Consider the following 112,904-nt stretch of genomic DNA (forward strand, 5'->3'; position numbering starts at 1 on the left):
CTTCGCCAACGTTGACCTGGAAACGGATGTAGCCTTCGATCTTGAGGCAGGTTTCGGTGCCCGGGATGTAGAAGTAGCCGGTGCCGTAAGCGTCGCAGACGCGAACATATTCAACCGGTTCCGGCTCGGCAGCAACGATAGCGTCAGCAGCCTGAGCACCGGAAACTACTGCCAGAGCAGCAGCGGAGCCGAGAAGAAGGCTCTTGATGTTCATAAATGACCTCCAATTCAAAGTTTCGATCCGGGTTTGGGATCTTTCGCTGAGCAGCGTTCCCTGCCCCATCCCCGTGTTTCAAGAAGTGGACGATCAGTCGCCCTTGCTTCCGACGCTGAAAATACAAGACGGGGGCCGTCACGCAATCACCAACTTACTCGGATGGGGGGTTTGGCGGAGCCTTCCCGACATTCTGTTGCTGAAAGGACACAAGTCGGGCATCCGGCCTCGATTTCCTTTATGTTTTGTTAAGAAAACCCTGATTTTGCGGCTGCTTAGGTCGGGTTAACAAAGAATTGGACATGCGTTTTGCGACACATTCGTGACACTTTTTTGACAAATCCAGGCCTTGCGGGGAATATCAGGATTGTCGGAAGCGTAACCGGACATGCACCGATCCGCTTTTGCCACCTGCCGGGGCATGAACGTGGAAGGTGATTCCCGCGACCGATTCTCTCGCTTCAGGGGCGGGAGAGATTTTCTCGTTTCGCGGCCCTAGACCTAGCCGACCAAGCGAACATGATTCCTTGGCAGAAACTAAAGATCGACGGCCGCTCAGAAAATCAGAATGGCGGAGAAGATGGGATTCGAACCCACGATACGCTTTTGACGTATACTCCCTTAGCAGGGGAGCGCCTTCGACCACTCGGCCACCTCTCCGGTGCGGCCTAACTATGGCGACCGGTCTGTGAATGCAAGGGTTTTTTGAGCTTTCACCAGAAGAAATGAGCGAGCGGCTATTCGGCTGGTCGCGCAAACAGACCTCGCCTCCGGCCGAGATCCGCGGAGTTTGATCGCGCTTCGTTCTCTTCGATGAAGAGGCCGATCTCAGACGAGCAGGCTCTTAAGGTCAGCAGAAGGGTCGGCGAGAATCGATTTGTCGGGGTTAGTCCCGGATTCCAGCAGTTTTTTGCCGGTCACATAGGCTTTCGCGTCGTTGATGGCATCGACGGCGATCAGCATGCCTTCCCTGAAGTACCAAACCGAATGGGCGCCTTCACGGGTGCCGGGACGCAGCAACGTCTCGTCATAACCGAGATTGAAACCGGCAATCTGCAGCTTGACGTCATACTGGTCGGACCAAAACCACGGCTTCGGCGCATAAGGCTCATTGCCGCCGGCGATGACGGCTGCCGCTGCTTCGGCCTGGTCGACGGCGTTCTGCACCGATTCGAGCCTGATGCGGCCGCCCTGCCACGGAAGTGCAGCGCAATCGCCGGCCGCAAAGATCGCCGAATCGGATGTACGGGCGAATTCGTCGACGACAATACCGTTGGCGACTTCGAGGCCGGCTTCCTTGGCGAGCTGGTCGTTCGGCGCGACGCCGATGCCGACGACGGCGAAATCGAGGTCGATGACCGATCCGTCGGAAAGTGCGGCACCAGTGACGCGACCATCCTTGCCGATCAGATGCTTGAGCCCTGTCTTCTCGCGGATCACCACGTCATGTGTCGCGTGGATCCCGCGCATGATGTCGGCGGTCTCCTTCGCCGCGACGCGCTGCAGGATGCGGTCGGCCATCTCGATGACGGTGACTTCCAGGCCGCGATGGCGGGCAACGGCCGCGGCCTCGAGACCGATATAACCGCCGCCGATGATGAGGACGCGGCGACCGGGGCGCATCTCGTCAGCAAGCAGATCGGCATCGCGCTTGTCGCGAGCGACATAGACGCCTTCGAGATCGCCGCCGATTGCGGCCGGGAGCCGGCGCGGCGTCGAGCCGGTGGTCAGCGCCAGCGTGCCGTAATCGAGAACAGAGCCGTCCTGCAGCAGAACCTGCTTGCTGTCCGGCTTGATCTGCTCGGCCCAGGTCGAACGGCGAAGATCGACATCATTGTCCGCATACCAGTGCTCGGCGCGAAATAGCAGGCGGTCGAAGGCCATTTCACCGAGCAGGTATTTTTTCGAAAGCGGCGGGCGCTGATAGGGAGCGACGTCCTCGGCGCCGAGGAGGGTGATCGGGCGCATATCCTTCAACGCACGCAGCTTGGCCGCCAATGCGAAACCGGCTTGTCCCGCGCCGATGATCACCAGTCTATCCGTCACGATCTCACTCCTGAAGCTGCGCCCGACACCCATGCCAAGGCCTGTCCCCTAAAGCGCCGCGCATCTTTCAGACACGCAAAGGACGCTGTCGCATTTTAAGTTTCAGCATAATCCCTGAAATCGTCCCGATTTTAGGGATTATGCAGTAGCCCGTGCGCCGTCAACGGAAAGCGGCCTCTTACATTCAGCCGATCTCGATCCAGCGGCGCTCGTGGAAGGACTGTGCCATGGCATGCACCGACTTCTCTATCCTGAGACCGTCTTCGAATGTCACGATCGACGACGACTCGCCTGATATTGCCCGGATCAGTTCACGGCATTCGATGATCTTCAGATCGTTGAAGCCGAGGCCGTGGCCTGGTGCCGGAATGAACCGATCATAAGGCCGATGGGCGGGTGCCGCCAGTATCTTGCGGAAGCCCTGTTCGGAGCCACGACCGTCGGCCTGATAGAGCTCGAATTCGTTCATCCGCTCCTGGTCGTAGACGATCGAGCCTCTCGAGCCATAAATCTGCAGCGCAATGCGGCCCTTGCGACCCCAGGCGGCGCGATTCGCCATCAACACGGCGGAGATGCCGCCGCCAAGCCGCATCAGCACGTTGGCGCCATCGTGGTTTTCGACGGCACGGCGACCACCTTCGCTCAGCGGGCGATCGGCATAGGGCCTCACCATATCCGTTATGACGGCCTCGACATGGCCGAAGAGATACCAGAGCAACGACAGCGGGTGGACGGCGAAATCATCGAGCGCGCCGTAGCCGGCGGAAAGCTCGCTCTTCCAATAAAAGAAGACATCGGGATCGGCCATGAAATCCTCATCCATCTCGACGCGAATATGATTGACCGTGCCGATAGCGCCCTCGCCAATCAGCGCCCTGATATGCCGCATGACGGGATTCTGAATGTAATTGTAACCAAGGGCGGCAACCTTGCCGGATCGCTTCGCCGTTTCCAGCATGCGCTCGGCATCGGCATAGGCCGGCGCCATCGGTTTTTCGCACCAGACATGCTTGCCGGCATCGAGGGCTGCAATCGCCATCTCGGGATGAAACTGATTGGGCGTGGTGACGGAGACGACGTCGACCTCGGGGTCGGCGATCAGCGCCCGCCAGTCGGCCGTCGCCTTCTCGAAACCGAATTCACCGGCACGAGTCTCAGCAAGCTCGGCATTGGCTTCGGCCAGATGCACAAGACGCGGACGCTCGACATCGCCGAACACCGTCTTTACCGCATTCCAGGCCAGCGCATGGCACTTGCCCATATAACCGGTGCCGATCAAACCGATGCCGAGTGGCTTCATTCCCGTCTCCTCCAGAGCTGTGCGCGGATTTTTGGAATATTTGGATCATTTTGACAAGGACCTGCTCGCAGGCATTTCTGCGCCCTTCCCGAGCAGATTGTCTAAAAGCCTTCAATTACAGGGGATTAAAAACAATTAGCCGTGTCGTTTGAAATCGTTTATGTTCGATAATATGGAATGTTTGTTTCATCTCGTGAGCCGTAAGCATGGATAACGATCCCCAGAGGCATGCGCGTGTGCCGCGCGATTTCGAAAGCCTGCGCAGCACCATCATCGAGCGCAAGGCGAGCATGCCGAAGCGGCTGGCGCAGGTCGCCGCCTTCGCGCTCGGCAATCCCGACGAAATCGCCTTCGGAACGACGGCGAGCATCGCGGCCGCCTCCGACGTCCAGCCCTCGACGCTGGTGCGCCTGGCGCATCATCTGGGTTATGGAGGCTTTTCCGACCTGCAGAGCATCTTTCGCGAAAGATTGCGGGACCGGACGCTGAGCTACGAAGAGCGCCTCGTCACGCTCGAGCAATCGAACGGTGACGATGAGGACGCCAATCTGCTCTCCGGCTTCATTGCCGCGGCAAACCAGTCGGTCAACCGGCTGGCGGCGACGGTGCAGAGCGATACTTTCACCAAAGCGGTGAATATCCTTGCCAACGCCGAGACGATCTATCTGATCGCCAAACGGCGCTCCTATCCTTTGACGGCGCACATGACCTACGCTTTTTCCAAGCTCAACATCCGTCACCAGATCGTCGCCTCGCCGAACGGCGTTGACCCTGAGATGGTGCAGTTCGCAACACCGAAGGATGCTGCGATCGCGGCGAGCTTTTCGCCCTATGCGGCCGACAGCCTTAGCCAGAGCCAGGAGCTTGCCGACCGCGGCGTCCCCGTCATCGCGATCACCGATTCGGCCTTTTCGCCGCTTGCCGCCTGCGCCACGCACTGGTTCGAGGTGGCGGAGGCCGATTTCGCCGGCTTCCGCTCGCTTTCGGCCTCGATGGCGATCACCATGGCACTGCCGGTTGCAATCGCCGAGCGGCGGCGTAAGCGTCAGCAGTCAAAACCTGCAAAAGGCAAAATGGAATAAATATTCCGAATTGACAAAATATCGGAACCGATGTTTCATTATTGAAAATTCGCAGGCACTGGAAGCCGCGCAAAATCTAGCGGGAGGACATCATGGTACAATCGAATCCGGGTTCACAGCCGGAGCCGGCGCTTGATGTGATCACCATCGGCCGTTCCTCGGTCGATCTTTACGGCCAGCAGATCGGTTCGCGGCTTGAGGATATCGGCTCCTTTGCCAAGTCCGTCGGCGGCTGCCCGGCCAATATCGCCATCGGCACGGCACGGCTCGGCCTCAAATCCGGCCTCATCACCCGCGTCGGCGACGAGCAGATGGGACGCTTCATCCGCGAGCAGTCGGCGCGCGAAGGTGTGGCGACAGACGGCATCGTCACCGACAAGGAGCGGCTGACGGCGCTGGTGCTGCTGGCAGTCGAGGCCGAGGGCGTGTCGCCGATGATCTTCTATCGGTCGGACTGCGCCGACATGGCGCTCGATGAAGGCGATATCGACGAAGATTTCATCAGATCGTCGCGCGCCGTTCTCGTTTCCGGCACGCATTTCTCGCGGCCGAATACGGAGGCCGCACAACGCAAGGCTATCCGTATCGCCAAGGCGAACGGCCGCAAGGTGATCTTCGACATCGATTACCGGCCGAACCTCTGGGGCCTTGCCGGCCATGCGGAAGGCTTCGAACGCTACGTAAAATCCGACCGGGTCTCCTCGAAGATGAAGGAGACGCTGCCGGATTGCGACCTCATCGTCGGCACCGAAGAGGAAATCCTGATTGCTTCCGGCGCCGACGACGTGCTCGGCGCGCTGAAGGAGATCCGTCGGCTGTCGCCGGCGACGATCGTGCTCAAGCGCGGCGCCATGGGCTGCATCGTCTATGACGGGCCGATCGCCGACGATCTCGAAGCCGGCATCATCGGCCAGGGTTTCCCGATCGAGGTCTTCAACGTGCTGGGCGCCGGCGATGCCTTCATGTCCGGCTTCCTGCGTGGCTTCCTGCGCGACGAGCCGCTGAAGACCTGCGCCACCTGGGCCAATGCCTGCGGCGCCTTCGCCGTCTCCCGTCTGCTCTGCTCGCCGGAATATCCGACCTGGGCGGAACTCGACTTCTTCCTGACGACCGGCAGCAAACACCGGGCGCTGCGCAAGGACGAGGCGCTCAACCATATCCACTGGGCATCGACCCGGCGCGGCGAAATCCCGCTTTTGATGGCGCTGGCGATCGACCACCGTTCGCAGCTCGTCAGCGTCGCCGATGAGCTCGGCGTCGGCCATGATAAGATCGTCGCCTTCAAACGGCTGGCGGTGGCGGCAGCGGCGCGGGTTTCGAACGGTCGCGACGGCTACGGCATGCTGATCGACGAACGCTTCGGCCGCGACGCTTTCTTCGATGCGGCGACGAAGAATTTCTCCTGGATTGGCCGGCCGGTGGAATTGCCGGGCTCGAAGCCGCTGCGCTTCGAATTCAGCCAGGATATCGGCTCGCAGCTTGTGGAATGGCCGCTCGGCCATTGCATCAAATGCCTGTGTTTCTATCACCCTGATGATCCGGCTGAATTGAAAACGGAGCAGCAGGAGAAGCTGCGGGCGCTTTTCGAGGCCGCCCGCAAGGTCGGCCGCGAGCTGTTGGTGGAGATCATCGCCGGCAAGAACGGGCCGCTCACCGACGATACGATCGCGACCGCGCTGGAGGAGCTCTATGCGCTCGGCATCAAGCCGGACTGGTGGAAACTGGAGCCGCAAGCATCCAGTGAAGCCTGGAAGAAGATCGATGCAGTGATCGCCAAAAATGATCCATGGTGCCGCGGTATCGTGCTCCTGGGGCTCGAGGCGCCCGCCGACGAGCTGATCTCCTGCTTCGAGGCGACGCTGGCAGCTCCCTCCGTGAAAGGCTTTGCCGTCGGGCGGACGATCTTTGCCGATCCGGCGCGCGCCTGGCTTTCAGGCGAAATGAATGATGAGGAAGCGATCGCCGATATGGCCGGCCGTTTCCGGCACCTGACAGAAGCGTGGTTGAAGACGCGCGGGCATCAGTAGACTTAGAATCAAGACCCCTCCCCAACCCCTCCCCACAAGGGGGAGGGACTTAACCCGGGGCACCGCCTCACGCCATCAGCAAGCTCCCCTTTGGAGGAGACGTTGCGGCGAGAATGAAGGGAGCCCGGCAGGTTAACCCCTCCCCTTGTGGGGAGCGGTTGGGGAGGGGAAACGCGAAAAGAAAGATTGCGGGAGGCCTCGATGGGCAAGACGATACGGTTGACGATGGCGCAGGCCGTCGCGCATTTCCTGAAAGTACAGATGACGATCGTCGACGGCAAGAAAGTGCCGATCTTCGGCGGTGTCTGGGCGATCTTCGGCCACGGCAACGTCGCCGGCATCGGCGAGGCGCTCTATCAGGTGCGCGAGGAATTGACCACCTATCGGGCCCACAATGAGCAGGGCATGGCGCATGCCGCCATCGCCTATGCCAAGGCGAATTTCCGCACGCGCTTCATGGCCTGCACGAGTTCGATCGGCCCCGGGGCGCTGAACATGGTGACGGCCGCCGGCGTGGCGCATGTCAATCGTATTCCCGTTCTCTTCCTGCCGGGCGACGTCTTCGCCAACCGCGCGCCGGATCCAGTGTTGCAGCAGATCGAGGATTTCGGCGACGGCACGGTTTCGGCCAATGATGCCTTCCGTTCGGTTTCGCGCTATTTCGACCGCATCACCCGACCAGAGCAGATCATCTCGGCGCTGAAGCGCGCCATGCAGGTCCTGACCGATCCCTTGGATTGCGGCCCGGTGACATTGTCGCTCTGCCAGGACGTTCAGGCAGAAGCGTTCGATTATCCGGAAAGCCTGTTCGATGAAAAAGTCTGGACGACCCGCCGGCCGCAGCCGGATGCGGACGAACTGGCGAATGCCATCGCGCTGATCAAGGCGTCGCAGAAGCCGGTGATCGTTGCCGGCGGCGGCGTGCTTTATTCGCAGGCGACGACGGAGCTTGCCGCCTTTGCCGAGGCCCATGGCCTTCCCGTCGTCGTCACCCAGGCCGGCAAGTCGGCGATCAACGAGACCCATCCGCTGGCGCTCGGCTCGGTCGGCGTCACCGGCACGTCGGCGGCGAATGCGATCGCCGAAGAAACGGACCTGGTCATCGCCGTCGGCACGCGCTGCCAGGATTTCACCACCGGCTCCTGGGCACTGTTCAAGAACGACAGCCTGAAGATGATCGGCCTCAATATCGCCGCCTATGACGCGGTGAAGCACGACAGCCATCCGCTGGTGACTGACGCCCGCGAAGGGCTGAAGGCGCTGTCGGCAGGGCTATCGGGCTGGCGGGCGCCGGCAGCCCTCGTCGAGAAGGCGGCTGCGGAGAAGAAGGTCTGGATGGAGGCCGCGGACAGGGCGATGGCGACGACCAATGCCGCCCTGCCCTCCGATGCGCAGGTGATCGGCGCGGTGGCGCGCACGCTCGGCGGCGAGACTACGACGGTGCTTTGTGCTGCAGGCGGCCTTCCCGGCGAATTGCACAAGCTTTGGCCGGCGACGGCGCCAGGCAGCTATCACATGGAATACGGCTTTTCCTGCATGGGCTATGAGATTGCCGGCGGGCTGGGCGCCAAGATGGCACGTCCCGAACGGGATGTCGTCGTCATGGTCGGCGATGGTTCCTACATGATGATGAATTCCGAGATCGCCACCTCGGTCATGCTTGGCCTCAAGCTCAATATCGTCGTGCTCGACAATCGCGGTTATGGCTGCATCAACCGGCTGCAGATGGGAACCGGCGGCGCCAACTTCAACAATCTGCTCAAGGACTCCTATTACGAGGTGATGCCGGAGATCGACTTCCGCACGCATGCCGAAAGCATGGGCGCCATCGCCGTCAAGGTCGCCTCGATCGCCGAGCTGGAGCAGGCGATCGCCGACTCGAAGAAAAACGACCGCACCTCGGTCTTCGTCATCGACACTGACCCGCTTGTTACCACGGAGGCCGGCGGCCACTGGTGGGATGTCGCGGTGCCTGAGGTCAGCCCGCGCGAACAGGTCAACGAAGCGCGCAAGGGCTATGTCGAAGCACGCGCCGCCCAGCGCATCGGCTGATCTACTGCATGATTCCTTAAATCGGGACCGATTTAAGGACAAAATTATGCAGCAATTCGAAGTGCTACAGCGTCCTATGCGCGTCTGAAAAGACGCGCGGCGCTGTAGTGCTATTATTTCTCGGAAGAGCGTCCCGGCTTTTCCGCAATGCTTTTAAGGAGAATGTTGATGAAGGCCAAACTCGGCATGTCGCCCATCGCCTGGTGGAACGACGATCTTCCTGAGCTCAGCGACGATGTGTCCCTGGAGGAATGCCTGCGGCAATCACGCGGTGCCGGCTTTACCGGCATGGAAAAGGGCCGCCGCTTCCCCGACGATCCCGAGGTGATGTTGCCCATCCTTCGCGCCGCCGACGTCACGCTGTGCGGCGGTTGGTTCTCGGGCACGCTTGTTGACGAGGAGCTTGCCGCCAACAAGGACCGTATCGCGCCGATGATCGAACTGTTCAAGGCCGTCGCCGCGCCCTGCATCGTTTATGGCGAACTAGGCCGTTCCATCCAGGGCGACCGCTCCAAGCCGCTCGCGACCAAGCCGCGTCTTTCCGATGACGAGATGAAGGCCTATGCGCACCGCGTCACCCGGTTCGGAGAATGGTGCGCCGAGCAGGGCATGCCGCTCTCCTACCACCATCACATGGCCGCCGTGGTCGAAACCGAGCCGGAACTCGACGCCTTCATGCGCCATTCGGGCGAAGGCATCCCGCTGCTGCTCGATGCCGGGCATTTGGCCTTTGCCGGCGGCGACGTGCTGCGCGCCATCGGGAACCACCACGCCCGCATCAACCATGTTCACGTCAAGGACATCCGCAAGCCTGTCGTGGATGGGCTGGACCGCAGCCGGCAGTCCTTCCTCGATGCGGTGGCGCTTGGCGCGTTCACTGTGCCGGGCGACGGCTCGCTCGATTTCGGCGCCATCGTCCAGCGGCTGGCCGATCACGGCTATGAAGGCTGGTTCGTCGTCGAGGCCGAACAGGATCCGCGCAAGGCCCCACCGCAGAAAATGGCCGAGATCGGACACGCCGAGTTGATGCGCGTCATGACGGCCGCGGGCTATACCGTGGAAACGGAAGGCTTTCCTAAGGGATCGTAGAAAACTGTTTGCCCGGAGATTCCTCTCACAAGGAGTTCGTCTTCCGGACTGCTGGAGCAAGAAGCCCCCTCATCCGCCCTTCGGGCACCTTCTCCCCGCTGGGGAGAAGGGGGAATGGAAACGGCGCGGCATGTCCCTTCTCCCCTCGGGGAGAAGGTGGCGGCAGCCGGATGAGCGGGCCGCACCCGCCAATTTACGAGGAGAAACACCAATGCCAAACCTCAAGGTGAAACCATCAGGCACGCATGGCCGCGTCACCCATGTCACCCCGGAAAACGCCGGCTGGACCTATGTCGGCTTCGATCTCCATCGAGTGAAGCCGGGCGAGACCGTTTCGGGAGAGACGGGCGATCGGGAGGTCTGCCTCGTCTGGGTGACAGGCAAGGGCAAGGCGTCCGCCGGCACCAAGGATTTCGGCACGCTCGGCGGCCGGATGAACCCGTTCGAAGGCGCGCCGCATGCGCTCTACATCCCGATGGAATCGACATGGTCGGTGACGGCGGAGACCGATCTGGAGCTCGCGGTCTGCTCCGCACCTGGCGGCGGCACCTATCAGGCGAAGGCGATCCCGCCCGGCACGCACCCGCAGGTGACACGCGGCAAGGGCACGAATGTGCGCTACGTCAACAATATCATGCCGGAGGACGACAGTTCGGCGCATTCGCTGCTGGTCGTCGAGGTGATCACGCCGGGCGGCCATACCTCCTCCTACCCACCGCACAAGCACGACCAGGATGACCTGCCGAACGAGAGCTTCCTGGAAGAGACCTATTACCATCGGCTCAACCCGCCGCAGGGCTTCGCTTTCCAGCGCGTCTACACCGACGATCGCTCGCTCGACGAAGCGATGGCGCTCGAGGACGGCGATGTGACGCTGGTGCCGAAGGGCTACCACCCCTGCGCCGCCTGCCATGGTTACGATCTCTATTATCTCAACGTCATGGCCGGCCCGCAGCGGATCTGGAAATTCCACAATGCCGCCGAACATGAGTGGCTGATGAAGGCGTGAAGGCTTCCTCAGATCGCTAAATAATCTGACAGCGCGAAACTGCCGCTGATGGTTCACTGCCTCCATCCAAACACGGATGGAGGATCACCATGCACAGCTCGAATTTTACGATACCGGCCCGAAATATTCGCTCTTCGCGCTCTATACGGCCCGGCCTTTTTATTGCGATCATCACCGCTGCCCACTGGCTGGCACGAAAGGTGAGCGAACGACGCAACCTGAATGCGCTGATGGAACTTTCCGATGAGCAGCTGAAGGATATCGGCCTTTCCAGGGGGCAGACGGAAAGCGACGTCCACGTCTATAGTCGCTACTGAAACGTCAGCGTGATACCATGCCCTACAGCGTAGTGCGTCGTTTAAGACGCGCAAAGAACGGCGTAGCATTTTGAACCGCTGCATAATTCTTTCAATCGATCCCGATTTAGGGAATTATGCAGTCGGTCGGCTCGTCGGGCGGCCCGTCTGACCCGGAACACGCAATGTCGCAGTTTTCAACAGCGCCGCTCCTGAAAACGAAGACGGTCACCATTCGTGACATCGTCTGCAATGGCGAGTGCCGGCACAAAAGCAACGAGGAATGCGCGCACAGGACGAGCCTCGTCTATCCCTATCGCGGCGTCTTCATGCGGCATGTCGGCCGCAATGATACTGTGGCCGAAGCCAATCAGGTCTTGTTCTTCAATGCCGGCCAGGGATATCGGATCAGCCATCCCATCGAGGGCGGCGACGCCTGCATCGATCTGGCGATCGACGAATCCATGCTCGAAGAGCTTACGCCGAAGGAGCAGGTGCAGACCGGCCCGCCTTTTGCCTTCCGCCGCCAGCGCCGACGGATCGATCCGCGCGCGCAGGCCCTGGTCGCTCTCCTGCGTCATGGTCTCACCCGCAACGTCGCCGAAACGCTGGAAGCGGAAATATTGGCGCTGACGCTCGTGCGCCGTTCGCTCGGCGAGCGCACATCGCATGCCGCGGGCGCCAGCGCCGGCCGGCAGAAACTCGTCGATCGGGCAAAGCTGGTGCTTTCCTCCGATCTCGCGCGGCGCTGGACACTTTCGGAAATCGCCTCCGAAGTGGGCGTCTCACCCGTTTATCTCACCCAGGTCTTCCAGCAGGTCGAGGCCACACCGCTCTATCGCTACCAGCTGCGGCTGCGGCTTGCCCGCGCGCTTGATCTGCTCGGCCAGTATGAGGATCTGACGGCGCTCGGGCTTGATCTCGGATTTTCCAGCCACAGCCATTTCAGCGCTTCCTTCAAGCAGTCCTTCGGGCAGACTCCGGCCGAATTCCAGCGAGCGGCGCAGCTGCGGCGCAGGTGAAAGCCTACAGCGCCGCCATGTCTTCTCGATAGCCGTAAAGGACGCTGCAGCACTTCGAATTATGGAGGAGGTCCGATCGCTAAAGATTTCGACAGCGGCAATGCGGTGTTCGATGGTCTTATGAGACTGTCCCGATCGCGGGACGATCAACCGGAGGATCACCAGATGAAGAAGACTACATGCGCTGCCTGCGACTGCGAACTCGGCGCAGAGGCCATTACCGTCAAGCTCGGCGGCAAGACTGTCGAGGTCTGCTGCCAGGAATGCGCCGAGGCGCTGAACGAGGCGGAAGCCGCGACAACGGCCGCTTCGAGCGGCAAGGAATAGACGATGCAGGAAAAGCCGCGCTGATGAGCGCGGCTTTTCCGTCTCAGGTTGGTAGAAGACCGTAGCGCCAGCCGCGGCGTTTCGCATTCTGCGACAGCACCAGGAAGGCAAGAATGAACATGCCTGCCTCGGCAAAGACCGGCACCATCCAAATTCCCTGTTCGCCGAAGACAAAGGGCAGCAGGAAGGTGAGCGGCAGGGTGAGCAGATAGGGCCGCGACAGGCCGAAGATCGCCGCGCGCGGTGCATCGCCGATCGACTGGAAATAGGATGACAGGATCAGCATCTGCCCGAAGAGAAAATAGGCGCCGATCGTCCAGGGCAGAATCCGCCTGACCTCGGCAATGATCGCCGGATCGGCAACGAAGACGGTGCCGAGGTGGCCAGCCAGCACCTCGACGGTGATCTCCACCAGAGTGCAATAGACGAGTGCTGCGAGCATGGCGATCTGCAGACTGCGGCCGACGCGGAGCTCGAGGCCGGCACCGTGATTGTTGCCGGCGATCGTCTGCAGCGCGATGGCGAGGCCAAGCAGCGGCAGGTAGGTGAAAGTCATGATCCGGGTGATGATGCCATAGGCAGCCACCGTCGCGATGTAGTCATGCGTGCTCCAGAGCGAGACGTTGATCAGAATGGCGGCCGAGGCCAGCGATATGCCGATGAAACCGAGGCTCATCGGCGCGCCGAAGGCGACGATGCCGCGCCATTCGGCAAGAGCCAACCCCGGGGAAGGCCTCAATGCCGCCGGCCGGCGCCTGCGATAGGCAAGCACGGCTGCGAGACAGACGAATTGCGAGGCGATCGAGCCGGCTGCCGAACCGAGCACGCCCCAATGCATCACCGCCATGAACAGCCAGTTGGCGAGGATGTTGAGCAGCGAGGCCGATAGCGTCACCAACGTCATGAAACCAATCCTGCCTTCGCAGCGCAGCCCGTCGAGATGCAGCGACAGGAAGAAGCTGGCCGGCGCACAGGCGATCATCGCGCCCATGAACAACGTGGCGCCATGGGCAACAGTGGCATTGCCGGCGGCACCGGCATCGATGATCTCCCTGCCCACCGTCCAGTAGACCAGATTGAGGATGAGGGTGACGGCGAGCGCCAGCGCATGCGCGCCGGCAAATACCCGACGTGCCCCATCGCGATTGCCGGCGCCGAGCCGGCGGGCGAGGATGCTCGCCATGCCGTTCGAGACCAACGCTTGCAGGGCGACCAGCAGCATCAGCCCGGGGAAAATCAGGCTGACGGCAGAGAGCGCGTCCGGGCCGACATAGGCGCCGAGGAAATAGGCATCGACGACGGTGAACAGGCCGTTGACGGTAGTGATCGCGACGATCGGTGCCGCCGTCCTGATGAAGACGCCCGGCAGCCAGCCAGTAAGAAAGGCATTGCCTTCGGAAAGATCGATCATGGAGAAATCCGTGCGATAAGGGGGCGGGGCCCGATCCAGCTAAATCATCTGGATCCGGCGGGCCTCAAAAGGACAAAAACAATCTAGAGATCGAGGACCAGATGCGGCACGCCGCTCGAGGTCTTCCGCGGCGAGACGCCGTCGGCATCGATCTGCACGTTCACGCGCCGGCGAAAGGCCGAAAAGCTCTCGAAAGTAACGACATCTACCGGTTCGTCGAAATGGATGGTGATCCTGTGGAGATCGCCGCCCGGCAGAACCGAAAGCGCCAGAACTTCGCCGGTGAACGGCTGGTTGAGATAACGGCCGCGAATATGCGCGCCGACGAAGAGCGGCGTCTTCGGAGCACCGTTGGGCTTTGCCGCCAGGGCCGCAAGCGTGTTCCAATCGCGCGCGCCATGCTGGCGGGCAATCATTTCCAGGGCCGCACTGTGGGTCAGCGGGGTGCCGCGATCGTTCATCGCCTGGCGCAGGCGCTTGGCCTGAGCCTTCAATTCTTCAATGGCAGGATAGGTCGTCGTCATGGACTGAGCCTTAGGAAGGCATGCTCTTCGACTGCGCATGGGAGCTCGCATTGCCGCCAGTCAGCATGCACAAAGGGCCGTGACCATGATCGCGAGGACTTCACCATGGATTTTCATCCGCGAGCGGCCGGTGCCTCGAACCGGCCTTTATATGCGCGAACGCCGCCGACATGTCAAGAATGGCGGATCTGCCTCAGGAATGCGCAACTTTGGGGCAAATCTGCACGAAAACGGTGCGATTTTCCCGCGGCTTTCACATAAGCATTCAATCTTAACGGTGTTCTTCAGCAAATGTCAGCATTCTTCAGCTAATATCCTGTCGTATTACAGCGGAGGCTAAAAGGGCCTTTCAGATGCACCTCGACACAGAACACCCCAAGCCGGAACGCGCTTACAGGGAATTCAATCTCGACAGGCCCGGCAACATCATCTTCGTCGGCCATCACCTCAGCACCGGAACGCAGGTGCGCTGCCTGATCCGCACGATCACGCTTGCCGGCGCATTGCTCGAAGTCAGCCCGAACCTGGAAATGCCGAGCCATTTCTTCCTCGAAATCCTCGGCATCCATGACGAGATCGGTGCGACCGTGGTCAAGCGAGAAGGCGAATTGGTGACGATCAGCTTCAACATGCTGATCAATCCGGAATTCCTGCACCACGTGTTGCGACTGAACTTCGAAAGCTGAAGCTTTTTCCGATCCGTGAATCATCACGGCGCGTCGCCTTTGTTTCGCCGCCCCGTATTGCGGCGAGACGCGCGATTGCCGGAACGGCCCAGAGAAATCCGCGCCACTCCGGCCTATCCAGCGGATCGGCAAGCGGATCGGCCAAGCGTCCGCGGCGGATCCGGCGATTGCGGGTTTCGATCTCCCTGAAGAGAACAACCCAGTTGAGAAGCATTGCTTCATCCTCCATCTATTGCTGGAGCACTTGAGCTAAGCCTTCGCGCCCTTTCGATGTAGAGGCGCTGGGGAAAGGGGGTTTTCATCCATGAAAGATGCGAGCTGGGACGACCTGCAACTTTTCTTCCATGTTGCCACCGGCGGCGGGCTTTCGGCGGCGGCGACGAGCACCGGGCTCAGCGCACCGACGATCGGCCGGCGCATGCTGGCGCTCGAACGGGTGACCGGCCGATCGCTGTTCAGCCGCGGCCCCACCGGTTATCTGCTGGCCAAGGACGGGCAGGAGCTGCTCGATCGTGTCCGGCTGATGCAGGATGCGGCGCGTGCGATCTCCGACTGGCGCGGCGAGGTGCTGACACTGCCGATCGTCTCGACGGCCGCCGACAGCTGGACCTCGCGCTTCGTCGCCGACCATCTGGCCAGCGTCTGGACGCCGAAGGACAGCTTCCGCATGTGCTACAAGACACGCGATGCGAGCGTCGATTTCACCTATCGCGAGGCGCATATCGCCATTCGCCACAGCCGGCCGGAGAGCGGCAACGTCGCTATCCGCCGTTCGGTCAAGGTGGCGCATGCGGCTTATCAGGCGGCCGACTATGACGAGAAAAACTGCAACTGGATCTCGCTCGGCACCGATACCGCCATCACGCCGGCGGACAAATGGACGTTCGAACAGCCGGATTCCTGGATCACCAGCTGGACGAACACGCCACATATGCTCTTTTACCTCATCCGCGGCGGTGCCGGCCGCGGCGTGCTCCCCTGTTTCATCGGCGATCAGGAGAGCAGGCTTGTCCGCGCCGGGCCTGTCATCGACGAACTGACCTACGAGATGTGGATCGTTGCGCATGACGACGAACGGCAACGGCCGGAGGTCAGGATCGTCATCGACCGCCTGGCGGCGCTCTTTGCCGATCATGAAGAGCTGTTTGCCGGGCAGAGACCGTCGGCATGACACGAAAACGCGGCCTTCTCGATCAGCGATTCCTCAGGGTGCCGCTAGAGCGGTAACCGCTCTATCTTTCTGTTTCTACGCAATTCCGGACGGAAAACTGCTTCACAACTTTCCTGGAATTGATCTAACGGCTCAGGCGGCGAGATGCCGCTCGATCTCGTCGACCGGCATATTGGTATAGTCCTTTGCCACTTCCGCGGTGATCACCGCCTGCGTATCGGCGCTGAGGGCGGGCCGCAGAGCGCCGAGCGCCTTCGGGGGCGCAACGAGGATGATGCGGCGGGCATCCCTCTCCGTCGCCAGTTCGTCCAGCCTTTCCGCGACCTGTTTCAGAAATTGGGCTTCGGCCTGATCCTGCCAGTTGGTCTCCTCAACAGCACTGCGGCTGAAGCCATCGGCTGCATGGCTGCGGCCGGGCTTGTCGGCGCCGATCTCGCGATCGGGCTCACTCGGCTGCGTTAGAGTTTCCAGCACCTTCAGATTCATCAGTTGGGCGCCGCCGGCATTCTGCATGATCAGAGCCTTGGCTCCGTTGCAGACCACGACCCATGATTTCCAAGGGATTTTGACGTCGGTCATCTTCAACTCCTCGCTGTCGTCATTCGAAGCGCGCCGTGCTTCATCGATCAAGGCACAACGCTCGGCCATTGAAAGAGTTCGGGAAAATTGCGCCGAAATCGAACGGGCCGGCGATCCGGCCGATCCTTGCTGCGTAGAAAGACCAAGTTCGGGAAATTGACGATGAAGACATCACTGCTCGCCTGAAAGCCGCGTCCCAATAATGAACATCGGGCGTCCCGCTTGGGCACAAAATTTGAACTCGTTAAAATGGTAATTTTATATTTGACGAATGTGCAAAACATTCATGTGACCTTGGTTGGAGCAAGACCCCAGCTTGAATGAAATCAAGACCCCAAATGCGTCTTGACTGACGGAGAATGTGAATGACTATGCTCCGCGCTACACACCTTGCCACGGTCAAGTCCGCTGTCTACGACCTGCGCTGGGAAGAATTCATCGTCAAGCGGCCAGCCCGCATCGTCGCCGTCCGGCCGTGCCTGACCGGCGTCTCGATGAGAAGCGCCGAGATCATCGATATCTCCCAGGGCGGCGCCACCTTCATCGTCTCGACCACGGCCGGTCTGCCGAAGCATTATTATCTCAACATTCTCGGCCTCGCCTATCGCATCGGATGCGCCGAGGTCTATCGCCACAAGGAACGCATCGGGGTGCGGTTCATCAACATCATGGACCCCGAGGTTCTGCGCCGTGTCGTGCGCACAGATTTCCTTGTCGGCAACATGGAGGCAATCGCCGCCCGACGCGCGCCGATCTTCCGCGCGTGAACCGGCCCATAACAGGCTTATCGCAGAAATAATCTTGCTTGCCTTGGCCGTGCCCGGGCCTATTGTTGCGCCGATTGTCAATATGTCCGGGAAACCGCCTTCGCATGTCCGCCTTTTCGCGCTTCACACCTCTTGCCAGCGCCCTGCCCTCCACAGTTCCCTTCGTCGGTCCCGAGGCCATCGAGCGCCAGCGCGGGCTTGCCATTTCGGCGCGCATCGGCGCCAACGAGAACGGCTTCGGCCCCGCGCCCTCCGTGTTTGCCGCGATGCGCGAGGAGGCCGGCAATATCTGGAAATACAATGATCCGGAGAATTTCGCGCTCAGGGAAGCGCTTGCCGCCCATCTCGGCGTCTCGGCCGTCAATATCGCTATCGGCAGCGGCATCGACGAATTGCTCGGCCAGATCGTCCGGCTGGTGATCGAACCGGGCGCGCCCGTCGTCACCTCGCTCGGCGCCTATCCGACCTTCAATTTCCATGTCGCGGGTTTCGGCGGCCGGCTGGTGACCGTTCCCTACGCAAACGACCGCGAGGATCTCGATGGTCTGCTCGATGCCGCGAAGCGCGAGAATGCGCCGCTCGTCTATTTCGCCAATCCTGACAATCCGATGGGAAGCTGGTGGGATGCCGCCAGCATCGTCGCTTTCGCCCGGGCGCTGCCAGAGACGACACTGATGGTGCTCGACGAGGCCTATAGCGAGACGGGGCCGGCAGGTTCGCTGCCGTCGATCTCCTCGCTCATCGAGATGCCGAACGTCGTTCGCACCCGCACCTTCTCCAAGGCCTACGGACTTGCCGGCTCACGCACCGGCTACGCGATCTCGACGGCAGGCACGGCGCAGGCCTTCGACAAGATCCGCAATCATTTCGGCATGAACCGGTTGGCGACGGCGGCGGCGCTCGCGGCGCTGAAGGACCAGGCCTATCTCGCCGAGGTGGTCGTGAAAATCCATGCGGCGCGGGAGCGGATCGGCGGCATCGCCCGGGCGAACGGCCTCGTCCCCCTGCCCTCGGCAACAAATTTCGTGGCGATCGACACAGGGCGCGACGGCTCTAATGCGCGGTCGATCGTCGACGGCCTGATAGAGCACGGCGTCTTCATCCGCATGCCTGGTGTGGCGCCCCTCAACCGCTGCATCCGCATCAGCGTCGGGCCGGAGGCGGATATGGCGCTGCTCGAACAGGCTTTGCCGCAGGTTCTGAAAAAGATCGGCCGATAAAACAGAAGAACCGCGGCCGGTGGAGGAAATCCGGTCGCGGTTCTCTTCTCCCGGCGTCGGCCCCGTCCAAAGCGCCCCGCCAGCCCCTCTTTTTGAGGTTGTTATTGCCGCTCTTGTCGAATTCCTGATCGGAGACGGTCTCAGAGCATGATGACTCTTTAATTTGGAGCAGGATTCAAACTTCAGGCCGAAGCGGCCTAAAATCATCCTGTTCTAGTGAACCGTCATCCACTCGCGGGCGGCGCGTAGCGCTGCCACGAGCTGCATCTTGTCCATGGCGGCGGCCACGTCGGCACGAAGCTCGGCGGCGCGATCGTTGCCCTTGATTGCGGCGATGTTCAGCCATTTGTGGGCTGCGACGAGATCGACTTCGCAGCCGCGGCCGGTCGCATACATCAGACCCATTTCACAGAAGACATCGGCGCTGTTGTCGCCACCCATGGTGGCCGTTTCAGCATTGTGCATTTCAAAGCGTGCCATCGGTTTTATCCCTGTTAGCCTGTTTATGACTTACCCTGTTTTACCTCTGGGCCTTGCCGTCTATCGCGGCTTGCGGCCCTTCCGGTCCGGCGGGTTTTCCCCGCTCGTTTGATGGCTTCACTATGCCAAGCGGCCTTCAAAAAACGCCTAAAATGCATGATTAATTTGCGACGAACAAAGTGCAAATGCTTGGTAAATTTGGATTTTTGTTAAACATGAGATTCCTTGCGGATTAAGGATTTTCGCTTAAATTTTACGAAAGATTCAGATTTGAAAATAAACGGACCGTTCATCATGAAATCAGCAGGCGATGTCTTTACAAGCTCGGCGCATGGCTTTTTTCTGCCGTTTCACCGATCCGCAGAACAGCGATGGCCTTATTTGCCTTTACGTTCGCGTCAGTTATTTTCGCGACGATCGAGGACATCATGGAGGAAAAGATGATCCGCAGCTTCGTTCTCGCCAGCATGATTGCAGTGATCGCGGGTATCGCGCATGCCGAGGAGCCGATCGTCGGCAACTGGAAGACGGCCGCCGGCGATACGGCGGTGATCGCATCCTGCGGCGGCAGTTATTGCGTGACGCTGAAGACCGGCAAATATGCCGGCCGAAAGATCGGCACGCTTGCGGGAACCGGCGGCAGCTATGCCGGTGAGATCACCGACCCGGCCGCCGAGAAGACCTATAGCGGCGCAGGCAAGGTTTCCGGCAATTCGCTGAGGATGCAGGGCTGCGTGACGAAGGTCCTCTGCAAATCGCAGACCTGGACGCGGCTCTGAGGCCATAGGCGCCTGCGCAACGATCCCAAATGCAGAAGCATGCCGACGACGCGGCGGCATGCTTCGAAGCCCCTTGCGGCCTCCTCCGCTAGGCCACCCGGCGAAGTCGAATGGCGTCGAACTTCCCCGGCGAACCCTTCCTGATCCTCTCCGCAACCTGACCGACCCTGCCCAGCAAGCTGAACGGCTGATGAACCGGCATCTCAGCACTCGTTCAGCCGTCGCATGCCAAAACTCTTCTCACGATAGAGTTGCGTATCGGGGACAAGGGGATGAACATCTATATTCTGGCAAGACGCTTTAGCATCATCACGCTGTTTGCAGCGATCTTCGCGATCACGTTTTCGGCGGTCGTGGTGCATAATGGCGGCGGCGGTGCGCAGTCGCATTTCGGGGCAAGCTACACCTGCCTGGAGAGAAACGGTACCTTCTGCGCGCCCACGGTGCGGTAACAAAAGCGCGTCGTGCGATGCGCTTTAAGTCTCTGGTTTATGCATGTCGTGTCCCAAAACCGCTGCGCATTTTTGGGCGACAGGCATTCGCACCAGACCGGCAAGAGGATAAAAAATCGGAATCCGCCAGCGCGCGTCGTTTGCTTGTCAAAAACAACTCTCTATAATGCGTCATGAACAAACGAATCTCCCCCTTGTCGCCCCTCGACATATCCTCTCCACCACCTTTCCAGCCTGAGAGTTTCGATGATCCCGCCAAGGCGGTCGAGACGCTGACGGCGCTTTACGAGCGCAATACGGCGTTCCTGATCGAGAGCTTCACCGAACTTGCACAGGGTGCTCCGATCTCCTCGCGCTACCGCGCTTTTTATCCGCAGGTCAGCATCGAGACGACAAGCTTCGGTCATGTCGATTCCCGCCTTTCCTACGGCCATGTCACGGCACCCGGCATCTATACGACGACCGTCACCCGGCCGAAGCTCTTCAAGCACTATCTGAAGGAGCAGCTGGCGCTTTTGATGAAGAGCCACAATGTTCCCGTCATCGTTTCGGAATCGGCGACGCCGATCCCCCTGCACTTCGCCTTCGGCGAGGGTGCGCATGTGGAAGCATCGACGACAGCATTCGTCGACGTTCCGATGCGCGATATCTTCGACACGCCCGATCTCAACACCACCGACGACGAGATCGCCAACGGCGAATATATCCCACCGCCGGGAGAGCCCTCGCCGCTCGCGCCGTTCACCGCGCAACGTATCGACTATTCGCTCGCCCGATTGTCGCATTATACGGCGACACATGCCGAGCATTTCCAGAATTTCGTGCTGTTTACGAACTACCAGTTCTATATCGACGAGTTCTGCAGCTGGGCGCGCAAGCTGATGGCGGAGGGCGGTGACGGCTATACCGCCTTCGTCGAACCCGGCAATGTCGTCACCCTTCCCGGCTCGAACGCGCCGGAGACGGACGCCACCCTCACCCGCCTGCCGCAAATGCCGGCCTACCATCTGAAGAAGAAGGGCCATGCCGGGATCACCATGATCAATATCGGCGTCGGCCCCTCCAACGCCAAGACGATCACCGACCACGTCGCCGTACTGCGCCCGCATGCCTGGCTGATGCTCGGCCACTGCGCCGGTCTTCGCAACAGCCAGCGGCTCGGCGATTATGTTCTCGCCCATGCCTATATGCGCGAGGACCATGTTCTCGACGACGACCTGCCGGTCTGGGTGCCGATCCCGGCGCTGGCCGAAGTGCAGGTGGCGCTCGAAGCCGCCGTTGCCGAAATCACCGGCTATGAGGGTTTCGAGCTGAAGCGCATCATGCGCACCGGCACCGTCGGCACGATCGACAACCGCAACTGGGAACTGCGCGACCAGCGCGGGCCGGTGAAGCGGCTTTCCCAGGCGCGCGCAATCGCGCTCGACATGGAATCGGCGACGATCGCCGCCAACGGTTTTCGCTTCCGCGTGCCCTATGGCACGCTGCTCTGCGTCTCCGACAAGCCGTTGCACGGCGAACTGAAGCTGCCGGGCATGGCAACGGCCTTCTACCGCACGCAGGTCAACCAGCACCTGCAGATCGGCATCCGCGCCGTCCAGAAGCTTGCCGCCATGCCGAAGGAAGCGCTGCATTCACGCAAGCTGCGCAGCTTCTTCGAAACGGCCTTCCAATAAGATATCAGGCGCGGCCCGGCCTTGTCCGCCTGGCCGCGCACTGTTCTCAAGCGCTTGCGGCAAGCTGCAGCGCTTCGATCAGGCCGGCAAACGCCGCCAGCACGATCACAGTCCTCACCAGCACTTTTATCACCTCTGCATTCTCAACCGGCGGCATCGTGCACGCGCCACGTGTGACGATCAGATGCGCTATTCCGATTTCAAACATGCTCATTGCTCCATCTCCTCGATGTTGTCAGACGAAGCTTTGTCGAGCGCTGCCTCGGCCTTTCGACATTGCGATCGACGAAAAGATTTTTTTCTTCCCTGTCGAAAAGCGCCTAGGCTGTTCGTCAAAGGGCTGTGAAAGCACAGTACGGAGGACAAGGAATGAAATATCTTTGCCAGGTCTGGTTCGACGGCACAGTGCTGTCGGCCATGTCGCAGGAAGAGAAGAACAAGCTCGGCCGGGATTCCCTCGCCTACGACCGCGATCTTGCCGACAGCGGTCATATGATCGTTGCCCAGGCGCTGCAGTCGCCGCAATCGGCGGTCACGGTTCGTGTGCGCGGTGGCGAGATGTCGGTCACCGACGGTCCCTTTATCGAGACGAAGGAGGCGCTTGGCGGCTTCATTTTGATCGACGCCAAGGACCTCAATGACGCGATCCGTGTTGCGGCCGGCATTCCGCTGGCAAAGCTTGGCGCGATCGAGGTTCGCCCCATCCATGAATTCGGCTGAGGAGGTGACGCCATGAAGTTTCTGGGCCAGATCTGGTTCGATACCGAAAAGAGCAAGCGGGTTACTCCAGAGGAATGGGAGACCGTCACCCAAGAATGCATCGTCAGCGACGACAGCTGGCGCGAAAGCGGCCATATGTTGAGCGCGCTGGCGCTCTACGAGCCGGAGCAGGCCGTGACGCTCAGGGTTCGCAATGGCACCATTGCCGCGACGGACGGTCCTTTCGCCGAAATCAAGGAGCATCTCGGCGGCTTCGTTGTGATCGATGCCAGGGATATGGAGGAAGCGAAGGCGATCATTTCCACCTTCCCGATCCTCAAATATGCATCGATCGAAATCCGGCCCGCCTATTCGATCAAGGATGGGAGATAGCCATGCGCTTCGTCTGCCTCATCTATAATTCCGCCGATACGGACGGCACACTCAGCCAGGCCGAGGGCGACGAGCTCGTCAGGGCGCATTTCCAGTATGACGTGGAACTTCAGCGCAAAGGCATCATGATCCATTCCGATGCATTGGAAGGTCCTGACTGTGCCTCTGTGTTGAGGGTGCGCGATGGCACTCTGTCTTCGACCGACGGCCCCTATATCGAGACCAAGGAACATCTGGCCGGCATCTACATCATCGAGGCGGCCGATCTGGAAGATGCACGCGAGGTCGTTGCGGGCATTCCGAGCGTCCGGGTCGGGTCGATCGAATTGCGCCCGGTGAGACTGCTCACCCTGCCGCAGTGAGGGTCGGCCCTTGAGACAGGTGATCGAGAATATCTACCGACAACATTCGCGCCGGGTTCTGGCGACGCTGATCCGCCTGCTCGGCGATTTCGACCGGGCAGAGGAAGCGCTGCACGATGCTTTTGCGGCGGCGGCGCGGACATGGCCGGTTGACGGCATGCCCAACAATCCCGTCGCCTGGCTGGTTTCGACCGGCCGCTTCAAGGCGATCGACCACCTCAGGCGGCGGGCGCGCTTCAACGCCTCGCTGCAGCATATCGAAGACGGCCTTTATCCTGATGGCAGAGAAGCGGAGATCGGCGACATGGAACCGATCGAGGACGACATGCTGCGGCTGATCTTCATCTGCTGCCATCCGGCTCTTGCTGCCGATGCACAGACCGCGATGGCGCTGCGCGAGGTCTGCGGATTGACCACGGAAGAGATTGCCCATGCCTTCCTGGTGCCGGCGCCGACCGTCGCGCAGCGCATCGTGCGCGCCAAAAACCGCATCAGGACGGAGAATATCCCTTATGAAGTACCAGTCGGGGCGGAGCTTCCGGAGCGTCTCGACCGGGTGCTGCACGTCATCTACCTCGTCTTCAACGAGGGCTATTCGGCATCCTCAGGCAACACGATCGTCCGCGCCGACCTGACAGCCGAGGCGATCCGGCTAGCGCGGCTGCTGGCAACCCTGCTGCCGCATCCGGATGTCGCAGGCCTGCTGTCACTGCTGCTCCTGCAGGAGTCGCGCCGTGCTGCCCGGCAGGATGCCGATGGCGCGCTGGTGCTGCTTGCCGATCAGGATCGCTCGCGCTGGGACCGAAGCAAGATTTCAGAAGGGCTTTCGCTGCTCGCAAGCGCCATGCGCGCGCCTGATATCGGCGTCTATACGGTCCAGGCGGCGATCGCGGCGGAACACGTGAAGACCGGCAGCACCGAGGAAACGGACTGGCGGCGCATCGCCTTCTATTACGACCTGCTGATTGCCGCCCACCCTTCAGCAATTGCCGAGCTCAACCGCGCCGTGGCAATCGCCATGTCCGAGGGGCCGGGAAAAGGACTGGCGCTTGTCGACGCCATTCTCGGCAAGGGGGAATTGACGACCTATCACCTCGCCCATTCGGCGCGGGCGGATTTTCTGCGCCGGCTCGGTCGCCGGGCCGAGGCGATTCAAGCTTACGAGACGGCGCTGACATTCTGCCGACAGGAGCCGGAACAGGTCTTTTTGCGCAAGCGCATTCTGGAGCTTACGACCTAGCCTTGCCGCGGCGGCCGACGGGAAGCGAGATGGCGGTTCCAGTCAGGGCCGAGACGATGATGAGCAGGTGGGCATTGACGCTCGCCTGCGCCAGCGCGGCCAAGGCCAGCCGCCCGCTCGAGGCGCCCAAGGCAATGGCGCCGGCAGTGATGCCGGCCGGATAGGTGCCGACGCCGCCTGGCGCATGCATCGGCAGCACCGAGGAGAGCTCGCCGCCAAGCGCGCCGCCGAAGCTTGCCGCGATTGGCAGCACCCCCATCAGCCCAAGTGCCCATGCCAGCACCATCACCTTCACCAGCCAGTTGACGATGGTCATAGCCCAGGCGCGCGCAAAGGCGATGGCATCGAGCGGCAGGCCGTTTTCAATCTCGGCGACGAATTTCTGCGCTTTGTTCGGCAGCAGCCTGGCGGCAAGGCGCAGCAGCGGCTTGCGGGCGGCGAAAGCCGCGACCGGCAGCAACAGGAAGACTGTCCAGAGCGACCAGGCGACAGCGGCATCGGCTGAAGCGACGGCGAAGCCGATGCCGGCGGCGGCCAGGAGGGCGTGCAGGTCGAGCAGCCGCATGACGAACAGCGCCGAGGTTGCGCGCGTCAGCGGAATGCCGAATTCGGTGCGCATCAGCAGCGGAAAGCTGGTCTCGCCGGTGCGGAAGGGAAGCATGATGTTCAGCAGATTGTGGATCTGCGTGACGCGGAAGAGGACCGCGAACCGGCCAGCCGTTTCCTTCGGAAAATAATCATAGATGCGCCAGGTGCGCAGGAAATAGGTGCTCGTCAGAGCCACGAGCGCACCGATCACCGGACCGGCACCGACATCGGCCCACTGCCTGATGATAACGGGCCAACCCCAGAACCATTGGATGAAGAGGCCATAGGCTGCGACGATGACGACCGTCAGAACGGTCATGCGATTGCGCATAAACCAGGATTGCCGGCTTTCAACGATCGAACTCTTCATGTAGTAGGCATTCCTCGCTTGGCGTCGTCATAGGCATCGGTTCCGTCGCCAGGCCTTTTAGGAGAAATGAAGGTTGCGCACAACGGCGGAGTTGATGGCGGCGGCGGCGGACACGCTTCCACGCCGACGATCCCAGCGGCCGTGATGGCGCTTTGCAGGCTTGACGTGGAGACGATGTTGGAGCGGATTACCAAAAGCATTACGAGCGCAAGCATTTTTCTGGCAGGCTATTTCCTGCTGAACATCGCGCTTCGCATCGCCTTGCCGCATACGCTCGATCTCGACGAGGCGGAGCAATCCTTTTACTCGCAATACCTGCTTGCCGGCTACGGCTCGCAGCCGCCCTTCTACAACTGGATCCAATATGCCATCGTTTCGGTGACCGGCATATCGATGTGGGTGCTCTCGGTGCCCAAGAACATCATTCTCTTCGGCTCCTATCTCTTCTACGGGCTTGCTGCCCGCGAGGTGCTGAAGAGCCGGTCGCTCGCAGCCGTCGCCATGCTGAGCCTGATTACCCTGCCGCAGGTCGGTTTGATGGCGCAGCGCGAATTGACGCATACCGTCGCGCTGCTGTTTGCAACGTCGCTCTTCCTCTTCGGCTTTTTCCGCACGCTGCGCCAGCCGACGATCGGGAGCTATCTCATCATCGGCATCGCCACCGGCATCGGCCTGATCTCGAAGTATAATTTTGCCATCCTGCCGGCCGCCGCCCTGATCGCCGCGCTGCCGGAGCGGGAGTGGCGCAACCGTCTCATCGACTGGCGTTTGCTGCCGGCGGCCGTCCTTGCCATTCTGATCGTGCTGCCGCATGCGCTCTGGCTGCCCGACAATCTCGTCAGCGCCTCTGCGCCGACGCTGGAGCGGATGACCGCCGAACACCTGGCCCCGGCCGGCCTCCCCCGCATCGGGCAAGGACTGTTATCTCTCATCATCGCCGTCCTCGGCTTCGTGGCATTGCCGATCGTTGTCATCGCGGCCGCCTTCCGGCGCGACTTCTTTCGCGCGCTCTCCTCTTCCAGCCCGATGATCCGGGTAATCGAGCGGATGATGGTCGTCAGCCTGCTCGCCTTCGTCGGCGTGGTCCTCTTCGCCGGCGCGAGCGATATCCACGAGCGCTGGCTCGACCCATGCCTGCTCGTCCTGCCGATCTACCTGTTCCTGAAATTGAAAACCGCAGGTCTCGATCTTTCCGCCGGTCTTGCGCGCTTCCGGCCGGTGGTGCCGGTCTTCATGGTCGTCATCCTGTCGATCCTTCTTTTCCGGATCGTCGGCATTCAATACATCGGCACTTATACGAGAACGAACGTTCCCTTTTCCGGTTACGTGGCCGAATTGACCGCGACCCGCAAGCCGGTTCTCATCGTGGCGGGAACCAAGTTCGTGGCCGGCAACATGCGGCTGGAGTTTCCCGACGTTCCCGTCGTGATCCCGTTCTTCCCCGGTCCCGGAGTTCCTGAATATGCGGACGCGAAGGGACCGGTGCTCGTTATCTGGCGCGGCGATACCGCAGATGACCCGACAATTTCCCCCGATTTCGCCAACGATCTCGTGAGATCGGGCATTCATCTGCAGCAGTTGAACACGCTGACGCTGCCCTATCTCTTCGGTGACGGCAAACGCAGCTTCTCCATTGGTTACTCCTGGGTGGAGGGCGGCGCCAAATAGCGCCCAGGCAGAACAGCCGATTGCGGGAAACCGCCATTGCCGCTGGCAACCAGCCGACACTTCATGTAGTAGCCTTCCGCAAGTGCGGCGGCAGCAGTAAAGCTTGCTTGGCCGTCCGGCCTTTTGGAGATGAAGTTGCAGACAACGGTAGAGCCCATTCGCGGTACGAATGATCCGGTACAATCGCTCGAGCTGTCGCTGGTCGTACCCATTTTCAACGAAGAGGAAAGCGTCGGTCCGCTTGTCGAGCGTGTCGTGGCTGCGATGCTCAGCTACGCCCATCCCTGGGAGCTGATCCTCGTCGATGACGGCAGCACGGATGCGACGCTCGTAAATGCCCGCAAGTACGTCGGACGCGAGGGGTTGGCGCTCAGGATCGTCGAACTCCAGCGCAACTTTGGCCAGACTGCCGCCATGCAGGCAGGCATTGATACTGCCCGAGGCCGTCTGATCGCGACGATGGACGGCGACCTGCAGAACGACCCGAAGGACATTCCCTCGATGGTCTCCGAGCTGGAACGGCGTGAACTCGACCTCTTGGTCGGCTGGCGCAAGAATCGCAAGGACGGTCTGTTCCTGCGCAAGATCCCCTCCTGGTGCGCCAACTACCTGATCGGCCGCATCACGGGCGTCAAGCTGCATGATTACGGCTGCAGCCTGAAGATCTACCGTGCCTCGATCATCAGACAGGTAAAGCTGATGGGCGAAATGCACCGCTTCATCCCCGCCTGGGTCGCCGGTGTCGTCCCGAGCTCGCGCATCGGCGAGATGGCCGTCACCCACCATGCCCGCGAGCACGGCGTTTCGAAATACGGCATCTCGCGCACCTTTCGCGTCATCCTCGATCTGCTGTCGGTGATGTTCTTCATGCGCTACAAGGCGCGGCCGGGGCATTTCTTCGGTTCGCTCGGTCTCGGCCTCGGCGCGCTCGCCATGCTGATCCTGCTCTATCTCGGCTTCGACAAGTTCATCTTGGGCAACGATATCGGCACGCGCCCGATGCTGATGGTCGGCGTCGTGCTGCTGCTGTCGTCGGTGCAGATGATCACAACCGGCATCCTGGCAGAAATGATCGCGCGTACCTATTACCGCGACGACGCTTCTCCGAATTATATCGTGCGGCAGATCTTCGACGATCAAAGCCAAGCCTAAGCCGGCAGCACGATGCTGGAGCGCGCGACGAGTACGATCAGAACCGCGGGCCTGCTGCTTGCCGCCTATTTCGTGCTCAACATCGCGCTGCGCATCGCGCTTCCGCATTCGCTGGAGCTCGATGAAGCCGAGCAGTCTTTCTTCTCGCAATATCTGCTGGCAGGCTACGGCCCGCAGCCGCCCTTCTACAACTGGATGCAATATGCCGTCGTTTCGGTGACGGGCATGTCGATCGGCGCGCTGATCGTTCCGAAGAACATTCTGCTGTTCCTATCCTATCTCTTCTATGGCCTCGCCGGACGGCGCGCGCTGAAGAACGAGGCGCTTGCTGCCGTCGGCATGCTGGCGCTGCTCACCCTGCCCCAGGTCTCCTACATGGCCCAGCAGGACCTGACCCACACGACGGCGCTGCTCTTTGCCAGCTCGCTGTTTCTCTACGGCTTCTTCCGCACGCTCGACCGGCCGGATATCGGCAGCTATCTCCTGCTCGGGCTCGCGACCGGCATCGGGCTGATCTCGAAATATAACTTCGCGCTGATGCCTGTCGTCTCCTTGATCGCCATCCTGCCCGATGCCGAATGGCGGCGCAGGGCGCTCGACTGGCGCATGCTGGCCGCGATCACTGTCGCGCTCGTCATCGTCCTGCCGCACGCGCTCTGGCTGCAAGGCAATCTCGCATTCGCCTCCTCCGACACTCTGGTCAAGATGGCCGCCGGCAGCGAACCGGCCGGCGCCGTGCGGATCGGCAAAGGTCTTCTCGCCTTTCTCGTCTCCATCATCGCCTTTGCGGCGCTGCCGGTCGTGATCTTCGCCGCCACCTTCCGCCGGGATTTTGTCCGGGCGCTTTCTGCGGGCAATCGCTGGACTGGGATGATGGAGCGGATGATGCTCGCAAGCCTCGCCGGCATCGTTCTGATCGTGTTGTTCACCGGCTCCACGACGGTGCGCGAGCGCTGGCTCGACCCGTTCCTGCTGGTGCTGCCGATCTATTTCCTGGCGAAGATGCAGGCGGCCGGGCTCGACCTTTTCGCCGGATTGCGCCGATTCCGGCAGGTCGCGCCGGTGCTGATGGCCTGCGTGCTGATCGCACTCGGCTTTCGTGTCGTCGGCGCCGGGCTGATCGGCACCTACAGCAGGCCGAATGTGCCGATGGCGGGTTTTTCGCGCGAGATGACGCGACAGGCGCAACCGGCGCTGGTGATCGCTTCCGACACCTATATCGGCGGAAACATGCGGCTGCAATTTCCCGATGTGCCGGTGGTGATTCCGGATTTTCCGACACCCGGCATTCCGGCCTATGCCGAGGCCAAGGGGCCGGTGCTGATCGCCTGGCGCGGCAAGAAGACGGCGACGGCTGCGGATGCGGTCATGCCGGAGCGGTTTTCATCAGCGCTGACGGCGGCCGGCATCGCGCTGCAGGAGATCGGCTCGCTCTCGCTTCCCTATTATTTCGGCCGCCAGGGCGATAATTTCGCGCTCGGCTACGCCTGGGTTCGGCCGGAGACCAGATAGAATGACCGAGACCAACCGTCGCGACATCAGTTGGGTTTTCGTCCTGCTGGCGGCCTATTTCGCGCTTCAGGTCGGCGTGCGGCTCGCAACCTCGCACTCGCTCGATCTCGACGAGGCCGAACAGGCCTTCCGCTCGCAATGGCTTGCCGCTGGCTACGGCCCGCAGCCGCCCTTCTACAATTGGCTGCAACACACCGTCTTCCAGTTTGCCGGCGTCTCGCTTGCCGCCCTTTCTATCGTGAAGAACCTTCTGCTCTTCATCTCTTACGTGCTGTATGGCCTGACCGCGCGGCTCGTGCTGCGCGACAAGGCGCTGGTGGCGATCGCCACACTCGGGCTGCTGACCATCCCGCAGATGGCTTTCGAGATGCAGCGCGACCTGACGCACACGGTCGCGGTGTTCTTCTCGGCCAGCATCTTCTTCTACGGCTTCATTCGCAGCCTGAAGCAGCCAAGCCTTGGCTCCTATCTCATCGCCGGCATCGGCATCGGTTTCGGCCTGCTTGCCAAATATAATTTTGCGATCCTGCCGGCGGCAGCCCTGATCGCCGCGCTTTCGGATGCGCGCCTGCGGCCGCGGATCTTCGACTGGCGGCTGGTGCTGACGGCGGCAGTGGCGCTCGTCATCATCCTGCCGCATCTCTTCTGGCTGAAGGACAATCTCGATTTCGCCACCGCACGCACCCTGGAGAAGATGACCGCGAGCGGCGATGCGAGCTACCTCACGCAGGTCGCCATGGGCGTCAGTTCACTGGCTCTCGCCACCATCAGCTTTGCCGGATTGACCGTGGCGGTGTTTGCGCTCGTCTTCGGCAAGAGCCTTCGTCCGGCACTGGCGGCCGGTTCGGAATGGACGCGGCTGCTCGAGCGGATGATGCTCGTCTTCTTGGCCGGCATTCTGCTTCTGATTGTCTTCGGCGGTGCTGCCGGCATCAAGGATCGCTGGCTGGTGCCGATGCTCTTCATCCTGCCGCTCTATTTCTGCCTGAAGATCGAGGCCGCAGGCGTCACGACAGACAGAGCGTTCCGGCGTTTTAAACCCATCCTCGCCGTGATCATGATCGGCGTGCTGGCGGCCCTTTACGGGAGCGTCGCGACTGCGCGCTTTACCGGCCATTACGAACGGCTGAACAGGCCCTATGCCGGTATGCTGGAAACATTGCGCAAACAGGCCGAGCCGGCGGCGATTCTTGCCGGCGACAGCCTGCTTGCCGGCAATCTCAGACAGGATATTCCCGGTGTGCCGATCCTCTCCATGGATTATCCCGGCTTCAACCCGGATCTTACCAGCCGGCGACCGCTTCTCCTGGTGTGGCTTCTCCCGCAGAAGGGAGGAAGCGAAGCGCTTCCACCGGCCATGGCTCAATGGCTGCAGACCAATCTCGGCGTGTCCGCACCGCAGGCGTCGGTGATCGACGTGCCCTATGTCTATGGACGCGGCAAGGACAGCTACCGTTTCGGCTACGCCTGGGTCAACCAGCCGGGCTGAGCGGCATCAGGATTTCAGCTCCTTCCAGGCCAAATCCAGCGCCAGCCTGGTAATCCTCGCCATCTCGTCCACCTCGGCGTGGCTGATGACGAGAGGCGGCGAGGCGAGCATGCGGTCGCCGGTGGCGCGCAGCACGAGGCCGTTCGCCAGCGCGTGGTTGCGCACCAGCGCACCGACCTGATCGGGCTTGGCATAGCGGGTCCGCGTGCTCTTCTCGGCGGCGAGCTGCAGGCCGCCCATCAGGCCGACACTATCGGCCTCGCCGACCAGATCATGTTCGGCGAGCGCTGCCCAGGCCCTGCCGAAATAGGGGCCGATATCGTCGCGCACCCGTTCGACCAGTCTTTCCTCCTCGATAATGCGCAGGTTCTCGAGTGCGGCGGCGGCGCAGACCGGGTGCCCGGAATAGGTGAAGCCGTGGTTGAAGTCGCCGACATCGTTGATCAGCACATCGGCGATGCGGTCGCTGACGAGCACGCCGCCGATCGGCAGGTAGCCGGAGGAAAGCCCCTTGGCGATCGGCGCCAGATCGGGTTCGACGCCGAAATACTGGTGGCCGAACCAGGCGCCCAGCCGGCCGAAACCGCAGATCACCTCGTCGGTCACCAGCAGGATATTACGCGCCTTGCAGATGCGGTCGATCTCCGGCCAGTAGGTCTCGGGCGGGATGATGACGCCGGCAGCGCCCTGCACCGGCTCGGCGACGAAGGCGGCAACATTCTCCGCGCCGAGTTCATCGATCTTCGCTTCGAGCTCGCGGGCAACCTTGAGACCGAATTCGGCGGGTGAGAGATCGCCGCCATCTCCATACCAATAGGGCTGGCCGATATGGACGATGCCCGGGATCGGCAGGTCGCCCTGCTCATGCATGTATTTCATGCCGCCGAGGCTGGCGCCGGCGACGGTCGAACCGTGATAGCCGTTCTTTCTCGATATGACGATCTTCTTCGACGGTTTGCCGATGGCGCTCCAGTAGACGCGCGCCATGCGGAACCAGGTGTCGTTCGCCTCCGAGCCGGAGCCGGTAAAGAAGATATGGTTGAAACGCTCGCCGGCATGGGATGTGACCTTCTGCGCCAACAGCGTCGCCGGCGTCGAGGTCGTGCCGAAGAAGGTGTTGTAATAGGGCAGCTCGTTCATCTGCCTGGTGGCGGCATCGGCGATCTCCCGGCGGCCATAGCCAATATTGACGCACCAGAGGCCGGCGAAGCCATCGAGATATTTCCTGCCGTGATTGTCGAAGATGTAAACGCCCTCGCCGCGCTGGATGATGCGCGCGCCCTCGGCATTCAGCTTCTTCATGTCGGCGAAGGGATGCAGGTGGTGCGCGGCGTCGATCGCGGCAAGGTTCGAGGGTGGGTAAGTATCGGGCATGATTGGTAAAGACCCTCGCGGATTGAAAGGCTGATGTCGATGAGATAGGAGCTTGGCCTTGTCCCGGAGGAATTTCAAGGTCATGGCAAGCGACAGGATGGACGGCAAGGCCGACGGCGGCGATCCGCGCTTCGAGATCCTGATCGTCGGCATGAACGGCGACCTGCGCGGCAAGCAGCTTCTGCCCGGCGCCGAAGACAAGGTCTGGGCCGGAGATATCCGCCTGCCGACCTCGACGCAATCGCTCGACATCTGGGGCGACGACAATGACGACATCACCGGCCTGTCGCTGACGATCGGCGATCCTGACGGCAGGGTCGTCCCCGACCGGCGCAGCCTGGCGCCGATGCCCTGGGCGCCCGAGGGCTCGATGCAGGTGCTCGCCACCATGCACGAATTCGACGGCAGCCCGAGCTTCATGGATCCGCGCGCCATCCTCGCTTCGGTGCTGGAGCGCTATGCGGCGCGCGGGCTGACGCCCGTCGTCGCCACCGAGCTGGAATTCTACGTGATGTCGGGAGACTGGCGCGAAACCGGACGCCCCTGCCCGCCCGAAAGCCTCACCTATCGCGGCGAACCGAACGGTTTCCAGCTCTACGACATGAGCGCCGTCGACGCGCTCGACGGCTATTTGCAGACGCTGAGGGCCTATGCGAGAGCGCAGGACCTGCCGGCGGACGCAATGACGGCGGAGTTCGGCCCGGGCCAGTTCGAGGTCAACCTGCTGCACCGCGCGGACGCGCTGGCTGCCGCCGACGATTGCCTTTATCTCAAGCGCATCGCCGAACAGGCGGCGCGCCGCCACGGGCTGAAATCGACCTGCATGGCCAAGCCCTATTCCGAACATGCCGGCTCCGGCCTGCATGTACATGCGAGCATCATCGACGGGCAAGGCCGCAACATCCTCGATGCCAAAGGCGGCGAGCCGAAGCTCATCAAATCGGTGATATCAGGCCTGCTCGACACCATGCGCGCGGCGCAGCTGATCTTCGCCCCCTTCGCCAATTCCTACCGGCGCTTCCAGCCCGGCTCGTTCGCGCCTGTCGATCTGACCTGGGGCAGCGGCCATCGCGGCACGGCGATCCGCATACCTGACAAGGATGGGCCGGCCGCTCGCATCGAACACCGCGTCGCCGGCGCCGACGCCAATCCCTATCTGCTGCTGGCGGCGATCCTCGGCGGCATGCTCACCGGTCTCGACGGCGAACTCGACCCCGGCGAAGAGACGACGCCCTCGCACATACCTGCGAATACGGCGCGGCTGACGCATGATTTCCTGAGCGCCGTCGACACCTTCCGCACCTCGCCCTTCATCGCCGATATCTTCGGCGCGCGTTATCAGGCGCTCTACGGCGACACCAAGCGCAAGGAAGCGCTCGCGCATCTGCGCACCGTTTCGGATTTCGACTACCGCACCTATCTGCCGCGGCTCTGAAATTACGCGGGGCCGACTTACGCGGCGGGCTCGCGGCGTTCGCTGGCGTCCACCTGCGCGGCGAGACCCTGTTTGACGAGAACCTTCAATTCGCCCGGATGCAACCGGATCGAGACGTCACGTTCGAGCGGCAGCAGTTCGCCGTCCATGACGCAATTGGCCTTGGAGCGCAGTTTGGGGAAATGCAAGTGCACTTCGGCCGGGTGCATCACCATGACATCGGCATTCTCGCGGACCTTGCCGCGCAGCATGTCGATAGCGAGACGGGCGACGCCGAGAGGCTTCAGCGGATTTGCCGTGTAGAAGCCGAGTTCGCCGCTTGTCAAATTATCGGCGTAAAGCAGCGCGTTCTCGCCGAAGGGATTGTTGGAGACTGAGATCGCCGACACTCTGCGGCGCTCGCGCATGCCGGCAGCCTCGAACTCGACCTCGAATTCCGGCGGATTGAAGATGACGCCCAAAGCCGCCTTCGTGCTCGCCCGCATCTTGCCCAGCCGAGACCGATAGCTGTAGGCGTTGCGGTAGCGCACCATGCGGGCATGCAGGCCGGCGGAAAACTGGTGGATGAAGGGCCGGCCGTTGGCGCTGGCGATATCGACATTGTCGATCTCGCCGGAGGCAAGCACATCGAGCGCCTGCCAGATATCGAGCGGCACACGCAGCGAGCGGGCAAAGAGGTTCATCGTGCCGGCAGGCACGACGCCGAGCGCAATGCCGTTTTTCCAGGCGATCGATGCCGCCGCCGAAATCGTGCCGTCGCCGCCGCCGGCGACGATGCCGTCAATATCATCGCGCTTGGCCGCCCGCTCCATGGCGGGAATGATTTCCTTTCCGGAGAAGACGATAGCGTCGAAATCGTGCCCCGCTTCGCGGAAAGCCGCCTCCGCCCTCTTCTCATAGGCCAGCATGTCGGTGGTCTTGAAGGTCCCGCCGTCGCGATTGAAAAAGCCTACAAGCTTCATGAGGGCTCCCGTCTCGGGCGCGGAATTGCTCCTGCCTCGCCCCTGAGATGGTTGCGATATCGGCGATTTCAAGCGCAGCCATCCTTCCGGAGAAAGGGCAGAAATGCAAAAATTGCAATAGACGTATGCACATAGCAGGACGCTGCACTGCAAAAAATGCACTCGACGGCAGCCGAGACCTCACGGATAGATAGCGTATCGGAGACACCGTCTCCACCTCCCGCCATCCCACCGATCGGCTCGCGGCCGCGCCTGCGCCAGGGGCCATTTGCCAAGCAGAAACCGCCTCGAGGAGCTCTCGTGAGTGAGATTGCCGCCGATATTTCAGTCGATAGCCAGGATGAAGCGCTGCCGTCGGCAATGACCGTGGCGCTGGTTCAGCTGGCGCTCGCCTGCGGCGGCTTCGGCATCGGCACCGGCGAATTCGCGATCATGGGGCTGCTGCCCAATGTTGCCGAAACCTTCTCGGTCACCACGCCGCAGGCCGGTTACGTCATCAGCGCCTATGCGCTCGGCGTCGTCGTCGGCGCACCGGTCATTGCCGTGCTCGCCGCGAAGATGGCGCGCCGCACGCTGCTTTTGATGCTGATGCTGATCTTTGCCGCCGGCAATATATCGAGCGCCATGGCGCCGACCTTCGAAAGCTTCACGCTGCTGCGTTTCGTCAGCGGCCTGCCGCACGGCGCCTATTTCGGCGTCGCGGCCCTTGTCGCAGCCTCGATGGTGCCGGTGCATCGCCGCGCCCGTGCCGTCGGCCGCGTCATGCTCGGCCTGACCGTTGCGACCCTTCTCGGCACGCCGTTGACGACCTTCTTCGGCCAGTCGCTCGACTGGCAGGTGGCGTTTTTCTCGGTCGGCGTGCTCGGCCTGCTGACGGTGGCGCTGATCTGGTTCTACGTTCCGAAGGACAGGGTTTCCGAGGAGGCTGGCTTCCTGCGCGAACTCGGCGCCTTCCGCCGGCCGCAGGTGTGGCTGACGCTCGGCATCGCCGCCGTCGGTTACGGCGGCATGTTCGCGATGTTCAGCTATATCGCCTCGACGACCACTGAGGTGGCGATGCTGCCGGAAACGGCCGTTCCGATCATGCTGGTCCTCTTCGGGGTCGGGATGAATGCGGGCAATTTCATCGGCTCGTGGCTCGCCGACAAATCGCTGCTCGGCACGATCGGCGGGTCGCTGGTCTATAATATCGTCGTGCTGACCACCTTCTCGCTGACCGCCGCCAATCCCTATATGCTGGGGCTTTCCGTTTTCCTCGTCGGCTGCGGTTTTGCCGCCGGCCCCGCGCTGCAGACACGGCTGATGGATGTCGCCGCCGACGCGCAGACGCTTGCGGCCGCTTCCAACCATTCCGCGTTCAACATCGCCAATGCGATCGGCGCCTGGCTCGGTGGTCTCGTCATCGCCGGGGGTTACGGTTTTGCGGCAACCGGTTATGTCGGTGCGGCACTATCCTTCCTCGGCCTCTTCGTCTTTGCAGCCTCGCTACGCCTCGAGCGCCGCGACCGGAGCGCGCAGGCCGTCTGAGGCCAGGCGCAGCTCGCGGCCTTCCGGGCTGCAGAAGACATAATCGTCACCCCAGGCGGCCAACGCCTGGATGACAGGCCTCAGCGTCAAGCCGAGCGGCGTCATTGCATATTCGACCCTTGGCGGCACGACCGGATAGACGGTGCGTGATACCAGGCCGGATTCTTCCAGTTCACGCAGCTGCTTGGTCAGCATGCGCTGGGTCACGGCCGGCAGCTTACGCCGCAATTCGTTGAAGCGCAGGGTTCCTTGCATCAGGTGAAAGAGGATCACACCCTTCCACTTCCCGTCGAGGTAAGTCAGCGTCGCTTCGACCGGGCAGCCGGGGAAATTCTTGACGAGCTTGGCGCGCGGCAATGACATTTTACAGTATCCTTTTGGGTACTACGTACAGAATTTGTGCATTCTTGCGTTGTCGGACCATAGTGCGCATCTAGCTTCCGTGCAACGAACACAGGAGTTTCCCATGCGCGCCGTCGCCTATAAAACGCCCCAGCCGATTTCCGCCGAGACCTCGCTGATCGATGTCGAGCTGCCGATGCCGGAGGCCAAGGGCCACGATCTGCTCGTCGAAATCAAAGCCGTTTCGGTCAATCCCGTCGATGTGAAGGTGCGCGCCCATTCCGCACCGCCCGCGGGCGAGCTCAAGGTGCTTGGTTGGGATGCCGCCGGCATCGTCAAGGCCATCGGCGCCGATGTCACCCTGTTCAAGCCCGGCGACGAGGTGTTCTATTCCGGCGTCATCAGCCGCCCGGGCAGCAATGCAGAATTTCATCTCGTCGACGAGCGGATCGCCGGCGCCAAACCGAAGAGCCTCGATTTCGCTGCTGCGGCCGCCCTGCCGCTGACCTCGATCACGGCCTACGAAGCACTGTTCGACCGGCTGAAAGTACAGGACGCGGTTTCGGGAGGGGGACGCTCCATCCTGATCATCGGCGGGGCCGGCGGCGTCGGCTCGATCGCCATTCAGATCGCCCGGGCATTGACCGATCTGACGGTGATCGCCACGGCCTCGCGACCGGAAACGCAGGATTGGGTGAAGGAACTCGGCGCGCATCACGTCGTCGACCATTCCAAACCGATCGCGCCTGAGGTAGCAGCGCTCGGCATCGGCGCGCCGGGGTTTATATTCTCGACCACCAATACCGACAGCCATATCGGCGACATCGTCGAAGCGATTGCGCCGCAGGGCCGCTTCGCGCTGATCGACGATCCGAAGACGCTCGACATTGTGCCCTTCAAGCGCAAGGCGGTCTCCGTTCATTGGGAGCTGATGTTCACCCGCCCGCTCTACGGCACGCCTGACATGATCGAGCAGCACAAGCTGCTGAACAGGATTTCCGAGCTCGTCGACGCCGGAAAGATCCGCACCACGCTTTCAGAGATCGTCGGGCCGATCAATGCGGTAAACCTTAAGACGGCGCATGCCATGGTCGAAAGCGGCAGGATGAAGGGCAAGGCGGTGCTTGCAGGATTCTGAGATCGCAGCCCACAGGCCGGTGTTTTTCGGAGCCACAAGATCTGCAAGCCTTACCCGCTTGGCCATACCCGCCTGGATGCCGCATCGCGGGGTGCGGCATTCTGGCGTTAAGCATTTACCCCGCTTGACTTTTTCCGCATTCGGGACCACCTAGCATTCACGTGGATGACACTCGTCAGCCACGGATTTCAACGGAGCCATCATAACGATGCCAAGCGACAGTAGCAGTCGATTGCCCTTGCCGTACGCGGCCCTCGTGCGCTGACCGACGCCTGTCGGCTCGCCCGATCGGACGCTACGGCGGATCGACGGAAAGGCGAGCCTCAAATGAATATCAATCGCTTCCCTCTTCGGGCAGGCCATGCCGCCCGTGCCTTCATCAACAACAGCCGCGGCGCAACGATCGCCGAGCGCGTCGAATCATTGAATACGCTGAGCGTCCAGGACGCCGGGCGGGTGCTGACCGGCATGCCGCTCGACTATGCGGTCAACATTCTCGACCGGCCGGAGCTTCGCAACGCCGCACAGATCCTTGCGCTGATCAGCGCCGAGGACGCCGCGCGGCTGCTGCACGGCATGTCCAACGACCGCGTCGCCGACGTGCTGCTCGAACTCGACGGCGAGACCCGCGCCCGGCTGTTCTCCAGCCTCGACGAACCGGTGCGCATCGCGATCCAGCACCTGATGGGCTATCCACCGCGCACGGCCGGCGGCATCATGACGACGGAGTTCGTCAGCGTGCCTGATAGCTGGACCGTCGCCCGCACACTCGACCATGTGCGTCAGGTCGAACGCTCGCGCGAGACCGTCTACGCCATCTATGTGCTGAACGAGGTCAGCCATGCGCTGCTGGATGTGGTGACGTTGCGTCGCCTCATCACCGGCGAGCCGGAGGCTTCAATCCTCTCGGTGGCACAGAAGGGCGCGCCGGTTTCGGCCGATCCGCTGATGAAGCAGGAGGATGTCGCTCGGCTGATCCGCAAGCACGACCTGCTCGCCCTCCCTGTCACCGACGAACATGGGCAGATGCTCGGCATCGTCACCGTTGACGACGTGATCGATACGATGATCGCAGACACGACGGAAGCGGCCCAGAAGTTCGGCGGCATGGAGGCGCTCGGCCAGCCCTACATGAAGATCAACTTCGCCGGCATGATCCGCAAGCGCGCCGGCTGGCTCGCCGCCCTGTTCCTCGGCGAGATGCTGACGGCAAGCGCCATGCAGCACTTCGAAGGCGAGTTGGAAAAGGCCGTGGTGCTGACGCTGTTCATCCCGCTGATCATGAGCTCGGGCGGCAACTCGGGTTCGCAGGCGACATCGCTGATCATCCGGGCGCTGGCACTCGGCGAGCTGAAGCTTTCGGACTGGTGGAAGGTGCTTTTGCGCGAACTGCCGACGGGCATCGTGCTCGGCGCGATCCTCGGCCTGGTCGGCTTCATCCGCATCGTCTTCTGGCAATCGGCCGGGCTCTACGATTACGGCCCGCATTGGCAGATGGTCGCCATCACGGTATTTGCCGCGCTGATCGGGATCGTCACCTTCGGCTCGATCTGCGGCTCGATGCTGCCCTTCGTGCTGCAGAAGCTCCGGCTCGATCCGGCCAGTGCCTCTGCCCCCTTCGTCGCCACGCTGGTCGACGTCACCGGGCTCGTCATCTACTTCTCGGTGGCGCTGCTCATCCTCAGCGGGACGCTGCTCTAACCCACAAGCAAACCCGAGGGGGACTATTTTCCCTCGGGCAGCTTCAGCGGCCCATGCGTCTTCATGCTGCGGATGGCGAAGTTCGAGCGGATGTCGCTGACATTCGGCAAGGTCAACAGCGTTTCCGTCAGAAGCCGTTCGTAGGCGGCGAGATCCTCCACCACCACTTCGGCGAGGAAATCGGCCGTGCCTGAAATCAGGAAGCAGGAGACGATCTCGGGGATGGCGAGCAGCGCCTTCTGCTGCGCCTCGGAATTTTCGCGGCTGTGCTGGACGACCTTGAATTCGACGAAGACGGTGAGGCCGAGACCGACCTCCTTGCGATCGATATCCGCCGTGTAGCCGCGGATGATGCCGGAGCGTTCGAGATTGCGGATGCGGCGCAGGCAGGGCGAGGGTGAAAGGTTCACCTTCTCGGCGATCTCGACATTCGTGGCCCGCGCATCCTCCTGCAGGCACTTCAGGATGGCGATATCGAATTTATCGAGATTTGGCATTTTCGCGATCTCTGTTGGCCTTGATTGGCAGAAGATTGCGCATAGCATGATTTTTGAGCTAGAGATAGCAAGGACATGCCTTGGGCTCTGGCGCTAATCTTTTCTTCAACCGTACAGGCTCCGGATGAAGGAAAGGACTAAGACGATGACCACCATTGCATTTACCAACGACAAGTCGCCATCGCAGGTACTGGGTTATGCCGGCGGCACTATTACCGTGCTGATCTGGGCGACATGGTTTCTCGTCACCCGCCACAGCGCCGCAACGCCGCTCGGCTCGATCGATATCGGGCTGATCCGCTTCGGAATTCCGGCGCTGGTGCTTTCGCCTGTCTGGCTGAAGACGGGGCTGCTGCCGAAGGGCCTGCCGCTGCACCTGCTGGCGATCATGGTGTCCGGTTCCGGCGCCGTCTTCTTCCTGCTGACCACGCTGGCAATCCACTCGACGCCGGCCGCCTCTTCGGGGATTCTGCTCGGCGGCTCGATGCCGCTCGCCGCGGCGCTGATCGGGATTGCGCTGTTTCGCGAAAGACCCGACGGCACACGCATCGCAGGGCTCGTTGCGATCGTCGCCGGTGTGCTGATCCTGCTCACGCAGAGCCTTGCGGACGCCTTGCTGCCATGGACGAGCTTCGTGCTGCTGCCGGCCGGCGCCATTCTCTGGGCAAGCTATACGCATGCCTTCCGCCGCTCCGGTCTGACCTCCGTGCAAGCGAGCGCCCTGATCGCCGTCTGGTCCTTTCTGATTATGGGCGCGCTGGCCCTCAGCTTCGGCATCTCGCTGCCGCAGGCTCCGCTTCACGAGATCGGCCTGCAGGTGCTGAGCCAGGGCGTTCTTTCCGGTCTCGTCGCCATGGTCGCCTACGGCACCGCCGTCAGAACACTCGGCGGAACACAGGCTGCCGCCTTCACGGCGCTGACGCCCGTGCTTGCAACCCTCGGCGGCGGCTTGCTGCTTGGCGAAGCTATCGGCATGACGGAAATCAGCGCCGCCGTGATCACCGGCATCGGTGTGGCGCTTTCGACGGGTATCGCCGCACCGCGCCGCTGAAATCCAACAGCAACAGCAGATGAAAGCCGCCTGCAGCCATCGCTGCGGCGACTTTTTCAATGGAGAGGGCGTCCTAGAGCAATTTCCGTTTTTCTTCGAATTACGGAAATGCTCTATCTCTTTGTTTTCACGCAATTCCGGACGGAAAACCGCTTCGCACTTTTCCTGGAATTCCTCTAGCCGAGCTTCAAACGGCCACGTCAGGCCTGGATGACGACGACCCTGGCGCCGACTTCGACGCGGCTATAGAGGTCGATCACGTCGTGGTTCATCATGCGGATACAGCCGCTCGACATTGCAAGACCGATCGATTGCGGCTGGTTGGTGCCGTGAATACGGAAATGCGTGTCGTTGCCGCCGCGGTAGAGATACATCGCCCGCGCACCGAGCGGGTTGTTCGGGCCGCCCGGCATGCCGCCGGCAAGCTTGCGATAGCGCTCTTCGCGGCGCTGCATGTTTTCCGTCGGCGTCCAACTCGGCCACTCGGCCTTGCGGCCGATATAGGCGTTACCGGCAAATGCCAGCCCCTCGCGGCCGACACCGACGCCATAACGCATCGCCCTGCCGCCGCCGAGGACGTAATAGGCGCGGCGCGCGGGTGTATCGACGATCACGGTGCCGGCAGCATGCGTGGTTTCGTAGGCCACTTCCTGGCGGCGAAGTTCCGGCTTGATCTTGTCGATCGGCACCTGCCTCAACGGGAATTTTTCATCCGGAAGTGCGGCATAATTCGTCTGGCTGTTCAGGCCGGTCGAAGAGCAGCCGGCCACGAAAAGCGGTAGAGCGATCAGGAAGCCCCGGCGCGAGATCGTCATGAATGTGTCCTTAGTGCGTCAACACGATGTCGCAAGCTAAGGAAATTATGGTTAATGAAACGCTAACAGCCTCCGGCAGGAGGCGATCACGAAGGCGTCAGCACATGAAATTGTCGGCCGCGACGATAAATCCGCTCACATATTCGGGTAGACCGGCCCCTCGCCGCCCTGCGGCGGTACCCAGTTGATGTTCTGGTTGGGATCCTTGATGTCGCAGGTCTTGCAGTGCACGCAGTTCTGGGCGTTGATGACGAAGACGTCCTTGCCGTCCTTTTCCACCCATTCATAGACGCCGGCCGGACAGTAGCGCGTCGACGGGCCGGCATAGATGTCGTGTTCCGAACTCTTCTGCAGCGCCATGTCCTTGACCTGAAGATGCACCGGCTGGTCTTCCTCGTGATTGGTGTTCGACAGGAACACCGAGGACAGCCGGTCGAAGGTCAAGACGCCATCGGGCTTCGGATAGGCGATCGGCTTGTGCTGCGAGGCCGGCTCCAGGCTCTGCGCATCGGTCTTGCCGTGTTTCAGCGTGCCGAAGAAGGAGAAACCGAGGAGCTGGTTCGTCCACATGTCGAGCCCGCCGAGCGCCACGCCGAGCGCTGTGCCGAACTTCGACCACAGCGGCTTTACGTTGCGCACGCGCTTCAAATCCTTGCCGATGTCGCCCTTGCGCCATTCGCTCTCGATCTCGGTCACTTCATCATGGCTGCGGCCGGCGGTAATCGCGGCGGCAATTTTCTCGGCCGCCAGCATGCCCGACAGCACCGCATTGTGGCTGCCCTTGATGCGCGGCACGTTGACGAGACCGGCCGAACAGCCGATCAGCGCCCCGCCGGGGAAGGAGAGCTTCGGCACCGACTGGTAGCCGCCCTCGGTAATAGCGCGAGCGCCGTAGGACAGGCGCTTGCCGCCCTCGAAGGTAGTGCGGATCGCCGGATGCGTCTTGAAGCGCTGGAATTCCTCGAAGGGATTGAGATAGGGGTTCTTGTAGTTGAGGTGGACGACGAAGCCGACGGCCACCAGATTGTCTTCCAGATGATAGAGGAAGGAGCCGCCGCCGGTCTTCATGCCGAGCGGCCAGCCGAAGGAGTGCTGCACCAGGCCCGGCCTGTGGTTCTCCGGCTTGACCTGCCAGAGTTCCTTGATGCCGATGCCGAATTTTTGCGGTTCACGATCCTTGGAAAGATCGAACTTGGCAATCAACTGCTTGGCGAGCGAGCCGCGCACGCCCTCGCCGATCAGCACGTACTTGCCGAGCAGTTCCATGCCGCGGGTATAGTTCGGACCGGGCTCGCCGTTCTTCTCGATGCCCATGTCGCCGGTGGCGACACCGATGACGGCGCCTTCGTCATTGTAGAGCACTTCGGTTGCAGCAAAGCCCGGATAGATCTCGACGCCGAGTTCTTCGGCCTTGGTCGCCAGCCAGCGACAGACGAGCCCAAGCGAGACGATGTAGTTGCCGTGGTTGTTCATCAGCGGCGGCATCAGCACATTCGGCAGGCGAACAGAGCCGGCGGGGCCGAGCAGCAGGAAGTGATCGGCGGTAACTTCGGTCTTGAACGGGTGGTCGGCTTCGTCGCGCCAGCCGGGCAACAGCCGGTCGATACCGATTGGATCGACGACGGCGCCAGAGAGGATATGCGCCCCGACTTCGGCACCCTTCTCCAGCACGACGACGGAGAGTTCCGGATTGACCTGCTTCAACCGGATCGCCGCCGCAAGACCGGCAGGACCTGCGCCGACGATCACCACGTCGAATTCCATGCTCTCGCGTTCTGGCAGCTCAGTCGTCTCGGTCATTCACTCGTCTCCGCTTGGCGGCACGCGGCCGTCATCCCGTCATGGCACTTTCTTGTCAAAACGAGAAAGCATTGTCGAGCCGGGATACGACAGCCAATCTTCCAATTCGCACAATGATGACGCCTCGTGAGGCAGAATTACATAACGCTTACGTCAACATCAATTATCAAACGTCCCCAGTCCGGTCACATCCCCTTTCCTTTTTCGCCGCTTGCGTCTTATACATCGCTCGAAGCTATCGGAGGACAATCATGGATCTCGGCATCAAGGGCAAACGGGCACTCGTCCTCGCCTCCTCGCGCGGCCTCGGCCTCGGCATCGCCGTGGCGCTGGCGCGGGAGGGCGCAAACGTGCTGCTCTGCGGGCGCAGCGGCGAACAGCTGGAGGCCAATTGCAAGGCGATCAATGGCGAAGGGAAAGGCCGGGCCGACTGGATCTGGGCCGATCTCGGGGACGAACGCTTCGTCGAGATGACGACGACGGCGGTGAAGGGGAAGTTGGGCGGGCTCGATATCCTCGTCAACAATACCGGCGGGCCGACGCCCGGCACCACGGAGGAGATGACGGGCGAAAAGCTCGAAAGCTATTTCCTCTCAATGGTCGCGCGGGTGATCACGCTCACCAATGCGCTGCTGCCCGGCATGAAGGCGCAGGGCTGGGGCCGCATTCTCACGGTTGCCTCATCCGGCGTGATCGAACCGATCGCCAACCTGGCGCTGTCGAATACGCTGCGCCCGGCCCTTGCCGGCTGGAGCAAGACGCTTGCCTCCGAAGTGGCGGGCTTCGGCGTCACCACCAACCTGCTCTTGCCCGGCAGCATCCTGACGGCGCGGCTCGACGATCTCGACGGAGCGGCGGCTAAGCGGACCGGCAAGAGCCTCGAGGAGATCCGTACCGACAAGGAAGCGCGCATTCCGGTCGGCCGCTACGGCAAGGTCGAGGAATTTGCCGCAACGGCTGCCTTCCTGTGCAGCCAACCGGCAAGCTACATCACCGGCTCGCTCATCCGCTGCGACGGCGGCGCGGCACGATCCGTCTGACCATTCCCTCTCAGCCGACGCGGGCCGCCGTCGCCCATGTCGCCACACTTCGGATCATCTGTTCGACGTTCGCCGGATCGTCCGCAAGTTCGGCGAGCTCGGACAGACGATGGAAGCCGGTCAGGATCGCAACGCGGCGCCGGTCGAGCCTGCGTCCGGTCAGCATTTCATAGGCCGATATGATGCGCGCGGTCAGATCGGGCGAGATGAAGTTCGAGTAGATGAATTCCTGGTGCAGCGGGCCGAAGCCTGAATCGGCGAAATCATAGATGCCGTTCAGCCTCCTTTGCGCATGGTCGAAGGCCATGTTCCAGCCATGACCGTCGAAGAAGCCGTAGATGTTGCCGTAGGGGTCGGGCGGCAAGGCTTCGAAATCCGAAATAATGGCCTGCGCAAAACTCCTGATGTCAGGCGGCAGCAGCGGCAAAGCCTTGGTTCGTACCGTCTCGGGCGATTGCCATGGCTGGATAGCCCCGGCACCAGCCGACCGCATGCGATCGGCATCGAGCACATGCAGCTCGGCGTAAAAACGCGCGAGATCTTCCGCGAGGTGCTGACGATCGCCTTCGCCAAGCGCATCGTAATCTTCGGCAATGAGATGTTCGCCGTCGAGCTTGGCATGGCTGGAGAAGATCGGCGGCCCGTCGTGAATGCGCATGTCGGGAACCGCCATCGACAGGGACGGCCGAACGACATCGAGCAAGGCGGCTTCCTTCACAAGCGCTCTTTCCGCACTCGAATCGCGGGGAAACTTGAAGATCAACGTGTCATCGACGTCGACGGCAAGCGAATCCCAGCCCTTCGCCGCCAGCTTGAAGACGGAGGCCGTGAGTTCAGGAAATATGCTTGTTATGAGAGAGCGAAACTCGCTGGCGTCCAACTCGGTCATGACGACCTGCCTTCTCTGGTTTTTCCGCGTTCTTCCCGCGCGATGGACGGCATACGGGTCGGCATCGTTGCCGGGCGAACCACCCTCGCCGCCGCCGTCGGACGGCATCGGATTACACTGGCTCTATATTAGTATAGTTTGAATATTACGGAATATTCATTACAAAATTTTAAGCCGTTATAACCACTTAGTGATCGCGCACCGGGAATTATGTCTTTTTTGCGCCGCAATATAAGCAGCTCAATCAGAGCATAAAATTTGCAACCTTGCTCAAGACCGGTTCTCGCTCATGAAGAAATTTTGGATCACCGTCAGCGTTATCGCAATTGCCGCCATCGGCGTCTGGCAATTCGGGAATATGATCCCTTATGCCTCCCGAATTCCTTACATCTCGCAGCTCATCAAGCAGCCGGCCGGCGGCAATGGCGGCGGGCAGCAGGCACAGGCCGATCAGCAGGCCAATCAGGCGCAAGCCAATCAGGGGCAGGAAGTTGGCCAACATCAGGGCGGCGGGCGCAGACGCGGCGGCGGCCCAACCGTCGTCAAGACCATCGCAGCCGTGAAAACGACGCTGCCGATGGATGTGACGGCGACCGGCTGGGCCGATGCCGATGACAATACGACCATTGCCGCACAGGAACAGGGCCTGATCGTCAGCATCGATGCGCAGGATGGGGCGACTGTGAAAGCCGGCGACCTGATCGCCAAGCTGGACGACCGGACGGCCAAGGCGACCGTCGACAAGGACAACGCGATGATCGTGCGCGACACGGCAACGCTTTCGGAGGCCGAAACCGCACTGACCCGCGCGCAGGACCTCTTCGACCAGAAGGCCGGCACCCAGCAGAGCCTCGACCAGGCGGTCGCCGCCCGCGATACCGCTGCAGCCACTGTTGACGCCGACAAGGCGTCGCTTGCCTCCGATCAGATCTTACTCGAGCACACCGACATCCGCGCGCCCTTCGACGGCCGGCTCGGCGATATCGCTGTCAGCAAGGGTGCATTCCTCAGTGCCGGTGCGGCAATCGTCACCATTGCCAAATACGATCCGATCTATGTGAAATTCCACCTGCAGGAGCGCTATCTGCGTGAGCTGAAGATTGCTTTGGCAAGCGGCCCGGTCGCGGTCAGCACGGCTCCCAATTCCACCAAGGGCAAAGTCCGAAAGGGCGAGATCAGCTTCTACGACAATACGGTCGATACGGCCTCGGGCACGATCCTCGCCAAGGCGAAATTCGAAAATGCCTCCGGCGCGCTCTGGCCCGGCCAGTCGGTCAACATCGTCGTGCATTTCAACAATGACGAACAGCAGGTGGTGGTGCCGACGGTTGCCGTCAGCCCCGGCCCGGAGGGTTTCTTCGCCTTCGTCGCCAAAGACGGCAAATCGCATCTGACGCCGGTCACCGTTGCCCGCGCAAATGGCGGCTTCACCGCCATAGAATCGGGTCTTCAGGCAGGCGATCACGTCGTCGTCGAGGGCCAGGGCGAGCTCAGCGACCAGCAGGCGATCAACGAGCAGTTCGACGAAAAGACGCTTGATGTCGCCTCCGCCGAAGAGCCTCGGCAGCAGCAGCCGTCCGAGACGATCGCGGTGGGAGCTCAGCAATGATCCCCAATTTCTGCATCCAGCGCCCCGTCGCAACGACGCTGCTTGCCATCGGCGTCATTCTGGCCGGTCTTGCCGGTTACCAGCTCGTGCCGGTCGCGGCCCTGCCGCAGGTCGATTTTCCCACCATCAACGTTTCGGCGCAGTTGAGCGGCGCCTCGCCGCAGACGATGGCGACCTCGGTTTCGACACCGCTGATCAAGCAGTTCGAGACCATTCCCGGGATCACCGAAATCAGCGCCTCCAGTTCGCTCGGCAGCACCAGCATCGTGCTGCAGTTCGACCTCAGTCGTAATATCGATGCGGCCGCAGCCGACGTGCAGGCGGCGATTTCGCATGCCACCCGGCAACTGCCCGACAATCTGACGACTCCGCCGAGTTATCGCAAGACGAACCCGGCCGATGCGCCTGTGATGCTGCTCTCGGTGCAGAGCAACACCATGCCGCGCAGCAAGCTTGACGACATCGCCGAGAACATCATCACGCCGTCGCTTTCCACACTTCCCGGCGTTGCCCAGGTCAGCGTCTACGGTGCGCAGACCTATGCCGTGCGCGTCGAGGTCGATCCCAACAAGCTTTTGACCCGCGGCATCGGCATCGACACCGTCAACAAGGCGCTTGCTGCCGCCAACAGCCAGCAGCCCGTGGGAACGCTGCAGAATAATTCGCAGAGCATGACGATCACGGCGAACACGCAACGCACTAGCGCCGAACAATTCCGTTCGCTGGTCATTGCCAATCCGAACGGCGCGCCGATCCACCTCGGCGATATTGCCGATGTGCAGGACAGTGTCGAGAACCAATATACCGGCAGCTGGTACGACGGCCAGCGCGGCATCATCCTCGCCATCCAGCGTCAACCAGATGCCAACACGGTCGACGTCGTCGATGCGATCAACGCCAAGCTGCCGCAGCTTCACGCCGAAATCCCGCCCTCCGTCAACACGGTCGTCATGAATGACGCCGCAAAACCCATACGCGCCGCCATCGCCGACGTGAAGTTCACGCTGCTGCTGACGATCGGCCTCGTCGTTCTCGTCATCTACCTCTTCACCGGCCATGCCACAGCAACTATCATCCCGGGGCTCGCCGTTCCGCTGTCGCTGATCTCGACTTTCGGCATGATGTATGTGCTGGGCTACAGCATCGACAACATCTCGCTGCTCGGGCTGACGCTCGCGGTGGGGCTCGTGGTGGACGACGCGATCGTCATGCTCGAGAACATCCTGCGCCATGTCGAGGAAGGCATGCCGGTGCGTGAAGCGGCGATCAAGGGTGCGGGCGAAGTCAGCTACACCATCATTTCCATGTCGGTCTCGCTGATTGCGGTGTTCATCCCAATCCTGCTGATGGGCGGCGTCGTCGGCCGCGTGTTCAACGAATTCGGCATGGTGGTTGCCATTGCCATCATCTCCTCGGCCATCGTCTCGCTAACCGTGACGCCGATGCTCGCCTCACGTCTGTCCAACCACCAGAGCCGCCCGCCGCTCCTCATCCGTATCTTCGATGCCGGCTTCGAACGGACGCTGCGCGGCTATGACAGGGCTGTCGGCTGGTGCCTTCAGCATCGCCTGACGATCCTCGGGGTTTTCCTCGGCTCGGTGGCGCTGACCGTCTATTTCTTCATGGCGCTGCCGACGAGCTTCTTCCCGCAGGAAGATATCGGCCGGCTGACGATCAGCACGCAGGCCCGGCAGGACATTTCCTATTCCGCCATGGAAGCGCTGCAACAGCAGGCGGCAGCCGCCGTCAAGGCGAACCCGGCGGTCAGCCATGTGATGTCGACGATCGGCGGCAATCCCAACAAGCCACAGAACAACGGCTCGATGTTCGTCGAACTCAAGGACAAGAAAGAGCGTCCGCCGCTAGATCAGACGCTGCGCGAGCTGCGCACGGCGATCAACAAGATCCCTGGATTGCAGGCCTTCGTAACGCCGAACCAGAGCCTGCGCTTCGGCGGCCGCCAGACGGCCAGCCAATATCAGCTGGTGGTGCAGGCGCTGAGCGCGGATCAGACCAACCTGTGGGCCGGCAAGATCCAGGCGGCGATGCGCAAGGATCGCCTGTTCACCGACGTGACGTCGGACGCCCAGAACAACGCCCTGCAGGCCAACATCGTCATCGATACCGAGCGGGCAGCCGCCTACGGGATTGACAACGACATGCTGCGCACGACGCTGCAGGAATCCTTCAGCGGATATGCAGCGGCGGAAATCCAGTCGACCGGCGACAGCTACGACGTCATCGTCGAATATGACACGAGCAAACCCTGGGATGACCAGAAGCTCTCGGAAATCCGTGTCGCCTCGGCCAATGGCAGCCTGGTGCCTCTTTCAAACTTCGCGCATGTCGAGCGCACGGTCGGCCCTGTGACAATCAACCAGACGGGCCAGCTGGTCTCGACCACCGTTTCCTTCAACCTGCCGGAAGGCGTCTCGCTCAGCGACGCGACTGCGGCAATCGACCAGATCAAGACGGAAATGAGCATGCCGGCCGACGTCTTCACCTCCTATGGCGGTACAGCTGAGATTTTCGAGCAGTCTCAGGGCAATACGCCATACCTGATCCTGGCGGCGGTGCTGACCATCTATGTCGTGCTCGGCGTGCTCTACGAGAGCTTCATCCACCCGCTCACCATTCTCTCCGGCCTGCCTGCGGCGGCATTCGGTGCGCTGCTGGCATTGAAGATCATGGGCTTCGACCTGTCGATCATCGCCCTCATCGGACTCTTGATGCTGATCGGCATCGTCAAGAAGAACGCGATCATGATGCTCGACGTGGCGGTGGAGACCATGCGCACGACCGGCGAAAAGGCGACGGTGGCGATCCACGAGGCCTGCGTGCGACGCTTCCGGCCGATCATGATGACGACCTTCTGCGCCCTGCTCGGCGCCCTGCCGATCGCACTCGGCACCGGAGCAAGTTCAGAACTGCGCCAGCCGCTCGGCATCGCCGTCGTCGGCGGCCTGATCGTCTCGCAGATGCTGACGCTCTTCATCACCCCGGTCATCTTCGTCGAGATGGACCGCTTCGGAAACTTCCTCGGCCGCCTGATCGGCCACAAGAAGGTCGAGGAGCCGGCGCTGGAAGAGGCAAGGGCGATGGCCGCCGAGTAAAGGGCGCCTGCAAGCCACGGCATTGCCGATTTACCTTTCGACCCCTCTTCTCGCCGGCGAAGGAAGAGGGAAACAGCAGCGTGTCTGCGCGGCATAGGAGCCTTCAATCCCCCTTGAATGTATCACGCCCCTGTGGCATCACCCGCCCTCCTGATTCTGGGCGCGCTCCTGCGCGCCCTTTTGCGGAGCGATGCTCCGTCTCCAATAACAATCGGCATGAAGAGGTGCGGGCATGGCTCAGGCGCTGGGTTTCGACTTCGGCACGACGAATACGGTTCTCGCCATGGCGGATGGCGGGGCGACGCGCTCGATGGCGTTCACGAGCACGCAGGGTACGGCAGACAGCATGCGCACGGCGCTTTCCTTCATGAAGGATGCCCAGCTCGGCGCTTCGGCGCTGAAGGTGGAAGCGGGCCATGCGGCGATCCGCCAATTCATCGACAATCCTGGCGAATGCCGCTTTCTGCAGTCGATCAAGACCTTTGCCGCCAGTGCGCTGTTCCAGGGCACGCTGATCTTCGCCAAGCGGCATAATTTTGAGGATCTGATGGAGATCTTCGTGCGGCGGCTGCGCAACTATGCCGGCGACAACTGGCCTGCGGATGTCGGTCGCATCGTCACCGGCCGGCCGGTGCATTTTGCCGGCGCCAGCCCCGATCCGGCGCTGGCGACCGAGCGCTACAACGCGGCGCTGTCGCGCTTCGGCTTTCCCGAAATCCACTATGTTTACGAGCCGGTCGCCGCCGCCTTCTATTTCGCGCAGAACCTGAAGCAGGATGCCACCGTGCTGGTCGCGGATTTCGGCGGCGGCACGACCGACTATTCGCTGATCCGCTTCGAGACCGTCGCCGGCAGGCTGACGGCAACGCCGATCGGCCATTCCGGCGTCGGCGTCGCCGGCGACCATTTCGACTACAGGATGATCGACAACATCGTCGCGCCGCTGATCGGCAAGGGCAGCCATTTCAAAAGCTTCGACAAGATCCTCGAAGTGCCGTCCAACTACTATTCCAGCTTCGGCCGCTGGAACCAGCTGTCGATCTTCAAAACGACGCGCGAATTCGAGGATCTGAAGAAGCTGGTGCGCACCAGCCTGGAGCCGGAAAAGCTCGAAATCTTCATCGACCTCATCGATCATGACGAGGGCTACCCGCTTTATCAGGCTGTGTCGGCGACGAAGATGGCGCTGTCGACCTCGGAGGAAGCGCCTTTCGATTTCGCGCCGCTCGGTCGCGGCGGACATCGCAGCATCAAGCGGAGCGACTTCGAAGGCTGGATCGCCGATGATCTTGCCCGTATCGAAGGCGCGCTCGACGACGTGCTCGACAAGACCGAGACGAAGCCTGCGGAGATCGACAAGGTGTTCTTGACCGGCGGCACCTCCTTCGTGCCGGCAGTGCGCCGCATCTTCACCGAACGCTTCGAGCACGACCGGATCGAAAGCGGCGGCGAACTGTTGTCGATCGCCCATGGTCTGGCGCTGATCGGCGAACGCGACGACATCGCGCAATGGACTGTGCAGTAGCGCAGACAAGGGCGCGCAATCTGCCGCCCGCCCTTTCAATGCCCCTGTCACTCCGATAGACTTGCCGCATGATCTCCGCCAACGACCTTTCCCCCGCCGAGCTTGCAGCACTTCTGCATTTCCATGCGGATGCCGGGGTGGAATGGCTGCTGGAGGAAGAGGCGATCGACCGCTTCGCCGAGTTCGAGGCGATGAAGGCCGCCCGCCGCCCGGCGGCGGCGCAGGCGCAGCAGCAACATCCTGCCGCTGGGGAGCGCCCTGCCCCAGGTCAGGCACCGCCGCGTCCGAATGCAGCGACGCGCCCAGCACCTGCCGAACGTGCAGCGTCCGGCCCGCAACCTGCGATCCCGGACGGAGAGGCGGTGCAACAGGCGCGCTTCGTCGCCGAAACCGCGCGATCGCTTGTCGAACTCAAGACCGCGATCGAAGCCTTCAGCAGCTGCAACCTCAAGCACAGCGCCCGCTCGACCATCTTTGCCAGCGGCGATGCCGAAAGCGGGATCATGGTGATCGGCTCGGCGCCGAGCGCCGAAGACGATCGCGAGGGCATGCCCTTCTCGGGGAAATCCGGCCAGCTGTTCGACAAGATGCTGGCGGCGATCGGGCTGAAGCGCTCAGCCATTCTGCTGACGCAGGTCATCCCCTGGCGCCCGCCTGGCAATCGTGCGCCCTCGGCGGCGGAAATGGACATCTGCCGACCCTTCATCGAGCGACAGATCGCGCTTGCCGAACCCAAGGCGATCCTGCTGCTCGGCAATTTTTCGGCGCGTTTTTTCTTCGGCGAAAACGATACGATTCACGGCCTGCGCGGCCGTTGGAAGGAGATTGCCGTTGCGGACTGTGTCATTCCTGCCATAGCCAGCCTGCATCCGCAGGATCTGTTAACCGCACCTGTAAACAAGCGGCTGGCCTGGAACGACTTGCTCGCCTTTCAAGCGAAGCTTAAGTCCCTCTCTTTGCTTACAAATTAGCCAAAGTTGAATAATTTGTGAATCAATCCATGCGTTTATCGCATGGCTGCCTCCCGTCGTGATGCATTGCGGAATCTATGCTGCATTGCAATATGAAGTGTGTCTTGGGAGGAATCACAGGAACCAAGGCCATGAACAAGCGATTTCGTCCTATCCATAGCGGGTTTGAAACCCTTCGCCTCGCCGGCGACCAGGTTCGTTCCACTCAAGGCTACAGCCGTTTCGGCTTTGCCACGAACGAACAGATGATTGCCCGCGGCACCGGCATCAACAGCCGCACGGCGCGCCCGAACGCCATTTTTTCGGACTTCCAGCAATATTGAGCAGAGACTCAAAGTGTTGCAGCGTCCTTTGCGCGCCTGAAAAGACGCGCGGCGCTGCCGGCGCTTAGCCTGCCCTTTCGTGTCAAGAGTACCCCAACATGTCGACGATCCTGATATCGCTTCTGCGCAACATCGAAACATTCGAGCATATCCGCGTTGCCGTCTGCGCCGCGCGGGAATATGAGCGCGAACTTTCGATCAAGCCGGCCGATGCCGGATCCCGCATTGGCGCAGGTACAGCGGCGATCGTTCTCTAGAACATTTCCGAGTCATGGAAATGCTCTATCTCGTTGTTTTCACGCATTCCGGACGCAAAACCGCTGCGCACTTTTGCTGGAAGTGCTCTGGTCAGATGGCCATTTCCTCGATCTGGGCTTTCGCCCATTCGAAGGCTTCGTCGACATAGGCGAACTTGACCGCCTGCCAGGCGCAATATTCCTCGACGAAATTCCGCGATATCCAAAGATGCGTCTTGCGCGGCTCGTCATACCAGCCGACGCAGCCGCGTTGCGCCGCCTTTGCCAACAGACGCTGCAGATGGGTGCGCGACATCATGAAATCGGCGGCGAGCGCACGGGTTTCGACGCGGCCGACCGACAATCTCCTCGGCTCGCTGCCTTCCATATCCATCCGGGCGATGAAATTGTCTACGACGAGGCCGCCGGCTTCCGTCCAGAGGAACAGCGCCACCTGTTCCGGCGGTTCGCGCCAGGCGGCATCTTCGAGGCAATGGCGGGCGATGCGCGGCTGAATGAGCCGCATCAGTGATGGATTTGCCTGGAAAAAGGCTGCCCTTTGACCGCCGTCGAGCAGGTCGAGCGCACCGAGATTGGAGAAAAGCCAGGCAAACATCCCCTGATGGCTGACATCGGCCGGTTCGAAATGACGTGGCCGCCGCCGCTCGTCGCCGGGCGTGTGGGTTATGAAGCGGTAGGTATAGAGTTCTTCGATGAAGGCGAGCACCGTGTTGCGGCTCGCCACCTTGTGCGCGGTTATGCGCCCGGTCAGCCGCACGGCCGTGAAACCCGAGGTCGGGTCGCGCGGATCATATTCCAGGTGGAGGGCATAGGCAGTCTGGGTCAGAACCCAGCGTTGATGAGAAGCGAGCAATCGCGCCAGCCGCGGACCGGCATCGAACATGCCGCGCATCTGCCCAGCCAAAAAGCGAATGCTCATCAGAAAGGAAGAGCTCCCCACCAATTGCTCCGCTGTGAATGCCATTATGCTTTTCTCCACCCCCCGCTCGCCAGCGTTCGGAGCAACGACACCCGAGAGCGCCTCCGGCATCAGCGGCCATTCAGACATGCACAGCTTGGAATAAATGATACTCTCTCATCTTCAACAATCATATTCCACAGGCCGACGGTATCCCAAGAATTCACCACTCTTTTCCCTCCTTGAGAGCAAGTTTCAAGCCACCGCAATCTTCGCGTTAAGACCGATATCGCGCGCTGGCGGGCGTCAGGCCTGCGGCGTCGTGGCCTTGCGCGCCTCTCTCTGTTCGATGCCCAGCTGATGCTCGCGATAAATGATGAAGATGCCAGCGGCGACGACGATGGCGGTGCCAATCAGCATGGTCACGCTCGGCACATCGCCGAAGACGAAGTAGGCGACGATGCCGCCGAGCAGGATCGAGGTATATTCGAACGGCGCGATGGTGGAGACATCGGCATGGCGGTAACTTTCCGTCAACAGGATCTGCGCGACGCCGCCGCAAAAACCGGCGGCGATCAGATAGAGCGCTATCGGCCATGGCAGGATGAGCCAGCCGAAGGGAACAGAAGCCAGCGAGAAGACCGAGGCGGTGATCGAGAAATACAGCACGATCGTCGCCGTCTTCTCCTCTTCGACGAGGCGGCGTACCTGGATCATCGCCATACCGCCGAGAACAGCCGAGAACAGCACGCAGAGCGCGCCTACGGCCTGTTCGGCTTCCATGCCGCCGTCGCGAAACAGCGTGAGTTTCGGCCAGGAAACGATGGCGACGCCGACAATACCGACCAAGACGGCGCTCCAGCGATAGATGCGCACGGTCTCGCCGAGGAAAACGGCAGCGAAGATGACGGCGACGAGCGGCAACGCGTAGCCAAGCGCGATCGCCTCCGGCAGCGGAAGATGCAGGAGGCCGTAGAAACCGAAAGCCATCGACAAGATGCCGATCGTGCCGCGCTTGAGGTGACCGATTGGATTGGCGGTGTAGAAGGCGGCGCGCAGCTGCCTGTTATAGGCCAGATAGGCCATGATCGGGAAAAGCGCGAAGAAGGACCTGCAGAAGGTGACCTGACCCGGCGGGATGTCTGAGCCGGCCAGCTTGATGAAGGTCTGCATGGCCAGGAAGACCACGACCGACGAGACTTTCAGCGCAATGCCTCTCATCGGGTTTCTGAGAACCGAGTGCATGATCCTGGCTCTTGATACTGACTTAACTGGAACGGGGGGACGCGTTCGACTCGGGAACGCAACGGGTGACGTCCTCCATCGTATCGAAAGAAAAACCGATTGGCGAAAAAATCGTGAGCAAGGCGGGAGAATCGAAAATCGCCTTTCAGCCGCAGGCTCAATCGTGCCGTATCTGCGCCACAGCTCCGAAATCACCCTCTTTTCAGCCATTCCCCCTAAAATGTTCACCTCTGACTGTTCGACGTTAACCAATTGAAAACCATGGGCAAGCATCGTTTTATCGCTGATCTCTATATTTTCTTCACCACACAAACTATTGCCCGCTCCTTCCAGGATCATGTTTGATGAAGTCGCTTAGCGCCGAAACCATTGCCCAGTCGCAGAATGCGACACCGCGGTCCATGCGCGTCGTCACCGACGGCATCAGCACCGACCTCGAGCGCTTCAGCGCCGACAACACCCATATCGTCAAGCAGATCAAGCTGCTGGCGATCAATGCGCTGATCGAGGCGGCCAGAGCCGGCGAGACCGGAAAGGGCTTTGCCGTCGTTGCCAACGAAGTGCAGCGACTGGCGCAGATTGCAACCGACATAACCGGCAGGTTCGAGAGCAACGTGCTCGGCCGCATCGGCCTCAGCCGCGCCATGGCCGATTCGCTGGTCGAGGAGATGGAGGGCGTTCGCCTCACCGATCTGGCGCAGACGCTGGTGCAGCTCATCGTCCGCAATCTCTTCGAGCGCACGGCCGATGTGCGCTGGTGGGCGACGGACCCGTCACTCTGGCAGGCGCTGCAGAACCCGAGTCGGGAAACCGCCGCCTTTGCAGCGGAGCGTCTCGGCGCCATCAACCGCTTCTACACCGTCTATCTCGATCTCGTCATGACCGATCTCTCGGGCAAAGTGGTCGCATCCGCCAATCCCAAGTTCCAGCGCAAGATCGTAGGCACGAGCCTTGCCAGCGATCCGTGGTTCCGCGCAGCGTCGGCCTGCTCCTCCGGCGACGCCTATATCGTCGACGACGTCAAAGGGAGCCCGCTGCACGATAACAGGCATGCGCTCGTTTATGCCACAGGCATCCGCGAAGAGGGCAAGCTCGACGGGCGGCTGGTCGGCACGCTCGGCGTCTATTTCGACTGGCAGAACCAAGGCCAGGCGATCGTCGAGAAAGAGGCGAACCTGCCGCCGCAGCTGGCGGAAAGAACGACAGTCATGCTGCTCGACGGGAAGAGCCGGGTCATCGCCACCACCAATCCCGCCTTGCTCTTTTCCCATTTCGCGCTCGCCAATCCGTCCGGTCAGGGCAAAGGCAGCTACTACGACAATAACGGCTCGATCGTCGCCTTCGCGCGCACTCTCGGCTACGAGGATTACGACGGGCTCGGCTGGTATGGAGTCGTCGTGCAGCAGACGGAAAACGACGCGACGATCAAGGCCGCTCTCAACCTGAAGTAGCGCCCATCTCGCGCCAGCGGCGTTCATCCATGTCCAATAAGATATTTTGCCCGCGAACTTGGTGTTCGCGGGCAATTTGCTTTAAGTTTAGTTCAGACTTTAATGTAATCATCCCCGGCAAAATTTATGGCAGAGTGCGCCCGCCTCTGTATTCCGCGGTTATCAAATAACGGTCTTCAGGAAACACCATGCGAACAGATACCGGCCAGGTCATTCATCTGGCAGATTACCGTCCCACCGACTTCGTGCTGGAACGTGTGGACCTGACCTTCGAACTCGACCCGACGGAGACAAAGGTCGAGGCGCGTCTGATCTTTCATCGTCGCACGGGTACCGATCCGGCAGCGCCGATCGTTCTCGACGGCGACGAACTGACGCTGTCGGGGCTGCTGTTAGACCAAGTGGAACTGGACCCCTCGCGTTACGACGCAACACCGGAAAGCCTGACAGTGCGCGACCTGCCGGAGAGCGCACCCTTCGAGTTGACGATCACCACGATTATCAACCCCGAGGCCAATACCAAACTGATGGGCCTCTACCGCACCGGCGACATCTACTGCACGCAGTGCGAGGCGGAGGGCTTCCGCCGCATCACCTATTTCCCGGACCGGCCCGACGTGCTTGCGCCCTTCACGGTCAACATCATCGCCGACAAGGACATCAACCCGCTGCTTTTGTCGAACGGCAACTTCCTCGGCGGCGCCGGCTATGGCCCCGGCAAACATTTCGCCGCCTGGTTCGACCCACATCCGAAGCCCAGCTACCTCTTCGCGCTCGTCGCCGGCGACCTCGGCGTCGTCGAAGACACGTTCACGACCATGTCCGGCCGCGAGGTGGTGCTGAAAATCTATGTCGAGCACGGCAAGGAACCGCGCGCAGCCTATGCCATGGACGCGCTGAAACGCTCGATGAAATGGGACGAAGAGAGGTTTGGACGCGAATACGATCTCGATATTTTCATGATCGTCGCCGTCTCCGACTTCAACATGGGCGCAATGGAGAACAAGGGCCTCAACGTCTTCAATGACAAATACGTCCTTGCAGATCCGGAAATCGCGACCGATGCCGACTATGCCAATATCGAAGCGATCATCGCGCATGAATATTTCCACAACTGGACCGGCAACCGCATCACCTGCCGCGACTGGTTCCAGCTGTGCCTCAAGGAAGGGCTGACGGTCTATCGCGACCACGAATTCTCTTCCGACCAGCGCTCGCGCGCCGTCAAACGCATTGCCGAAGTGCGCCACCTGAAATCGGAGCAGTTCCCGGAAGACGGCGGCCCGCTCTCCCATCCGGTGCGGCCGACGAAATATCGCGAGATCAATAATTTCTACACGACGACCGTCTACGAAAAGGGCAGCGAAGTCACGCGCATGATCGCGACGCTGCTCGGCAAGGACGGCTTCAAGAAGGGCATGGACCTCTATTTCGACCGCCATGACGGCCAGGCCGTGACGATCGAGGATTTCGTCAAATGCTTCGAGGATGCAAGCGGGCGCGATTTGACGCAATTCTCGCTCTGGTACCATCAGGCCGGCACGCCGCTCGTCACCGCATCGGGCAGCTATGATGCGGCGGCCGGCAGCTTCACCCTGTCGCTTGAACAGATGATCCCGGCAACGCCCGGCCAGCCGAGCAAGGAGCCGATGCATATTCCGCTCAGCCTCGCGCTGTTTGGCGAAAACGGCGGCAAGATCGAGCCGACCTCGGTCGACGGCGCGGAATATATCGGCGAGGTGCTGCATCTCACAGGCCGCACCCAGACGGCGATCTTCCATGGCATTGGCTCGCGGCCGGTCGTTTCGATCAACCGCGGCTTCTCCGCGCCGATCAATCTGCATTTCGATCAGAGCCCGGCCGATCTCGCTCTTCTCGCCCGCTATGAGACCAATCACTTCGCCCGCTGGCAGGCGCTGACCGATCTGGCGCTGCCGAACCTCTTGAAAGCTGCACGCGACGCCCGCGAGGGCAAGCCTGTCGTCTGCGAGGCGACCTTCATCGAGACGCTGATCGCAGCCGCCGCCGACGAGGCCCTCGAGCCTGCCTTCCGTGCCCAGGCGCTGGCTTTGCCGAGTGAATCCGATATCGCCCGCGAACTTGGCGGCAACAACGATCCCGATGCCATCCATGCTGGCCGGCAGGCGATCCTGAAACAGATAGCCGATGTCGGAAACGATGTCTTTGCCGGCCTCTACGCAGCGATGACGACATCAGGCGATTTCAGCCCCGATGCGAACAGCGCCGGACTGCGCGCACTGCGCAATACCGCCCTCACCTACCTCTCGCATGCCGAGCAGACGCCGGCCCGCGCCAAGGCCGCCTTCGATGCGGCCAACAACATGACCGATCTCAGCCATGCGCTGACGATCCTCGCCCATCGTTTCCCCGACAGCGCAGAGACCAGCGAAGCGCTGGCAAGCTTCCGCGACCGATTCGCGGAAAATGCGCTCGTCATCGACAAATGGTTCGCGATCCAGGCCGGTATTCCGGGTCCCAAAACCCTGGAACGGATCCGCGCCCTGATGGATAATCCGCTCTTCAAGCGGACCAATCCGAACCGGATGCGGGCACTGGTCGGCACCTTCGCCTTTGCCAATCCGACCGGCTTCGGCCGCGCCGACGGTGAAGGCTACCGCTTCCTCGCCGGTCAGATTCTCGATATCGACGAGCGCAACCCGCAGCTTGCCGCCCGCATTCTCACCTCGATGCGCTCCTGGCGGTCGCTCGAACCGACACGTGCCGATCACGCCCGCTCGGCGCTGATCGAGATCGAGCGGGCCGCCGATCTTTCGACCGACGTGCGCGATATCGTCGAGCGCACGCTTAAAGGGTAATTTGATTCGACCGGCCGCGCCGAAAAAATCGGCGGCCGGTCGCCCAGCGCCTCGAATCACCTGGAAAAACCCGAAATTATAAATAGTTAACGGATTTTTACCTTTGCCTCTGGACAAGGCGAATCACCCATGATTCTCTAGGTCAGGTTCGAGCGAGCGGCGCGCGAATCACATGAGGGACAAGGCGAAGAGATGATGGACGTGCGGCGGGCAACCGTGGCCGGAGGACGGCTGCGTGTCGATTTTGACGGGCTGAAAGCCTGGCGCGACAGCCTTTCGGGCCATGCGACATCGGAACCACTCCTGCGTTATCTGCCGAAGGCCGAGCTCGTCCTGAAGCGGGCCATTCCGGCACTGATCGTCGCCTTCCTCTTCGTCGTCGCCGCCTCGCATTTCTTCGGCATGATGAGCGAATATGGGCGCCTGGAGGCTTCGGCGCGCCATGCCACGGCCCTTTCGGCGGCAACCGCCTCTGCCGTGTTTGCCGATGAGGCCGACATCTTCGACGGCGGCGATATCGCCGAGGCGCAGGCCCGCCTCGCTAAATTCCTGCCACAGGACCGGCTGGACAGCGGCGCCTTCGTGCTGCTCGTGCAGGCAAGCGGCAAGGTTTTTGCCGCGACCACCGCCGGTCTTTCGCATGTGGGCACAAATGTCGGCGATTTCTTCCCCGAGGTTTCGGCGATCCGGCGTTTCGGCGATCGCGCCGGCGTCATCGAAACGACGATCGGCGGCGTACCGCATTATGCCGAGATCACGCTGATGGGCAATGCCGGCGGCTATATCGTCGCCGCCACCTCGCTCGACGAGATCGGCCGGCTCTGGCGCGAGGAACTGGCGCTCAACGTCACGCTGTTTGCCGGCATCTCCTCGATCCTGCTGGTCATCCTCTATGCCTACTACACACAGGTAAAGCGCGCCCGCGATGCTGACGACATCTTCGTGGAATCGAACCTGCGCGTCGAGACGGCGCTGTCGCGTGGCCGCTGCGGCCTCTGGGACTTCGATTTCGAGAACCGCGAATTCTTCTGGTCGCGGTCGATGTACGACATGCTCGGCCTGCCGGGTTCGGACAAGACGATGGGCTTCGGCGAAGCCGCCCGACTGATGCATCCCGATGACGGCGGGCTCTACGAGATTGCGCGCGCCATCGGCAAGGGCGCTTCCGGCCAGGTCGATCAGATCTTCCGCATGCGCCATGCCGGCGGCCACTATGTCTGGATGCGGGCGCGTGCCCAGGTGATCCGCAGCAATTCCGGCCGCATGCACCTGATCGGCATCGCCATGGATGTGACCGAACAGCATCGGCTCGCCCAGCGCTATGCAGAAGCCGACCAGCGCCTGGCCGACGCGATCGAATGCACCTCGGAAGCCTTCGTGCTCTGGGACAAGAACGATCGCCTCGTCATGTGCAACACGCATTTCCAGCAGGCTTATGGCCTGCCGGACAGCGTGCTTGTGCCCGGCACCGAGCGCTCGACCGTCAATGCGGCCGCCGCCCGTCCTGTCATCGAGCGGCGGATTTCCGATGCCGACGGCTCCGGCTATTCGCGTACGACGGAAGTGCAGCTTGCCGACGAGCGCTGGCTGCAGATCAACGAGCGGCGCACCCGCGACGGCGGCAAGGTTTCGGTCGGAACAGACATCACGCTGATGAAACGTCATCAGGAGCGGCTGCGCGAATCCGAACGCCGGCTGATGGCGACAATCGGCGATCTTTCCGCCTCACGCCAGACGCTGGAGATCCAGAAATCCGAGCTGTCGACGGCCAACGCCAACTACCAGGCGGAGAAGGAACGGGCCGAGGCTGCCAACAAGGCGAAATCGGAATTCCTCGCCAACATGTCGCATGAGCTGCGCACGCCCCTCAACGCCATCCTCGGCTTCTCCGAAATCCTGCAGAACCAGATGTTCGGGCCGCTCGGCTCGCTGAAATATGACGAATATGCGCGCGATATCCATGACAGCGGCAAACATCTGCTCAACGTCATCAACGACATTCTCGACATGTCGAAGATCGAAGCCGGCCATGTCAGGCTGCATTGCGAGCGCATCGACCTCGTACCGCTGATCGAGGAAAGCCTGCGCTTCACCGCCATGCCCGCGGCTGAAAAGAACATCGTCATCGAACAGCGCATCTGCTCCGGCCTGACGTTGATGGCGGACCGCCGGGCAATGAAACAGGTGCTGCTCAACCTGCTCTCCAATGCGGTGAAGTTCACCGACAATGGCGGCCGGATCGCAGTGCGCACCCGCCACGTCGACGGCGCCGTCGTCGTCACCATCGCCGACACCGGCATCGGCATTCCACGCTCGGCGCTGTCGAAAATCGGCCAGCCCTTCGAGCAGGTGCAGAGCCAATATGCGAAGAGCAAGGGCGGCTCCGGCCTCGGGCTCGCCATCTCCCGCTCGCTGACCTTGCTGCATGGCGGCAGCATGAAGATCCGCTCACGCGAAGCAGTCGGGACGGTGATCTCGCTGCGCATTCCCGACGATATCTAGAGCCGACCCTCTTCAGCCTGCCGATGCGGCGGTGAAAACCGCCAATTGAGCAGCGAAAGCACGCTTGTATGCCGGCCGCGCTTCGGCCCGGGCGACATAGGCGGCGAGGTTCGGATATTCCTCCAGAATGCCTGATCCTTTCAACCTGAGCAGCACCGACACCATCAGCAGGTCACCGGCGCTGAACGCCCCATCGAGCCAGTCGGCATCGCCAAGACGACGGGAGAGGTCGCTCAGCCGTTTTCGGATGCTGTCCTCGAGGGCGGAAAGGCGCTGGTCGTACCATGGCTTGTCGCGATCGAGGATCATGACGAGAACGCGGTCGAAGATCGGTGGCTCCACCGTGTTGAGCGCGGCAAACATCCATGTGAGTGCCCGCGCCCGGGCATTCGCATCGTCCGGCAGCAGGCCCGCATGGCGCTCGCCGATATGGAAGACGATGGCGCCGGACTCGAACAGTGCGAGATCGCCTTCTTCATAGGTCGGAATCTGCCCGAAAGGCTGCAGCGCCAAATGCGCGGGCTCCTTCATCTCTTTGAACGAAACAAGACGAACCTCGTAAGGCTGGCCCACTTCTTCGAGCGCCCAGCGAACGCGCATGTCGCGCGCCAGACCCCTGCCGCGATCGGGCGACCGTTCAAAAGCTGTAATGGTAATCGTCATTGCTGTTCTCCATCGCTTGCCTATCCTGAAGACGATTGGCTAAACGAGATTCCGACAGGCGATGCTCGCGATAATCCTCGCGGTCGTTCCGCCTGATGTGAGATCAGGCTTTCACGACATTCAGGAATATTTTCCGAACCGCTTTCGACAGCCGCTTTACCTCCGCTTCCAGCGTCCTGATGTCAGGGCAGTCGCCGGCGCGGCAGACGAGTTCGACGAGACCCGCCGGTGCTTCGTTCGGATCGAAAAGTCCGTCGATGGAGAGGCGGATCAGTTGCGAAAGGCCGGTATAAAGCGTGAAGGCCTCCAGGCATATTTCGAGATCGGCTGTTGCCATCAGCTGGTCGCCAAGCACCTTCAGGGCCTCGCCGGTGCTCGTCCCATTGACGGCAATACCGACGCCTCTGGTCGGTGCAATCAGTGCCAGGTATTGGGCGATGAATTCGAGATCGATGACGCCACCGGGGATCAGCTTCAAGTCCCACGGGCCGGAGGGCGGCTTTTCCTTGTCGATCAGTTCGCGCATTTCGGCGACGTCATGCGCCACCTTGGCAATATCGCGATCGGCCGACAGCACCTCCCGGACTATCAGTTCCGTCTCGGCGACCAGGCTCTCATTGCCGCAGATCAGCCGGGCGCGGCTGAGCGCCATATGCTCCCAGGTCCATGCCTCTTCGCGCTGGTACTTGCCGAAGGCATTGATGCGGGTGGCAACCGGCCCCTTGTTGCCGGATGGGCGCAGCCGCATGTCGACTTCATAGAGCACACCTTCGGCGGTCGGCGCCGACAAGGCGGCCATCAGCCTCTGGGTGATGCGGGTGAAGTAGCGCGTCGCGTCGAGCGGCTTCGGCCCATCGGATTCGGAGGCCGCGTCGTCATAATCATAGAGCAGGATCAGATCGATGTCGGAACCGGCCGTCAGCTCGAAACTGCCGAGCTTGCCCATGCCGGCGACCGCGAGGCGCCCGCCGGGATAATCGCCGTGTGCTGTCCGCATCTCGCTCACCACGGCATCGAGTGCTGCTGCAATGACGAGGTCGGCGAGATGCGTGAAGGCGCGTGCGGCCATCACGCCGTTGATCGCACCGGTGAGCAGGCGGATGCCGATCAGGAAGCGCTGCTCGGCGGCGAAGATGCGCAGCCGGTCGAGCACCTCTTCATAGTGGCGCGCCTGGGCAAGCGAACCCTTCAGCCGTTCGCCGAGATAATCACGCGTCGGCAGCTCGGCCATCAGGCCGGGATCGAGCATGCCGTCGAAGACATGCGGTTTGGCGGCGATCACCTCGGCAAGCCGGGGTGCCGAGGACATGATGTTGACGATCAGCGACAGCAGCGCCGGGTTGCTGCCGAGCAGCGAGAACAGCTGGATGCCGGAGGGAAGGCCGGAGATGAAGCTGTCGAAGCGCAGCAGCGCCTCGTCGGCGCGCTTGCTTTCGCCGAAGACCCGCAGGAGTTCCGGCGCCAGCTCCGTCAGCCTTTCACGCGCTTCAACCGATTGCGTTGCGCGGTAACGGCCATAGTGCCAGGTGCGGATGATGCGGGAAATGTCGGACGGCCTTGTAAAACCGAGCCTCTTCAGCGTCTCCAGCGTATCCGGGTCGTCGCCCTGGCCGGTGAAGACGAGGTTGCCGGTGTCGGTGGAAAGCCTGCTCTCCTGTTCGAAGAGGTGGGCATAACGTCGCTCGACCGTCTTCAGCACGCCGACCAGCCGTTCGGAGAAGCTCGGCGTGTCGGAAAATCCCATCATGAAGGCGATGCGCTTGAGATCGACATCGGTCTCCGGCAGCAGGTGGGTCTGCTCGTCGCGCACCATCTGGATGCGATGTTCGACATCGCGCAGGAACCAGTAAGCCTCCGTCAATTCGTCACGGGTTTCCGCGTCGATCCATTTCGCCTTGGTGAGTTCTCCGAGCGTCTCCTCCGTCGCCCGGCCGCGCAAGGCCGGCATGCGGCCGCCGGCGATCAGCTGCTGGGTCTGGACGAAGAATTCGATCTCGCGGATGCCGCCGCGCCCGAGCTTGACGTTATGACCCTTGACCGCGATGGCACCGTGGCCCTTATGCGCGTGGATCTGCCGCTTGATCGAATGGATATCGGCAATCGCCGCGTAATCGAGATATTTGCGGAAGACGAAAGGGGCGAGGCCGCGCAGGAAATCGGCGCCCGCGGTCAAGTCGCCGGCAACGGCGCGCGCCTTGATGAAGGCCGCCCGCTCCCAGTTCTGGCCCCTGCCCTCATAATAGATCATCGCCGCATCGACCGGGATCGCCAGCGGCGTCGAACCGGGATCGGGGCGCAATCTGAGATCGGTGCGGAAGACGTAGCCATCGGCTGTCCGCTCCTGCAGGATGCGCACCAGCCGGCGCATCATTCTCGGGAAGACCTCGATCGCGTCATCCGGGTCGGGCACGATACCGGCCTCCTCGTCGAAGACGACGACGAGGTCGATATCGGAGGAATAGTTGAGTTCGGATGCGCCGAGTTTGCCCATGCCAAGCACGATCAGCCCGGAGCCGTCGCTCGGTGCTGCCAGATCCCGCAGCCGCAGCTTTCCACCCTCATGCGCCGCCAGCAGCAGATGGTCGATTGCGGCGGCAACCGACGCTTCGGCAAGCTCGCTCAGCCAGGCCGTCGTCGCCCGGCCGTCGAAGATGCGCGCGAGATCGGCGAGGGCAACGAGAAAGGCCACCTTGCGCTTGATGATGCGTAGCCTGCTCATCACCACCGATTCGGAGGGCGCCGCGCCCTCGCCGTCCCGCTGCCAGCAGCGCCGCGCCTCGGCGACCAGCGCCTCGATCTGCGGCTCCAGCGGTTCGGTGATGGCGCCGGCGAGGATGGCGGGATCGAGATTGACAATTTCGCGCAGATAAGGCGACAGCGTCAGCACGGCCGAGATGAAATCGCGAAGCGGGCTCTCCGTCTTCAGCATCGCAGCCACCAACGGCTCGCTCCTGCCGGCCTCCTGAAGGTCGGCCAGCGCCAGCTTCAACTCCGTCTGGTTCAGCGGACGCAGCAGCCCTTCGGCCACATCCTTCAGGCCATGCGTCGATTTCGTCAGCATGCGCTCTCCCTGCTTTAGCGCCTCAGGAAACGGTCCCGCAGAATCGCGGGAACGCCTCCTTCAACCGGCATTAAACTAGGGTCTTGGCGGCAAACCGCCAATATACGATTCAACCGATCGTATTTCGGCGGAAAAAGCTCAGGCAGCCTTGGCGGGGAAGATCATGCTGACGGTCAATCCACGCTGTTCGGGTTTGTCGGGATCGGTATCGGAGAGTTCCAACCGGCCATTGTGCAGCTCCATCACCGCTTCCACCAGCGAAAGCCCGAGCCCCGTCCCCGGCTTCGACCGACTTTCATCGAGGCGGACGAAGCGCTTCACCACGTCGTCTCGCCGGTCGGCGGGAACGCCCGGTCCGTGATCGGCGACCGAAAGGCAGATGCCGTCCGGGCGGCGGGAAAGTTTCAGCGACACTTTGCCCGCGCCTTCGGTATCAGAGGAATATTTGATGGCATTGTCGAGCAGATTGAAGATCGCCTGGCCGATCAGCTCGCGATTGCCCTGCACCTCGACATCCGGCTCGATGCTGGAGCTGAGGCCGAGCCCCGCCTCCTCCGCCGCCGGCTCGTAAAGCTCGGCGCTATCGGAGACGATGGCCGAAAGCTCTACCGGCGACATCTCGGCGGCGACCGATCCGGCCTCGACGCGGGAGATCATCAACAGAGCGTTGAAGGTGCGGATCAGCTGGTCCGATTCGGAAATGATGCCTTCGAGCGCGGTGCGCCGCGTCTCGCCGTCGGCGATATCGAGCGCATCGGCCGCCTTGTTGCGCAGCCGCGTCAGCGGCGTCTTGAGATCATGGGCGATGTTGTCGGAGACCTGCCGCAGGCCCTCGTCCAGCTTCTCGATGCGCTCCAGCATGGTATTCAAAGACATCGACAAGCGGTCGAATTCATCGCCCGATCCGCCCACCGGCAAGCGTTGCGACAGGTCGCCGGCCATGATCTTCTTGCTGGCATCCGACATGCGGTCGATGCGTTTCAGCGCGTTGCGGCCGATGGCGAACCAGATGATGATGGCGCCAAGCCCCATGATCGCCAAAGCCACCATCAGCGCCTGGCGCACCAGCAGACGGAAACGCTCGGGGTCGCCGAGATCGCGGCCGATCAGGATTCTGAGGCCGTTGTCGAGCACGAAGATATTGGCGATCGCCCTGTGGCGGCGCTCGATGCCGCTGTCGGTATAACGCTGATAGATGAAGGGCGCGGAGGTCCAGCCGATCTCCTCGAAGACACCCGGCTGCACCGAGGCGACGTTGCCGGCGAGAATATCGCCCGAGGGACCGGCGATGATGTAGAGGTTGGCGCCCGGCTGGCGCGCACGCCGCTCCATCGTGCGCAGCAGAAGATTCATGCCGCCGGTGTCATAGGCGCGTTGCACCTGTTCCACCTCTTGCCTGACGGCGTCGCGGATCTGGCCCGTCAGCAACCGCTCCGACATGGCCGTCACATAGAAGACGAGCGTCGCGGCGCAGATGGCGAAAAGCAGGATATAGAGTGCCGAAAGGCGGACTGCGGTGGACTTGAAGAGAACCCTGAAACGGCTCATCCCTCATCCTTGATCATATACCCCGCGCCGCGAATGGTCTTCAGGAGCGGCTGGCTGTAGTCCTTTTCGATCTTCGAGCGCAGGCGCGAGACATGAACGTCGATGACGTTGGTCTGCGGGTCGAAGTGATAGTCCCAGACGTTTTCGAGCAGCATAGTGCGGGTCACCACCTGGCCGGCATTCTTCATCAGATATTCGAGCAGCCGGAATTCGCGCGGCTGCAGCAGGATCTCCTTGCCGCCGCGGCGCACCTCGTGGGAGAGCCGATCGAGTTCGAGATCGCCGACGCGATAGACGACGTCCTGATCCGGCGTGCCCTTGCGGCGGCCGAGCACCTCGACACGCGCCAGCAACTCGCTGAAGGCATATGGCTTCGGCAGGTAGTCGTCGCCGCCGGCACGAAGACCGGTCACGCGGTCATCGACCTGGCCGAGCGCCGATAGGATGAGGACCGGCGTATGGATGGCCTTGCGGCGCAACTCGCTGATGACGGAAAGCCCGTCGCGGCGCGGCAGCATGCGGTCGATGACGATGACGTCATAGGTATTTTCTGACCCCATGAACAGGCCGCTCTCGCCGTCGCTGGCGTGATCGGCGACAATGCCCGCCTCGCGAAAGGCTTTCGTGAGGTAGACCGCGGCTTCGAGATCATCTTCGATGATGAGAATCTTCATGCGGCCGACATTACCCGCCGGCTGCGTTTCGGCAAGGCTCAAAGCATCTTCCTGCGGGGCGGCGGTCATGGCGATCACCCTTCAAAGGTCAGAAGAATCGAGCCGTGCGGAGTTCGTCCGCACGGCTCGCGTTTTCTTGAGATCAGCCCTGGCCGTTGATCGGAAGCGCGACGAAACGGCTTCCTTCACTGGACTGGATCTGGAAGAGTGCCCGAGTGCGGCCGTCCTTCTTGGCCTGGTTCAGCATCTTGACGACATCATCCGGGCTGGAGACTTCCTGGTTGTTGACCGAGGTGATCTTCTCGCCTTCCTTGATGCCCTTGTCGGCAGCCTCGGAGTCCGGGTCGATGCCGGTGATCGCCAGGCCCTTGCCGTCGTCGGAAGGACCGACCGTCAGGCCGAGATCAGCAAGCGCCTTCTCGGAAGCCGGTGCCTCAGGCTGCTGTGGCTGGTTGTTGTCATCGGCAGACGCATCCTTCTGGTCGGCCGGCAGCGTGCCGAGTTCGACGGTGAGAGGCTGGGCCTTGCCGGCGCGCCAGACCGAAAGCTCGACCTTGCTGCCCGGTTGCATTGCGCCGATACGGCGGCTGAGATCACGGGCATCCTTGATCGTCTCACCATTCAGTGCGGTGACGACGTCGCCGGCCTTCATCCCGGCCTTGTCACCCGGTGAACCGGCCTGCGGGGCGACAACGAGGGCGCCGCTCGGCTCGGAAAGGCCGATGGACTCGGCGATATCCTTGGTCACCGGCTGGATCTGGACACCCAGCCAACCGCGCGAGACCTGGCCGTCCTTCATCAGATCGGCAACGACGTCCTTGGCGGTCGAGGCGGGAATGGCGAAGGCAATGCCGACGCTGCCGCCCGACGGCGAGAAGATCGCGGTATTGATGCCGACGACTTCGCCGCTCAGGTTGAAGGTCGGACCGCCGGAGTTGCCGCGGTTCACGGCGGCATCCACCTGCAGGTAATCGTCATAAGGACCGGAGCCGATATCGCGGCCGCGGGCCGAGATGATGCCGGCTGTGACCGTGCCGCCGAGGCCGAAGGGATTGCCGACGGCAACGACCCAGTCGCCAACGCGGACGTTATTGTCGTCGGCCCAGTTGACGTAGGTGAACTTCTTGCCCTTGCCGTCGACCTTCAGCACGGCGAGGTCGGTGCGCGGATCCTTGCCGATCAGCTTGGCATCGAGCTCGGTGCCGTCATTCATGACAGCGACGAAGGCCTGGCCATCGGAAACGACGTGATTGTTGGTAACGATGTAGCCGTCCTCGGAGATGAAGAAGCCGGAGCCCTGGGCGACGGGGCGGAGCCGACCCTTGCCTGCCGGACCGTTCGGACCACCATTCGGGCCGTTCTGGCCGAAGCGCCGTTGATGACCCTGCTGATCATTCGGATCCTGGCCGAACTGCTTGAAGAACCGCTTCAGCGGATGATCGTCGGGAAGGTCATCGAAGCCGCGACCATTGAAATCAAAGGAGAAGCCTTCATTGTTGTCAGCGACGGGATTGACGCGGTTTTCGACCCGGACTGAAACGACGGCCGGCGAAACGGCATCGACGACATTGGCGAAGCTTGGAACGGCTGGCGCCTGAACCTTGACAGCTTCGGCATAAGACTGGGTGATTTCGAGCGGAACGCCGGTTGCGAGCACAGCGGCTGCGATACCGGCGACGGTAGAAGCCTTGAGCACGGTGGCGAGGGACGGACGTCCGTTGAAATTCTTGAGCATTGGAGCACCTTCTCTTGTTTCTAGAGCGTTCCCGATTTCTCATGGAAATGCTCCACTTTTGTTTTGCGCAATTCCGGACGCAAAACCGCTGCGCACTTTTGCTGGAATTGCTCTAGATCTTCAGACCGGCGCCGCCGGATCAGTCGATGACTAAGGATATAGGACGTCGCACCTTACTGCGAACTGTCCGGCCAATGAAAAGTTGGTAATGTTTGCAAGGTTTGCTTTCGGCCAAAACGCGCCGCTGGCTTCTCTGGCGGCCTGGATGCGGCCAACTGGCTCAGGCTGATCGGCTATTTCTTCAGAAGCTCGCTCAGCTTCGCCTGCTCATCGGACGTCAGCTTGCTGCCGGTCGGCTTGCCGGCCCTCTTGCGCGCGAAGACCAGCAGTGACAGTCCGCCCGCAAGCACCAGCAGCAGCGGTGCACCCCAGAGCAGCACGGTCTTCATGCTGACACGCGGCTTCAAAAGCACGAACTCGCCGTAGCGCGAGACGATATAGGTCAGCGCCGCCTCGTCGCTGTCGCCATCGGTGATGCGCTCGCGCACCAGCAGGCGCAGGTCCTTGGCCAGATCGGCGTTGGAATCGTCGATCGACTGGTTTTGGCAGACCATGCAGCGCAGTTCCGCCGAAAGCGCGCGGGCGCGGGCCTCGAGCGCCGGGTCGGCCAGCACCTCATCCGGATTGACGGCAAAGGCGGGGGCGGGCGCGAAGAGAATGAAAAGGACGATGAGGAACCGAGAGAGAAAAGACGACATCTGCTGAATGCGCCGAACCACTCCTCCCCTCATTCCTGTCCTCGGGTTTAACCCGAGGGATGTCACAGGAATCCAGCCACGGCGCGTCTGCGCCGTGAATGAACCTTTTTGCAAATAAGAGTCTCCAGCGCCCAAGGACTTGGGCGCGCTGGATTCCTGTGACAAGCACAGGAATGAGGGAGGCCGTGAGCGCATCATTCGGCCGGCTCCATTGCGGGAGCTGCCGGCCTTGCCGGCTTCGCCTTGCGGCGCGGCGCACCGACACGCAGGCGCCGGTCGCTGAGCGAGACGAGGCCGCCAAAGGCCATGATCACCGCTCCGCCCCAGATGCAGAGAATGAACGGCTTCCACCAGATGCGCACGACGATGCCGCCGTCCTTGGTGGCGTCACCGAGCGAGACATAGAGCTGGCTGAGCCCGAAGGTCAGAATACCCGCCTCCGTCGTCGGCGTCTGCCGGGCGGTATAAAGGCGCTTGGCCGACCAGGTATCGGCAACCGCGACACCGGCACGCCGGATGGTGAAGTGGCCGCGCTCCTCGGTATAGTTCGGCCCGGTCCCCGGCTGCATGCCGTCGAAATGCAGGCTGTAACCGCCGGCCTCGGTCACCTCGCCGGGCTTCATCTCGATGACGCGTTCGCTCTGGAAGGTCGTGACCGCGACGATGCCGAGCACGGTGACGCCGAGCCCGGCATGGGCAAGGGCCGTGCCGAAGGCCGAACGCGGCAGGCCGGAAAGCCGGCGCCAGGCGAGGCTGCCCGCGACCTTGCCGATACCGGCGCGATACCAGAGATCGGCGACGGCACCGAGGATCAGGAACAGCCCGGCAGCCAGGCCGAGCACCGAAAGCACCGGCCCGCCATGTTCGATATAGAAGAAGATCACCGCGGCAAGGAAGGCGAGACCCGCGACGACATAGAGTCGCTGCAGGGCACCCAGCAGATCGCCGCGCTTCCAGGCCAGCATCGGCCCGAACGGTACGATGACGATCAGCGGCGCCATCAGCAGGCCGAAGGTCAGGTTGAAGAAGGGCGGCCCGACGGAGATCTTGTCGCCGGTCAGCGTTTCCAACAGCAGCGGATAGAGCGTGCCGGTGAGCACCGTGCCGCAGGCGACCGTCAGGATCAGATTGTTGACGACGAGCGCGCCCTCACGCGAAATCGGCGCAAACAGCCCGCCGGCCGCAAGCTTCGGCGCCCGGAAGGCAAACAGCGACAGCGCCCCGCCGATGAAGATCAGCAGGATGCAGAGAATGAAGACGCCGCGGGAGGGGTCGCTGGCAAAGGCATGCACCGAGGTCAGCACGCCGGAGCGCACCAGGAAGGTGCCCATCAGCGACAGCGAGAAGGTCAGGATGGCGAGCAGCACCGTCCAGATCTTCAGCGCCTCGCGCTTTTCCATGACAAGCGCCGAATGCAGCAGAGCGGTGCCGGCCAGCCACGGCATGAAGGAGGCGTTTTCCACCGGGTCCCAGAACCACCAGCCGCCCCAGCCGAGCTCGTAATAGGCCCAGTAGGAGCCCATGGCGATGCCAAGCGTCAGAAAGGTCCAGGCGGCCAGCGTCCAGGGCCGCACCCAGCGTGCCCAGGCGGCGTCGATGCGCCCTTCCAGGAGCGCAGCGACGGCAAAGGAGAAGCAGACGGAGAAGCCGACATAACCGAGATAGAGCAGCGGCGGGTGGATCGCCAGGCCAACATCCTGAAGCACCGGGTTGAGATCGCGGCCCTCGGCCGGCGCCGGGTCAAGCCGCAGGAAAGGATTGGAGGTCAGCAGGATGAACAGCGTGAAGGCCACCGAAATCCAGGCCTGCACGGCAAGCACATTGGCCTTCAGCGTCTCCGGCAGATTGCGGCCGAAGACGGCGACCAGCGCGCTGAACAGCGTCAGGATCAACAGCCAGAGCATCATCGATCCCTCGTGATTACCCCAGACGCCGGAGTATTTGTAGATCAGCGGCACCAGCGAATGCGAATTCTCCCAGACATTCTCGACCGAGAAATCCGAGACGACATGGGCATAAGTCAGCACGGCGAAGGAGAAGGCCACAAGCGCAAACATCGCCAGCGAGCCGACCGTCGCCACATCCATCATCGCCCGGTCGTGACGACGGGCTCCGATCACCGGCACGATGGAGAGGATGAGCGCCGTGGCCAGCGCCAGCACCAGCGCGTAATGGCCGATCTCGATGATCATGGCGTCGCCTTCACTTCCTGTCCCCGACTTTCCTGCCGTTGACCTTCCTTCCACAGCCCCTGGGCTTTGAGCCTGTCGGCCACGTCCTTCGGCATATAGGTCTCGTCATGCTTGGCAAGCACGGTGTCGGCGACGAAGACGTTCGTGCCAGCGGCAAACATGCCCTCGGTGACGACGCCCTGGCCCTCGCGGAAGAGATCGGGCAGGATGCCGGAATATTTAACCTTCACGGCATTGGCGCTGCCGTCGGTGACGGCAAATTCCACCGTCGAGCCGGTGCCGCGCACGACACTGCCCTCACCGACCAGGCCGCCAAGGCGGATGCGGGTTTCCGGCGCCACCGGCGTCTTGGCCAGATCCGCCGGCATGTAGAAATAGGCGACCGACTGGCTGAAGGCGAACATCGCCAGCAGCACGGCGGCGGCAATGAAGCCCATGCCGCCCGCAATCACCGCCAGGCGCTTCTGCTTGCGCGTCATTGCGTCGCTTCCTCCGTGGCTATGCCGAGTTCCCTGGCAAGCGCCAGCAATTGCCTGCCCTGTTCGCCGGGCGGCGGAAAGGCCGCAAGCCCGCGCTTCAGGGCGCCGGCGGCGCGATCCTTGTCGTTCAATATGGCGTAAGAGCGGACGAGCCGCATCCATCCCTCGAAATTGTTCGGATCCTCGCTGAGCTTGGCATCGAGGCTCTCGACCATGCCGCGGATCATCTGCTGCCGGTCGCCGGCGTTCATGGTCTTGGCTGCCGCCACATCCTGCTGCGTGGGATTGCCCGGGGCGCTTGGATTGGTACTCGGGTCAGCCGGATTGGCGCCCGGGGCAGCCGGATCGGCGCCTGCCGGCGCGCCGCCGTTCATGGCTATATGCTGGTTGACCAGCGGCAGCCAGGGCGCATCGGTCGGCGATTGTTTTGCCAGCGCCTCAAAGGCCTGGCGGGCCTCATCTGGCCGCCCCGCCTGCTCCATGCTGAGGGCGATATAGAAACGGGCGCGCGGATTGTCAGGCTCCAGCGTCAGCGATTGTTCCAGCACCTGGCGCGCCTCCTCCGTCACCACCCCGTCGGAGACCGCCATCAGCGTCTCGGCAAGGCCATCGAGCCGGACCGGGCTCGGGCCGAGAAGCCGGATGGCGTTGCGGTAGGCCACTTGCGCGTCGCTGACGCGCATCGTGCGGAAATAGATCGGCGCCAGCACGTCCCAGCCCTTGCCGTCATCAGGTTTCTCAGCCAGGTGCCGTTCCGCCTTGGTGATCAGCACCGCCACGTCGTTGCCAGGGTTTTCCAGCCGCGCTTCCAGCGGCTGCGAGGGCAGGTCCGGCCTGCCGGTCGTCAAATAAAGACAGAGGCCGAGAACCGGCAGGAGCAGGAGGACGAAGGCCTCGGTGAAACGATGATGCCGCGCGGGTTTCAGTGTCTCAGCCGGCTCGTCGGCAGAGACGGCGATCAGCCGCCGGCCGATTTCCGCCCTGGCATAATCAGCCTCTTCCGGGGTGATCAGCCCGCCATCGAGATCGCGGTCGAGTTCGCGCAACTGGTCGCGATAGACGGCAGTCTCGCCCGCACGGATATTATCCGCCGCCTTCGCTCCGCGCAGAAGGGGGTAGAGCAGGATAACGGCGAGGGCTGCCGTCATAACGGCAACGAGAATCCAGAACAGCATATCGCCCAAATACGTGAAGCGCGCCGTCATTCCAACTGCCAAAGCCGGAATGACGAAGATTTGAGGCTATAAGCCGCAATTCAGATCAGAGCGGCGACCAGCTGCCGTCGTCGTTGCGGCAGGCAGCGCCCCGCGCCACGGTGTCCTTGCCGTCGACGGTCAGCGCATGGGTATATTGCCGGCAGTTCTGCGAACCGACCTGATAGGGTGCAGCCGCGACGACCTTGCCGGTCACGTCCTTGCCGGTCCAGAGCACCGGCTGGCCGACGGCGGCCCCTTCCAGGGCCCGATATTCCGCCTCAAGCGCCCGCTGCTTGTCGCTGTCGGTCAAGCTCACGCCGCTGCGGCCGACGATGCCGCCCTGCATCGCGGTGATGAAGGCGGCCGATGCCGAGGGCTTTCTCGAAAAAATGCCGCGCGAGGCGGCACTCTTCGTCGTCGTGCAGCCGGACAGCGCGACGGCGACGAGAAGAGCGGAAACGATCATGCCTTGCGAGCGTAAAATCATTGCGTCGAACCACGATCAGGGGTCAATTTCAGCCGATCGAAGTGCAGCGTCCCCGTGTCAGCATTAAGGCAAAGCATGCTATGCATTTGCCAGTATCTTTGTGACATCAAGCAGTTGCTCATGCAACATCCTTTGTGATGCCAGGCAGGATAAGCTTCGCCTTCAGCCCGCCCCATTCACCGCGGGAAAGCTCGAGCCGTCCCTGGTACTCATTGGAAATCTCGGTGACGATTGAAAGGCCGAGCCCGGTTCCCGGCTTGCTTTCGTCGAGCCTGCGGCCGCGCTTCAGCGCCTCGCGGATCTGATCCGGCTCCAGGCCCGGCCCGTCATCCTCGACGGCGAGTTCCACCCAGTGGCGGCGCGCGCTCGCCTCAACCCCCTTCACATCCTCGCCGGCCTCGACGGCCGAGAGCCGCACTCTGCTCTTGGCAAAACGCGCCGCATTTTCCAGGAGATTGCCGACGGTCTCCTCGAGATCCTGCTGCTCCATGGCAACGGCCAGATGCGGCGGCGAGACGACCAGATCGAATTCGGTATCGACGTTCAGCCGGCGCATGACGCGCACCAGCCGCTCGAGCGCCGGCTCGGCATCGGTGCGGGCGAGCACGGATTCGCGCTGCGCGGCGATGCGCGCCCGATTGAGATAGGACTGCACCTGCCCCTGCATCGCTTCCGCCTGGCTGCGCACCAGCTCGCCATGGGATTTTTCGAGCACGCGCGCCTCGTTGAGGAGCACGGCGATCGGCGTCTTCAGCGAATGCGCGAGATTGCCGACCTGCATGCGGGCTCGCTCGACGATGCGGCGATTGCTGTCGATCAGCGCGTTCACCTCGTTGGCGAGCGGCAGGATTTCGCGCGGGAAGTCGCCTTTCAGCTGTTCGCTCTCGCCGGCGCGGATGCGCTCCAGCGCGGCGCGTGCCTTGTCGAGCGGCTTCAGGCCGTAGAGAATCGCCAGCGCGTTGACGATCAGGCTGCCGACGCCGAAACCGGCGAGCGCCAGATAGAGGCTGTGGGAAAAGGTGCGCACGTCGTCTTCGACGACATCGACGTTGCCGGTGACGCGGAAGCGCGCCGCGCGCCCGTCGGTATCGAGCACCACTTCGGTTTCGGCCACCTGCACGCGGTTCCCGGAAGCATCCGTCACCTGGTAGTAGCGCTCGTAATTCTTGTCGAAGGGCGCTTCGACGACGGAGGGAACCGCAATGAGCGCCGAGCCGAGCGAAGGCGACACCAGCGGTGCGGTCGTATAGGTGCCGAGCGGCTCCACCACCCAGTACCAGCCGGTCTTCGGCTGGGCAAAACGCAGATCGCCGAGCTGCGGGCTGCCGCTGAGCGCGCCCTGATCGCCGATCGTCACCGAATTGATGACGTTGTAGAGCTGCGCCCGCAACAGATCCTGGAAACCGCGTTCGGCGCTCTTGCGGTAGAGGGTGGAGATCAGCAGACCGATCACCACCAGCGCCACCGTCGACCAGACCGTGGTCAGCAACAACACACGTGCGGTGAGCGACTTAGTTCGCATGTTTCGGCGCTTGGATACGGTAACCGAGACCGCGCACCGTTTCGATCAGGTCGACCCCCATTTTCTTGCGCAGGCGACCGACGAAGACCTCGATCGTGTTGGAATCACGGTCGAAATCCTGGTCGTACATATGTTCGACCAGTTCCGTGCGCGAGACGACCTCGCCCATGTGATGCATGAGATAGGAAAGCAGGCGATATTCGTGCGAGGTCAGCTTCAGTGTCGTACCATTGACCGTCGCCTTCGAGGATTTGGTATCGAGCCGCACCGGCCCGCAGATGATCTCGGATGAGGAATGCCCGGCTGCGCGCCGGATCAGCGCCCGAATGCGGGCCAGCACTTCCTCGACGTGGAAGGGCTTGGTGACGTAGTCGTCGGCACCGGCGTCGATGCCGGCGACCTTGTCGCTCCAGCGGTCGCGCGCCGTCAGGATCAGCACCGGCACGCCGCGGCCGGCGCCGCGCCATTTTTCAAGAACGGTGACCCCGTCCATCTCCGGCAGGCCGATATCGAGGATGATGGCGTCATAGGGTTCGGTGTCGCCGAGGAAATGACCTTCCTCGCCGTCGAACGCCTGGTCGACGACATAGCCCGCCTCCTTCAGCGTGTCGGCCAACTGCCGGTTCAGATTAACGTCGTCTTCGACTACCAGGATGCGCATCGGTCCGCCTTCGTCCGCTTCAAATCGATCAATGTCCTGAATAAGCCGATTCCGCCTACATCGGAACCTTTACCGTGACTTTGCGTGGGCGCTGGCCATTGCCCTGCACAAGAACGGTGATGATACAGGTATCGCCCACCGGTTGCACGGACAGGAGCTGGCCGCCCGTCTGCTCGACGACCTGGGCTGCGGCGGCGCTGCAATCGCCTCCAATACGCACGACAAAAGTGCCCGCGGCGTCCGGTGAGGGCGCCGATACCACCAGTCCGGCGGCCAATGCTGCGACGCTCAGAGGAAAGGCCATGTGTTATGCTTTCAAGGTAATGCCAACTTGCCCCGAATATGTACTCACGCGACCTGAATGGCAAATGAATGCGCTGTAATGCAGGGTGTTTAGAACTGTTCTCGACTGTTCGGGACAGCCGGTTTCAGCGCCTCTAAATCGCCGCCGCAGCAAGCTCCGGCGGCGGCCGCTGCGTCCAAAAACGATACAATCAGCCTTGGTATCCACGCATTCTTCATCACCTCCGGTAAAGGCGGGAAACCGGCGGGACCGACACCACAGTCTTTGTCTGCGAATCGGCCGCGCTCTTCTCTTTCCTGCCGCCCGCAGCTTTCACCGGCCGGTTGAAACTGTTATGCCCTTGCTGCCCCACATTTCAGACCGTTTCAGCACCGATGCCAAAATCCTCCCGTTTCCGCTCGGCACAGACGGTCACCGTCCTTGCCGTTACCCAGCTGATCGGCTGGGGCACGACATTCGACATGCTCGGGGTCATGGGCCGCGTCGTGGCGCCGGATCTTGGCCTGGCGAACGAAGTGGTGTTTGCCGGCCTGACGATCATGATGGTGGTCAGCGCCATCGTTGGTCCGGCGACCGGCCGCTGGCTCGGCCGCTATGGTGCTGCGCGGGTGCTTTCGGCCGCCTCGCTGACCTTTGCGCTTGGCCTGCTTCTGCTGGCTGCCGCAAACGGCATCATGCTCTATGCCGGCGCCTGGATCATCATCGGCATCGGCGGCGCATGTGGCCTCTCGGCGCCGGCCTATACCGCCGTCGTCGAGCGCGAAGGGGCGAACGGCAAACGCGTCATCGCCATCCTGATGCTGTTCACCGGGCTTTCGAGCGCCATCTTCTGGCCGATTCTCAGCCTGCTCAACGAGGCGGTCGGCTGGCGCCTCACCTTCCTGGTCTGTGCGGCGCTGCAATTCTTCGTCTGCCTGCCGCTGCATCTTTTCGCCCTGCCGAAGCCGATCGCAACACATGTCGACGGCGGCACAGCCGAAATCGCCCCGGTGCCGCTGTCGAAGGCCAAGCAGCGCAAAGCCTTTCTGCTGATCGCCGCGGCGACGACGATCTCGACCTTCGTCACCTTCGGCATCTCGCCATCACTGCTTGAAATCTTCCGCCAGTCCGGCGCTTCGCCGGCCTTTGCGCTGCAGCTCGGCTCGGCACGCGGCGTCCTCGGCATCTCCGCGCGTTTCCTCGACATGCTGCTCGGCCGGCGCGGCAATCCCATGCTCAGCGCGGTCATGGGCATCAGCCTGATGATGATGAGCTTCCTGATCATGCTGGTCGCCAGCCCGTCGACGCCGCTGCTCGTCACCTTCGTCCTGCTCTACGGGTTTGGCACCGGCGTCATGACCGTCGCCCGCGCGCTGCTGCCGCTGGCGCTGTTCTCACCGCGCGAATTCGGCCTGCAATCGGCCCGGCTATCGCTGCCGCAAAATCTCGCCAACGCCGTCGCCCCGGTCATCTTCACCGCCATCCTCGACCGCGCCGGCACCGGCCGGGCGCTCGCCGCTTGCGCCGTTCTGGCGGCATTGTCGCTCATCTTCGTGCTGATGCTGATGGCGCTGGTGCGCGGCGCCCGTGCGTCGGAATCAGCCATTCTTAATGTTTCCTGATTATCATCCACGCATGGACGAGAGCGGCTTTCCGTCCACCCGCTGCGGCCGGCCCTACCATGAACAAGCAGCCGCTTTTGACGAATCTTTTGAATCGCTTGCCGCCGCTTTTTTCGAAAATTGAGTCCGGCGGCTCAGAAATTGACCCAGCTTCGCGACGATCCGAATCCGGAAAACCATCCATCCATTTGAAATTCAACGGAATGTAGCTTTGCGGCCGGATGCTTGCGGAATTCAGAGCGGCCGCGTCACCGCCGTGCGGCTGTCGTAATCGGCGGCGATGCGCTTTTCCCGGAGCGGCCGCACGCGATCGATCGAGAGCTGATAATCGGGATGCGCCTTATAGGCGGCAAGGGCCGCCTCGTCGTCGAATTCGCCATAGACCACGAGATCGATCTCGGTGCCCAGCTGATCGGTCTTCACATTGGTACCGATTTCCAGCAGCCGCGCATGGGGAATGCCGGTCAGTATAGAAAGCCCGGCCCTCACCTCCTGCAGATGTTCCTCCTGCACGGTGAAGAAGACGATATGACGGATCACGCGGAAGCTCCTGTCAGGTTTATCAAAATGATGGAGCGACCTTGGCGCATCCTATCGGACGCGCCGCACTCCAGCTGTCAGCCGGGCGATAACATGCGCGCCCCAGGCCTTCAACCGCGCGAGCATGCCATGGGCCGCATCGGGACGTATCGCCGCATCGAAGACCATGGCATAGGCGGCGAGCTTTTCCGCCCGGTCGGTGCCATTGACGATGCGGCGCGCATTCACCCAGTCGGCGGTCGTTGCATCCAGATGATCGGCGAGCTTGTGGCCGGTAAAGCTGCCCTGCAGCATGCCTTCGATCAGGATCGTCACCGCCGCATCCATCTCCATCGCCCGGTCGGGTTCGGCAACGAGGTCGATCCCCGTCAGCGCACTCATCGCCTCATAGTTCCGCTTGTGGGTGAGCTGCACCAGGCCGCGGCCAAGCCAGCTGCAGCCATCCTCGTCCGGCCGCCAGTAGGGCGTCTTCACCCAGGAGAGCCGGCCTGCGGCAAAGGCCGTCTCCAGGATCTCGACCGCGCGCGCATCGCTTTCCGCCAGCGTCTCACGCACCGGCTGCATCGTATAGGCAGTCTCGTGATAAGCGGTTGCGAGGATATAGGCGAGCCACCGCCGGTCGGCATCGGCAAACCGTTCTTCCCAAGCGTCGAGAATCGCCGTGATGCCCACTACCTGAGGCTGAGTCAGGTTTCCTTTGAAGAGTCGGTGCCGTACCGTATCGAAAAAGAATGCCCGGTCCATGTGGACAACCATTCCGCGCTTCCCTCGAAATATCATGGTTAAAACCGTCTTAATCGATTAAATTCCATTTAATCGTTTAAAGTGTTTAAGCCACTGATTTACACGCCTTTTGTCTTATGCAATGCATCTTCTTGCCCCGAAGCCTTACCACGAACAGAGGAGACTTCCGATGCAGACGCCCGCCAATAGCCAAACAACCATTCCCCAGCATGTCGTCGATCAGATGGAAAACGAATGGCGCCAGGTTCGCCCTGAACGGGAAAATACGCGCCCGGCCCAGCAGCCTCAACAACAACGCTGAAATAGACGCAAAACGCTACCGATGTAAGCTCGAGCGCCGCGCAGCGCCCGATCAATGCCCCGGCCAGTCACTCGTGGCCGGGTGAATTTTTTTCATAGGTACAATAAACGTCCCAGCGCTTTGACCGCCCCTCATCGCATCATAGAATCAAACCGTTTCGCCAGCGTGTCCAAGGACCGGGTGAAAACCATCCTGTCGTCCAGCGCACGCGATAGCACCAGCGCGCCCTGAATACCCGCGACGCCCTCCTCGGCGAGCGTTTGCGCCTCCCCCTCAGAGCAGCCTGCCCGCATCAGCGCCGAACGCAAGGCGTCGATCCAGCGGATGAAATAATTGCCGATCGCTGCTGAAAACCGCTCGCGGGTCTCGTCAAGCGCAAAGGCGCCGACGAGGCAGATGCGACGACCGGAGCGGAAATAATCGCTCACATTCGTCCACATCGCCGCGATCGCCTGATCGGCGTCGTCCTTTCTCAGCGGCTGATAGATCGCATGTTCGAACCAGGCATCGACATCGGCGAGCACGGCGCCCGCCATCTCCTCCTTACCGCCGGGAAAGAAGTGGTAAAGGCTGCCCTTGCCGATGCCGGTGCGTTCGGTGATGCGGCTGAGTGACGTGCCCTCATAGCCGAGCTCGCGGAAGATTTCGGCGAGCAGCGGTACGATGTCGGCGCGTTCATAGACGGTCTTCACCCGCGGCTTCCTTGGCTTGTTTAGAGGCCGAGTTCGGTCAGACCGGGATGGTCGTCCGGCCGCCGGCCGAGCGGCCAGTGGTACTTGCGCTCCGATTCCCGGATCGGCAGGTCATTGATGCAGGCGAAGCGGCGCTGCATCAAGCCGGCCGCGTCGAACTCCCAGTTCTCGTTGCCATAAGAGCGGAACCAGTTGCCGCTGTCATCGTGCCATTCATAGGCGAAGCGCACGGCGATGCGATGATCGGTGAAGGCCCAGATCTCTTTGATCAGCCGGTAATCCAGCTCCTTTGCCCATTTGCGGGTGAGGAAGGCGACGATCTCGGCGCGGCCGGTGATGAATTCGGCACGGTTCCGCCAGCGGCTGTCCGGCGTATAGACGAGCGAGACGCGCTCGGGATCACGGCTGTTCCAGCCATCCTCGGCAAGACGGACTTTCTGGGTGGCGGTCTCAAGGGTGAAAGGTGGGACGAGGCTGGACATAGGTTCTCCGGGGCGGTCCTGTACTGAACGGTTATCATTGTACTGATCAGTACAATGATTGGCAAGCCGATTCGAAGCGGCGTTTCGCCTCAGAGGTTGGAATGCAGGCTCCACCGCAGCGGCAGGGCATCTGGGCGAAGCACGATCTCTTCGGGCGTGAAACGCCACAGCCTTTCCGCCCGTTGAAAGGTGGCGATCTCAGGCGAATCCAGCAGCACCTCGACCTTTCCCGTCATCTGCAGCATGTCGCCGCTTTCGAAATCGATGAACACCAGCCCCGCCTTCGGGTTGACGAGGAAATTGCCGAGCGTGTTGAAGAACCGATTGCCAGGAAAGTCTGGAATGGTCAGCACGCCGTCGGCGCCGATATGGACGAAGCCGGCATTGCCGCCGCGATGGGACACGTCCACCTGCCGCTCGCCATTGTCGCGGTCGACATAAGAGGCGACGAAAAACGTATCGGCGCCCGCAATCACCCGCCGCGCCCGATCGTCGAGTTGGCCGGAATGAATGGATGGCATCGTCGTGGGTATATCGGGATCGCGGGCGAAGGCGGAAGAGCGAAGCTGGATATATTGCGGGCAATTGCCAAAGCTCTGGCCGACGCACACTTGGAAAGCTCCAGCATCCGCCCTGCGGATCACGCCGTTCAGCCGGTTGCGCCGCCGGGTCTCGAGCTGGATGCCGAGCATCGCGATCGCGTCGCCATCCTCCATGCCGGCATCGGCAGGATCGGCTGCGTCGCGCGGCAGGCGGACCTCGAGAATCTCCGGCTCCGGCGAAGCCATGAAACCCGGGCGCTCAGCTCGCACCGTTGCCCAGACATCGCCCTTGGCATCGACCGCGCCAAGCACGACGAAAGGCAGCATCGGAAAGAAGGCGCGGTGCTGCTCCGGCATGGCCTTGCGGACGAAATTCCGTCCCGGCCCGTCCATGCGTTCAGCGACACCGACACTGCGCTGCATGGCGAGTTCGCCCTTGTGCCAGGGCGATGTGGCGTCCTGTCTTGTCTGCTCCAGCATCACGGCCTCCTTTTAGGCACCATTTGGGGAACCGGGACAGCGACCTGCCCCGGCGGCTTGTCACGCGGCAAGGCCGATCTTGGTCTTGCGAAAGCCGACGAAACCCGGCAGCGCCTCGATGCGCGCAAGCCAGGCACGAACGCTTGGATAGGCCGAGATATCGACATTGCCCTCCGGGGCATTGGCGATGTAGCTGTAGAGCGCAATATCGGCGATCACAGGATTGTCGCCGAGCAGGAAGCTGCGGCCGTGGAGCTCCGCCTCGATCAGCGCGAGAATGCGGTGCGCCCGGGCGATCACCTCGTCGGTGCGGAAATCGGCGCCGAAGACGGTGACCAGCCGCGCGGCACAGGGTCCGTAGGCGATCTCGCCTGATGCAACCGAGAGCCATTTCTGTATCCGCGCCGCGGCCACTGCCTCTTCCGGCAGCCAGTCGGTGCGGCCGTATTTGCGCGCGAGATAGACGAGGATGGCAGAAGAATCGGCAATGACCGTGCCATTGTCGTCGAGCACCGGCACCTGGCCAAATGGATTGAGCTTCAGAAAGTCCGGAGCCTTGTGGGCGCCTGCCGCCATGTCGACCTCGACCAGCTCATAGGGCACGCCAAGCAGCGACAGGAACAGGTGAGCCCGGTGGGCATGGCCGGAAAGCGGGTGATGGTAGAGTTTCATGATGGATCCTTTGGTCTGCTAATCGACGGGACGCGGTTGGCGATGGCCGCTTCGAACCATCTGCGGCACAATTTACTGCCTTCCATCTGGCAGCAGTAGAATGCTAATCTGGGAGGCATCTTGCCAATTCATGGAAGGATAGAATGGACCGCCTCGACGCCATGACCGTGCTTCTTGCCGTCGTCGAACAGGGCAGCCTGTCGGCCGCCTCACGGCATCTGCGATCCCCGCTCGCAACCGTCAGCCGCAAGGTTTCAGAACTGGAAGCACATCTCAACGCCCAGCTGCTGCAACGGAGCAACCGGAAGATCACGCTGACGGAAGCCGGCCGCTCCTATGTCGAGGCGGCGCGGGAGATTCTCGATCGGGTGGAAGAGGCGGAACGGACGGCAGCCGGCGAATACAGCGCCCCGAAGGGCGAGTTGACGATGACCGCGCCGATCGTCTTCGGGCGGCTACACGTCCTGCCTGTCGTGGTGGATTTCCTGAAAGCCTATCCCGATATCAATCTGCGGCTGATGCTTGGCGACCGGATATCGAACCTCGTCGAGGATCATATCGACGTAGCGCTGAGGATCGGCAACCTTCCGGACAGCAACCTGATCGCCACAAGGCTCGGCGCGATCCGCCGCACGGTCTATGCCAGCCCGGATTATCTGACGCGGCACGCCCTGCCCCGGCATCCAGGCGATCTCGCTGGGCATGACTGCGTCACCTTCGAGGGCATGGCCTCGATGCTGAGCTGGACATTCACCGAGGGGAAACATGATCTCGCCGTGCCGATCCGCTCGCGGCTGGCCGTCAACACAGCCGAGGCCGCGGTCGATGCAGCTGTCGCCGGCCTCGGCATCACCCGCGTGCTCTCCTACCAGGCCGCACGCGCCGAGATGGCCGGCCTGCTGGTGCCGCTGCTCCCAGATTTCGAACCGCCGCCGGCGCCGGTCCATCTCGTCTATCCCGCGCAAGGCCTGGTGCCCCTGAAACTGCGGGCGCTGCTCGATTTCGCGACGCCGCGCCTGCGCGCGACGCTGAACAGGTCTCAGGCGAGCTTGCCCTCTTCCGCCTTGTAGAAGTACTGGCTGGCGACCAGCCAGCCCTTCAGCGGCCGCAGCGGCGGAATGCAGGTGGCGAGCATGAAGGGACCGGTGACCAGAAGCTGTACCCAGATCGGCGCCGAAAAGGCCACCTCCAGCCAGACGCCGAGCAGCACGCTCGGGACGCAGGCGAAGCAGATGACGAAGAAAGCCGGACCGTCGGCCGGATCGGCGAAGGAATAATCAAGGCCGCAGACTTCGCATTCCGGCTGCAGCGTCAGGAAGCCCTTGAACATATGGCCCTGGCCGCAGCGCGGGCAGCGTCCCCTGATGCCGGTCTGTATCGGAGGAAGTGGGGGATATTCCGTGTCCATGACGATCTCGCTTTCCTGTGCCGCGGGCATTGATACCATCAATGTCTTTTTAATGTATGCATTCAAATATAGTTACATTGCTAGGATATTGCCAGTCAATTCGCCAGAATGCCGCAGAGCTCCCAGCGTAGGCTGGCAGCAAGCTGACTGCAGATTTCTGAAACAGCATTTGGGTGGCAGCCAGGCCTAGCAGCCTGGGCGGGTCAGACGTGAACGTCACGGTTATGCTTCACCCCTGCCCGGACAGCTTAGGGTGCGGCCGATCTGATCCCGACCGCTTCCGGGTTTCGCCCGTGCCTGATCAGCTTGAGGCGGGGTTCTGCGTCAGAAGAACGACGCCGCCATTTCCGGCGGGCCTTCCAGCGCATGGGCCATGAATTCCAGTGCGCCCTGCAGTTTCTCCCGGGTGATCGGCCCGCCAAGGCAGACACGCACGGCCTCGGGTGCCGTGCCCTCGACCGTGAAGGCATCGCTTGCGACGACGCCGATGCCGGAAGAACGGGTATGGCTGCCGAAGGTGGAGCGGGTCCAGCCGTTGGAGAGCGGCAGCCAGATGTTGAAGCTGATCGGATCGGCGCGGTAGCTGCCGGCCGGCAGGATGGCAGCGACCATTTGCTGGCGGGCGGCGGCCTCAGCGCGGATGAAACGCAGGATCGTATCGGCGGTGCCGTCCTCGATCCAGCGGGTGGCGAGCGCCACGGTCAGCGGCGAGGCCATGACATTGTTGGCGCGCATGGCGCTGACGAAGGGCCACACGGCCTTGCTGTCCGGCGCCACGACATAGGCAAGGCGCAGACCCGCGCCGATGCATTTCGCCAGTCCGCCGATATGCCAGGTCAGATCGGGCGCTGTTGCCGCGAGCGGCGCCGGGCCGTGCTGCGGAATGAAGCCGTAGGCATCGTCCTCGACGATCGGCACACGATATTTGCGGGCAACGGCGCAGATTTCCTCGCGGCGCCGGGCCGGGATGGTCAGCGTCGTCGGGTTCTGCAGCGTCGGATTGAGATAGAGCGCCTTCGGCTTCAATCTTTCGCAGGCCTCGGCAAAAGCGTCCGGCAGGATACCCTCCTCGTCCATCGGCAGGCCGGTCAGATTGAGCCGCAACTGGGCGGCGATCGAGCGCATACCGGGATAGGTGATGATTTCCGAAAGCACGGTCTCGCCCGGTTTTGCCAGCAGGCCGAAGATCGCCAGCAGGGCCGGATGGGCGCCGGGCGTGACGAAGATGCGCTCCTGCGAGGGCACCAGCCCGCGACGGCTGAGCCAGGAGGCAGCAGCCTCCTTGTCCATGCTGGAGCCGCCGAAACCCTGGTAGCGCAGGAGCGGAATGAGGTTCGCCGTCACCGCCGACATGCCCTCGCGCATGCGGGCGATCAGCTCGGGATCATCCGGTTCCGGCGGCATGTTCATCGAGAAATCGACGATGGAGGCGCGGCGGGGATCGGGCGCGGCGTCGGGCGCGAATCCCTTGCGCTCCTTGTCGGCGCCACCGGTAACGAAGGTGCCTCGGCCGACATGCGAATCGACAAGCCCGCGCTTCTGCGCCTCAACATACCCTCTGGCTACCGTCGTGAAATCGACATTCAGCCGCTTGGCGAGTTCGCGTTGCGGCGGCAGCCGGTCCCCAACCACCAGATGCCCGCTGCGCAAATCCATTTCGATCACATCGGCGATCGCCATATAACGGGGGCTGCTGCTGCGGCTGAGATCGGGATGCCAGTCTTTCATGTCGAAATCCGTGTCAGTCTGATTCCTGATGAGATTGACCGTATATTGTTGCACAATGCCGCTGTCACGAAAAATGTCGCGCCTCCGAGTCCGCAGAGCGACGCAGGACGGAATGCCACAGCTTTGCGCACGCCTTGATACGTATTAATGACGGATTGTCGCTGGATTTGACTGCTATTTGCGCAAATACAATCCGGCACGGCGATCGCGCTGTCGCAAGCCGATTTCGGCAGCGTGCGCGCCAATGACGCTTTCACCCGAGAAGGCCCGGGTGAGGCGCGAGGACAGCAAGACAATCGGCAGGTCTTCAGCGCGCATTGATGACGGTTTGCCGCGCGCTATGGCTTCAGGCGTGCGCCGCGAAAGCGTCAATGCCAGTCAGCCTTGCCGACAAGATCCACAGGCGTGCCGCCTCCTCGGGATCGGCTGCATGGTCGCTGACGCCGCCGGGTTCTCCATCGGTTGCGCGGATGGCGATATCGCAGTCCTCGCAATAGAGGCCTCCCATACCGTCGAGTTGCGGCGAGGTCGCCGCCCAAACCTGCGTGGCGGCCCCCTGGGATGGGGTCTTGAATGTCGGATCAATCGGATTGCCGTCCGCATCGATCCAGCCGGCACCGACCATTTCCTCCTTTGCGAGATAGCGCTGCAAGGGGGTAAGGATCTTGCCCGGGTGCAGCGAGAAGGCGCGGATGCCGGTGTCGCGTCCGATCCTATCCAGATGCACGGCGAAAAGTGCGTTGGCGGTCTTCGACTGGCCGTAGGCCTGCCATTTGTCGTAACCGGTCTCGAATTGCACATCCTCCCATCGCATGGCGGAGTTGCCATGGCCACCGGAGGAAACCGAAACGATGCGAGCGCCGCGGGAGATCGCCGGCCAAAGGCGGTTAACCAAGGCGAAATGGCCGAGATGATTGGTCGCGAACTGTGCCTCCCACCCGTCGCCGACACGCGTTTCCGGGCAGGCCATGATGCCGGCGCTGTTGATCAGAATGTCGACGCTGCGGCCAGACGCGACAAACCGCTCGGCAAAGACGCGAACGCTTTCGAGGTCGGAAAGGTCGAGCCGATCAATCTCAACGCCATCGATACCGGCGACCGCGCTACGCGCCGCCTCGATGCTCCTTGCGCCGATGGTCACCTGAGCGCCGGCGCCCGCCAGAGCGCGCGTGGTTTCGAGCCCGAGGCCGGAATGGCCGCCGGTGACGATGGCGTGCTTGCCGGAAAGATCGAGACCGGCCAGAACCTCGTCGGCCGTCGTGTGGGCTCCAAATCCGGAGCCGATGGGGACTTGTTTGTCATTCATGATAATTGCCTTTGTTCTGCGACGTTGCCGTCGCTTGGAATTGACGGTCGCGAGAATAAGGCGTGGCCTCCAGACGATCCATGCGCTAAAGTCCAATACCTCTTCGCCATCGTCCGGATTTTTTGCATGGACCCGTTATCCGATGTTCTCGCATTGCTCAAACCGCGCAGCTATGTTTCCGCGGGGCTCGACGCTGGTGGCGCCTGGGCGATCGATTTTCCGCCCCCTGATGGCATCAAGTTCAACGCGGTGATTTCAGGCGCCTGCTGGCTGAGCGTCGATGGCGTTGCCGAAGCTGTTCGCCTCGAGGAAAGCGACTGCTTTCTGCTGACGAGCCGCCGAGCTTTTCGTCTCGCCAGCGATCCGGCTCTCGAAGCGATCCCGTCCGATGCGATCTATTCGATCGCCCGCGACGGCATTGCCACTTGCAACGGCGGCGGCGATTTCTTCCTGATCGGCAGCCGTTTTTCCTTTTCGGGAGGAAATTCGGACATCCTTCTCGGAATCCTGCCGCCGATCGTCCATGTGAAGAGGGATTCCGATCACGCCGCCGTGCTGCGCTGGTGCCTCGATCGGATGACGCGCGAATTGCGCGACTGCCGGGTGGCTTTCTGATGGCGGAGCATTTTGCTCATGTCATGCTCATGCAGGTGTTGCGCCTCCATATCGCATCGCCGAATGCGCGCGGCGTCGGCTGGCTTTTCGCGCTTACCGACCGGCGGATCGGTGCGGCTATCGCTGCCCTGCATGCCGATCCAGCCCGCAAGTGGACCTTGCAGTCGCTGGCTGAACGGGCCTCGATGTCCCGGTCCAGTTTTGCTCTCCACTTCAAGGAAAAGGTCGGGCTTGCGCCGATGGATTATCTGACGCGCTGGCGCATGCTTCTCGCAGGTGACCGATTGACAAACTCGGCCGAAGCAATTGCCGGTGTCGCCCTGTCGCTCGGTTATGAATCCGAAAGCGCATTCAGCACCGCTTTCAAGAGAGTGATGGGATGCTCGCCGCGGCAATATGGTCGCGCTCAGCCGCCCGCCGGTGCCATGCGAGATAGTCTCGGCGTTCAGTGAAACCTTGATTGGTGCAGGAGTCGGAGGGAGGTCGCGCGTTGGCCTGCCGAAATTCCCTCCGATGCGGTCTTGCACCCGCCGTCCATTCTCTTACCTATTCAAGGAAGAATGCGCCGGCTTTCGGCCTTTCGCGCCGGCGCCTATCGGGATAAAAGCATGAATATCGATCCGATTTTGCGGTCAGTCGTGGCCGTACGTTCTTCCATTCCGGAAGATGCCTTCACGGCGGAGACGCTGGGCACCGTCCGGGAAGGCAGCGGCGTGGTCATTCGCGACAACGGGCTGGTGCTGACCATCGGTTATCTCATCACCGAGGCCGAAGAGGTCTGGCTGACGACCCATGACGGGCGCGTGGTTCCCGCCCATGCGCTTGCCTACGATCAGGAAAGCGGCTTCGGCCTGGTGCAGGCGCTTGGCCCCCTGAATGCGCCTGCGGTGGATCTCGGCGACGCGGCGACGGCCAAGGCAGGCGATCCCGTCGTGCTGGCCGATGGCATCGGAGAATTCGTAGAGGCAAATATCGTCGCCCGGCAGGAATTCGCCGGCTATTGGGAATATCTGCTCGACGAGGCGATTTTCACGGCACCGGCCCATCCCTCATGGGGCGGTGCGGCGCTGATCGGCTCAGACGGCAAGCTTCTCGGCATCGGTTCGCTTCGCCTGCAGATGAGCCAGGGCGACGAAGTCGCCGATATCAACATGGTGGTGCCGATCGACCTGTTGCCGCCGATCCTCGACGATCTCTTGAACCGGGGCCAGGTCAACAGACCGCCGCGGCCCTGGCTCGGCGCCTTCTCCGCCGAGAGCAATGGCGGCGTGGTGGTCATGAGCGTGGCCGAAGGCGGTCCGGCCGCTCAGGCCGGCCTGCGTCAGGGCGATATCATTTCGGAGATCCGCGACGAAGAGGTCGATGGCCTGGCCGATTTCTACCGCAAGCTCTGGAGCAGCGGCCCGGCCGGCGCCGAGATCCCCATGCGAATCCTCAGGAACGGCCGGGAAGCCTGGCTGCGCATCAAGTCCGCCGACCGCAACAGCTTTCTTAAGAAACCGCAGCTGCAGTAAGATTGCGCCGTCATGAAAGTCGCTGGCGCTCATTCGAGCGGATTCCCCCGGCATCCTTATCCCGCCTCAGAGATTTTCCGACGTGATCGTCAGGAAGCGCACCGGCTCGGCGCTGACCTCCACCTCGATGAGACCCAGCCTGTTCAGGGCAAGGTCTATCGATCGCCTCGCCTGCACCTCCGGCGCCTGGTCGAGCACGATCGACATGATACCGCGGCTGAGATAGTCCTGCGTCTCTCCCGTCAATTCGTGGCCGACCCAGAACGGCCGCCTGGCCTTGTTCGCTTCGAGCACCCTGGCAACACCCTTGTTGTCGCCGCCTGCACTATAGACGCCGATGATGCCCGGTTCGCGCCGAAGTGCCGCTTGCAGCAGTTCCATGGCATTGTGCTCATCATCAAGGTCGAACATGACCTCGATGAAACGATGCTCGTTTGAACCCTTCTCCGAGAGATAGCTGGAGAAGCCGCGGATCCGCTCCTTATGGTTCTCATAGGCACCGCTGTGGCAGAGAGCGACGAACGAACCGGGGCGCTGCGCCAGCATGCCCGACATGTAGTGAGCCGCGGTGCGTCCGGCAGCATAATTGTCGATGCCGACATAGGGCAGTTCGGGGGCCGGACGGGTCATGATCTGGACGACGGGAATGCCGAGACCGGCCGCCTTCCGCACGCTGGTGACGACATCGGCATGGTCGGGCGCAACCACGAGCAGCGCCGACCGGCGTGCCGTCGGGTTGGCGATGTAGCGGGCGAATTGCGCCGGCTCGTTCTCGCGGACGAAGGTGCGGTGAACGACGATGCTGTCGTCGAGCGAGGCGGCGATGCGCTCGAACGCCCGGTTCAGACGCGAATAGAAGCTGGTCTCAGGGCGAACGAGGATCACCTCTATCCGGATCAGGCCGCGATGGGCCGGCAGGCTCTGCCGGTATTCAAGCCGTCTTGCCGCCAGGAAGACCTTCTCCACCGTTTCAGGCCGCACGCCGCCGCGACCGTTGAGGACGCGCTCGACGGTCGCGGTGCCAACGCCGGCTTGGCTTGCGACATCCTTCAAAGTCACCTTCATCAAGCTTACTCACTCCCAAAGCCGACACAGCAGAGCATCGGCAGACCGCGCGGTCAATGATCAAATTTGATCAAGGAAGCATTGGAGCATGGGGGCGCCGCGGCAGTATCGTGCTGGCAATCCGGGAGGAGCACCGGACGTCCGAAACAAACGAGATCAAGGATCATCCACCGGCCCGATGCGGCCGAGGGATGACGGAGGAGCCAGATGAAGATCGCACTCGACCCGCATATGCACCGTCACCTCAACCTGCGCGACCTCTGCCGCAAGGCGGCGGAGCTCGGCTACGAGCATATCGAGCTTTCACCGCGTGACGATTTTCTGCCCTGGTGGGTGCGCCCGCGGGCACACAAGGAACGCATTGCGGAATTCAAGGTGGCCCTGAAGGATCACGGCGTCCAGCTCGCTTCTATCCTGCCGATGTATCGCTGGGCGAGCCCGCATGAGGACGAGCGGCAGGCGGCAGTGCGCTACTGGAAGGAAGCGATCGCGATTTCGGCCGAGATAGGCTGCGATACGATGAATTCGGAATTCGGCCGCGGACCGTCGCCGGATCGCAGCCATCGCACCAGCTGCTGCGGCGGCATGCATACCCACGAGCACAGCGAGGCTGCCTGGTGGCGCTCGATCGAAGAGCTCGTTCCGGTGTTCGAGCGCGAGGGCGTCACGCTCAACATGGAACCGCATCCGGAAGACTGGTGCGAGACGCTGCATCCGGCGATCGACATGCTGAAGACGATCGGCTCGAAGAACGTCAAATTCCTCTATTGCGCGCCGCACACCTTCTATTTCGGTGACGACATGGCGCGGATGATCCGCGATGCCGGCCCGCTGATCGCCCATGTGCATGTGGCCGATACCTATAATCACAAGGCGTCGTCAGGGCTGCGCTATATCATCAATCCGCCGGGCGCCAAGGTCACCATCCATCAGCACATGGATATATACCAGGGCGAGATCAATTGGGATGTCTTCTTCTCCTCGCTCGCCGCGGTCGGCTTCGACGGCATCATCACCACCTGCGTCTTCGGCTGGGAGGAGCGTGCCGACGATTCCGGCCGCTTCATGCGCTCTGAAATCCAGAAATATGTCGACAAATACTGGCCCGGGAAACTTGGCTAATCGTCAACATCCGCCCGGCACCACCCCTTTTCAGGAATGAAACCGTGACCATCACGATTACGACAGCCCCCTGCTGCTGGGGCGTTGATGACGTCAACAATCCAAACCTTCCCGCCTGGGAGCGCGTCTTCGACGAGGCGGCGGCGGCCGGTTATGGCGGCCTCGAACTCGGGCCCTATGGTTACGTGCCGCTCAATGATGCGCCCGTTGCCAAGGCGCTCACTGAGCGCAATCTCTTCATCGTTGCCGGCACGATCTTCGACGATCTGGTCTCCCCTGAAAATCGGGAGAAATTGCTGCGGCAGACGGACGAAATCTGCGCCGTTATCACCAGGCTGCCGCAGCCGGAACAGGTGGCGGGGCAGCGGTTCAGGACGCCCTATCTCACGGTCATGGACTGGGGGCACGACGAGCGGGACTATGCCGCCGGCCATTCCGATCGTGCGCCGCGTCTCGACGACAAGGCCTGGGCCGGGATGGTCGCGAATATCACGGCGATCACCGAACTCGCCGAGCGCAAATACGGCGTACGCGCCGTCATCCACCCGCATGCGGGCGGCTATATCGAATTCGCCGATGAGATCGAGCGGGTGGCCGCTGACATTCCGCCGGAGATCGCCGGCTTCTGCCTCGACACCGGCCATAGCTATTATGCCGGCATGGATCCGGTGGAGATGCTTCGCCGCTATGCCGACAGGCTGGACTACATCCACTTCAAGGACATCGACCAGGCCATCTTCGACCGTGTGCTCGGCGAGAAGATCCGCTTCTTCGAGGCCTGCGGACAGGGCGTCATGTGCCCGATCGGCCGCGGCGTCATCGATTATCCCGCCGTCAAGCGAACGCTCGAGGAGATCGGCTATCACGGCTTCATCACCGTCGAGCAGGAGCGCGATCCGAGGAATGTCGCCGGCAGCCTCGAAGATGTGAAGCAAAGCCGCGATTACCTCAGGTCGGTTGGTTTTTAGGGAAAAGATGATGACGAATGACAGGAGAAAGCCGATCCGCTGGGGCATGGTCGGCGGCGGCAGAGGCAGCCAGATCGGCTATATTCATCGCTCGGCAGCGCATCGCGATGACGTCTTTGCCCTTGCGGCCGGGGCCTTCGATATCGATCCGGAACGCGGCCGCGCCTTCGGCCTCGATCTCGGGCTCGACGAAGCCAGGAGCTACCGGGACTATGCAACGATGTTTGCGACTGAGGCCCGGCGGGCGGACGGCATCGAGGCCGTGTCGATCGCGACACCCAACAACACCCATTTCGCGATCTGCAAGGCAGCACTCGACCATGATCTGCACGTGATCTGCGAAAAGCCGCTCTGCTTCACGACCGCCGAGGCCGAAGAGCTGAAGGCGCTTTCTGAAGTGCGCGGCCGGATCGTCGGCGTGACCTATGGTTATGCCGGCCATCAAATGATCGAGCAGGCGCGCGCCATGGTCATGAATGGCGATCTCGGCGAAATCCGCATCGTCAACCTGCAATTCGCCCATGGCTTCCATAGTGCTGCGGTAGAGGAGCAGAACCCCTCGACGCGGTGGCGCGTCGATCCGAATTTCGCGGGCCCCAGCTATGTCCTCGGCGATGTCGGGACCCACCCGCTTTATATCGCCAAGGTCATTCTGCCGCACCTAAAGATCAAGCGTCTGCTCTGCACCCGCCAGAGCTTCGTCAAAAGCCGCGCGCCGCTCGAAGACAATGCGGTGACCCTGATGGAATATGACAATGGCGCGCTCGCCACCATCTGGTCGAGCGCCGTCAATGCCGGCTCCATGCACGGCCAGAAGATCCGCATCGTCGGCTCGAAGGCCAGCATCGAATGGTGGGACGAGCGGCCGAACCAGCTCTCTTACGAGATCCAGGGCGAACCGGCCCGCATTCTCGAGCGCGGCATGGACTATCTCTATCCCGAGGCCAGAATCGACGACCGGATCGGCGGCGGTCACCCGGAAGGTCTCTTCGAAGCCTGGGCGAACCTCTATCGCCGCTTCGGCTTCGCCATCAACAGAGAGCGCGGCCTCGGCCCTGCGGGGATCGAAAAGCTGGTCTTTCCCGATTTCGATGCCGGACTGGAAGGCGTGCGCTGGGTGGAAAACTGCGTGCGGTCCGCCGATGCCGGCGGGGTCTGGCTGGATTATCGCTAGGTCGTGAACTGCGGTGCGGTGCTGTGCTCAGATAAGCTGATCGTCATCTTCCGTTGCCTGGGGCGCGCGGCGACGCGTGCTGTCGTTGGCGGCTTTCTTGTGCTCGTCGGCAGCTGCCTCGCGGATTTTTTGGAAGCGGTTGTCGCCCACGTCTTCTGCGGCTGGCTGCGGGTCGGTCTTTTTCATGAAACGGATCATGGGTCATTTCCTGCTTTGACAGTGGCAGCGCTCCGCACCATATCGGAGCGCTCTGGAAAATGGTGTCAGACGGCAAGCGCAGTGGCGCAGCCTTGAACACTTCGGCTGTCGGGTGAGGTCTGCCCAGGCATGGTCGCCCAACCGCCGGCCTCGACAAACTGACGCTGCTTGTAGCCTTCGGTAATCGCCTTGAACTCGATGAGTTTAGCGGCCGCATCCGGTGCCGCCTTGAACCGCTCGACGCAGATGGCCGACGCCAGCTCTCCGCGTGCGATATCGCCGGCGGCGGCTGCCGCTTTGCTTGATGTGCCGCCTGTTACCCAACCTCCCCAGCTGAATCCGATGATCATCGTGGCGATCGCCGTGACGACGCAGGCCCAGGCGAGAAGCGTCTTGGATGGCTGGTAACTGTCGAAACGCTGGGTAATCGATGTCTTGCTGCTGCTCTGCACGGACATTGGAATTCTCCCTGTCTGTTGTTCGGGTTGTGCCATCCGGCGACGCCGGAACGGTTCAGGCCGTCCTTAGAGCGCCGTGCGTTTCGGACGCACAAAGGACGCTCCAATTTTGAATTGACGCATCGTGCTTTCCGAAAATCGATTCCGATTTTCGGGCCGATACGCTAGTAACCCATGCCGCCCATGCCGCCATTTCCGGCAGCAGACGCAGTGTCTCTTGCGGGAATGTCGGCGATCATCACCTCGGCGGTGATCAGCAGCGCCGCGATCGAACCGGCGTCCTGCAGAGCGGTGCGCACGACCTTGGCAGGATCGACGATGCCGGCCTCGATCATATCGACATAGGTCTCCGTCTGTGCGTCGAAGCCCTGATTGTGATCATTGCTGCCGGCGAGTTTTCCGACGACGATCGAGCCCTCGAACCCGGCATTGTCGACAATCTGCCGGATCGGGGCTTCGAGCGCCCTGAGCACGATCGAGATGCCCGCCGTCACGTCGGCGTTCTCCCCGGTCAGTCCCGTCAGCGCCGACTTCGCGCGCAACAGTGCCACGCCGCCGCCGGGCACGATGCCCTCTTCGACCGCCGCACGGGTGGCGTTCAGCGCATCGTCGATGCGGTCCTTCTTTTCCTTGACCTCCGTCTCGGTCGCGCCGCCGACGCGGATAACCGCGACGCCGCCGGCGAGTTTCGCCAGGCGTTCCTGCAGCTTTTCCTTGTCGTAGTCGGAGGTAGTGTCTTCGATCTGCCCCTTGATCTGCTGGATGCGCGCCTGGATGGCCGCTTTCTCGCCGGAGCCGTCGATGATCGTGGTGGTCTCCTTGTCGATCAGCACACGCTTGGCGTGGCCGAGCATATCGAGCGTGACGTTCTCGAGCTTGATGCCGAGATCCTCGGAAATCACCTGGCCGGCGGTCAGCACGGCAATGTCTTCCAGCATGGCCTTGCGGCGATCACCGAAGCCCGGCGCCTTGACGGCCGCGACCTTCAGGCCGCCACGCAGCTTGTTGACGACAAGCGTTGCCAGCGCCTCGCCTTCGACGTCCTCCGAGATGAGGAGCAGCGGTTTGCCGGTCTGTACGACGGCTTCCAGGATCGGCAGCATCGCCTGCAGGCTGCCGAGTTTCTTCTCGTGAACGAGGATATAGGGTTCCTCCAGTTCCACGCGCATCTTCTCGGCATTGGTGACAAAATAGGGCGAGAGATACCCACGATCGAACTGCATGCCCTCGACGACATCGAGTTCGGTCTCGGCGGTTCGCGCCTCTTCGACTGTTATGACGCCCTCATTGCCGACCTTGTCCATCGCACTGGCGATCATCTCGCCGATGGTGGCGTCGCCATTGGCGGCAATGGTGCCGACCTGTGCGATCTCGGCTGACGATTTGACCTTCATTGCCCTCGCCTGGATTTCCTTGACGACGGCGGTGACGCCGAGATCGATGCCGCGCCTGAGATCCATGGGGTTCATGCCGGCAGCGACGAGCTTTGCGCCTTCGCGGAAAATGGAGGCGGCGAGCACCGTTGCCGTCGTCGTGCCGTCGCCGGCAAGATCATTGGTCTTCGAAGCCACCTCGCGCACCATTTGCGCGCCCATGTTCTCGAACTTGTCTTCGAGCTCGATCTCCTTGGCGACGCTAACGCCGTCCTTGGTAATGCGCGGTGCGCCATAGGCCTTGTCAATGACGACGTTGCGACCCTTCGGGCCAAGCGTCACCTTGACGGCGTTGTTGAGCAATTCGACGCCGCGCAGTAGGCGGTCGCGCGCGTCGGTGGAGAATCTAATTTCCTTGGCAGACATGATATTTCTTCCCAGTTCGGTCTTGAGATGCGGGGTCGGAAATTTGACCCCTCAGGCGGCTTTGTCGGCAGCCGTTTCGGTCTTTTCGACGATGCCCATGATGTCGCCGACCTCGACATCGAGCGGGACCAGAGTGCCGCTTTTGTCGCGCGGGCCTGGGCCGACTGCGACCACTTCACCTTGCTGCGGCTTCTCCCTAGCGGTGTCTGGAATGATGATCCCGCCCTTGGATTTGACATCGCCTTCCGCACGTCGAATGACGACGCGGTCGTGAAGTGAACGGAATTTCATAGAGGTCTTTCTGCTGCCGGCGCGTATGGCGGCTGCAGTACATAAATAGCATCCGTGGCACTCGATTGATAGGAGTGCCAAGAAATATTGTTCACCCAGGGAATTTCTTAAAAAATTCAGGAAATCAATTTGAGCGGATATTTTGTATTAATCTGGAAATGAATAGAATTTTTTTCGCCGCAGCGCTCAACTTTATTTAGCATGTCGTCGCGTTAATTTGGCGTTTTTTATAGATAAATCCGAATTATCTTGATTTAAACTCAATCAAGGCGCAATGATGGGCCTCGTCGATTTGGCCGACTTGGCTTCGCGGTGTCAGAGACCTACGACCCGCCATCACCACTGAATTCTCGATAGCGAATGTATGACGTCGTTCCGGCGTTCATTTCGCCTGTTCCGATCCGGAATGAGCTTGGCGCTGACCGCGGATGTACCGGCAGCCTCGAGTTCGTCCGGCTCGGATCTCAACGATACAGGAACGCATCAGTGTATTCCTGCGGAGGCCTCAGCCGTGACAAGTCGCACCACAGAAACCGTCGTCCGTTTTTCATCTCCATTCCGCCTGCCCGGTTTCGACGGGGCGCAGCCAGCCGGAGAATACCGCGTCGACTATGACGAGGAATTGATCGACAGCGTTTCCAGGCTTGCCTGGCGACGGGTCGGCGCCTTCATCCACCTGCCGGCGATCGCCGCGCAGAGTTCGACGCAGCAGATGATGCCTGTCCACCTGTCAGATCTCGAAACCGCGCTCGAAAAGGACCACAAACCATCATGACCGCTACGCCCATCCCGCAACGCAATGGACGCTCGATCCGACGTGAGGCGGCAACACATATCTTCAAGGTGGGGCAGACCGTCCGGGTTAAGGACGGGTTCCTGGTCGTTCCCTCCAAGCTCCCCGAGACATACCGCATTACCGCCACGCTGCCTCTGAGAGGAAATGTGCTGCAATACCGCATCCGCAGTGACGATGAACGTCATGAGCGGGTCGCGACGGAAGACAGCCTGGAACTGGTAAACCTATCGCCCGCCGGCAGCGGCGCAACACTGATCGAGAGGACGTTTGGCCATGGCCACGGCCCGAATGACGAAAGGTTGACATCGTGAACAGCCATGAAGACGAAGCCGAACGAAGACGGAATGCCGTTGCCGTCGGCACGTGGGAAAACAAATGTAGCGCGTCCGGCCGCTATTCCATGGAGATCGAACACGACCGCCGGATCGAATCCGCCCGTTCGTGGACCGTCTATCGTGTCTCAGCAGGCGCTCCAGCGCACGCCGACCATGCCATGACCGGCAAGAGCCGCTCGGAGGCCGGGAAAGACATGATGTCCTTCAATCTTCTCAACATAGGATACCGGAAGGAATGGCTCAGGCTGTCGGACGCCGCTCGGAGTGCTCGTGAGACCCCACCGGTTCAACCGTGGCGCTAGCCTTCCTGAACCAAAGCCGTAGCTTCGATGCGGCGAGAAATGCTGTGCGCTTCGTCGGCCATGACGGCATGTTCCAGGTGTTGTTCTTCATCGAGGTTGGCGCTCTGGCGAAATCCGACACCGCATTGCAAAGAACCGAGCCTTCGGAAACGAATTGGCTTTCGTTATTCGACGCCCTGCGCAACTCCATTCAGGACGTGGCACACAAAGCCTATTCCTACCGCCGCCGCGCCTTCTATACTCTAACTGCGGCGGATTTCCGCTAGGCGGATCCGGACGCGCGAGAACGCTCCATGTTGATCCGTTACGGCTATGAAATTACGCTGACCTGCCCGCAGCCGACCGCATTGGTATGCCTGTTGTCGGTTCATGATGATCGTGCGGCCGACATCAGAATTCCGGAAACGGTCTTCACCACGCCCGATGTTCCCACTTCGACTTATCGCGACCTCTTCGGCAACCGCTGTCTCCGGCTGATTGCCCCGGCGGGCGACCTGACCATATGGGGCGATGCGACGATCGAAGACGACGGCAAACCGGACAGGTCGCTGCCAGGCGCCAGGGAACTCCCGGTTTCGGAATTGCCGGATGATTGCCTCGTCTACCTGATGGGCAGCCGCTATTGCGAGACGGATCATCTCAGTCAAATTGCGTGGGATATGTTCGGCACAGTCTCACCGGGCTGGGGCCGCGTTCAGGCGATCTGCGACTTCGTTCACGGCCACGTCCAATTCGACTACATGCAGGCGCGATCGACGCGGACAGCCTTCGAGGCGTTTCACGAACGTGTCGGCGTCTGTCGCGACTTTGCGCATCTCGCAGTGGCGTTGTGCCGTTGCCTCAACATTCCTGCCCGATATATCAATGGCCATCTCGGCGACATCGGTATTCCCGTCGTCGATCCGATGGACTTCAGCGCCTGGATCGAGGTCTTCCTCGACGGTGCATGGCATACATTCGATCCGCGCAACAATACGCCGCGGATCGGTCGTATCATCGTCGCACGCGGGCGCGACGCCGCCGACATACCGCTCATCAATTCCTTCGGACCGCATGTGCTGAAGGCGTTTCGAGTCTGGACCTATGAGGTGACGAACCTGCAGCAGATGCAAAGCGTCGCTGGGGGCGCTGTTTAGAACGAGACCTAGGCGGATGCGCGTCAATGTCCAGCCTCAGGCGCCTGCAGTCGGAGGACTGCCTGGTCCCACAGTAGCTCCTGGCCGAACTGCGCCCTCCCCCAAAATCACGTGACAGCGTCGCTCGCCTTGTCTTAACTAGGACATTGCCGGTTCAGGGCCGACTCGCACCGAAAGCCGGTGCGGATGTCTTCGAGTGGAGGGCCGCTTCAGATGAAAATCCTTGTCATGGGCGCGGCCGGGATAGTCGGCCGCAAACTGGTGGTCGAGGACGATCTCGAAGGTCGCCTGCCGGAGCTCTCCTGAGATGCTGCTGGGGGCGATTGCCGATGATTTCACCGGCGCCAGCGATCTTGCCAATACGCTTGCGAGAGCCGGCATGACGACCGTTCAGTTCGTCGGCACCGGCCGCGGCAAGACGGATTGCGAGGCCGGCGTCGTCGCGCTGAAGACGCGCTCGGCGCCGGCCGACGATGCGGTCCGTCAGTCGCTGGAGGCGGCGCGCTGGCTGATCGAGCAGGGCTGCGAGTCTCGTGGCCGATCGCGCAGGCCCCTCGGGCTTGCGCTGAAGAGCGGCAATTTCGGCGCCCCCGATTTCTTCGCCAAGGCGCAGGACAGGATCGCCGGCCATGAATGAGCGCGCAGGCCGCTGACGATGCGGCCGTTCGCTGACTTAGGACGGCGGTTGAAAGATGTTGTCATCGTGCCATCTTGGGGGTGAGTGCTCACACCGGGGATGAGCAGAGAAGGAGTTCGCAGTCCATGTTCGATCATATCTCCATCGGCGTAAAAGACCTCGAAAGAGCCCGCCGTTTCTACGATGCGGCGCTGGCGCCGCTCGGATATGAGCGCCTGTCCAATTCCGACACCATGATCGGCTATGGCCCGGAAAGGGTTGGGCTCTGGGTGATGCAGGTCGAACAGCCCGTGGTTGCCGACATGCGATCCGGGCTGCATTTCTGCTTCGTCGCGCCTGACGAGGCCGCGGTCGATGCCTTTCACGTGGCGGCGGTCGCATCCGGCGGCACGGATAATGGTGAACCGGGTGTGCGGCCGGATTATGGGCAATTCTATTACGCCGCCTTCATCATCGACCCGGACGGCTATCGCCTCGAAGCATATTTCCACAAGGGAGAGCTGTAACGGACCGTCAGGCAGCGGCTCTCGGAATGGATACGCAGCAGCCGGAAGCTTCGAGCGCTTTATTGGCTACCTCGATGAACAGGCGACGGAACCAGCGTGCCCGGCCGTCCGTCTGGTCGATTCGGCGATAAAGCATCGTCACGGGATCGGCCGGCAGCGAAAGCGGCGGCTCGCAAAGCATCAGCCCATGTAACTGCGCCATGCAGCGACCGATCGATTCCGGCACGGTGGCAATGGCGGGCATCGCCTTCAGCACCATTGGCAGAGCGGAAAAGCGCGGGACGGTCGCCACCACCTGTCTCACATCGCCGGTGCGGTTAAGCGCCATGTCGATGCCGGTCGAGGTGTTGCCTTCGAACGAGACGGTGACATGGGCGACATTGGCGAAATCCTTGAGGCTCAACGGCGCCTTCAGCCCGAGCTGAGCTTGATCGTAGATGCAGATCGAGACTTGGTCGAACAGCGGCGCGCGAATGTGCCAGGAGGCGGGCTCGTCGTGCATCGCGACGCTGAAATCGAAGACGCCTTCATCCAGCCGGCGTGCGGCATCGCGCTTTTCGGAAGCGATACCGATCAGCCGGGCGCCGGGTGAAAGCTGGAGAAGACGGGCGGCAAGCGGGCCGAAGAAGGCCGATTCGAGATTGTCACACATGCCGATGCGGAACTCGCCCTGCCAGCTTGCCGGATCGAATTCGGCCTGCGGGCGGATGGCGCGCTCGATGCCCGATAGTGCATCCTCGATCGCCGGGGCGATGGAAAGGGCGCGCGGCGTCGGCTGCAGGCCGCGGCCGACACGCACGAACAATTCGTCGTCCAGCGCCTCGCGCAGGCGCCGCAAAGCGGCCGACAGGCCGGGTTGGCCGAGCAGCAGCCGTTCGGCGGCTCGACTGACGTTGCGCTCCTGCATCAGCACTGAAAAGGCCAGCAGGAGATTGAGGTCGATCTTGCGAAGAGTGGCATCATTCATCATCGTCAGTAATACCTGGCATGTCTACTATCAATTTGCAATAGGAAAGGAAGCTGTACATTTTCTCGTTCCCTGCCGCCCGGCAACCTCCCCCGATGAGGCGGCAGCAAAGAAGGAACGATTTCGATGACTCTTTCCAAATCGCCAAGCGGGGCGCGGCTGGCATTGCTGCTGCTCTGCGCCGCCAATTTTCTCGACGCCATGGACGTCTCCACCATCGGCGTTGCGCTTCCCGCCATCCAAGCCGAACTCGGCATGGAGGCGACATCGCTGCAATGGGCCGTCAGCGCCTATGTGCTCGGCTATGGCGGATTCCTGCTGCTCGGCGGCCGGGTCGCCGACGTCTTCGGCCATCGCCGCGTCTTCCTCTGGTCGTTGGCGATCTTTGCCGCCGCCAGCATCGCCGGCGGCTTCGTCGATAGCGGGCCGACGCTGATCGCCGCCCGATTGATCAAAGGCATTGCCGCCGCATTCACGGCGCCTGCAGCCCTAGCGTTGCTGCTCTCCGTCTTCGGCGAGGGAACCGCACGGGCAAAGGCGCTCGGTGTCTTCTCCTCCACCGGCGCCGCCGGCTTCGTGCTCGGCATGGTGCTCGGCGGTGCCGCGACGATCTTCAGCTGGCGGGCGACGCTCGTCATGGGCGCGCCCGTCGCCATCCTGACGCTCGTTCTGGCGCCGCTGGTGCTGCCCGCCGACCAGAAACGGGCGGGACCGAGACCTGCCTTCGACTGGGCCGGCGCGCTGACGATCACGCCCGGGCTGCTGCTCTTCGTCTTCGGCATCACCAATGCCGCGGCCGCCGGCTGGCAGGCGTTCCCGACCTGGGGTTCGCTCGCCGCGTCGCTGGTACTGATCCTGCTCTTCCTCGTGGTCGAAGCGCGCCATGCCGATCCGATGGTGCCGCTCGGCATGTTCCGCCGCGCCAAGCTCCGGCATGCCAATGCGATCGCCGCCCTCTTCCAGGGTGCCTATGTCGGCTTCCAGTTTCTGGCGACGCTCTACTATCAGAACGTCATCGGCTGGTCGGCCTTCACGACGGGCTTCTGCTTCGCCCTCGGCGGTGTCTTCGTGATGTTCCTGGCGCCACGTTTTGCGACGGTCGCGCAAAATCGCGGCGCTACCCGGCTGATGGCAGTGGGTGTCGGCCTGCAGGCCTTCAGCTACATCTCCTGGGTTACCGCACTCGGACATGTCGATCCGATCCTGCTCGTCGTGTTCTCGCAGATCCCGCTCGGCCTCGGTTACGCCCTGACCTACCCCTCGGTGCAGGTTGCGGCCCTTTCCGATGTGGAGGATGACAAGGCGGGGCTCGCCTCCGGGCTGCTCTTCGCCTCCTTCCAGATCGGTGGCGGCATCGTGCTTGCGGCCGCCTCCGCAGTCTTCGGCGCCGCACCGCATTTCGGCTGGAATCCCTATGTCGCCGGCATCGCCTTCGTGGCATCGCTTGCGGTGGCGATCACCCTGCTTGCCGCCGCCGGTCCGCGGACATCGGCCGCCCGGGGGCCCATCTATCAAGCGGCGGAATAATCCTCACAGCCCGCACTCTGACCGGTGCGGGCTGCTCATGAACCGGAGCTAAATCTGCGGCAAGAATCCCGTTGCGTTGCCTGGGCGAAAGGCGCATGGTCGCAACTTCGGCAGCCATTGAACGGGCGCTGCCGACTGAGGATCTTCGTATCCTCGCCCCGATGAAAGGAGGACCAATGTCTTCCACTTCCGAAAAATCGCATCTGACCTCATCCGATCTCGACATGCTTCAGGGCGTGCTCGACGACGCCGGTTACGACGCCAGAATTCTGATCGACGACGAAAGGGTCTTCAACGTCGCGGCCGTGCTGCTGATCAGGCTGTTCGAGGAGGGCGTCACCTCGCCGGCCATGCTCTCGCTGGCGCTTGAACACCATTTCGGCAAGCTGAAGACGCCGCCGAAACCGGTAACCCCGATCTTCAACCGATATGCGATACAGGGATTGCCCCGCGAGGACGCGCCGGCAAGAGCGCCGCGCGTCTTTTCAGCGCACTAAGGACGCTCTAACACTTTGAGTTTGCGCGTAATCCTTTCTGAAAATCGATTCCGATTTCGGGGTTATGCGCTGGCGGCAAGCGCGCCGCTCGGCTCTGAAGGATTATTGTGCGGAATACCCCTCTTGCTTTGTATCTGCGTCGCAGCGGCCGGTTATTTCGGATGGGTGCAGTTCGGGGCTTATCAACAACGGCAGCTGGCTAGGGATTTTGTAGACATCGACAGGGAGCGCCGGGTGGCGCTCCTGGAAATCGATGGCTGCCAGGCGCAAGTGGATATGCTTTTGTCGATGACAGACCGCCTGCTCAAGGCCGGCGGCATGCTGGTACCGCTCGATATCGGACGGGACATAGAACTCCGTTTGGCCCGCGGCATCATGTCAGCACCGGGCCGAGCGGAGATGGAAAGAACGAAGCTGATCCGCCTGTTTCGCTTAGAATAGGGTGTCGTCCGAAAACCGCTGACACTTTTCGGCATCTTGCACTGGCGGATTGAACCCTGTGGAAATATGGCTTTCCTGCGGCGACGGCCTTAATGGCGACTCAATTTTACGCTAAGACGATGGCTCGCTGATTTGGCCGATGCGGCATTTGCGGTGACCGAAATTCCGGCCCGCCATTTTCCCGATCGCGAAAGCATGGTGACGTCCCGTCTCAACGTCGGGTTTGGCTTTCGGTGACCTCTCCGGTCATCCGCCTCCAGACTGCGATGCGGTTTCAGCAGGCATCATTTTCATTCCATCCCTGCGGCCCGGTGTTGTCGGGTTGCCCCGCATGACGATCCCGCGATCTCTGATCGCGACCGACAAGCGGGGCGAATACCACGCAGGCTGCGGCTTTCAATTTCGATCTAAAGGGAGATTTTATCGATGGCAAAAGGACAAGTAAGAAGCAATCGCGAGGTCCGGAAGCCGAAGAAGGACAAGCAGGCAGCGAAGGTGGAAAGCACATTCGCCAATCAGATGAAGACGGCGACCAAGACCGCCCCGCAGGGCAGTGCTCCAAAGAAATAGAACCTCTTATCGAGCCCCCCTCCGCCCCCGTGCGCATAACAGCGCAAGTGATAGCGCGTCTTGTCGAACGCGCCGCGCCCGGGCGTGACATCATCACCCATTGACATGTTCTCAGAAAAACAGGAATTGCTGCAACCATGACCACTCTTCATACGATGTACCACTTCGACTATCCGCTCTTCCTCATTCGCTCGGCCGTGGTGATTGCACTCGGCTTTTCGGCGATCGCCGCCTTTCACGGCGTCACTCTGTGATCGAATCTGCGCGCCGCAGCGAGTGCGAGGAAATCCAAGTGGCCCCTTTGGGCGAGCCCGACGACAACCCGGAGCGATCCGCCGAGCAAGCCGCGCTTTTCGCTGAAAAACGCTGGCTGAAGATCCTTGCCGGATATCGCCAGCCGCGGGCCGGACGCAGCACCTTCGAGCTTGCCGTCACCGTCGTCCCATTCGCGCTGTTCTGGGCTGCCGCATGGGCAGCGGTTCATTACAGCTTCTGGCCTGGCCTGATTCTCGTCCTCCCCGCCGCCGCTTTCCTGCTCCGACTGTTCATGATCCAGCATGATTGCGGCCACGGCTCGTTTTTCGCCCGTCGCCGCGTCGACGACTGGGTCGGACGCACGATCGGCATCCTGACGCTAACGCCCTACGACTATTGGCGCCGGGCGCATGCGGAACACCACGCCTCGGCCGGAAACCTGGACGAACGCGGCGTTGGCGACATCGAAACGCTGACGATCGCCGAATACAACGCTCTGTCGCGCTGGGGCCGGCTCGGCTACCGGCTCTACCGGAACCCGATCGTGATGTTCGGGATCGGACCGGCATGGTTGTTCCTCTTCAAGCAGCGCCTGCCTTTCGGCATGATGCGCTCCGGCGCCCTGCCCTGGGTCTCGACCATGGCGACCAACCTTGCCGTCGCAGTGGCCGCCGCGCTGTTGATCTGGGCGATCGGGATCATTCCCTTTCTTTTGGTGCATCTGCCGATCGTGCTTCTGGCAGGTGCTGCCGGTGTCTGGTTGTTCTACGTCCAGCATCAGTTCGAGGATACACATTGGTCGAAGGAGCCGGACTGGCAGTTCCAGCATGCGGCCCTCCACGGTGCCTCGCATTACGACCTGCCGCCGGTGCTTCGGTGGATCACCGGCAATATCGGCATCCACCATGTGCATCATCTGTCGAGCCGGGTGCCTTACTACCGGCTGCCGGAGGTGCTGCGGGATCATCCTGAGCTTGCCGATCTGGGCCGCATCACGCTCATGGAAAGCCTGCGTTGCGTCAAGCTGGTGCTATGGGACGAACAGACGAAGCGGCTGGTCTCGTTTCGCGAGGCGGCGCGGCTTGCCGCAGCATGATAGCGGGGCGTTAGAGCGGTTTAGTTTCACGGCGCAGCGCCGAGCCGCTCTAACCTTTTGCCTGCATCCAATTCCAGGGAAAGCCGTTTCCCTGGAATTATTTAGCGATAACCCGTGACGTCAGCCGGTCTGCCCGGCTCCTGCACTTCCACCATGTATCGCCAGCAGTCCGGCCGCGAACCGTCGATATCGTCGAAGCCATAGGTCTTGGCCACTCCGCCGCTCGACAGCGACTGGCCGTTCCAGCGGCCGCGGTCGGGATCGGCGGCGATGGCGGCAACGGCGCGGCCGACAAAGCGTGGGGTTTCGGAAATGGCGAAATGCGGCTGTATCTTCGTCGCCTCGCGCCAGTTCTCCTCACGGACACCGTAAGCATCCAGCATCATTTCGGAGCGCAGCCAGCCGGGCGTGATCGAAACGGCGGTGGCGCCGTGTTTTTCCAAATCTTGCGCATGCGCCCAGGCCATGCGGGTGACACCCGTTTTGACGATGTCGTAAAAGGGTGACAGCCGGTAACGGGTGGCATTGTATTCGGCCGTGCCGTCGGTCATCTCGACCAGCAGCCCGCCGGGCCGCTCGATCATCAGCGGCAGGGCGTAATGAGCGGTGATCAGATGTGTCTCGATGCCGAGCCGCAGCATGCGCAGGCCCTTGTCCAGCGAATGCTCCCAGACGGCCTTGTCCCATTCGAACAGATTCTCGCAGCCCCAGATGTCGTTGACCAAAATATCGAGCCGGCCGGTTTCACTGCGGATGCGGGCGACCAGCGCCTCGACCTGTTGCTTGACGAGATGATCCACCTGCACGGAGATACCCTTACCGCCTGCGGCGGTTACCAGTTCAGCCGTCTCTTCGATCGTCTCCGGCCTGGAATATTCGGATTGCTGAGCGCGCGTCGTGCGCCCCGTTACATAGACGGTGGCGCCGGCAGCACCGAGTTCCACCGCGATGCCTCGGCCCGCGCCGCGCGTAGCACCCGCCACCAAGGCCACTTTCTCCCGCAAGTTCGCTGTCACTTCTCCATCCTCCACGCTAGAACGCCTCATGCCGTCATGGACGCGTGAGGAATCGCCCGGCGCTCCTTGTTTATAAACGAATGATCGTTTACGTTCGCGGCCAGTGCAAGGGAAATTTCATGCCGCGCCGCCGCACACTGTCCGATGAACAGCTTCTCGCCATGGTGCTGGCGCTGATCCACGCCGAGGGGCCGGATGCGGCGACCTTTGCGGCGGTGGCGAAAGCAAGCGGCCTTTCCGGCTCGACGCTGGTGCAGCGTTTCGCGACGAAAGCGGCGATGCTGCGCGCAGCATTGCTACACGCCTGGGACAGGCTGGATACGGAAACGGCGCGGCTTGCCGGGACGGTGCCGAAAACGCCGGAAGGCGCCATTGCGCTGCTCGTCGGCTTGTCGCAGGATTACGGCGACAATGCCGCCGCCTATGGTGCGGGGCTGCTGGTGCTTCGCGAGGATTTTCGCGATCCGGTGCTGCGCGCCCGAGGGGCCGCTTGGGGAACAGCATTGACAGCGGCGATCGCTCGGTGCTTCGGATCAGCGACCGCGCCGGAGACGATCGCCCGGCTGATGCTGTCGCAATGGCAGGGCTCGCTCATCTGGTGGGGTTTTGGCGCAGGGGGGCCGGTGGCTGTCTATGTGGAGACGGAGCTGCAGTGCTTCCTCGCGGCAATAAAGCCCTGAGCCCGCTTATGCTTCCTCATCGTCCTTCTCCTCGCCCACGGTCAGCGGCCAGTCGACCACATAGTCCTCGAGGTCGTCAATATCGATTTCATTTTCGTTGATCGTGCGGCCTCGCGCGGAAATGCCGGCGGCATGGACGGTCTCCGGGTCACCGGAGACGAGCGGGTGCCACCAGTAGAGATCGCGGCCTTCATTGACCAGCCGGTAGCCGCAGGTCGGTGGCAGCCAGGCGATATCCGGCACGTTCTCCTTCGTCAGCTGCACACAGTCCGGCACGAAATCCCAGCGGTTCTCATAGCTGGAGCAGCGACAGCTTTCGCCGTCGAGCAGCTTGCAGCTGACCGAGGTGAAATAGATATCGCCGCTATCCCATTCCTCGATCTTGTTGAGGCAACAGAGGCCGCAGCCGTCGCAGAGGCTTTCCCACTCGGCAGCGGTCATCTCGGCCAGCGTCTTGCTCTTCCAGAAGGGCAGATCGTTCATCGTCGTTTCATGCAACAGCGGCCCGCAAATTCGCGTGACCCTCATGCATCTCTCTTGTTATCGGCCGCAAAATCAATCAATCCTTCAGTATACTCCTGATACTCGGAGAATTCTCTCCCGGTATCGGAGAGCTTTGCGCCCATATGCGGGCCTCGTGCTTTCGTCGGACATGACCGAAGCGCGATCAGGCGGGAATACAGGACGTGCAGGATCCGGACAACCCAGGAAATGGGCCAGGAAATGGGCCAGAAAACGGGCCAGAAAACAGGCCCGGAAAAGCGGCGAACGAGGCGGCGGACAAGCGGCCGGCGAAGAGCCGTCACATTCTGCTGCGTATCGATTCCTGGATCGATTCGACCGTCTGGAACGCCGGCTTCCGCGCCGCCGAGATCTGGGAAGACATCACCATCTTCTTCCGCCGCTTCCGCGTGCGCGGCTGGAAGCGCATGGTCTTCGAACTTGCCGGCGAAGGGCTGACGCTCGGGGCGGCCGGCTCCGTGCTGATTCTGCTGCTTGCCCAGCCCGCCTTCGAGGCGACCAAGGAGGACTGGCGCAACCGCGGCGATTTCGCCGTCACCTTCACTGACCGCTACGGCAACGTTATCGGCCATCGCGGCGTGATCCACCAGAATTCCGTGCCGATTGACGAGCTGCCGGATTCGCTGATCAAATCGGTGATCGCCACCGAGGACCGGCGCTTCTTCGACCATTTCGGCATCGATTTCATCGGCCTCTTCCGCGCCATGAGCGAGAATGCGCGCGCCGGCGAAGTCGTGCAGGGCGGCTCGACGCTGACCCAGCAACTCGCCAAGAACCTGTTCCTGTCCAATGAACGCTCGATCGACCGCAAGGTCACCGAGGCGTTCCTGGCATTGTGGCTCGAGGCGAACCTTTCCAAGAAGGAAATCCTCTCCACCTATCTCGACCGCGCCTATATGGGCGGCGGCACTTTTGGCGCAGCCGCAGCGGCGCAGTTCTATTTCGGCAAGAACATCACCGACGTGAACCTTGCCGAATCCGCCATGCTCGCCGGCCTGTTCAAGGCGCCGGCCAAATATGCGCCGCATGTCAACTTGCCGGCGGCGCGTGCACGCGCCAACGAGGTGCTGACCAATCTCGTCCAAAGCGGGCTGATGACCGAGGGTCAGGTGATCGCCGCCAGGCGCAACCCTGCCACCGTCGTCGATCGCAACGAGGTGGAATCACCCGATTTCTTCCTCGACTGGGCCTTCGACGAGGTGCAGCGGCTTTCACCGCGTTTCCACCAGCATTCGCTGATCGTGCGCACGACGATCGACATGGGCATCCAGCAGGCGGCCGAGGATTCGGTCGAGACGTCGCTGCGCGAATATGGTGAAGCCTATCACGCCAAGCAGGGCGCGATGGTGATGATCGAAAACGGCGGCGCCGTGCGCGCCATGGTCGGCGGCCGAGATTACGGCGAGAGCCAGTTCAACCGCGCCACCAGAGCACTGCGGCAGCCGGGGTCCTCCTTCAAGGTGTACACCTATTCGGTGGCGATGGAGAGCGGGATGACGCCGAAGACGACCATCGTCGACGCGCCGATCTCCTGGGGCAATTGGAGCCCGCATAATTATGCCAATCACTATGCCGGCCGCATCACGCTTGAGACCGCGATCGCCCAGTCGATCAACACCGTGCCGGTGCGGCTCGCCAAGGAAAAACTCGGTATTCAGCCGATCCGAGCGATGGCGAAAAACCTCGGTGTCGAAACGCCGATCCGCGACGACGTCACCATCCCGATCGGCACGTCCGAGGTAACGGTTCTCGACCAGGCGACGGCCTATGCCACCTTCCCGGCCGGCGGCTACCAGTCGCGCCGCCACGGCATCACCCAGATCCTCGATTATGACGGCGACGTGCTTTACGATTTCGACCGTGACGAGCCGGCGCCGAAACGTGTGCTGTCCGAGCAGGCCGACGCCTATATGAACCAGATGTTGTCGCGCGTTCCCTATGTCGGCACGGCGCGCAAGGCCGCACTCGACAACGGCATCCTGACGGCCGGCAAGACCGGCACGACCCAAGCCTATCGCGACGCCTGGTTCGTCGGCTTCACCGGCAATTACACCTGCGCCGTCTGGTTCGGCAATGACGACTACACCTCGACCAACAACATGACCGGCGGCTCGCTGCCGGCGATGACCTTCAAGCGTGCCATGGACTACGCCCATCAGGGTGTGACGCTGCGCGCCATCCCCGGCGTAGAAACCCCCCTGCCCTCGGAAAAGGACCTCGCCAAGACCTCTGCCGCCAAGCCGCAGGACGGATTGCCGCAGCTTATCCGGCCGCGCATGCTCTCGGTTCAGTCGACTGACATCCTCAAGACGCTCGGCGAAAAGCTGAAGGAGGCCGCCCCGCTCGCGCCGGCGAAGGTGGCGAGCGCGGAGTAGTCACGCCGATCCCGGAATCAGCATCCACCCGCATCGATGCATCGGCATGAATGCCGCTGCCGCATACGGCATGACCGTGGATCAATCGGCCTCTATGGCACGGCTTGGCATTCCACCCTGCCAGAATCAGTGGTAACCCTTTCATCGGATATGGTTTCCAAGGTCATGACGTGTTTCGATTCCCCCTTTTTATCGCGATTACGCTGATCGTCGCCTTTGGCGGCGGGATCATGATTTCGCTTTATGCGCTGGATGCGACACAGGGCTTTGGGGCGATCAAGCTCGGCGCCTGGGAGGCCTTTCCGGCGTTGCAGACGGTCGAGGCCGATCCTTATGCCAAGTCGCACCGGGCGCGCGCCGGCAAGCTGCTCTACGGCAGCGCCGAGGGCCTGACCTTTACGGCGAGCGTCGACGACGACGGCGCGCGGCTGAATGCCGGCTGCCGCTACCGCATCAGCGGACAGACGCCGCCTGCCCGGCTCTGGACGCTCTTTACCGCCGACAATGGCGGCAATCCAGCGGCGGTGACGACCGGGCATCCCTCTGCGCTCAATTCCTGGACGGTGCTGCGCCAGCAAGACAGCAGCTTCTCGATCGAGATCTCCGCCGTTGCGCAGCCGGGCAATTGGCTGGCCTTGCCACAGGCCGGCACCTTCCGGCTGGTGCTGACGCTGTTCGACACCCCGACCGCCGGTAGTTCCGGCGTGATCGATCTCGCCATGCCGAAACTCACCAAGACCGGATGCGGCAATGCTTAGGATATTCTTCGCCGTCCTGACCGGCCTTTTCGGCGCAGCCCTGCTGCATCTCGTCATCATCCTGTCGCTGCCGCATTTCACCGGCAGGGATGCGGCGACGCGCGTGGAGGCGGAGGGCGATCTCAACAATTTCTACCTGCTCGGCAACCAGTATGACGAGGCCGGCCTTGCCAATGGCGACCCCTTCCTGCGCACCGCCGTCTGCTCCTTCGATGTCGAGGATGCACCGGTGCATTTCACCGCCAAGGGCAATGTGCCCTTTTGGTCGATCGCGATCTACGACAACGCCTCCAACGAGGTCTTCAGCATGAACGACAGGACATCGGTCGGCGGTGCGCTCGATGTGCTGGCCGGCAGTCCGATCCAGCTGACCGACCTGCGCAAAAATCTGCCGCAGGAGCTGCAGCAGGCGATCCTGGTGGAAATGGAACGGCCGGACGGTTATGCCGTGCTGCGGACGCTGGCGCCGCAGGCGAGCTTCGATGAGGCTGCGCGCAACTTCCTGACGGAAGCCGGCTGCGAGC

General features: G+C 62.0%; 108 protein-coding genes, 1 tRNA gene and 3 pseudogenes (1 of these 112 running past the window's edge). 62 read left to right on the plus strand and 50 right to left on the minus strand.

The window, feature by feature from the left end; all coding sequences use genetic code 11:
• From HFO99_RS27610 to HFO99_RS27625, 4 genes are all read right to left on the minus strand, one after another.
• Positions 1 to 214, minus strand: a 214-nt coding sequence (locus tag HFO99_RS27610) for a porin (RefSeq protein WP_222364845.1), incomplete at its 3' end; no start/stop codon positions are given.
• A gap of 569 nt (positions 215 to 783) precedes the next feature.
• A tRNA-Ser gene (locus tag HFO99_RS27615) sits at positions 784 to 874 on the minus strand.
• A 168-nt stretch (positions 875 to 1,042) separates the two neighbouring features.
• Complete coding sequence (locus HFO99_RS27620) at positions 1,043 to 2,260, minus strand: NAD(P)/FAD-dependent oxidoreductase (RefSeq protein ID WP_315860504.1); 1,218 nt, start codon at positions 2,258 to 2,260, stop codon at positions 1,043 to 1,045.
• A 184-nt stretch (positions 2,261 to 2,444) separates the two neighbouring features.
• Positions 2,445 to 3,560, minus strand: a complete 1,116-nt coding sequence (locus HFO99_RS27625) for a Gfo/Idh/MocA family protein (protein ID WP_222364847.1) — start codon at positions 3,558 to 3,560, stop codon at positions 2,445 to 2,447.
• Between the two features lie 206 nt (positions 3,561 to 3,766).
• Between HFO99_RS27625 and HFO99_RS27630 the strand changes: the two genes are divergently transcribed.
• The 8 genes from HFO99_RS27630 to HFO99_RS27665 all read left to right on the plus strand — a co-directional run bounded on the left by HFO99_RS27630 (position 3,767) and on the right by HFO99_RS27665 (position 12,464).
• Positions 3,767 to 4,642: a MurR/RpiR family transcriptional regulator gene (locus HFO99_RS27630; protein ID WP_222252751.1), complete on the plus strand. Its 876-nt coding sequence runs from the start codon at positions 3,767 to 3,769 to the stop codon at positions 4,640 to 4,642.
• Positions 4,643 to 4,734: 92 nt separating this feature from the next.
• Complete coding sequence (iolC, locus tag HFO99_RS27635) at positions 4,735 to 6,669, plus strand: bifunctional 5-dehydro-2-deoxygluconokinase/5-dehydro-2-deoxyphosphogluconate aldolase (RefSeq protein WP_222364848.1); 1,935 nt, start codon at positions 4,735 to 4,737, stop codon at positions 6,667 to 6,669.
• Between the two features lie 201 nt (positions 6,670 to 6,870).
• The gene (gene iolD, locus HFO99_RS27640) at positions 6,871 to 8,721 is read left to right on the plus strand and encodes a 3D-(3,5/4)-trihydroxycyclohexane-1,2-dione acylhydrolase (decyclizing) (protein WP_222364849.1); all 1,851 of its coding nucleotides are present in this window, start codon (positions 6,871 to 6,873) and stop codon (positions 8,719 to 8,721) included.
• A gap of 168 nt (positions 8,722 to 8,889) precedes the next feature.
• The gene (gene iolE, locus HFO99_RS27645; protein WP_222364850.1) at positions 8,890 to 9,810 is read left to right on the plus strand and encodes a myo-inosose-2 dehydratase; all 921 of its coding nucleotides are present in this window, start codon (positions 8,890 to 8,892) and stop codon (positions 9,808 to 9,810) included.
• Positions 9,811 to 10,021: 211 nt separating this feature from the next.
• A complete protein-coding gene (gene iolB / locus HFO99_RS27650; protein WP_222310349.1) occupies positions 10,022 to 10,819 on the plus strand; it encodes a 5-deoxy-glucuronate isomerase in 798 nt (265 codons plus the stop codon).
• An 89-nt stretch (positions 10,820 to 10,908) separates the two neighbouring features.
• Positions 10,909 to 11,136, plus strand: a complete 228-nt coding sequence (locus tag HFO99_RS27655) for a DUF1127 domain-containing protein (protein ID WP_222252746.1) — start codon at positions 10,909 to 10,911, stop codon at positions 11,134 to 11,136.
• 164 nt (positions 11,137 to 11,300) lie between these two features.
• On the plus strand, positions 11,301 to 12,137 hold the full coding sequence (locus HFO99_RS27660; protein ID WP_222364851.1) for a helix-turn-helix transcriptional regulator: 837 nt from the start codon (positions 11,301 to 11,303) through the stop codon (positions 12,135 to 12,137).
• A 165-nt stretch (positions 12,138 to 12,302) separates the two neighbouring features.
• Entirely contained in the window at positions 12,303 to 12,464 is a 162-nt protein-coding gene (locus tag HFO99_RS27665) for a hypothetical protein (protein WP_222332879.1), read from the plus strand.
• 43 nt (positions 12,465 to 12,507) lie between these two features.
• Here the strand turns inward: HFO99_RS27665 and HFO99_RS27670 are convergent, their stop codons facing one another.
• Both HFO99_RS27670 and HFO99_RS27675 read right to left on the minus strand, forming a co-directional pair.
• Entirely contained in the window at positions 12,508 to 13,875 is a 1,368-nt protein-coding gene (locus HFO99_RS27670) for an MATE family efflux transporter (RefSeq protein ID WP_222364852.1), read from the minus strand.
• An 83-nt stretch (positions 13,876 to 13,958) separates the two neighbouring features.
• On the minus strand, positions 13,959 to 14,399 hold the full coding sequence (locus tag HFO99_RS27675) for a glyoxalase superfamily protein (RefSeq protein ID WP_222332877.1): 441 nt from the start codon (positions 14,397 to 14,399) through the stop codon (positions 13,959 to 13,961).
• Between the two features lie 353 nt (positions 14,400 to 14,752).
• On the opposite strand from HFO99_RS27675, the gene HFO99_RS27680 reads away from it, so the two are divergent.
• A complete protein-coding gene (locus tag HFO99_RS27680; protein WP_024323752.1) occupies positions 14,753 to 15,085 on the plus strand; it encodes a hypothetical protein in 333 nt (110 codons plus the stop codon).
• Here the strand turns inward: HFO99_RS27680 and HFO99_RS33685 are convergent.
• Positions 15,036 to 15,299, minus strand: a complete 264-nt coding sequence (locus tag HFO99_RS33685; RefSeq protein ID WP_261316956.1) for a hypothetical protein — start codon at positions 15,297 to 15,299, stop codon at positions 15,036 to 15,038. The two genes, HFO99_RS27680 and HFO99_RS33685, sit on opposite strands and share 50 nt — an antisense overlap.
• Positions 15,300 to 15,389: 90 nt before the next feature.
• Here HFO99_RS33685 and HFO99_RS27685 point away from each other — a divergent pair, with 90 nt between their 5' ends.
• Positions 15,390 to 16,256: a LysR family transcriptional regulator gene (locus HFO99_RS27685; protein WP_222332876.1), complete on the plus strand. Its 867-nt coding sequence runs from the start codon at positions 15,390 to 15,392 to the stop codon at positions 16,254 to 16,256.
• A 132-nt stretch (positions 16,257 to 16,388) separates the two neighbouring features.
• Here the strand turns inward: HFO99_RS27685 and HFO99_RS27690 are convergent, their stop codons facing one another.
• The gene (locus HFO99_RS27690; RefSeq protein WP_222252740.1) at positions 16,389 to 16,835 is read right to left on the minus strand and encodes a host attachment protein; all 447 of its coding nucleotides are present in this window, start codon (positions 16,833 to 16,835) and stop codon (positions 16,389 to 16,391) included.
• Positions 16,836 to 17,200: 365 nt separating this feature from the next.
• Between HFO99_RS27690 and HFO99_RS27695 the strand changes: the two genes are divergently transcribed.
• Complete coding sequence (locus HFO99_RS27695) at positions 17,201 to 17,602, plus strand: PilZ domain-containing protein (RefSeq protein ID WP_222364854.1); 402 nt, start codon at positions 17,201 to 17,203, stop codon at positions 17,600 to 17,602.
• A 104-nt stretch (positions 17,603 to 17,706) separates the two neighbouring features.
• Complete coding sequence (locus tag HFO99_RS27700) at positions 17,707 to 18,822, plus strand: pyridoxal phosphate-dependent aminotransferase (protein ID WP_222364856.1); 1,116 nt, start codon at positions 17,707 to 17,709, stop codon at positions 18,820 to 18,822.
• Between the two features lie 213 nt (positions 18,823 to 19,035).
• On the opposite strand, the gene HFO99_RS27705 is transcribed toward HFO99_RS27700, so the two are convergent.
• Positions 19,036 to 19,302 (minus strand): SEL1-like repeat protein, encoded by a 267-nt coding sequence (locus HFO99_RS27705; RefSeq protein WP_018071017.1) that lies wholly within the window; start codon positions 19,300 to 19,302, stop codon positions 19,036 to 19,038.
• Positions 19,303 to 19,742: 440 nt separating this feature from the next.
• On the opposite strand from HFO99_RS27705, the gene HFO99_RS27710 reads away from it, so the two are divergent.
• From HFO99_RS27710 to amn, 3 genes are all read left to right on the plus strand, one after another.
• A complete protein-coding gene (locus HFO99_RS27710) occupies positions 19,743 to 20,081 on the plus strand; it encodes a DUF2147 domain-containing protein (protein ID WP_222252738.1) in 339 nt (112 codons plus the stop codon).
• A gap of 272 nt (positions 20,082 to 20,353) precedes the next feature.
• Positions 20,354 to 20,533, plus strand: coding sequence for a hypothetical protein (locus HFO99_RS27715; protein ID WP_018071015.1), 180 nt, complete (start codon positions 20,354 to 20,356; stop codon positions 20,531 to 20,533).
• Between the two features lie 173 nt (positions 20,534 to 20,706).
• Positions 20,707 to 22,209, plus strand: coding sequence for an AMP nucleosidase (amn, locus tag HFO99_RS27720; protein WP_064250282.1), 1,503 nt, complete (start codon positions 20,707 to 20,709; stop codon positions 22,207 to 22,209).
• 46 nt (positions 22,210 to 22,255) lie between these two features.
• Here the strand turns inward: amn and HFO99_RS27725 are convergent, their stop codons facing one another.
• Entirely contained in the window at positions 22,256 to 22,423 is a 168-nt protein-coding gene (locus HFO99_RS27725; RefSeq protein WP_222364858.1) for a hypothetical protein, read from the minus strand.
• A 155-nt stretch (positions 22,424 to 22,578) separates the two neighbouring features.
• Between HFO99_RS27725 and HFO99_RS27730 the strand changes: the two genes are divergently transcribed.
• The 4 genes from HFO99_RS27730 to HFO99_RS27745 are packed head-to-tail and all read left to right on the plus strand — an operon-like array spanning position 22,579 to position 24,903.
• Entirely contained in the window at positions 22,579 to 22,929 is a 351-nt protein-coding gene (locus HFO99_RS27730) for a YciI family protein (protein WP_222364860.1), read from the plus strand.
• Between the two features lie 12 nt (positions 22,930 to 22,941).
• Entirely contained in the window at positions 22,942 to 23,301 is a 360-nt protein-coding gene (locus HFO99_RS27735; RefSeq protein ID WP_222310320.1) for a YciI family protein, read from the plus strand.
• Positions 23,302 to 23,303: 2 nt separating this feature from the next.
• Complete coding sequence (locus tag HFO99_RS27740; RefSeq protein WP_222364862.1) at positions 23,304 to 23,663, plus strand: YciI family protein; 360 nt, start codon at positions 23,304 to 23,306, stop codon at positions 23,661 to 23,663.
• A 10-nt stretch (positions 23,664 to 23,673) separates the two neighbouring features.
• A complete protein-coding gene (locus HFO99_RS27745; RefSeq protein ID WP_222364864.1) occupies positions 23,674 to 24,903 on the plus strand; it encodes an RNA polymerase sigma factor in 1,230 nt (409 codons plus the stop codon).
• Here HFO99_RS27745 and HFO99_RS27750 read toward each other — a convergent pair.
• Complete coding sequence (locus HFO99_RS27750) at positions 24,893 to 25,861, minus strand: lysylphosphatidylglycerol synthase domain-containing protein (protein ID WP_222364866.1); 969 nt, start codon at positions 25,859 to 25,861, stop codon at positions 24,893 to 24,895. The genes HFO99_RS27745 and HFO99_RS27750 overlap by 11 nt on opposite strands.
• 174 nt (positions 25,862 to 26,035) lie before the next feature.
• Here HFO99_RS27750 and HFO99_RS27755 point away from each other — a divergent pair, with 174 nt between their 5' ends.
• The 4 genes from HFO99_RS27755 (at position 26,036) to HFO99_RS27770 (ending at position 31,682) form a co-directional block, all read left to right on the plus strand.
• Positions 26,036 to 27,529, plus strand: a complete 1,494-nt coding sequence (locus HFO99_RS27755) for an ArnT family glycosyltransferase (protein WP_222365012.1) — start codon at positions 26,036 to 26,038, stop codon at positions 27,527 to 27,529.
• Between the two features lie 135 nt (positions 27,530 to 27,664).
• Entirely contained in the window at positions 27,665 to 28,681 is a 1,017-nt protein-coding gene (locus tag HFO99_RS27760; protein ID WP_222252732.1) for a glycosyltransferase family 2 protein, read from the plus strand.
• A gap of 12 nt (positions 28,682 to 28,693) precedes the next feature.
• The gene (locus HFO99_RS27765) at positions 28,694 to 30,193 is read left to right on the plus strand and encodes a glycosyltransferase family 39 protein (protein WP_222364868.1); all 1,500 of its coding nucleotides are present in this window, start codon (positions 28,694 to 28,696) and stop codon (positions 30,191 to 30,193) included.
• Between the two features lies 1 nt (position 30,194).
• Entirely contained in the window at positions 30,195 to 31,682 is a 1,488-nt protein-coding gene (locus HFO99_RS27770) for an ArnT family glycosyltransferase (RefSeq protein ID WP_222332866.1), read from the plus strand.
• Positions 31,683 to 31,688: 6 nt separating this feature from the next.
• On the opposite strand, the gene HFO99_RS27775 is transcribed toward HFO99_RS27770, so the two are convergent.
• On the minus strand, positions 31,689 to 33,056 hold the full coding sequence (locus tag HFO99_RS27775) for an aspartate aminotransferase family protein (protein WP_222364870.1): 1,368 nt from the start codon (positions 33,054 to 33,056) through the stop codon (positions 31,689 to 31,691).
• 82 nt (positions 33,057 to 33,138) lie between these two features.
• Here HFO99_RS27775 and HFO99_RS27780 point away from each other — a divergent pair, with 82 nt between their 5' ends.
• Complete coding sequence (locus tag HFO99_RS27780) at positions 33,139 to 34,491, plus strand: glutamine synthetase family protein (RefSeq protein ID WP_222364872.1); 1,353 nt, start codon at positions 33,139 to 33,141, stop codon at positions 34,489 to 34,491.
• A gap of 17 nt (positions 34,492 to 34,508) precedes the next feature.
• Here the strand turns inward: HFO99_RS27780 and HFO99_RS27785 are convergent, their stop codons facing one another.
• Complete coding sequence (locus tag HFO99_RS27785; RefSeq protein WP_222364874.1) at positions 34,509 to 35,453, minus strand: diacylglycerol/lipid kinase family protein; 945 nt, start codon at positions 35,451 to 35,453, stop codon at positions 34,509 to 34,511.
• Between the two features lie 300 nt (positions 35,454 to 35,753).
• Between HFO99_RS27785 and HFO99_RS27790 the strand changes: the two genes are divergently transcribed.
• Entirely contained in the window at positions 35,754 to 36,980 is a 1,227-nt protein-coding gene (locus HFO99_RS27790) for an MFS transporter (RefSeq protein ID WP_222364876.1), read from the plus strand.
• On the opposite strand, the gene HFO99_RS27795 is transcribed toward HFO99_RS27790, so the two are convergent.
• A complete protein-coding gene (locus HFO99_RS27795; RefSeq protein ID WP_222364878.1) occupies positions 36,939 to 37,343 on the minus strand; it encodes a winged helix-turn-helix transcriptional regulator in 405 nt (134 codons plus the stop codon). The genes HFO99_RS27790 and HFO99_RS27795 overlap by 42 nt on opposite strands.
• 103 nt (positions 37,344 to 37,446) lie before the next feature.
• Here HFO99_RS27795 and HFO99_RS27800 point away from each other — a divergent pair, with 103 nt between their 5' ends.
• Positions 37,447 to 38,460, plus strand: a complete 1,014-nt coding sequence (locus tag HFO99_RS27800) for a zinc-binding alcohol dehydrogenase family protein (protein WP_222364880.1) — start codon at positions 37,447 to 37,449, stop codon at positions 38,458 to 38,460.
• Between the two features lie 327 nt (positions 38,461 to 38,787).
• Positions 38,788 to 40,161: a magnesium transporter gene (mgtE, locus tag HFO99_RS27805; protein WP_222364882.1), complete on the plus strand. Its 1,374-nt coding sequence runs from the start codon at positions 38,788 to 38,790 to the stop codon at positions 40,159 to 40,161.
• Between the two features lie 23 nt (positions 40,162 to 40,184).
• Here mgtE and HFO99_RS27810 read toward each other — a convergent pair whose 3' ends face one another.
• Positions 40,185 to 40,706, minus strand: a complete 522-nt coding sequence (locus tag HFO99_RS27810) for an Lrp/AsnC family transcriptional regulator (protein WP_222364884.1) — start codon at positions 40,704 to 40,706, stop codon at positions 40,185 to 40,187.
• A gap of 97 nt (positions 40,707 to 40,803) precedes the next feature.
• Between HFO99_RS27810 and HFO99_RS27815 the strand changes: the two genes are divergently transcribed.
• Positions 40,804 to 41,709, plus strand: a complete 906-nt coding sequence (locus tag HFO99_RS27815; protein ID WP_222364886.1) for a DMT family transporter — start codon at positions 40,804 to 40,806, stop codon at positions 41,707 to 41,709.
• A 200-nt stretch (positions 41,710 to 41,909) separates the two neighbouring features.
• On the opposite strand, the gene HFO99_RS27820 is transcribed toward HFO99_RS27815, so the two are convergent.
• Both HFO99_RS27820 and HFO99_RS27825 read right to left on the minus strand, forming a co-directional pair.
• Positions 41,910 to 42,524 carry a L,D-transpeptidase gene (locus HFO99_RS27820; protein ID WP_222364888.1) on the minus strand — a complete coding sequence of 205 codons (615 nt, stop codon included), beginning with the start codon at positions 42,522 to 42,524 and terminating at the stop codon, positions 41,910 to 41,912.
• Positions 42,525 to 42,659: 135 nt separating this feature from the next.
• Positions 42,660 to 44,324, minus strand: coding sequence for an electron transfer flavoprotein-ubiquinone oxidoreductase (locus tag HFO99_RS27825; RefSeq protein WP_222364890.1), 1,665 nt, complete (start codon positions 44,322 to 44,324; stop codon positions 42,660 to 42,662).
• A 251-nt stretch (positions 44,325 to 44,575) separates the two neighbouring features.
• Between HFO99_RS27825 and HFO99_RS27830 the strand changes: the two genes are divergently transcribed.
• The gene (locus tag HFO99_RS27830; protein ID WP_222364892.1) at positions 44,576 to 45,364 is read left to right on the plus strand and encodes an SDR family oxidoreductase; all 789 of its coding nucleotides are present in this window, start codon (positions 44,576 to 44,578) and stop codon (positions 45,362 to 45,364) included.
• 10 nt (positions 45,365 to 45,374) lie between these two features.
• Here the strand turns inward: HFO99_RS27830 and HFO99_RS27835 are convergent, their stop codons facing one another.
• On the minus strand, positions 45,375 to 46,253 hold the full coding sequence (locus HFO99_RS27835; RefSeq protein WP_222364894.1) for a phosphotransferase family protein: 879 nt from the start codon (positions 46,251 to 46,253) through the stop codon (positions 45,375 to 45,377).
• Between the two features lie 289 nt (positions 46,254 to 46,542).
• On the opposite strand from HFO99_RS27835, the gene HFO99_RS27840 reads away from it, so the two are divergent.
• The 6 genes from HFO99_RS27840 (at position 46,543) to HFO99_RS27865 (ending at position 54,051) form a co-directional block, all read left to right on the plus strand.
• Positions 46,543 to 47,862 carry an efflux RND transporter periplasmic adaptor subunit gene (locus tag HFO99_RS27840; RefSeq protein ID WP_222364896.1) on the plus strand — a complete coding sequence of 440 codons (1,320 nt, stop codon included), beginning with the start codon at positions 46,543 to 46,545 and terminating at the stop codon, positions 47,860 to 47,862.
• Positions 47,859 to 50,975: an efflux RND transporter permease subunit gene (locus HFO99_RS27845; RefSeq protein WP_222364898.1), complete on the plus strand. Its 3,117-nt coding sequence runs from the start codon at positions 47,859 to 47,861 to the stop codon at positions 50,973 to 50,975. The genes HFO99_RS27840 and HFO99_RS27845 overlap by 4 nt, the downstream gene beginning before the upstream one ends.
• A 232-nt stretch (positions 50,976 to 51,207) precedes the next feature.
• Positions 51,208 to 52,500, plus strand: coding sequence for an Hsp70 family protein (locus tag HFO99_RS27850; RefSeq protein ID WP_222364900.1), 1,293 nt, complete (start codon positions 51,208 to 51,210; stop codon positions 52,498 to 52,500).
• A 68-nt stretch (positions 52,501 to 52,568) separates the two neighbouring features.
• Positions 52,569 to 53,471, plus strand: coding sequence for a uracil-DNA glycosylase family protein (locus tag HFO99_RS27855; RefSeq protein WP_222364902.1), 903 nt, complete (start codon positions 52,569 to 52,571; stop codon positions 53,469 to 53,471).
• A gap of 131 nt (positions 53,472 to 53,602) precedes the next feature.
• On the plus strand, positions 53,603 to 53,794 hold the full coding sequence (locus HFO99_RS27860) for a hypothetical protein (RefSeq protein ID WP_003546802.1): 192 nt from the start codon (positions 53,603 to 53,605) through the stop codon (positions 53,792 to 53,794).
• 98 nt (positions 53,795 to 53,892) lie between these two features.
• Positions 53,893 to 54,051: a hypothetical protein gene (locus HFO99_RS27865; protein WP_222332848.1), complete on the plus strand. Its 159-nt coding sequence runs from the start codon at positions 53,893 to 53,895 to the stop codon at positions 54,049 to 54,051.
• Positions 54,052 to 54,142: 91 nt separating this feature from the next.
• Here HFO99_RS27865 and HFO99_RS27870 read toward each other — a convergent pair whose 3' ends face one another.
• Together HFO99_RS27870 and HFO99_RS27875 are read right to left on the minus strand one after the other, a co-directional pair.
• Complete coding sequence (locus HFO99_RS27870) at positions 54,143 to 55,015, minus strand: hypothetical protein (RefSeq protein ID WP_222332847.1); 873 nt, start codon at positions 55,013 to 55,015, stop codon at positions 54,143 to 54,145.
• 240 nt (positions 55,016 to 55,255) lie between these two features.
• A complete protein-coding gene (locus HFO99_RS27875) occupies positions 55,256 to 56,194 on the minus strand; it encodes a DMT family transporter (RefSeq protein ID WP_222332846.1) in 939 nt (312 codons plus the stop codon).
• 344 nt (positions 56,195 to 56,538) lie between these two features.
• Between HFO99_RS27875 and HFO99_RS33840 the strand changes: the two genes are divergently transcribed.
• The 3 genes from HFO99_RS33840 (at position 56,539) to HFO99_RS27890 (ending at position 62,984) form a co-directional block, all read left to right on the plus strand.
• A complete protein-coding gene (locus HFO99_RS33840; protein ID WP_222364903.1) occupies positions 56,539 to 57,645 on the plus strand; it encodes a methyl-accepting chemotaxis protein in 1,107 nt (368 codons plus the stop codon).
• A gap of 188 nt (positions 57,646 to 57,833) precedes the next feature.
• The gene (gene pepN / locus HFO99_RS27885) at positions 57,834 to 60,482 is read left to right on the plus strand and encodes an aminopeptidase N (RefSeq protein ID WP_222332844.1); all 2,649 of its coding nucleotides are present in this window, start codon (positions 57,834 to 57,836) and stop codon (positions 60,480 to 60,482) included.
• A gap of 192 nt (positions 60,483 to 60,674) precedes the next feature.
• Positions 60,675 to 62,984, plus strand: coding sequence for a PAS domain-containing sensor histidine kinase (locus HFO99_RS27890; RefSeq protein ID WP_222364904.1), 2,310 nt, complete (start codon positions 60,675 to 60,677; stop codon positions 62,982 to 62,984).
• 12 nt (positions 62,985 to 62,996) lie between these two features.
• On the opposite strand, the gene HFO99_RS27895 is transcribed toward HFO99_RS27890, so the two are convergent.
• The 13 genes from HFO99_RS27895 to HFO99_RS27955 all read right to left on the minus strand — a co-directional run bounded on the left by HFO99_RS27895 (position 62,997) and on the right by HFO99_RS27955 (position 78,264).
• Complete coding sequence (locus tag HFO99_RS27895; protein WP_222364905.1) at positions 62,997 to 63,647, minus strand: glutathione S-transferase family protein; 651 nt, start codon at positions 63,645 to 63,647, stop codon at positions 62,997 to 62,999.
• A 103-nt stretch (positions 63,648 to 63,750) separates the two neighbouring features.
• Positions 63,751 to 66,708, minus strand: a complete 2,958-nt coding sequence (locus HFO99_RS27900; RefSeq protein WP_222364906.1) for a bifunctional [glutamine synthetase] adenylyltransferase/[glutamine synthetase]-adenylyl-L-tyrosine phosphorylase — start codon at positions 66,706 to 66,708, stop codon at positions 63,751 to 63,753.
• A gap of 138 nt (positions 66,709 to 66,846) precedes the next feature.
• Entirely contained in the window at positions 66,847 to 68,256 is a 1,410-nt protein-coding gene (locus HFO99_RS27905; RefSeq protein WP_222252706.1) for a sensor histidine kinase, read from the minus strand.
• The gene (locus HFO99_RS27910) at positions 68,253 to 68,999 is read right to left on the minus strand and encodes a response regulator transcription factor (protein WP_315857761.1); all 747 of its coding nucleotides are present in this window, start codon (positions 68,997 to 68,999) and stop codon (positions 68,253 to 68,255) included. Before HFO99_RS27910 ends, HFO99_RS27905 begins: the two co-directional genes overlap by 4 nt.
• A gap of 73 nt (positions 69,000 to 69,072) precedes the next feature.
• Positions 69,073 to 70,665 carry a Do family serine endopeptidase gene (locus HFO99_RS27915; RefSeq protein WP_222332839.1) on the minus strand — a complete coding sequence of 531 codons (1,593 nt, stop codon included), beginning with the start codon at positions 70,663 to 70,665 and terminating at the stop codon, positions 69,073 to 69,075.
• 293 nt (positions 70,666 to 70,958) lie between these two features.
• Complete coding sequence (locus HFO99_RS27920) at positions 70,959 to 71,423, minus strand: cytochrome c-type biogenesis protein CcmH (RefSeq protein WP_222364907.1); 465 nt, start codon at positions 71,421 to 71,423, stop codon at positions 70,959 to 70,961.
• Positions 71,424 to 71,617: 194 nt separating this feature from the next.
• Positions 71,618 to 73,615: a heme lyase CcmF/NrfE family subunit gene (locus HFO99_RS27925; RefSeq protein ID WP_222252703.1), complete on the minus strand. Its 1,998-nt coding sequence runs from the start codon at positions 73,613 to 73,615 to the stop codon at positions 71,618 to 71,620.
• The gene (gene ccmE / locus HFO99_RS27930) at positions 73,612 to 74,094 is read right to left on the minus strand and encodes a cytochrome c maturation protein CcmE (RefSeq protein WP_222252702.1); all 483 of its coding nucleotides are present in this window, start codon (positions 74,092 to 74,094) and stop codon (positions 73,612 to 73,614) included. Before ccmE ends, HFO99_RS27925 begins: the two co-directional genes overlap by 4 nt.
• Positions 74,091 to 75,299: a c-type cytochrome biogenesis protein CcmI gene (gene ccmI, locus HFO99_RS27935; RefSeq protein WP_222252701.1), complete on the minus strand. Its 1,209-nt coding sequence runs from the start codon at positions 75,297 to 75,299 to the stop codon at positions 74,091 to 74,093. The genes ccmE and ccmI overlap by 4 nt, the downstream gene beginning before the upstream one ends.
• 55 nt (positions 75,300 to 75,354) lie before the next feature.
• Entirely contained in the window at positions 75,355 to 75,777 is a 423-nt protein-coding gene (locus HFO99_RS27940; protein ID WP_222332834.1) for a hypothetical protein, read from the minus strand.
• A 118-nt stretch (positions 75,778 to 75,895) separates the two neighbouring features.
• Positions 75,896 to 77,299, minus strand: coding sequence for a sensor histidine kinase (locus HFO99_RS27945; protein WP_222364908.1), 1,404 nt, complete (start codon positions 77,297 to 77,299; stop codon positions 75,896 to 75,898).
• On the minus strand, positions 77,289 to 77,960 hold the full coding sequence (locus HFO99_RS27950; protein WP_003546765.1) for a response regulator transcription factor: 672 nt from the start codon (positions 77,958 to 77,960) through the stop codon (positions 77,289 to 77,291). Before HFO99_RS27950 ends, HFO99_RS27945 begins: the two co-directional genes overlap by 11 nt.
• Before the next feature lie 55 nt (positions 77,961 to 78,015).
• Positions 78,016 to 78,264, minus strand: coding sequence for a hypothetical protein (locus tag HFO99_RS27955; protein ID WP_027665150.1), 249 nt, complete (start codon positions 78,262 to 78,264; stop codon positions 78,016 to 78,018).
• 374 nt (positions 78,265 to 78,638) lie between these two features.
• On the opposite strand from HFO99_RS27955, the gene HFO99_RS27960 reads away from it, so the two are divergent.
• Positions 78,639 to 79,865, plus strand: coding sequence for an MFS transporter (locus tag HFO99_RS27960; protein WP_222364911.1), 1,227 nt, complete (start codon positions 78,639 to 78,641; stop codon positions 79,863 to 79,865).
• A 234-nt stretch (positions 79,866 to 80,099) separates the two neighbouring features.
• Here HFO99_RS27960 and HFO99_RS27965 read toward each other — a convergent pair whose 3' ends face one another.
• Together HFO99_RS27965 and HFO99_RS27970 are read right to left on the minus strand one after the other, a co-directional pair.
• Positions 80,100 to 80,405, minus strand: a complete 306-nt coding sequence (locus HFO99_RS27965; RefSeq protein WP_003546748.1) for a Dabb family protein — start codon at positions 80,403 to 80,405, stop codon at positions 80,100 to 80,102.
• A 51-nt stretch (positions 80,406 to 80,456) separates the two neighbouring features.
• Entirely contained in the window at positions 80,457 to 81,161 is a 705-nt protein-coding gene (locus tag HFO99_RS27970; protein ID WP_222364913.1) for a hypothetical protein, read from the minus strand.
• A 157-nt stretch (positions 81,162 to 81,318) separates the two neighbouring features.
• On the opposite strand from HFO99_RS27970, the gene HFO99_RS33695 reads away from it, so the two are divergent.
• Positions 81,319 to 81,450: a hypothetical protein gene (locus tag HFO99_RS33695; protein ID WP_003546730.1), complete on the plus strand. Its 132-nt coding sequence runs from the start codon at positions 81,319 to 81,321 to the stop codon at positions 81,448 to 81,450.
• A 131-nt stretch (positions 81,451 to 81,581) separates the two neighbouring features.
• Here HFO99_RS33695 and HFO99_RS27975 read toward each other — a convergent pair whose 3' ends face one another.
• The 4 genes from HFO99_RS27975 to HFO99_RS27990 form a co-directional block, all read right to left on the minus strand.
• On the minus strand, positions 81,582 to 82,142 hold the full coding sequence (locus HFO99_RS27975; protein ID WP_222364915.1) for a TetR/AcrR family transcriptional regulator: 561 nt from the start codon (positions 82,140 to 82,142) through the stop codon (positions 81,582 to 81,584).
• Positions 82,143 to 82,162: 20 nt separating this feature from the next.
• Positions 82,163 to 82,624 (minus strand): DUF1348 family protein, encoded by a 462-nt coding sequence (locus HFO99_RS27980; RefSeq protein WP_017963583.1) that lies wholly within the window; start codon positions 82,622 to 82,624, stop codon positions 82,163 to 82,165.
• Positions 82,625 to 82,713: 89 nt separating this feature from the next.
• Positions 82,714 to 83,646 carry a pyridoxamine 5'-phosphate oxidase family protein gene (locus tag HFO99_RS27985; RefSeq protein WP_222364917.1) on the minus strand — a complete coding sequence of 311 codons (933 nt, stop codon included), beginning with the start codon at positions 83,644 to 83,646 and terminating at the stop codon, positions 82,714 to 82,716.
• A gap of 60 nt (positions 83,647 to 83,706) precedes the next feature.
• Positions 83,707 to 84,318: a glutathione S-transferase family protein gene (locus HFO99_RS27990; RefSeq protein ID WP_221940156.1), complete on the minus strand. Its 612-nt coding sequence runs from the start codon at positions 84,316 to 84,318 to the stop codon at positions 83,707 to 83,709.
• Between the two features lie 143 nt (positions 84,319 to 84,461).
• On the opposite strand from HFO99_RS27990, the gene HFO99_RS27995 reads away from it, so the two are divergent.
• Positions 84,462 to 85,388 carry a LysR family transcriptional regulator gene (locus HFO99_RS27995; RefSeq protein WP_222364919.1) on the plus strand — a complete coding sequence of 309 codons (927 nt, stop codon included), beginning with the start codon at positions 84,462 to 84,464 and terminating at the stop codon, positions 85,386 to 85,388.
• On the opposite strand, the gene HFO99_RS28000 is transcribed toward HFO99_RS27995, so the two are convergent.
• The 3 genes from HFO99_RS28000 to HFO99_RS28010 all read right to left on the minus strand — a co-directional run bounded on the left by HFO99_RS28000 (position 85,358) and on the right by HFO99_RS28010 (position 88,760).
• Positions 85,358 to 85,726: a DUF983 domain-containing protein gene (locus HFO99_RS28000; protein ID WP_033180699.1), complete on the minus strand. Its 369-nt coding sequence runs from the start codon at positions 85,724 to 85,726 to the stop codon at positions 85,358 to 85,360. The genes HFO99_RS27995 and HFO99_RS28000 overlap by 31 nt on opposite strands.
• A 324-nt stretch (positions 85,727 to 86,050) precedes the next feature.
• A complete protein-coding gene (locus HFO99_RS28005) occupies positions 86,051 to 87,454 on the minus strand; it encodes a PLP-dependent aminotransferase family protein (protein WP_222364920.1) in 1,404 nt (467 codons plus the stop codon).
• Positions 87,455 to 87,800: 346 nt separating this feature from the next.
• Positions 87,801 to 88,760, minus strand: coding sequence for an SDR family NAD(P)-dependent oxidoreductase (locus HFO99_RS28010; RefSeq protein ID WP_222364921.1), 960 nt, complete (start codon positions 88,758 to 88,760; stop codon positions 87,801 to 87,803).
• Between the two features lie 126 nt (positions 88,761 to 88,886).
• Here HFO99_RS28010 and HFO99_RS28015 point away from each other — a divergent pair.
• Positions 88,887 to 89,827: pseudogene (locus HFO99_RS28015) on the plus strand (AraC family transcriptional regulator).
• A gap of 156 nt (positions 89,828 to 89,983) precedes the next feature.
• A complete protein-coding gene (locus tag HFO99_RS28020; RefSeq protein ID WP_222364922.1) occupies positions 89,984 to 90,889 on the plus strand; it encodes a S1C family serine protease in 906 nt (301 codons plus the stop codon).
• A gap of 66 nt (positions 90,890 to 90,955) precedes the next feature.
• Here the strand turns inward: HFO99_RS28020 and HFO99_RS28025 are convergent, their stop codons facing one another.
• Complete coding sequence (locus HFO99_RS28025) at positions 90,956 to 91,954, minus strand: LacI family DNA-binding transcriptional regulator (protein WP_222364924.1); 999 nt, start codon at positions 91,952 to 91,954, stop codon at positions 90,956 to 90,958.
• Between the two features lie 207 nt (positions 91,955 to 92,161).
• Here HFO99_RS28025 and HFO99_RS28030 point away from each other — a divergent pair, with 207 nt between their 5' ends.
• The 3 genes from HFO99_RS28030 to HFO99_RS28040 are packed head-to-tail and all read left to right on the plus strand — an operon-like array spanning position 92,162 to position 95,218.
• The gene (locus HFO99_RS28030; protein ID WP_222364925.1) at positions 92,162 to 93,076 is read left to right on the plus strand and encodes a sugar phosphate isomerase/epimerase family protein; all 915 of its coding nucleotides are present in this window, start codon (positions 92,162 to 92,164) and stop codon (positions 93,074 to 93,076) included.
• 44 nt (positions 93,077 to 93,120) lie between these two features.
• Entirely contained in the window at positions 93,121 to 94,044 is a 924-nt protein-coding gene (locus tag HFO99_RS28035) for a TIM barrel protein (protein WP_222364926.1), read from the plus strand.
• Between the two features lie 7 nt (positions 94,045 to 94,051).
• On the plus strand, positions 94,052 to 95,218 hold the full coding sequence (locus HFO99_RS28040; RefSeq protein ID WP_222364927.1) for a Gfo/Idh/MocA family protein: 1,167 nt from the start codon (positions 94,052 to 94,054) through the stop codon (positions 95,216 to 95,218).
• A 27-nt stretch (positions 95,219 to 95,245) separates the two neighbouring features.
• On the opposite strand, the gene HFO99_RS28045 is transcribed toward HFO99_RS28040, so the two are convergent.
• The 4 genes from HFO99_RS28045 to HFO99_RS28060 all read right to left on the minus strand — a co-directional run bounded on the left by HFO99_RS28045 (position 95,246) and on the right by HFO99_RS28060 (position 97,964).
• Complete coding sequence (locus tag HFO99_RS28045; protein WP_222364928.1) at positions 95,246 to 95,416, minus strand: hypothetical protein; 171 nt, start codon at positions 95,414 to 95,416, stop codon at positions 95,246 to 95,248.
• A 65-nt stretch (positions 95,417 to 95,481) separates the two neighbouring features.
• Complete coding sequence (locus HFO99_RS28050; RefSeq protein ID WP_162118065.1) at positions 95,482 to 95,874, minus strand: hypothetical protein; 393 nt, start codon at positions 95,872 to 95,874, stop codon at positions 95,482 to 95,484.
• A 164-nt stretch (positions 95,875 to 96,038) separates the two neighbouring features.
• Positions 96,039 to 97,673 carry a chaperonin GroEL gene (groL, locus tag HFO99_RS28055; RefSeq protein ID WP_222364929.1) on the minus strand — a complete coding sequence of 545 codons (1,635 nt, stop codon included), beginning with the start codon at positions 97,671 to 97,673 and terminating at the stop codon, positions 96,039 to 96,041.
• A 51-nt stretch (positions 97,674 to 97,724) separates the two neighbouring features.
• Complete coding sequence (locus HFO99_RS28060) at positions 97,725 to 97,964, minus strand: co-chaperone GroES (RefSeq protein WP_222252684.1); 240 nt, start codon at positions 97,962 to 97,964, stop codon at positions 97,725 to 97,727.
• Positions 97,965 to 98,475: 511 nt separating this feature from the next.
• Between HFO99_RS28060 and HFO99_RS28065 the strand changes: the two genes are divergently transcribed.
• The 7 genes and pseudogenes from HFO99_RS28065 to HFO99_RS28095 all read left to right on the plus strand — a co-directional run bounded on the left by HFO99_RS28065 (position 98,476) and on the right by HFO99_RS28095 (position 101,676).
• Entirely contained in the window at positions 98,476 to 98,739 is a 264-nt protein-coding gene (locus HFO99_RS28065) for a hypothetical protein (protein ID WP_024322844.1), read from the plus strand.
• Positions 98,736 to 99,071 carry a hypothetical protein gene (locus HFO99_RS28070; RefSeq protein ID WP_222364930.1) on the plus strand — a complete coding sequence of 112 codons (336 nt, stop codon included), beginning with the start codon at positions 98,736 to 98,738 and terminating at the stop codon, positions 99,069 to 99,071. The genes HFO99_RS28065 and HFO99_RS28070 overlap by 4 nt, the downstream gene beginning before the upstream one ends.
• Positions 99,068 to 99,397: a hypothetical protein gene (locus tag HFO99_RS28075; protein WP_222364932.1), complete on the plus strand. Its 330-nt coding sequence runs from the start codon at positions 99,068 to 99,070 to the stop codon at positions 99,395 to 99,397. Before HFO99_RS28070 ends, HFO99_RS28075 begins: the two co-directional genes overlap by 4 nt.
• Complete coding sequence (locus HFO99_RS28080) at positions 99,388 to 99,663, plus strand: DUF1488 domain-containing protein (protein ID WP_075224839.1); 276 nt, start codon at positions 99,388 to 99,390, stop codon at positions 99,661 to 99,663. The genes HFO99_RS28075 and HFO99_RS28080 overlap by 10 nt, the downstream gene beginning before the upstream one ends.
• A 27-nt stretch (positions 99,664 to 99,690) precedes the next feature.
• On the plus strand, positions 99,691 to 100,533 hold the full coding sequence (locus HFO99_RS28085) for a transglutaminase-like domain-containing protein (RefSeq protein WP_222364934.1): 843 nt from the start codon (positions 99,691 to 99,693) through the stop codon (positions 100,531 to 100,533).
• A 307-nt stretch (positions 100,534 to 100,840) separates the two neighbouring features.
• Positions 100,841 to 101,062 (plus strand): annotated as a pseudogene (locus tag HFO99_RS28090) (four-carbon acid sugar kinase family protein); the annotation flags it as partial.
• A gap of 233 nt (positions 101,063 to 101,295) precedes the next feature.
• Complete coding sequence (locus HFO99_RS28095; protein ID WP_064245578.1) at positions 101,296 to 101,676, plus strand: VOC family protein; 381 nt, start codon at positions 101,296 to 101,298, stop codon at positions 101,674 to 101,676.
• Between the two features lie 7 nt (positions 101,677 to 101,683).
• On the opposite strand, the gene HFO99_RS28100 is transcribed toward HFO99_RS28095, so the two are convergent.
• The gene (locus HFO99_RS28100) at positions 101,684 to 102,646 is read right to left on the minus strand and encodes a LysR family transcriptional regulator (RefSeq protein WP_222298609.1); all 963 of its coding nucleotides are present in this window, start codon (positions 102,644 to 102,646) and stop codon (positions 101,684 to 101,686) included.
• 123 nt (positions 102,647 to 102,769) lie between these two features.
• Here HFO99_RS28100 and HFO99_RS28105 point away from each other — a divergent pair, with 123 nt between their 5' ends.
• From HFO99_RS28105 to HFO99_RS28125, 5 genes and pseudogenes are all read left to right on the plus strand, one after another.
• Positions 102,770 to 104,170, plus strand: a complete 1,401-nt coding sequence (locus HFO99_RS28105; RefSeq protein ID WP_222364936.1) for an MFS transporter — start codon at positions 102,770 to 102,772, stop codon at positions 104,168 to 104,170.
• A gap of 95 nt (positions 104,171 to 104,265) precedes the next feature.
• Positions 104,266 to 104,678, plus strand: a pseudogene (locus HFO99_RS28110) (hypothetical protein).
• 103 nt (positions 104,679 to 104,781) lie between these two features.
• Positions 104,782 to 105,108 carry a hypothetical protein gene (locus tag HFO99_RS28115; RefSeq protein ID WP_222365014.1) on the plus strand — a complete coding sequence of 109 codons (327 nt, stop codon included), beginning with the start codon at positions 104,782 to 104,784 and terminating at the stop codon, positions 105,106 to 105,108.
• A 426-nt stretch (positions 105,109 to 105,534) separates the two neighbouring features.
• Positions 105,535 to 105,678 (plus strand): hypothetical protein, encoded by a 144-nt coding sequence (locus tag HFO99_RS28120; protein WP_003546677.1) that lies wholly within the window; start codon positions 105,535 to 105,537, stop codon positions 105,676 to 105,678.
• Between the two features lie 301 nt (positions 105,679 to 105,979).
• The gene (locus HFO99_RS28125; RefSeq protein WP_222252759.1) at positions 105,980 to 107,029 is read left to right on the plus strand and encodes a fatty acid desaturase; all 1,050 of its coding nucleotides are present in this window, start codon (positions 105,980 to 105,982) and stop codon (positions 107,027 to 107,029) included.
• 101 nt (positions 107,030 to 107,130) lie between these two features.
• Here the strand turns inward: HFO99_RS28125 and HFO99_RS28130 are convergent, their stop codons facing one another.
• Positions 107,131 to 108,045 carry an SDR family oxidoreductase gene (locus HFO99_RS28130; RefSeq protein WP_222364940.1) on the minus strand — a complete coding sequence of 305 codons (915 nt, stop codon included), beginning with the start codon at positions 108,043 to 108,045 and terminating at the stop codon, positions 107,131 to 107,133.
• Between the two features lie 119 nt (positions 108,046 to 108,164).
• On the opposite strand from HFO99_RS28130, the gene HFO99_RS28135 reads away from it, so the two are divergent.
• Positions 108,165 to 108,725 (plus strand): TetR family transcriptional regulator, encoded by a 561-nt coding sequence (locus HFO99_RS28135; protein WP_222364942.1) that lies wholly within the window; start codon positions 108,165 to 108,167, stop codon positions 108,723 to 108,725.
• Between the two features lie 6 nt (positions 108,726 to 108,731).
• Here the strand turns inward: HFO99_RS28135 and HFO99_RS28140 are convergent, their stop codons facing one another.
• A complete protein-coding gene (locus HFO99_RS28140) occupies positions 108,732 to 109,208 on the minus strand; it encodes a YcgN family cysteine cluster protein (protein ID WP_222365016.1) in 477 nt (158 codons plus the stop codon).
• 203 nt (positions 109,209 to 109,411) lie between these two features.
• On the opposite strand from HFO99_RS28140, the gene HFO99_RS28145 reads away from it, so the two are divergent.
• The 3 genes from HFO99_RS28145 to HFO99_RS28155 form a co-directional block, all read left to right on the plus strand.
• A complete protein-coding gene (locus HFO99_RS28145) occupies positions 109,412 to 111,622 on the plus strand; it encodes a transglycosylase domain-containing protein (protein WP_222364944.1) in 2,211 nt (736 codons plus the stop codon).
• Positions 111,623 to 111,792: 170 nt separating this feature from the next.
• Entirely contained in the window at positions 111,793 to 112,380 is a 588-nt protein-coding gene (locus tag HFO99_RS28150; protein WP_018241271.1) for a DUF1214 domain-containing protein, read from the plus strand.
• Positions 112,373 to 112,904, plus strand: the 5' portion of a protein-coding gene (locus HFO99_RS28155; RefSeq protein WP_222364946.1) for a DUF1254 domain-containing protein. 17 nt of this gene lie beyond the right edge of the window; the window shows 532 of its 549 coding nt (coding positions 1–532); its start codon is at positions 112,373 to 112,375; its stop codon lies off the right edge, out of view. The genes HFO99_RS28150 and HFO99_RS28155 overlap by 8 nt, the downstream gene beginning before the upstream one ends.

Source organism: Rhizobium leguminosarum (genome assembly GCF_019798305.1).
GTDB classification, from domain to species: domain Bacteria; phylum Pseudomonadota; class Alphaproteobacteria; order Rhizobiales; family Rhizobiaceae; genus Rhizobium; species Rhizobium leguminosarum_U.

Coding starts and splice junctions, on each gene's coding strand:
- HFO99_RS27875 (WP_222332846.1), bottom strand. CDS start 56,194: ATGCACTCGGTTCTCAGAAACCCGATGAGAGGCATTGCGCTGAAAGTC.
- HFO99_RS27810 (WP_222364884.1), bottom strand. CDS start 40,706: ATGCTATGCGCAATCTTCTGCCAATCAAGGCCAACAGAGATCGCGAAA.
- HFO99_RS27895 (WP_222364905.1), bottom strand. CDS start 63,647: ATGACGATTACCATTACAGCTTTTGAACGGTCGCCCGATCGCGGCAGG.
- HFO99_RS27870 (WP_222332847.1), bottom strand. CDS start 55,015: ATGGCATTCACAGCGGAGCAATTGGTGGGGAGCTCTTCCTTTCTGATG.
- HFO99_RS27835 (WP_222364894.1), bottom strand. CDS start 46,253: ATGACCGAGTTGGACGCCAGCGAGTTTCGCTCTCTCATAACAAGCATA.
- HFO99_RS28060 (WP_222252684.1), bottom strand. CDS start 97,964: ATGAAATTCCGTTCACTTCACGACCGCGTCGTCATTCGACGTGCGGAA.
- HFO99_RS27625 (WP_222364847.1), bottom strand. CDS start 3,560: ATGAAGCCACTCGGCATCGGTTTGATCGGCACCGGTTATATGGGCAAG.
- HFO99_RS27780 (WP_222364872.1), top strand. CDS start 33,139: ATGGCAAGCGACAGGATGGACGGCAAGGCCGACGGCGGCGATCCGCGC.
- HFO99_RS27920 (WP_222364907.1), bottom strand. CDS start 71,423: ATGTCGTCTTTTCTCTCTCGGTTCCTCATCGTCCTTTTCATTCTCTTC.
- HFO99_RS28045 (WP_222364928.1), bottom strand. CDS start 95,416: ATGATCCGTTTCATGAAAAAGACCGACCCGCAGCCAGCCGCAGAAGAC.
- HFO99_RS27730 (WP_222364860.1), top strand. CDS start 22,579: ATGAAATATCTTTGCCAGGTCTGGTTCGACGGCACAGTGCTGTCGGCC.
- HFO99_RS27755 (WP_222365012.1), top strand. CDS start 26,036: ATGTTGGAGCGGATTACCAAAAGCATTACGAGCGCAAGCATTTTTCTG.
- HFO99_RS27740 (WP_222364862.1), top strand. CDS start 23,304: ATGCGCTTCGTCTGCCTCATCTATAATTCCGCCGATACGGACGGCACA.
- HFO99_RS27845 (WP_222364898.1), top strand. CDS start 47,859: ATGATCCCCAATTTCTGCATCCAGCGCCCCGTCGCAACGACGCTGCTT.
- HFO99_RS28120 (WP_003546677.1), top strand. CDS start 105,535: ATGGCAAAAGGACAAGTAAGAAGCAATCGCGAGGTCCGGAAGCCGAAG.
- pepN (WP_222332844.1), top strand. CDS start 57,834: ATGCGAACAGATACCGGCCAGGTCATTCATCTGGCAGATTACCGTCCC.
- HFO99_RS27710 (WP_222252738.1), top strand. CDS start 19,743: ATGATCCGCAGCTTCGTTCTCGCCAGCATGATTGCAGTGATCGCGGGT.
- HFO99_RS27900 (WP_222364906.1), bottom strand. CDS start 66,708: ATGCTGACGAAATCGACGCATGGCCTGAAGGATGTGGCCGAAGGGCTG.
- HFO99_RS27750 (WP_222364866.1), bottom strand. CDS start 25,861: ATGAAGAGTTCGATCGTTGAAAGCCGGCAATCCTGGTTTATGCGCAAT.
- HFO99_RS28095 (WP_064245578.1), top strand. CDS start 101,296: ATGTTCGATCATATCTCCATCGGCGTAAAAGACCTCGAAAGAGCCCGC.
- HFO99_RS27980 (WP_017963583.1), bottom strand. CDS start 82,624: ATGTCCAGCCTCGTCCCACCTTTCACCCTTGAGACCGCCACCCAGAAA.
- HFO99_RS27995 (WP_222364919.1), top strand. CDS start 84,462: ATGGACCGCCTCGACGCCATGACCGTGCTTCTTGCCGTCGTCGAACAG.
- HFO99_RS27825 (WP_222364890.1), bottom strand. CDS start 44,324: ATGACCGAGACGACTGAGCTGCCAGAACGCGAGAGCATGGAATTCGAC.
- HFO99_RS27660 (WP_222364851.1), top strand. CDS start 11,301: ATGTCGCAGTTTTCAACAGCGCCGCTCCTGAAAACGAAGACGGTCACC.
- HFO99_RS28020 (WP_222364922.1), top strand. CDS start 89,984: ATGAATATCGATCCGATTTTGCGGTCAGTCGTGGCCGTACGTTCTTCC.
- HFO99_RS33840 (WP_222364903.1), top strand. CDS start 56,539: ATGAAGTCGCTTAGCGCCGAAACCATTGCCCAGTCGCAGAATGCGACA.
- HFO99_RS27955 (WP_027665150.1), bottom strand. CDS start 78,264: ATGGCCTTTCCTCTGAGCGTCGCAGCATTGGCCGCCGGACTGGTGGTA.
- HFO99_RS28025 (WP_222364924.1), bottom strand. CDS start 91,954: ATGAAGGTGACTTTGAAGGATGTCGCAAGCCAAGCCGGCGTTGGCACC.
- HFO99_RS27970 (WP_222364913.1), bottom strand. CDS start 81,161: ATGGTTGTCCACATGGACCGGGCATTCTTTTTCGATACGGTACGGCAC.
- HFO99_RS27670 (WP_222364852.1), bottom strand. CDS start 13,875: ATGATCGATCTTTCCGAAGGCAATGCCTTTCTTACTGGCTGGCTGCCG.
- HFO99_RS27685 (WP_222332876.1), top strand. CDS start 15,390: ATGAAAGATGCGAGCTGGGACGACCTGCAACTTTTCTTCCATGTTGCC.
- HFO99_RS28050 (WP_162118065.1), bottom strand. CDS start 95,874: ATGTCCGTGCAGAGCAGCAGCAAGACATCGATTACCCAGCGTTTCGAC.
- ccmI (WP_222252701.1), bottom strand. CDS start 75,299: ATGACGGCGCGCTTCACGTATTTGGGCGATATGCTGTTCTGGATTCTC.
- HFO99_RS28010 (WP_222364921.1), bottom strand. CDS start 88,760: ATGAATGACAAACAAGTCCCCATCGGCTCCGGATTTGGAGCCCACACG.
- HFO99_RS27910 (WP_315857761.1), bottom strand. CDS start 68,999: ATGACCGCCGCCCCGCAGGAAGATGCTTTGAGCCTTGCCGAAACGCAG.
- HFO99_RS33695 (WP_003546730.1), top strand. CDS start 81,319: ATGCAGACGCCCGCCAATAGCCAAACAACCATTCCCCAGCATGTCGTC.
- HFO99_RS27690 (WP_222252740.1), bottom strand. CDS start 16,835: ATGACCGACGTCAAAATCCCTTGGAAATCATGGGTCGTGGTCTGCAAC.
- HFO99_RS27715 (WP_018071015.1), top strand. CDS start 20,354: ATGAACATCTATATTCTGGCAAGACGCTTTAGCATCATCACGCTGTTT.
- HFO99_RS27820 (WP_222364888.1), bottom strand. CDS start 42,524: ATGACGATCTCGCGCCGGGGCTTCCTGATCGCTCTACCGCTTTTCGTG.
- iolB (WP_222310349.1), top strand. CDS start 10,022: ATGCCAAACCTCAAGGTGAAACCATCAGGCACGCATGGCCGCGTCACC.
- HFO99_RS27865 (WP_222332848.1), top strand. CDS start 53,893: ATGTCGACGATCCTGATATCGCTTCTGCGCAACATCGAAACATTCGAG.
- HFO99_RS28100 (WP_222298609.1), bottom strand. CDS start 102,646: ATGATGAATGATGCCACTCTTCGCAAGATCGACCTCAATCTCCTGCTG.
- iolD (WP_222364849.1), top strand. CDS start 6,871: ATGGGCAAGACGATACGGTTGACGATGGCGCAGGCCGTCGCGCATTTC.
- HFO99_RS27945 (WP_222364908.1), bottom strand. CDS start 77,299: ATGCGAACTAAGTCGCTCACCGCACGTGTGTTGTTGCTGACCACGGTC.
- HFO99_RS27695 (WP_222364854.1), top strand. CDS start 17,201: ATGACTATGCTCCGCGCTACACACCTTGCCACGGTCAAGTCCGCTGTC.
- HFO99_RS27840 (WP_222364896.1), top strand. CDS start 46,543: ATGAAGAAATTTTGGATCACCGTCAGCGTTATCGCAATTGCCGCCATC.
- HFO99_RS27795 (WP_222364878.1), bottom strand. CDS start 37,343: ATGTCATTGCCGCGCGCCAAGCTCGTCAAGAATTTCCCCGGCTGCCCG.
- HFO99_RS27860 (WP_003546802.1), top strand. CDS start 53,603: ATGAACAAGCGATTTCGTCCTATCCATAGCGGGTTTGAAACCCTTCGC.
- HFO99_RS27665 (WP_222332879.1), top strand. CDS start 12,303: ATGAAGAAGACTACATGCGCTGCCTGCGACTGCGAACTCGGCGCAGAG.
- groL (WP_222364929.1), bottom strand. CDS start 97,673: ATGTCTGCCAAGGAAATTAGATTCTCCACCGACGCGCGCGACCGCCTA.
- HFO99_RS27800 (WP_222364880.1), top strand. CDS start 37,447: ATGCGCGCCGTCGCCTATAAAACGCCCCAGCCGATTTCCGCCGAGACC.
- HFO99_RS28135 (WP_222364942.1), top strand. CDS start 108,165: ATGCCGCGCCGCCGCACACTGTCCGATGAACAGCTTCTCGCCATGGTG.
- mgtE (WP_222364882.1), top strand. CDS start 38,788: ATGAATATCAATCGCTTCCCTCTTCGGGCAGGCCATGCCGCCCGTGCC.
- HFO99_RS28070 (WP_222364930.1), top strand. CDS start 98,736: ATGACCGCTACGCCCATCCCGCAACGCAATGGACGCTCGATCCGACGT.
- HFO99_RS28005 (WP_222364920.1), bottom strand. CDS start 87,454: ATGAAAGACTGGCATCCCGATCTCAGCCGCAGCAGCAGCCCCCGTTAT.
- amn (WP_064250282.1), top strand. CDS start 20,707: ATGAACAAACGAATCTCCCCCTTGTCGCCCCTCGACATATCCTCTCCA.
- HFO99_RS27960 (WP_222364911.1), top strand. CDS start 78,639: ATGCCAAAATCCTCCCGTTTCCGCTCGGCACAGACGGTCACCGTCCTT.
- HFO99_RS28000 (WP_033180699.1), bottom strand. CDS start 85,726: ATGGACACGGAATATCCCCCACTTCCTCCGATACAGACCGGCATCAGG.
- HFO99_RS27830 (WP_222364892.1), top strand. CDS start 44,576: ATGGATCTCGGCATCAAGGGCAAACGGGCACTCGTCCTCGCCTCCTCG.
- HFO99_RS27815 (WP_222364886.1), top strand. CDS start 40,804: ATGACCACCATTGCATTTACCAACGACAAGTCGCCATCGCAGGTACTG.
- HFO99_RS28140 (WP_222365016.1), bottom strand. CDS start 109,208: ATGAACGATCTGCCCTTCTGGAAGAGCAAGACGCTGGCCGAGATGACC.
- HFO99_RS27700 (WP_222364856.1), top strand. CDS start 17,707: ATGTCCGCCTTTTCGCGCTTCACACCTCTTGCCAGCGCCCTGCCCTCC.
- HFO99_RS27985 (WP_222364917.1), bottom strand. CDS start 83,646: ATGCTGGAGCAGACAAGACAGGACGCCACATCGCCCTGGCACAAGGGC.
- HFO99_RS27765 (WP_222364868.1), top strand. CDS start 28,694: ATGCTGGAGCGCGCGACGAGTACGATCAGAACCGCGGGCCTGCTGCTT.
- HFO99_RS28085 (WP_222364934.1), top strand. CDS start 99,691: ATGTTGATCCGTTACGGCTATGAAATTACGCTGACCTGCCCGCAGCCG.
- HFO99_RS27770 (WP_222332866.1), top strand. CDS start 30,195: ATGACCGAGACCAACCGTCGCGACATCAGTTGGGTTTTCGTCCTGCTG.
- HFO99_RS28105 (WP_222364936.1), top strand. CDS start 102,770: ATGACTCTTTCCAAATCGCCAAGCGGGGCGCGGCTGGCATTGCTGCTG.
- HFO99_RS28030 (WP_222364925.1), top strand. CDS start 92,162: ATGAAGATCGCACTCGACCCGCATATGCACCGTCACCTCAACCTGCGC.
- HFO99_RS27940 (WP_222332834.1), bottom strand. CDS start 75,777: ATGATTTTACGCTCGCAAGGCATGATCGTTTCCGCTCTTCTCGTCGCC.
- iolE (WP_222364850.1), top strand. CDS start 8,890: ATGAAGGCCAAACTCGGCATGTCGCCCATCGCCTGGTGGAACGACGAT.
- HFO99_RS27850 (WP_222364900.1), top strand. CDS start 51,208: ATGGCTCAGGCGCTGGGTTTCGACTTCGGCACGACGAATACGGTTCTC.
- HFO99_RS27855 (WP_222364902.1), top strand. CDS start 52,569: ATGATCTCCGCCAACGACCTTTCCCCCGCCGAGCTTGCAGCACTTCTG.
- HFO99_RS33685 (WP_261316956.1), bottom strand. CDS start 15,299: ATGCTTCTCAACTGGGTTGTTCTCTTCAGGGAGATCGAAACCCGCAAT.
- iolC (WP_222364848.1), top strand. CDS start 4,735: ATGGTACAATCGAATCCGGGTTCACAGCCGGAGCCGGCGCTTGATGTG.
- HFO99_RS27905 (WP_222252706.1), bottom strand. CDS start 68,256: ATGAGCCGTTTCAGGGTTCTCTTCAAGTCCACCGCAGTCCGCCTTTCG.
- HFO99_RS27990 (WP_221940156.1), bottom strand. CDS start 84,318: ATGAAACTCTACCATCACCCGCTTTCCGGCCATGCCCACCGGGCTCAC.
- HFO99_RS27680 (WP_024323752.1), top strand. CDS start 14,753: ATGCACCTCGACACAGAACACCCCAAGCCGGAACGCGCTTACAGGGAA.
- HFO99_RS27655 (WP_222252746.1), top strand. CDS start 10,909: ATGCACAGCTCGAATTTTACGATACCGGCCCGAAATATTCGCTCTTCG.
- HFO99_RS27775 (WP_222364870.1), bottom strand. CDS start 33,056: ATGCCCGATACTTACCCACCCTCGAACCTTGCCGCGATCGACGCCGCG.
- HFO99_RS27725 (WP_222364858.1), bottom strand. CDS start 22,423: ATGAGCATGTTTGAAATCGGAATAGCGCATCTGATCGTCACACGTGGC.
- HFO99_RS27705 (WP_018071017.1), bottom strand. CDS start 19,302: ATGGCACGCTTTGAAATGCACAATGCTGAAACGGCCACCATGGGTGGC.
- HFO99_RS27950 (WP_003546765.1), bottom strand. CDS start 77,960: ATGCGCATCCTGGTAGTCGAAGACGACGTTAATCTGAACCGGCAGTTG.
- HFO99_RS27630 (WP_222252751.1), top strand. CDS start 3,767: ATGGATAACGATCCCCAGAGGCATGCGCGTGTGCCGCGCGATTTCGAA.
- HFO99_RS27735 (WP_222310320.1), top strand. CDS start 22,942: ATGAAGTTTCTGGGCCAGATCTGGTTCGATACCGAAAAGAGCAAGCGG.
- HFO99_RS28040 (WP_222364927.1), top strand. CDS start 94,052: ATGATGACGAATGACAGGAGAAAGCCGATCCGCTGGGGCATGGTCGGC.
- HFO99_RS27785 (WP_222364874.1), bottom strand. CDS start 35,453: ATGAAGCTTGTAGGCTTTTTCAATCGCGACGGCGGGACCTTCAAGACC.
- HFO99_RS27915 (WP_222332839.1), bottom strand. CDS start 70,665: ATGCTCAAGAATTTCAACGGACGTCCGTCCCTCGCCACCGTGCTCAAG.
- ccmE (WP_222252702.1), bottom strand. CDS start 74,094: ATGACGCGCAAGCAGAAGCGCCTGGCGGTGATTGCGGGCGGCATGGGC.
- HFO99_RS27925 (WP_222252703.1), bottom strand. CDS start 73,615: ATGATCATCGAGATCGGCCATTACGCGCTGGTGCTGGCGCTGGCCACG.
- HFO99_RS27675 (WP_222332877.1), bottom strand. CDS start 14,399: ATGACGACGACCTATCCTGCCATTGAAGAATTGAAGGCTCAGGCCAAG.
- HFO99_RS27890 (WP_222364904.1), top strand. CDS start 60,675: ATGATGGACGTGCGGCGGGCAACCGTGGCCGGAGGACGGCTGCGTGTC.